Here is a 113,617-nt window from a genome sequence, read left to right as displayed (position 1 = left end):
CCAGCCTTGTGCGGTGCGTCGGGCGATCCCGCGGTCGTCGATGCGGTAGTCCTGCTGCAGCGGGCTGCGCAGTTGCCAGAGCAGGCCGTGCTCGCTGGACAGGACGAATTGGCCACGGCTGGTCAGCGGTTGCGGCAGGGCACGCAGGTGTTTTTCCTGGATGAACGGGCCGCGCACCACCGCCGGTTTGGCCAGTTGGGCGCTGAGTTGATCGAGGTCGAAGGCCTGTGCCAGGCTGGCGCCGAACAGCGCGATGGCGGCGGCGCTGACCCAGATGGCCCGCCTTGCGGATTGTGACCAGCGCCTCATGCGAGGGCTTGCTCCACGGCGGCGACCAAGACCCTGGGCGAGGCCAGCTGCATCTCGCGGCTGGCGATGTCCACCGCGACCTGGACGCTGCTGCCGCGGGTCATGCGTTCGCCGGTCTCGGCATCCGCGATCAGGTAGTGGAGCTTCAGACGGTTCTCCCACTCGATCAGGTCGGCGCGCACGATGATCTTCTGGCCGAAGCGGGCGCCGCGGATATAGCGCACCTGCAAGTCGATGATCGGCCAGGCATAGCCCGCCGCGAGCATTTGCGTGTAGTTGTGGCCGAGTTTGTCGAGCAGCGCGCAGCGCGCCACTTCGAAATACTTGACGTAGTGGCCGTGCCAGACCACCTCCATCGAATCGACGTCGAAGAAGGGCACGAGCATCTCGATCTCGGCCTGCAAAATCCCGGTCTTACGCATGGCCATGCTCCAGATGCGTAGAAAACCCGTAGGAGTGGGCCATGCCCGCGAAGCATTCGCGGAGCCCGTTTCGCGGGCATGGCCCGCTCCTACGAGATATTCGATGCTTACCCATACAACCTCCAGTGCTGGCTGCGGATGCGTTGCAGGCACAGGCGCAGTTCGCCTTCCAGGGCGCGGTCTTCGATCACCGGCGGGAAGTCGGCGGCCAGTTGCTCGCGCATGGCTGCCACGGGGGCGGGGATGTCGCTCTTGCCGTCGCGCAGGCGCAGCCACACGCCCTGGTTGGCCGCCAGCAGGGTGGCGGCGGCGACCTGTTCGGTCAGCTCCAGGCTGCGCAGGGCGTCGCGCGCGGCGATGGTGCCCATGCTTACCTTGTCCTGGTTGTGGCATTCGGTGGAGCGCGAGAACACGCTGGCCGGCATGGTGTTCTTCAGCGCTTCGGCGGTCCAGGCGCTGGCGCCGATCTGCACGGCCTTGAAGCCGTGGTTGATCATCGCGGTGACCGCCGGCGCGCCGGACAGGTTGCTCGGCAGGCCGTGGTTGTAGCGCGAGTCGACCAGCAGGGCGAGCTGGCGGTCGAGCAGGTCGGCGACGTTGCCGACCAGGTTCTTCAGGCTGTCCATGGCAAAGGCGATATGGCCGCCATAGAAGTGTCCGCCGTGGAGCACGCGTTCGGCTTCGGCGTCGATCAGCGGGTTGTCGTTGGCACTGTTCAGTTCGGTTTCGATGAACTGCCGCAGCAGGCCCAGGCTATCGGCCATGACGCCGAGTACATGCGGTGCGCAGCGCAACGAGTAGCGGTCCTGCAGGCGGTGCAGCGGCGCGGTCGGCGCGTCGATGGCGAGGTCGTGACGCAGCCAGGCCGCGACTTGCATCTGACCTGGGTGTGGTTTGGCGGCGAACAGGCGCTCGTCGAAGTGCTCCGGGTTGCCTTCCAGCGCCACCACGTTGAGCGCGGTGATGCGCGTGGCCAGCTTGAGCAGGTACTCGGCGCGGGAAAATGCCAGGCACGCCAGGGCGGTCATCACCGCCGTGCCATTCATCAGTGCCAGCGCTTCTTTCGGGCGCAGGGTCAGCGGCGTCCAGCCCAGTTCGGCATGCACCTCGGCGGCGCTGCGGCGCTGGCCGCGATACAGCACCTCGCGCTCGCCGCTGAGGGTGGCGGCCACGTAGGACAGCGGGGTCAGGTCGCCGCTGGCGCCGACCGAGCCCTCCTCGGGGATCAGCGGCAGCACGTCATGCTCGAGAAAGGCGCGCAGGCGTTCCAGCAGCTCCACGCGTACCCCGGATACGCCCTGGCACAGCGACTGCAAGCGTGCGGCCAGGACCGCGCGGGTACTCGCTTCGTCGAGCAATTGGCCGAGGCCGCAGCCGTGGAAGGTGTAGAGGTGGCGCGGCAGCGCCTCGACCTGGTGTAGCGGCACGGCCACCACGCAGGAATCGCCGTAGCCGGTGGTGACGCCGTAGATCACGCCTTCCTTGTCCAGCAGGGTGTCGAGGAAGCGCGGGCCCTTGGCGATCATCTCGCGGTAGGCGGCATCGTCTTGCAACAACGCCTGGGCATGGCGCTGGGACAGGACGTTGATGTTCTCGATACTCAGCGGTTGTTCGCCGAACACCACGGGTTCAGCCAGGTATGTCGTCATCTTGCTTCCAGAACGGGTAGAAGTTGAACCATTGTTGCGGGGCATCCAGGCAGAGTTGGCCGAGGCGCTGCGCGTAGCGTTGTACCCAGGTGCGGATCACTGCGTCGCGTTCGCCGCGCTTCCATTGCACGCGGTCGGCGAGGGGTTCGAGCAGCACCTGGTAGCGGCCGTCGATCTTCAGGCAACTCATCAGGTTGAGTGGGCAGCGCAGCAAGCCGGCCAGCAACCAGGGGCCCTGGGGGAAGGCGGCGCTCTGGCCGAGAAAATCCACCGTGACGCTGCGGGCGCCATGCAGCGGCACGCGGTCGCCGGCAATGGCCAGCCACTCGCCGCGCTCCAGGCGCTCGGACAGTTGCAGCATGATCGCCGGGTCCAGTTCGCTGACCTGAATCAGCCGTAGGTTGCTGGCCCCGGCTTCACCGAGCAGACGATTGAACTGCTCTGCATGCTTGGTGTGCACCAGCACGTTCATGCGCACTTTATTGTTCAATTCGGCCAGCGCGCGGCAGACTTCCAGGTTGCCCAGGTGGGCGCCGACCAGCATCTGGCCGCGCGCGTCCTGCATGTGGCCGTGCAGGTTATGGCGGTCAACCAGGTCGATGTCCTGCAGGCTCAGCTTGTCGTTCCACACGTCCAGTTTGTCCAGCAGGGAGTCGGCGAAGGCCATGAATTGACGGAATACCGATAGGCGGCTGGGCTGCAGTTCGCTGCGCCCGCTCCAGTTGGCCAGGTTGTGCTGGTAGTGCCAGATGCTCCGCCGGGCCTTGCCGCCGAGCAGGAAGAAGTACAGGACGATCGCATAGAGCAGCGGGCTGAGCGCGCGGCGACCGAGCAGGCGTACGGCCAGGGCGATGAACTTCATCAGCAGGAAGCTCCCGCGCTCTTGCTGCGCGGCCCAGTGCTGGCTATTTGGCCGCGCACTCATGCACGCCACCGGCGCCAGAGCAACTGCGGGGCGCGTAGCAACATGCCGCAGAACAGTTTGGCGTGCATCATCGAGATCAGTGCGTTGTCGTGCCACAGGCGAAAGTGCGAGAGGCCATCGGTCGGGTAGTTTACGCGCACCGGCAGCCAGCGCATTGGCTGGTCGCGCCAGCACAGGCGCACCAGGATCTCGGTGTCGAAGTCCATGCGCCGGCCGATGGCCACTGCGTCGAGCAGCGCCAGGGTGGCGGGCAACGGGTAGATGCGAAAGCCGCACATCGAGTCGCGAATGCTCAGCGACAGGCAGTTGATCCACACCCAGACATGGGTCAGGTAGCGCGCGTAGAGGCGGCCTTTCGGCACGCTGGCGTCGTATTGCGGGTAGCCACAGATCAAGGTCTGCGGCTCGGCCTGCGAGGCGGCGAGGAAGATCGCCAGTCCGCTCAGGTCGTGCTGGCCGTCGGCGTCCACCTGCAGGGCGTGGCTGCAGCCCAGTCGCGCAGCTTCACGCAGGCCGGCCATCACTGCGCCGCCCTTGCCCTGGTTGACGGGCAGGCGTAGCACGTAGACGTCTGCCTGCGTGGCCAGGCGATCGATGGTCGCGGCGCAGGCCGGGCTGGAGGCGTCGTCGACCAGCACACAGGGCAGCCCGGCGTCACGCAATGCCTGCACAACCGCAGGCAGGGCGTGTTCGTGGTTGTATACCGGGATCACCGCGCAGGGCTTATGCATGGGATTTCCCTACGTAGGATGGGTTGAGCGTCGCGATACCCATGGTGGTTTGGCTGGGTATCGCTACGCTCAACGCCAACCTAGAGGAGCATCTCATTGCGCCGGCCCCAGCAAGATTCGCCCAGACGAGCAGGCCTTGTCGCCGTTGCGGAAGGTGAAGTAGAGCTTGCCGCGGGTGGCGTCGAAGCGCAGCGACAGTTGCAGGGGATCGCCGGGACGCACCAGTTGCTGGAATTTCAACACCTCCATGCCGACGAAGCGCGGTGGCAGTTGCTCGATCAGTTGCCGCGCCAGCTGTTGCGCCCAGTCGATCTGCACCACGCCCGGCAGCACCGGGGTCTGCGGAAAGTGGCCGCTAAAGTGGGCCAGATCCAGCGGCACCTCCAGTTCAAGCTGCCATTCGCCGTCGCGCTCCACGGCGCTCAGCGGCTCGATCTGGGTCGGGCGTGGCGCGGCGAGCACGGCCTCGACCGTGGCCTGGGCCAGCTTGCCCTGGCTGCTGTAGGGCAACTGGCTGAGTAGGCGCCAGCGTCGCGGCAGGGCGATGGCTTCGCAGTGCCCGGCCAGATGCTGGCGCAGGGTGTCGGTGACGCTGCGCCGGCCTTGGTTGCGCAGCGCATGCACGCCGGCCGGGCTCAAGGCCAGCAGGGCGCCGAGGAAGGCGCGGCCCTGCTGAATCACCCCGAGGCGGGCATCGCCGACCCAGGCATGCGCCATCAGGGCCTGTTCCAGCTTGGGCAGGGAGATACGTTTTTCTTCCAGTTTGACGATGCGGTCCAGGCGTCCGCGCAGGACGAAGCGGCCGTCGGCCTGGAGCTCGACGGCATCGGCGGTCTGCTCGCAGTGGCCGGCCGGCAGGTACGGCGAGGTCAGCCTCAACGCACCCTCGGCGTTGACGTCCAGCTCGATGCCGGCGAACGGCTGCCAGGGCGTATCGCCTTGGCGCCAGGCGATGCCGCCGGTTTCCGAGCTGCCGTAGATTTCCGTTGGCCACTGGCCGAGCTGGGTGTGCAACAGCTGCGCGGCCTCGACTGGCAGGGCGCCGCCGGAGGAGAACACCTGGCGCAACGGCTGCAGGGCGGTCCAGTCGAGGTTGTCGCCCATGCGCTTCAGCAAGGCCGGACTGGCGACCCAGGCGAACTTGGGTTGTTCCAGGCTGGTGCGTTGCATGTCCTCGGGAAACGGTTGCGCGCGGCGCAGGAAGGCGCGGCCGGCACACAGAGGCCAGAGCACGCGGAACAACAGGCCGTAGATGTGCTGGGCGGCCACGCTGGCGACGATCACCGCGTCGCCCAGGGCCGCGCCCCACAGCTGTTCCAGCGCTGCGACTTCGTTGCTCAGTTGGCGCAGGCTCTTGTCGATCAGCTTGGTCTCGCCGCTGGAGCCGGAGGTGCACAGGGTCAGTCGGCACTGGTCGAGGTCCAGGGCGCAAGCCTGCAAGGGCTCGGCGGCGCCTGCGGGATCGAGGGCATCGAGCCACAGGTCGATCCGGCTCGCCAGCTGCAGGCGCGTCTGCGGCTGGGCGTCGGCGGGCAGCAGTACATGGACGCCGGCCAGCCAGGCGCCAAGCAGGGCGATCGCCAGGTCGGCGGCGTCTTCCAGGTAGAGCGCGACGCGCTGCACGTTCTGCCCCCGCAGCTGACCACCCAGGCGCCGCGCACGCTGGCACAGCTCGGCGTGGTCGAGGTCGGGGGTAACCTGGCGGCTGGGGTCGGGGTTCAGCAGCAAGCAATCAAGACCGATCCAGTTCATGCCAGGCGCCTTACGCGCTGGCGCACCAGCCATTCGCCGGCGAACAGCAGGCCGATCAGGCCGTAGGAAATCAGTCCGGTGTAGAGGGTCCACCAGGACAACGGCGCCCACAGGGTCAGGGCGGCGGTGATCAGGCCGTTGCCGAGAAAGAACAGCGCCCAGACCTTGGTCACCTGGCGGGTGTAATGCACCGCCACCTCGGGCAGTTCCGGCTCGCGCAGGCGCGCCAGGCGTTCCACCAAGGGTGGGCCGACTTTCAGGCTGAGGGCAAACAGGCCGAGCAGCAGCAGGTTGATCAACACCGGGTACCAGCGCAGCAGCGCCGGCTCGCCGGCCAGGCCCAGCAGCAGGCAGAACGCCAACACCGCGGCGGCCATCCAGCGTCCGCCAGCGCCTTGCTTGCCAAGCAGCAGGCGTGCCAGCCAGAGCCCGCCCAGCAGGGCGGCGAAGACGCGGGGCGACAGGTATTCCATGCCGAAATACACGGCAAACGGATAGGCCAGGCCGGCCACGACCAACAGCAGGCCGAGCAGGCGACTCATGCGCGATTCTTCATTAACGGTCCGCCCATCAGCTGTCCGGGTTGACCAGGCGGTACACGGCTTCGACCACATCGCTCACGCTGCGCACCGACTTGAACTCCTCGGCGGCGATTTTCTTGCCGGTCTGGCGTTTGATGTGATCGATCAGGTCGACGGCATCGATGCTGTCGATTTCCAGGTCCTGGTAGAGGTTGGCTGTCAGGGTCACGCGCTCGGCATCCAGCTCGAACAGTTCGACCATGGCGGTGCGCAGGGTGGCGAAGATTTCATCACGGGTTTGCATGTGCTGCATCCTCAGGCCGTTTGCCGTGCTGCAACGAAGGCCGTCAGGCTGGCCACGTTGGCAAAGTGCTTACGGGTGTCCTTGGCTTCGGCGTCGATCTTGATGCCGAAGCGCTTCTGGATCGCCAGGCCCAGCTCCAGGGCGTCCACCGAGTCCAGTCCCAGCCCTTCGCCGAACAGCGGCAGATCGGCGGCGATGTCTGCGGCCACCATGTCTTCCAGGCCAAGGGCCTCAATGATCAGATGCTTGATTTCCAGCTGTAAATCGCTCATCTACGGCGAGCTCCTTAATGAAGTGGTGGTGCAAGAATTCGTTGAGTTTACGCGAGGCGATGGGCGCCGCGCCCTGCGCGCTGAACAGTTGCGGGTCGATATCTTCGCCCACGCGCAGGCGAATATGGAAACGCCGCGCCGGAATACGGTACCAGGGCTCGGCCTTGGTCAGCGTGGTGGGGGTCACGCTGATCGTCACCGGGGTGACGACGCGCGCACCGCGTAGCGCGATGGCGGCCGCGCCTCTATGGAATTCGGGCGGCTGCCCCGGTGTGGTGCGCGTGCCTTCGGGGAAGATCACCAGGGTCTGGCCGCTGCGCAGGGCGGCGGCCGCCTCGTCGAGCATGTCCATGCTGCCGCTGTTGCTGATGTACTGGGCGGCGCGAATCGGCCCGCGCATGCAGGGGTTGTCCCACAGGCTCTGCTTGACCACGCAGTTGGCATCGCGAATGAAGGCGATCAGCGCCACCACGTCGATCAGCGATGGGTGGTTGGCGAGTACCAACTGGCCCGGCCGGCCCAGGCGTTCGGCGCCTTGCACCTCGTAGGTCAGCACCCCGCTGCGGAACATGAACTGGATGAAAGCCCTGAACACCCAGCTGATCACGCGGCGGGCGCGGTAGCGGTGCGTCTGGGCGTCGCCCGGCAGCAGGGCCAATACGGGAAAGACCAATACGCGCAGGAGCACGCCGCCTATGCCGAACAGGGCAAAGCTCAGCGCCGTGGCGATCAGGCGCCACCAGAGGGGCGCGCTGTATGGGCTCAGGCCTTGTTGTGTGACCAGGTCCATTGACGGTTGTTCCAGTGATGCACGAGGGTCGGCTGTCCGCTGCAGAGCGCACGCAGCAGGCTGATGGGGTGTGGCCAAGCGGCCTTTTGGCCGGCACCGCTGCACAGTTGCAGGCGCCAGTCGTCGCCAGGGGTGAGCAGCAAGGCCACCGCGTAGGGGAAAGGCACGTCGTCGACATAGGGCGCATACAGCGCAGGCGGTGTTTCCTCGGCGATGACCAGCAGCACTGCCGGAGCGCCCTCGCCGAGTAGCATGCTGGCTTCCAGCATGGCGTGCTCGAGGCCATCGCCGGCAGCGGCCACGGCGGTCATCTCGCTGGTGTCGCCACGCAGGATCGACCATTGACCGATGATGGCGTTGTGCACCGAAAGGCTGAACTGGGTCGGCGACAGGGGCTCGTCGCGCGCCAGGTCGCTGAGGATGGCCAGGGTGCGCGGTGTTTCGCCGTGGCGCGAGGCGAAGATCAGGGGCAAGGCCGGGTAAGCGTCAGCCAGCGGCCAGGCAACCTGGAACAGCATCCGCGCCAGGCGGCTGAGGCGTCGGCGTTGCATGGCCGGGAGGAAGCTGACATCCGGTTGCTGCTGGCCGTCAGCCAGGCGCACAGGTGCCTTGCACCAGGTGCGCCAGTCATCAATGCTCTCCAGGCCGGGGGGCCAGGCACGCCATTGCTCGATCCTGAAATGCATCACATCAAGCGTTTTCCCGGCCCTTGTGGGCGTCCTTAGTCAACTGCGGCTGTCGCGCGCGACAGGTTGAGTTGTCGGCGCTGCCATGGCGAAGTAGCGCATTATCTAGGTCGCCGGCCCTCTGCGCAAACTTTGCCAGAATGCCTCTGATGGATGGGCGGGCGATTTCAGACGCCGACCTCGCCCTTGTCCTGCGCTTTGCATAGAATCCAAGGCCAACGAAATCAGGGAGGTTTGTCATGCGGCGTGTGGTGTTCAATCAGAAAGGCGGAGTGGGCAAGTCCAGCATTGCCTGCAACCTGGCGGCAGTAAGTGCCTCGCAGGGCTACCGCACGCTATTGGTCGATCTGGATTCCCAGGCCAACTCCACTCATTACCTCACCGGCCTGACAGGCGATGAGATCCCCATGGGCATCGCCGAGTTCTTCAAACTCAGCCTGACCAGTGGCCCTTTTGCCAAGAAAGGCCGGGTCGATATCTACGAGACGCCGTTTGCCAACCTGCACGTGGTCACGGCTACGGCCGAACTGGCCGACTTGCAGCCCAAGCTGGAGTCGAAACACAAGATCAACAAGCTGCGCAAATTGCTCGATGAGCTGGCCGGGGATTACGACCGGATTTACCTGGATACACCGCCTGCGTTGAATTTCTACACGGTTTCCGCGTTGATCGCCGCTGATCGGGTGTTGATCCCCTTCGACTGTGACAGTTTCTCGCGGCAGGCCCTGTACGGCCTGTTGCAGGAAATCGAGGAACTCAAGGAAGACCACAACGAAGGGCTGGAGGTCGAGGGCATCGTGGTCAACCAGTTCCAGCCCCGTGCAACCTTACCGCAGCAGTTGCTCGATGAACTGATCGCGGAGGGCTTGCCGGTGTTGCCGGTGAATCTGATGAGTTCGGTGCGCATGCGTGAATCGCACCAGGTCTGCACGCCGTTGATCTATCTGGATGCGCGGCACAAGTTGACCCAGCAGTTCGTCGAATTGCACGACTTGCTCAATGCGGCCGATTGAACGGGCTGAGTCACGACCAAGCGGGTAAACCCCCGCCAGGTATCGACGGGTAACGGGCGGCGGAGCCTTGGGCTTGCGACCCTCAGCAGGGATATAGCCAACAAAAAGGCGCCACTGGCGCCTTTTTGTTGTTTTGTTCGGCTGATGGCTATTTAGCGCACGACCAGAATGTCGCAGGGCGCCTTGTGCAGGAAATGCTGCGCCAGGCTGCCGAGCAATGCCTGGGAAAAGGCGCTGCGGCCATGGCTGCCGAGTACCAACAGCTCGCTGCGGCGGGTTTTCAGCTGTTCCTGCAGTTTGCGCAGAATGCCGCCTTGTTGCACCGAATGGGTCAGGCTCGGACCATCGGCGGGCAGGATCTGTGCTTCGTCCTGCAGCAGCTGGTCGATCAAGGCGCGCTGGATCTGCAACTGCGCCTCGACTTGCTTGGCCGTGCCCTTGTCCGGCTCGAACACGTGCAGTGCATGCAGTTCGGCCGTTGCTGGCAGCAGGCGATAGGCCTGCTCCAGTGCGCTGCAAGCGCAGAGGGAGAAGTCGATGGCGGCGAGGGCGCGCTGGTAGGGCTGGGGTTCATTGCGCGCCACCAGCAGCAGCGGCACGCTGCAGTTCCTGGCGATACGGTCCAGGCTGGTGCCGGAGAAGAAATCATGGCGCTGATGGTGGGCGCCGAGTACCAGCAGGTCGCAACCCAGTTCCTGCACTTGCTGCAGCACCATCTCGGAAGGTTTACCGCTGATCAGGCGCAGTTTGCTGCCCGGCGGGGCGTATCGGGTCAGGCTGCGGTCCAGAGACTGCTGGGCCTGCTCGTGCTCCTTGCTGCTCTGGGTGGGATCGAGAACGTGCAATATCGTCAGCTTGGCGTTGTGCTGCTGCGCCAGCTGGGTGGCGCGGCACAGGGCCATATCGGCCGTGTCGCGCAAATCATGGGCAATCAGGATATGGGTGAACATTGGGGCAAATCTCCGGCCGATGGATGTCGGCGATTTATTATCCATCAAGCAATAGTCGTTCTTTTGATTCAAGGCAAGGCCAGGCGTCAGTGAACACGTAATTGATAGAGGCCGCGACTCTCGGCCACTATTTCGCCACTGGCGTCGGTCAGCTGCAATTCCAGCAGGTAATCGGCCTTGCCCTTGGATTGCGCCTCGCTCTGCAGCCGGTCGATCTGCTCGGCATCGAGCCGGGCCTCGACGTGAATATCGGCCAAGGCCGGACGGCGAAAGCGCAGGTTCATTTCCTTGATCACCGGGTAGAAGCGCTGGCTGTCGAAGCTGGTGAGAAACAGTGCACCACCGGGGATCTCCGCCAGGGTGAAGAGTGCGCCGGCGTACATGCTGCCGATATGGTTCTGGTTACCGGTAAGCGGCATACACAGACGCACGTGGCCCGGTTCGAGCACTTCGGCCTTGAGACCGCTACGTTTAACGAAGGCGATCTGCTCTTCGGTGAGTTGGCGCACCAGTTCAATAGGCATCGGCATCGGCATTGTTCGGCTCCCTGGGTGATGGTCAGGTCAACTTAAAGGTTGAGCGGCCGTTGGGTAATGACCGCAATGCCAGCCGCGGATTGACCGATTCGTTCAGACACCTTGCTCACGCAACCAACCGAGTAATTGCGGCAGCGGCAGCGCCCCACTCTGGCGGGCCACTTCAAGACCGCCCTTGAACAGGATCAGGCTGGGGATCGAGCGAATGCCCAGTTGGCTGGACAGTTGCGGGTTGGCCTCGCTGTCCAGCTTGCCCAGGCGACAGCGGCCCTGCAGTTGGCTGGCCGCCTGGTTGAAAGTCGGCGCGAAGGCCTTGCAGGGGCCACACCAGTCGGCCCAGACATCCACCAGCAACGGCAGGTCGCCCTTGAGCTGGCTGGCGAAGTTGGCCTGGGTCAGTTCGAACGGTGTACTCGCCACCACTGCATGCTTGCAGCGCCCGCAGCGCGGATTGTCGCCCAGGCGCTCGGCGGGGATGCGGTTGAGGCCATTGCAGCTTGGGCAGGGGATCAGCAGCGGGTTGGACATGAGCGACTCCAGAGACGGGATAGCCCTTATCTGGAGTCGACCGGTGCACTTATCAAGGCTGATCCCGCCGGGTGACCTTCAATCCCCGGCGGCCTGCAGTGCCTGTTGCAGGTCGGCAAGAATGTCGTCGCTGTGTTCGATGCCGACCGACAGGCGCACCATGTCGCGCGGCACCCCGGCCTTGGCCAGTTCCTCGTCGTTGAGCTGGCGGTGGGTGGTGGACGCCGGATGGCAGGCCAGCGACTTGGCGTCGCCGATGTTGACCAGGCGCACCACCAGTTTGAGCGCATCGATAAAGCGCGCGCCGGCCGCCTGGCCGCCGACGATGCCGAAGGATAGGATCGAGGCCGGTTTGCCTTGGCAGTATTTTTGCGCCAGCTCATGCTCGGGATGATCGCTCAGGCCGGCGTACTTCACCCAGGCCACCTGCGGGTGTGCCTTGAGGAATTCAGCCACCTTGAGCGCGTTCTCGCAGTGACGCTCCATGCGCAGGGCCAGGGTTTCCAGGCCTTGCAGGATCAGGAAGGAGTTGAAGGGTGAGATGGCCGCGCCCATGTTGCGCAGCGGCACCACCCGGCAGCGGCCGATGAAGGCGGCCGGGCCGAAGGCCTCGGTGTAGGTCACGCCGTGGTAGGAGGCGTCCGGGGTGTTGAGCAGGGCGAAGCGCTCCGGGTGCTGGGCCCAGGGGAACTTGCCGGAGTCGACCACGATGCCGCCGATGCTGGTGCCGTGGCCGCCCATGTACTTGGTCAGCGAGTGCACCACGATGTCGGCGCCGTGTTCGAACGGCCGGCAGAGCATCGGCGTGGCCACGGTGTTGTCGACAATCAGCGGCACGCCATGGCGGTGGGCCGCGTCGGCCAGCGCTTGCAGGTCGATGATGTTGCCGGCCGGGTTGCCGATGGACTCGCAGAACACCGCCTTGGTTTTATCGTCGATCAACGCTTCCAGGGCCGCGATGTCGTCATGGGCGGCGAAGCGCACTTCGATGCCCTGGCGCGGCAGGGTGTGGGCGAACAGGTTGTAGGTGCCGCCATACAGCTTGGCCACCGAGACGATGTTGTCGCCGACTTCGGCAATGGTCTGGATGGCATAGGTAATGGCCGCCATGCCGGAAGCCACGGCCAGCGCGCCGACCCCGTTTTCCAGGGCCGCCACGCGCTTTTCCAGGACGTCGGTGGTGGGGTTCATGATCCGCGTGTAGATGTTGCCGGCGACCTTGAGGTCGAACAGGTCGGCGCCGTGCTGGGTGTCGTCGAAGGCGTAGGAGGTGGTCTGGTAGATCGGCACCGCCACCGCCTTGGTCGTCGGGTCGGGGCTGTAGCCGGCGTGGATGACCAGGGTTTCCAGTTTCATGCGGGCGTTCCTTCAGGCGATTGAAAGAGGCGCAGCATGGCGAGGGAGGCCAATCCGGGTCAATGATCTGCGGCAATAAAATTGCAGCGACATCAGCTCAATTGATGCGGACCAGATGTCGCGCAATCGCTCACACCGGCGTCAGTGGCCAGAACCAGGGGATGACGAAGCTGGCGACCACCCAGAGCAGCAGATTGAGTGGAATGCCGATCTTCATGAAGTCGGTGAAGCGGTAGCCACCGGCGTTGTAGACGAAGGTGTTGGTCTGGTAGCCGATGGGCGTGGCGAAGCTGGCGCTGGCGGCGAACATCACCGCCACCACGAAGGGCCGTGGATCGACGCCCAGGTGCTGGGCCAGGCCGATGGCGATGGGGGTGACCAATACCGCCACGGCGTTATTCGACAGCATCTCGGTGAGGATCGAGGTGAACAGGTAGATGAACGACAGCATCAGCAGTGGCCCGGCCCAAGGCATCAGGCCCATGACGTTCTCCACCATCAGCTTGACCAGGCCGACCTTGTCCATGGCGATGCTGATCGCCAGCATGCCGAAGATCAGGCTGAGGATCTTCCAGTCCACTGCCTTGTAGGCGTCTTCCACGTCCAGGCAGCGGGTTGCCAGCACGGTCACCGCGCCGATGATCGCCAGGCCTTCGATGGGCATCACGCCGAAGGCGGCGAGCAGCATCACCGACAACGTGGCAATGATCGCAATCGGTGCCTTGTCGCGGCGGAAGGCGCGCTCCTGCACGGCGTTGAGGCTGATCAGTTCGCCATTGTCGGCGAAACGTTTGATTTGCGCTGGGGTGCCCTCGACCAGCATCACGTCGCCGAATTGCAGCTCGAAGTCGTCGAGGTTGCCCTGGATATTCTCATCCTGGCGGTGCACGGCGAGCACGGCGATGCCGTAGCGCGCGGTCAGGTCGAGGTCGCGCATGGGCCGGTGGCTGTAGCGTGAATTGCGCCCGACTATGGCCTCGGCGAGGATCACGTCGTGGCTGCTGATGGTCTCGAAGGCGTCGCCGCGGTTGAAGGTCAGATGGCCGCTTTCACGCAGCTCCACCACGTTTTTCACCTGGCCATGCAGCAGCAAGCGGTCGCCGCTGGCGAGCGGGGTGTCGTGGCCCGGCTCGGTCAGCTCCTGATCCTCGCGAAACAGCTTGAGCACCTGCAAGCCGTTGCCGCCGTTGAGGTTGGCCTCGCTCAAGGTCTTGCCGATCACCGGCGAGCCGTGTGGCACCAGCAGCTCGGTCATGAAGGTGCGATCGAGGTCGGGGCGCAATTGCTTGGACAGGGTTTCCCGATCCGGCAGCAGATGGCGGCCGATGGTCAGCAAGTAGAGCATGCCGACCGTGGCGAGGATCAGTCCGGCGCCAGTGATCTCGAAGATGCCGAAGGGCTCCAGGCCAGCCTTGCGTGCCACGCCGTCGACCAGGATGTTGGTCGAGGTGCCGATCATGGTCAGGGTGCCGCCGAGGATGGTGGCGTAGGACAGCGGGATCAGCAGCTTCGATGGCAGGGTGTTGGCGCGGCGGGCCAGGGCGATGGCCACCGGGGTCAGGATGGCCACCACCGGGGTGTTGTTCAGGCAGGCGGAAATCACCAGGGCGGTGAGCGTCAGGCCGGTGAGTACGCGAATCGGGCTGGTGCCAACCAGGTTGCCCAGCCAGTTGCCCAGGGCGTCGATGCAGCCGGTGCGCTCCAGGGCGGCCGACAGTACGAACATGCAGGCGATGGTCACCGGCGCCGAGTTGCTCAGCACGCTGAGGACTTCCTTGGGTTCGAGCAACTGGGTGACCAGCAGCGCCGCCACGGCAATCGCCGCGACTATGTCCGGGCTCCACTTCTCGCGCACGAAGGCATACAGCAGCCAGACCAGCAGGGCGCCGACAAACAGCAAGGGCAGGGGTAGCGAGTCCCAGAACATGAACGTCCTTAGCGTGCGAATCTTGTGTGAGGTAGCGGGCACGCTCAAGGGCGGCCACGCGAGGCGCTGAAGATAAGGGTTGCGGCTTAGAGAGTCTAAGAATGTTTGAGAAGGTTTATATGCCTTTTCGGTTTAATAGATAAGGCTGTACCGCTGCTCTGCTCGTGCACTGTCTCTGTGTCAGCCGGCCATTGGCCAGTTAGGCTCGGGTTTTCGTGAAGGAGATGACCGATGCGCCAGTTAGGCATTCTCGGTGGCATGAGCTGGGAGTCCACCGCGAGCTACTATCGCCTGCTCAATCAGGGCGTGCGCGAGCGCCTCGGCGGCCTGCACTCGGCGCCCTTGCTCCTGCATTCGGTGGACTTCGCCGGGATCGCCGAGCTGCAGCAACTGGGCGACTGGGATGCTGCGGGGCGGCAGTTGGCGACTGCGGCCCAAGGGCTGGAGCGTGCCGGTGCGACGGCGCTGCTGCTGGCGACCAACACCATGCACAAGGTGGCGCCGGCCATCGAGGCGGCGCTGGACATTCCCCTGCTGCATATCGGCGATGCGGTCGGTCAGGCGCTGCAGCGCCAGGGGGTCACGCGCGCGGCTTTGCTCGGTACCCGTTTCACCATGCAGGAGGCGTTCTACCGTGAGCGCCTGGCCGAGCGCTTCGGCATCCAGGTGGTTGTCCCCCTTCCCGCGCAAATGGACGAAATCGATCGGGTGATTTTCGCCGAACTGTGTCAGGGCCAGTTCCAGCACAGTGCTCGGGCGTTCTACCTGGATTGCCTGACGCGCTTGCATGAGCAGGGCGCCGAGGTGGCGATTCTCGGTTGCACCGAGATCGGCCTGCTGCTCGAAGGCGCGTGCGCGGCGCTGCCGTTGCTCGACAGCACCGAGCTGCACGTGGCGATGGGGCTGGAGTGGTTGCTGGGGCCTGCTACGACGAACAGCTGATCTCCAGGTGCTTGCCCCATTCCGGCGGGCGCTGGGCGTAGCGCTCGAAGCCGGGTTGCTCGTCGAACGGTCGGCTGAGCACCGCGTGCAGTTCGCGTACCGGGCCATAGTCACCTTGCTCGGCGGCGTCGATGACTTGCTGGGCCAGGTAGTTGCGCAGGATGTACTTGGGGTTGGCCGCGTGCATGCGCGCGCGGCGCTGTTGCTGATCGCCACCATCCTGTTGGCTGCGGGCACGGTAATCATCGGCCCAGGCATCGAAGCCGTTGAGGTCGGTGAAGTCTTCGCGCAGGCGGGCCAGAGACTGGTCGGGCGCGCTGTCGCCCAGTTCGCGGAAGAAGAGGGTGTAGTCCACCGCGCTGCTCTGCATCAGTTGCAGCAGGCGTTGGATCAAGGCGTCGTCGCCGGCATCGCTGCTGAGCAAGCCCAGGCGGCGGCGCATCAGGTCAAGGTAGTGGGCCTGGTACAGCGGCAGGAACAGGCCCAGGGCCTCGCGCAGGGCGTCGACCTCGACCAACGGAGTCAACGCCTGGCCCAGCGCCGCCAGGTTCCACTGGGCAATCGGCACCTGGTTGCTGAAGCTGTAGCGCCCGGTGTCGTCGGAGTGATTGCAGATGTGCTTGCTATCGAAGTCGTCGAGGAAGGCGTAGGGGCCATAGTCGAAGGTGATACCGAGGATCGACATGTTGTCGCTGTTCATCACCCCGTGGCAGAAACCATAGGCCTGCCAGTGGGCGATCAACTCGGCGTTGCGCTCGACCACCTCGCGGAACATGGCCAGGTAGGGTTCCGGCTGTTCTTTACACGCGGGGAAGTGGCAGCTCAGCACATGCTCGCCGAGTTGTTTCAGCAGGTCGTGCTGCTGGGTGTAATAGAAGTACTCGAAGTGGCCGAAGCGCACATGGCTCTGCGCCAGGCGCAGGATCATGGCCGCGCTTTCCTGTTTCTCGCGCCATACCGGGGTGCTCGACGCGGTGACGCACAACGCCCGTGAGCTGGGGATGCCGAGGGCATGCAGGTGTTCGCTGGCGAGAAATTCACGGATCGATGAGCGCAGCACCGCGCGGCCGTCGCCCATGCGCGAGTAGGGCGTCTGCCCGGCACCCTTGAGGTGCAGATCCCAGTACTCGCCGGCCTGGTTGACCACCTCGCCTAACAGCAGGCCGCGGCCATCGCCCAGGCGCGGGTTGTAGCTGCCGAACTGATGCCCGGAATAGACCATGGCCCGCGGCTCGGCCTCGCTCCACAGCGTGTGCCCGGCGAACAACTGGGCGAATACCTCGCTCTCGGCTTCGCCGGGGTCGAGGTCGAGCAGGGCCATGGCCTCCTGGCTGACCACCACCACGCGCGGCTCGGCAATCGGCTCGGGCAATATATGGGTGGAAAAGGCGTCGCCGAGACGGGCGAAGCGATTGTCGAAGGTCAGGTCGGTAAGCGACTTCAAAGTAAGACTCCAGCAGGACAGGGCACTGCGACGATCCGCACGTTGCTCGGACGGTAGACCCCGAGCAACGTCAGATGTTTACGTCGGATCGATACCAGGCGTCGTTGGGGTGATCGGATCCTGGTCGGCTTCAGGTTCGGATTCGAGTTTAAGTGTGGGTTTGTGCACGGCCTCGGGGTCGGGCTTGGCGGGTTCGCCGAGCGTGCTCTTGCCGGTGCCCAGGTTGAGTTCCTGGCCCTGCAGGTTCTTGACCATGACTTCGACCTGGTTGAAGGCCATCTCGACGTCGTTTTCGCGGAAGGTCAAGGCGATGCGGGTGAGGATTTCATCGGTGGAGGCATTGCGGTCGCCCAGTTCGCGCACATGGAAGCGCAACTCGTAGTCGAAGGTGCTGGGGCTGATGGTCAGGAAAAACAGCAGCGGCTCGGGATCGCGCAGCACCCGTGGATTTTCCTCGGCCGCTTGCAGCATCAGCTTGCGCGCCAGCTCCAGGTCGGTCTCGTAAGCCACGCCGATCTTGATGATCACCCGGGTGACGGTGTCGTTCAGCGACCAGTTGACCAGCTGGTCGGTGACGAAGGTCTTGTTCGGTACGATGATTTCCTTGCGGTCGAAGTCGGTGATGGTGGTGGCGCGGATGCGGATCTTGCTGACCGTGCCCGACAGATTGCCGATGGTCACCACGTCGCCGATGCGTACCGGGCGTTCGAACAGGATGATCAGGCCGGAAATAAAGTTGGCGAAAATCTCCTGCAGGCCGAAACCCAGCCCGACTGAGAGCGCCGCCACCAGCCATTGCAGCTTGTCCCAGCTGACCCCGAGGGTCGACAGGGTGACCACGAAGCCGATGGCGACAATCGCATAGGACAGCAGGGTGGTGGTGGCGTAGGCGCTGCCCTGTGCCAAATGCAGGCGCGACAGCACCAGGACTTCCAGCAGGCCGGGCAGGTTGCGCGCCAGAGCCACGGTGATACCGACGATGATCAGCGCGCTGAGCAAGTCGCTGAGGCTGATCGGTACCAGACTGGCGTTTTCGCCGCTGCCGCTGCTGTATTCATAGAGACTGATGTTGTCCATGTAGGCGAACACTGAAATCAGGTCGGCCCAGACCCAGTACAGTCCCGCAATGAAGATGCCCAGCAGGGCCAGGCGAATCAGCCGTAGCGACTGCTGGTTGACCTGTTCGATGTCCAGGGTTGGTTCTTCGATCACCACGTCGCCGCTTTCGCCTTCGCTGGCTTGTTGCGCCAGGCGCTTGGCGGTGGCGCGCTGGTAGGCCAGACGCCTGGCGGCGACGCCGAGGCCACGGACGAAGGCCGCTTCGACGAATAGCCAGATGATCAGCAGGTAAAGCGTGTCGATCAGCCGGTCGCTGAGTTTCAGCGCGGTGTAGTAGTAACCGAAGCCCACCGCGATGATCAGCGCCAGCGGCAGCAGGCTGAACAGCAGGCCGAGGAATATCCGGAATGCCGAGGCTTGCTCGCGGGCCGGGCCACTCAGCAGCAGTTTGTGCAGCATCCAGGCCATCAGGCAGTAACAGCCCAGCACCACGGCAATCCCGATGACATCATCGGCCAGGCTGGCGGGTTGGTGTTCGGCAACGGCGACGACGCCGGCCAGGGCCAGTACCACCAGACCCAGGTAACGAATCTGTCTGTGGAGGAAATTTACCTGCGCTCGTGGCCAGCGGAAATGCAGTTCGGCCACGCCACCCGGGGCGAGGATCCGGTAGACGGTGTAGAACACCAGCCAGGCCTGGGCCATTTCGAACATGGCCGCCCCGAGGTTGGCGTTCTGTCCGCGGGCGTCCATCTGCAAGGCGAAACCGCACAGCGCCAGGAACAGGGTGCCGGGTAGCGCCAGCAGCATGTTGAGGAAAACGGCCAAAGGTGTGTGCAGCTGGCTGTCGCGCTTGAAGTGGCTAATGTCCTGATGCAGTTCGCTGAGTTTGAGGTACAGGTAGCTGCGTTTCCACAGTAGGAGGCCGATCAGCAACAGCAGCGGCAGAAACAACAGCGGCCGCTCGACCAAACCGGCGCCCAGTTCGCGCAGGTTGGATCCCCAGGGCAGGTCGGCAATCTGCCGTTCCAGCAAGCGTGGCACGCTTTTGAACCAATCGAGATCCAGGGGCTTGTTGCTGGGGATCCAGAACATCTGCTCATCCAGGGTCGCGCGCAAGGCACCGGCGGTGCTTTGCAGCTGTTTCTGGTTGAGTTGCAGGGTGATCGATTCGTTGAGCAGCGCATTGAGCTCACGGTTGAGACGGTTGAGCAGCTCGCGGCGGGTGCTCATCAGTTCAAACAGGGTCGCGCGCAATTCCGCGGTGACGTTCTCGGCGGGCTGCTTGGCGAGCAGCTGCTCGACATAGTCGCCGGGGTTGCTGAGTTGCTCGCGCTGCTGGGTCAGTTCGAACTGGTAGAGGCGAATGTCGGCAATTTCGTCGGCCAGGCCTTTGTCCAGCGTCAGCTTGGGCAAGGCCTGCTTCTGCTGGTAGAGGATCTTCGACAGCAGCAGGCTGCCTTGCAGCACACCAATCTGTTCGTCCAGCGCTTGATCGCTCTGGTTGAGCGCGTCTAGTTGCTGGCGGGTTTGCAGGTTCTGCTGGGTCAGCTGGTTAAGGCGTTCGGTGGAGCGTAACAGGTAGTCGGACAGCTTGAGGTTGCGCGTGCTGACGCTGGTCAGGAGCTTGTCGGAGCCGGCTTTTTTCGCTTCGATCGATTGTTCGGCGACGGTTTTCTCGGACTGTGCCCGGCGTTTTTCGTTGACCAGCGATTGCAGCTCGAGCAGTTCCTGCTCCAGACGCTTGATGCGTTCATCGAGCAAGTCGCGCTGGCTGCTGCCAAGGTCCTGCAGCAGGCTGTTACCTGCCAGTTCCTCGCGCCGCAGCTGGGTCTGCGCATTGAGCGCGGCGAGTTCCGCGTTGAGCAGGTCGCGGCGCTCGGTAGTCAGTGCTTTGTTGGCGTCTTTACCGTTTTTCAGGGCAGTGTTGATCTCCTGAATCCGCGTCTGATTGCTGCTGATCTCCCCCTGTGCCCGTTCGGGACGGGTCTGCGCGGTGATGATCAGACTGTTGGCGTCGATGATCTGCTTCTGCCAGTCGTTCAACTGAACATTGCGCTCGCTGAGCAGTTGCTCCAATTGCGGCACAGCCGTATCGGCATAGCGCGGGGTAACCGGGGTGGCTTGGCTGGCTTTGAGGCGGGTCAGTTCGCGCTGCGCTTCATTGATCAGTTGCGGCGCCTGCTCGAGTTGCTGTTTGAGATCGACCAGGCGTTTTTCGCTGTAGGTTTGCTGATTGAGCAGCTCGAGGGTCTTCTCCAGGGTCTGCTTGAGCGCCAGCTGCTCGGTTTCCGGCATTTTGCGCTCGGCCAGGTTTTCCAGGTTGCGCTGCACATCGGCGCTTTTCGGCGACTCGGCCGCGAGACTCAAGGGCGTACTCAGGCAAAGCCCGAGCAGAAGTACGACTAGATAGGGACGTAAAGAGGGCATGGTCGCGATCGTGCTGCTGGAAAAGAGGTTGAGTCTAACAGGCTGCTGAAAAGTGCGGCGCAGCAGGTTGGCAGCAGCCGGTCAGAGAAACAGCCCTGGCCCTGGACGGCTACCTTCGGGGAATTTGACGCCGACTTTGCGGATCTTGTTCCCCTCCATCGCCGCCACTGTCCAGAGCAGGCCCTGCCATTCGACCTGATCGCCGATCACCGGTTCGCCGCCGATCTGCTGGGCGATAAAGCGGCCTAGCGCTTGCTGGCCGTTGATGTCGGCCAGTTTCAGGCCGTACAACGCGGCAACCGCGCCGAGTTCGGCGTCGCCTTCCAGGACAAAGTCGCCGAAGAAGCGCAGGTCCTGGCCACGCTTCGGTGCCTGGCTGAACAGTTTGCCCAAGCCTGGCAGGTCGTGTTCGTGGCCAACCACGCAGAGCAAGTCGCCGGCTTCGAGGCGGGTGCTGCCAGAGGGGTGGAGCAGTTCCTTGCCGCGAAACAACGCGGCAATGCGGGTGCCCTCGGGCATCTTCAGTTCGCGCAGGGCGGCACCGATGCACCACTTCTCCGCGCCCAGCCGGTAGATGAACAGTTCCCACTGGCTGGTCGGGTGCACGTCCAGACCGGCGCGCGATACCGGTGCCGGCTCTGGCGGCACGGTGACGCGCAACAGCTTGGCGGCCCAGGGCAGGCTGGTGCCCTGCAGCAGCAGGGAGACCAGGACGATGAAGAAGGCCACGTTGAAGAACAGCTGGGCATTCTCCAGGCCAGCCATCAGGGGGAACACCGCGAGAATGATCGGCACCGCGCCACGCAAGCCAACCCAGGCAATAAAGACGCGCTCGCGGTCATGGAAGCCTTTGAATGGCAGCAGGCCAATCAAAATCGACAGGGGGCGGGCGAACAGAATCATCCACAGGGCCAGGCCCAGCGCCGGCAGGGCAATCGGCAGCAGTTCATGGGGCGTGACCAGCAGGCCGAGTACCAGGAACATGCCGATCTGCGCCAACCAGGCCAGGCCGTCGAGCATGTGCAGGATGCCGTGACGCGAGCGGATTGGCCGATAGCCGAGCAGCAGGCCACACAGGTAGATGGCCAGAATGCCGCTGCCGCCCACCACATTGGTGATGGCGAAAATGATCAGCCCGCCGCTGACCACCAGCAAGGGGTAGAGGCCGTTGGCCAGCTCCATGCGGTTGACCAGATTCAGTAACAGCCAGCCGCCGCCCAGGCCGAACAGCGCGCCGATGCCGAATTGCTGCAGCAGTTGCAGGGGCAGCGCCCAGCTCAAGCCATCCTGGCCGCTGGCAAGCATGGCGATCAGGGTCACGGTGAGGAACACCGCCATCGGGTCGTTACTGCCCGATTCGATTTCCAGGGTAGCGCTGACCCGCTCGTTCAGGCCGCGCCCGCCGAGCAGGCTGAATACCGCGGCGGCGTCGGTGGAACCGACGATGGCGCCGATCAGCAAGCCTTCCATCCAGCTCAGGTTGAACAGCCAGGCGGCGGCCATGCCGGTCAGCCCGGCGGTGATCAGCACCCCCACCGTGGCCAGCGACAAGGAGGGCCACAGGGCTACGCGGAAACTGGAGACGCGGGTGCGCATGCCGCCATCGAGCAGGATGATCGCCAAGGCCAGGTTGCCCACCAGATAGGCCAGTGGGTAGTTTTCGAAGAGGATCCCGCCTGGGCCATCAACGCCAGCGAGCATGCCGACCGCGAGGAAAATCACCAGGATGGGAATGCCGAAGCGCGCGCCAAAGGCGCTGACCAGAATGCTCAAGGCCACCAGCAATGCACCGATCAAGAACAGATTATTGATGGTGCTGGCGTCCAAGGAGGTACTCCGGGTCGGAAGGCGACTGCATCGATATGCATGGTGCGTGCCAGCGATTCTAACCTGCGTCTTCGTCTCACTGTCAAGAAAACCCCCCGCTCATCAAATGGGGGCGTCCGCTGGTGGTTTGCTGTGTTTGAGTGCCTAGGGTGGGTTAGCGGCGCGGGTGGAAGGGGGGCGTTTTGCCTCGCAGGTCGAGCGCCGCGTAACCCACCAGGCGTTAGCCCGGTCGGCGGCAATGGTGGGTTACGCCGCCATTGCGAGTGGAATGCAATGGGCGACCGAGGCAGGCGCCTAACCCACCCTGCGCCGGTCGCGCTGTCAGCCTTAGAACCAGCTGTCCTGCATGCCCAGGCAGGTATCGTCGCGCGCTTCGAGGATGGCCAGGTTGTGCTGGCAGCTCGGCACTTCCCAGGTGAGGAAGTAACGCGCGGCCTGCAGCTTGCCTCGATAGAAGTCGCGGTCGACTGGGTTGCCGGCCGCCAGACCCTGTTCGGCCTTGATCGCCTGTTCCAGCCAGCGCCAGCCAATCACCATATGGCCGAAGACGTTCAGGTACAGCGCCGAGTTGGCCAGGCCTTCATTGACCTTGCCGCTGATCAAATCGCCGAGCAGGGCCAGGGTCACCGCCGACAGACGCGCCAGCAGTTGCTCCAGGGGCTGGCGCAGGGCGTTCAGTGACTCATATGCGCTGGCGCGTTGGCAGCAGGCCTGGATCAGCTTGACCAGTTGCTTGAGCGCCGCGCCGCCGTTCATCGACACCTTGCGCCCGAGCAGATCCAGCGACTGAATGCCGTGGGTGCCTTCGTGGATCGGGTTGAGGCGGTTGTCGCGGTAGTACTGTTCCACCGGGTAATCGCGGGTGTAGCCGTGGCCGCCGAGGATCTGGATCGCCAGCTCGTTGGCCTTGAGGCAGAACTCCGAGGGCCAGGATTTGACGATGGGGGTGAGCAGGTCCAGTAACTCCAGGGCAATGCGCCGCTGTTCTGCGGTTTCCAGGGTCTGGGTGTCGTCGAACAGTCGCGCGGCATACAGGCCGAGGTCGAAGGCGCCTTCGACGTAAGCCTTCTGGGTCAGCAGCATGCGCCGCACGTCGGCATGCTCGATGATCGCCACTTGGCTCGAGGTCGGGTCCTTGCCATCCGGCAGGCGGCCTTGCGGACGCTGGCGGGCGTAGTCCAGCGAATACAGGTAACCGGCGTAGCCGAGCATCACCGCGCCCATGCCGACGCCGATGCGCGCCTCGTTCATCATCTGGAACATATAGCTCAGGCCCTGGTGCGGCTTGCCCACCAAATAGCCGACGCAGCCGCCGTTATCGCCCCCACCGTTATCACCAAAGTTCAGTGCGGTGGAGGTGGTGCCGCGCCAGCCCATCTTGTGGAACAGCCCGGCCAGCACCACGTCGTTGCGCGGCCCCAGCGAGCCGTCGTCGCCGACCAGGAACTTGGGCACGATAAACAGGCTGATGCCCTTCACCCCGGGCGGTGCGTCCGGCAGCTTGGCCAGCACCATATGCACGATGTTCTCGCTCAATGGGTGATCGCCGCCAGAGATAAAAATCTTGTTGCCCTTGAGCCGGTAAGTGCCGTCGCCGGCCGGTTCGGCGCGGGTACGCAGATCCGATAGCGAGGAGCCGGCATGCGGTTCGGTCAGGGCCATGGTGCCGAAGAAGCGGCCGTCGATCATCGGCTGCAGGAAGCGCTGTTTCTGCTCGGTGCTGCCGAAAGTCTCGATCAGGTTGGCCGCGCCCATGGTCAGGAACGGATAGGAGGTGGTCGCCGCGTTGGCCGACTGGAAGTGGGCGAAGCAGGCCTGCGACAGCAGGTTGGGCAACTGCATACCGCCAGTTTCGAAGTCTCTTGTGGCGTTGAGGAAGCCGGCCTCGAGGAAGGCGTCGACCGCCGGCTTGACCTCGGGGATCAGCACCGCGGCGCCGTCGACGTACTCGGGCTCGTGCTCGTCGCTCTTGCGGTTGTGCGGGGCGAACAGGTTTTCGGCGATGCTGCGCGCGGTGTCGATGGCCGCATCGAAGGTCTCGCGGCTGTGCTCGGCGAAGCGCTCGCGCTGGGTCAGGCCTTCGGCGTCCAGCACTTCGTACAGCTCGAAGGCCAGGTTACGGGAACTGAGCAGGGACTCGGACATGCTTATACCTCCGGTTGCAATCTGCCGAGTCTAAGCAGCCGCGAGCGCTGCTCCCAGCACTATCAATCAGCGTGATAGCGGGCTGTAGGGCCGGGTTGCAGCGCCTCCATAAAGCCACGGGCTACCGAGCCACAAAGCCTTTAGCCAGTTCTGCGGTCAGTTCGGCTGCGCCAATGTTCTTGCAGCCGCTGGCATTCTGCCCGGCCCAGAGTGGCGAGAAATCGCCGCTGCCCTGGCTTTCCGCCTTGGCGCGCAAGGGTGCGATGGCGGCAGTGGCCAAGGGAAAGCCCGGGGCCACGGGACTGATCGGCCCCTGCTCACGGATTAGCCGGTTGACGATGCCCCGCGCCGGGCGGCCGCTGAACAGGTTGGTCAGGGCGGTATGCCGCGCCTGCGGACTGCGCAGTGCGCTGCGGTGCACGGCGCTGGTGGTCGCTTCCGGGCAACAGAGGTAGGCCGTGCCGATCTGCACCCCGGCCGCGCCCAGGGCCATGGCCGCGCGCACGCCTTGGGCATCGGCAATGCCGCCCGCGGCAATCACCGGCAGTCGCACCGCCGCAACGATCTGCGGCAGCAGGGTGAAGGTGCCGCACTGGCGACTCAGGTCCATATCGAGGAAGTGGCCGCGATGGCCGCCGGCTTCCAGGCCCTGGGCGATGATCGCATCGACGCCATGTTCCTGTAGCCAGAGCGCTTCCTCGACCGTGGTCGCTGAACTGAGCACCTTCGCCCCGCAGGCTTTGACGCGGGCCAGCAATTCGGCGCAGGGCAGACCGAAATGGAAGCTCACCACCGCCGGGCGGCATTCTTCGACTACCTTGGCCATCTCATCACTGAACGGCTGTCGGCCGGCGCCAGCGCTGATGCTGGCCGGATCGACGCCTAACTCGTGGTAATAGGGTGCGAGGCTGTTGCGCCAGGCAGCTTCCTGCTGCGGCTCGGCGGCTGCCGGGGTATGGCAGAAGAAGTTCAGGTTGAACGGCTGGGCGGTCTTGGCCTTGAGGGCTGCCAGTTCAGCGCGCAAGCCGCTGGCGTCGAGCATGGCGCAGGGCAGCGATCCCAGACCGCCGGCATTGCACACCGCAGCGGCGAGCTTGTGGTTTTGCGCGCCGGCCATGGGCGCCTGGATGATTGGCCATTGACAGTCGAACAGCGATTGCAGGGTCATGGGTGCGGGATTCCTGATGCCGGGTGAGTACAGGCTGGGGTTTGCCAGGTCCAGACGAGCGCCCATAACAGCGCGGCGACGCCCAGTGCGAAGCTTTGTGTGAGGCTGCCGCCTGCGCCCAGCCATACCCCGGCCAGCCAGGGGCCGGCTAGTTGCGCACCGCCGTACAGGGCAATCAGCGCGGCCGACAGACGTGGCCCCTGATGCGGTTGTAGGGTGCGCGCCAGGCGCTGGGTCAGCAGTACGCTACCCATAAACGTGCCGCCCACCAGCAGCGCGCAGAGCAGTACGCCGGCGGCGCCTGGGTACAGCAGGGGAGCGGCGCAGCCCAGGGATTGCAGCAGATAGGTGGCAAGCAAGGCATGACGGTCGCCGACGCGAACGCCGAGGGCATTCCACAGAGGGATAGAGAGCAGGCAGGCCAGGGCGCTCCATTGCCAGGCACCGCTGATCAGGGCATGGCCGGCGGGTAATTGTTCCTGCGCCAGGGTTGGCAAGAACGTCATTGGCAGGATGTAGCCCAGGCCGGCGCCGGCGTAGGCCAGAAACAACGGCGTGCTGGCGCGATCGAACAAGCGGCTGCGGGTTACGACGCCCCCGCCTTGACGCTGCTGCAGATGCAGGCGACTGAGCAACCAGGCGCTGAGCAGAGCCAGTGGCAGGGCAAAGGCGGCTACCGGCCACCAGCGTTCGGGGCCGTGCAGCCAGCTGGCGGGCGCGTCGGCCAGCCAGCCGGCCAGCATCAGCCCGGCGGCGAAGCCGAGGTAGACCAGGCCGCTGAGGCTGGCGCGTTGGCGTTGGGCCAGCCACTCCAGCACGAGGGCCGGAGCCAGCACGAAGACCACACCGTTACTGATGCCATTGGCCAGGCGTAACCCCAGCAGCGGTAGATAGTCGTCGCAGAAACCTTGCGCCAGAGTCAGCAGGGCATTCAGCAGCAGGGCCAGCGGCAGCGCCAGACGCAGGCGTGATGGCGTGTACAGGGTCAGGGCCAATAGTGCGCCGAGCAGGTAGCCGAGGTAGTTCCAGCTAGCCAGGTGCGCGCCCTGTTCCAGGCTGAACAGCTGGTCGCCGAGCAAGTGTGGCAGGAGCGGGGTGAAGGCGAAGCGCCCCAGGGCATGCACCACCACCAGGGCAGCGCTGCCAGCGAACAGGGCGAGAAAGATTTGGCGGGGCGATGCCTGCTGCATAAAGATGCTCTTCGGATAATCCGGCTACCTTAACGGTTGCCGAATCAATACTGCCAGTGAAGAGTACTGCGTCTGTTGTTCGCTTTTAATCAAGCCGAGGCAGCGTCGACCCTGCTGATGCGTCGTCGTGATGCCGTCGAACATGCCGCCCTGGAGCGCCTGCTCGAGTTGTTGCGGGCGCCACTGGGGTAATCGATCCGCTAGCACGCCAAGTCAGGGCACCTGTTAAGCTGTGCGGCCTGAGGAGCCCCGCCACCATGAACTACCGCCACGCCTTCCATGCCGGCAACCATGCCGATGTGTTGAAACACGTTATCTTGAGTCGCCTGATCGCCTTGCTGTCACGCAAGGAGGCGCCCTTCGCCTACCTCGACAGCCACGCAGGCGTGGGGCTCTACGACCTCGCGGGGGACCAGGCCAGCCGCACCGGCGAATGGCTGCAGGGCATCGCCCGGCTGTGGCAGGCCGAGGATGTACCGGATCAACTGGTCGATTACCTGGAAGTGATTCGCGCCATGAACCCCGGCGGCGTGCTGCGACATTACCCCGGCTCGCCGGAGCTGGCGCGCATGCTGACGCGCGAACAGGATCGTCTGCACCTCAACGAGAAACACCCGGAAGACGGTCGCCTGCTCAAGGAAAATATGGCCGGTGACCGCCGTGTTGCCGTGCACCTGGGTGAAGGCTGGCATGTGCCGCGGGCCTTGCTGCCGACCCGCGAAAAGCGCGTGCTGCTGCTGATCGATCCGCCCTTCGAGCAGGCCGATGAGCCGGAGCGCTGCGTGCAGGCGTTGAACGAAGCCATTGGCCGGATGCGCCAGGCGGTGGTGGCGATCTGGTACCCGATCAAGGAGCTGGGCCAGCTCAGACGCTTCTACCGCGACCTGGGAAAGAGCAATGCGCCCACGCTGCTGCGCATCGAACTCTATGTGCACCCCGCCGATGACGCGCAACGCCTGAACGGTTCCGGCCTGGTGATCAGCAATCCGCCCTGGGGCCTGGAGGACGAACTCAAGCAGATCCTGCCCTGGCTGACCACTTTGCTCGGGCAAAGCCAGGCCGGCTGGCGGATGGATTGGCTGATCGAGGAAAAGGCCCCCTAGATGGGGTCGTGTTGGGCTCAACCCCTGCACATTTGATCGCTATGCCGGGGTGGGCTGTCGCGTTATGCGCGAGCCAGTTCCAGCTCGACTTCCGCGGCCCAGTCCAGCCAGGACTGTTCGCCGAGTATGCCGCGGCGCAGGGTCAGGTAGGGCAGGCGCAGAGCGGCGCGGCGGTCTTGCGGCTGGGCGAGATACTCACGCTCGATGTCCAGCAGGCTGTCCAATGTCTTGCGGTGCACTGCCACGTGCCGGTGCATTTCCTCGCGCAGGTTGTCCTCCGTGGTATGGGCGCCCGCGTACAGCTTTACCAGCAACGCATCGTTGATCTTGTTGGGCTGCACCGGCTCGGCGAGCCAGCGCAGTAATTCTGTGTGGCCGGCCGGTGTCAGGCGGTAGACCTTCTTGTCCGGGCGGGTTTCCTGCGTCTGCGCTTCAAATTCCAGCCAGCCGGCCTCGTTGAGCTTTTTCAGTTCCAGGTAGACCTGCTGGTGCTTGGCATTCCAAAAATAGCCGAGGCCATCCTTGAAGCGCTTGAGCAGGTCGTAGCCGCTGCCGGGTTCACTTTCCAGGAGGATGAGGATGGCGTGCTTGAGCGACATGGATAGCGTTCACCGGATCGATGGGGGCGAGCGCCGCAGTATACGGATTATGCAAAAAGTTGCATTGGGCGGAGAGCCTGCTTAGTATGCAAAAAATTGCATAACAAAAACGCAAGGGCTTCCCATGAAACGCACCGGTACCCGCTTCCGCCCGCGCCTGGTCAGTAACGACTACGACGCCATCATCATCGGCTCCGGTATTGGTGGCCTGACCACCGCCGCGTTGCTGGCCAAGCTCGGCAAGCGTGTCTGCGTGCTTGAGCAGCACTACACCGCCGGCGGCTACACCCACAGCTACGAACGTGCAGGCTACGAGTGGGACGTAGGCGTGCATTACATCGGTGAGGTGCACAAACCCTGGTCGGCGATCCGCCGGGTGTTCGATGTGATCAGCGATGGCAACCTCGAATGGGCGTCGATGGATGCGCATTACGATCGCATCGTGATCGGCGACAAGACCTATGACTACGTGGCCGGGCGCGAGGAATTCAAGGCGGAGATGCAGCGCCACTTCCCCGATGAAGCGGCGGTGCTCGACCGTTATGTCGACCTGCTCAGCGAGGTCAGTGCCAAGGTCCCGCGCTTCTTTGCCGGCCAGGCCCTGCCACGCTCGCTGGGCATGCTCTACGGCAAACTGCGCCGTCTGTGGCTGCCCGACTACATGTTCAAGACCACCCGCGAAGTGCTTGAAGGCCTGACCCAGAACCAGGAACTGATCGGCGTGCTCACCGCCCAGTGGGGCGACTACGGGCTGCCACCGGCGGAGGCGGCGTTCGTCATGCACGCCATGGTCGCCAAGCACTACATCACCGGCGGCAACTACCCGGTGGGCGGAGCCACGAAGATTTCCGCAACCATCATTCCGGTCATCGAAGCCGCCGGTGGCCACGTATTCACCTATGCCGGGGTCGACAAGATCCTGGTCGAGAATGGCCGCGCGGTCGGTGTGCGCATGCAGAAGGACGGCTTCGAATTGCGTGCCCCGCTGATTGTCAGCTGCGCCGGCCTGGTGCCCACCTATACTCGTCTGATCGAGCCGCAGGTGGCGAGCGAGCATGGCCTGCTGAACCACCTGCCGAAGGTCGAGCTGTCAGCGGCCACCCTCTGTCTGTACGCCGGATTCAAGGGCAGCGCCGCCGACCTGCACCTGCCGAAGACCAACTACTGGGTCTACCCGAGCCACGATCACGACTACAACGTCAGCAGCTTCAAGAGCGGGCAGAACCCGGCGATGCCGCTGATCTACATCAGCTTCCCCTCTGCCAAGGACCCGGCCTGGGATGCCCACTACCCGAACAAGGCCACGGTGGAAATCGTCGCGCCGACCCAGCCGCAGTGGTTCGCCCAATGGAAGGGCACCACCTGGGGCAAGCGCGGCCCCGAGTACGAGGCCTTCAAGGCCGAGCTCACCGAACACCTGCTGGAAACACTCTACCGTCATCAGCCGCAACTGCGCGGTGCGCTGGATTTCTGCGAGCTGGGCACACCGCTGTCCAACGAGTGGTATCAGTGGAACGAGCAGGGCGAAATTTACGGCATCGACCACACGGTGCAGCGTTTCGAGCAACACTGGATTCACTGCCAGACGCCGATCAAGGGCCTCTACCTGACCGGGGCGGACACCGTTACCGCCGGGGTTGGTGGTGCTCTCATGGCCGGGGTGCTGACCGCGACCCGCATGCTCGGCTGGCGCGGCTACCGGGTCGGTCAGTTGTTGAAGCGCTGGACGCCAGGGACGACAGCCGAGGCGGGGGAGCAGACGCCGGCGCTCTGAGCACGTGTCTCTGCGTCAGGCGGTTGGAGGTCAGCGGTTGCACGTCGTTGCGACTGGGACTCCACGCCATCCTTGGCCTGAACGTCGCTATCCCGGCAGGCACACTCCGGTGCCGCCCAGGCCGCAATAGCCGCCGGGGTTCTTCGCCAGGTATTGCTGGTGGTAGGCCTCGGCATAGTAGAAGGGCGGTGTCTCGGCGATTTCGGTGGTGATAGGGCCGAAGCCGGCCTTTTCCAGTTCGCCTTGGAACTGCGCCTGGCTGGCTTCGGCGGCGGCCAGTTGCTCGGCGCCGTAGCAGTAGATCGCCGAGCGGTATTGGCTGCCGGTGTCGTTGCCCTGGCGCATGCCCTGGGTCGGGTTATGCGCTTCCCAGAAGGCTTTCAGCAGCGCCGCGTAACTGGTCTGTTGCGGGTCGAAGACCACCAGCACCGCTTCGGTGTGGCCGGTCAAGCCGGAGCAGGCTTCCTCATAGGTCGGGTTTGGCGTATGGCCGCCGGCATAGCCGACGGCTGTGCTCCACACCCCCGGTTGCTGCCAGAAGTGTCGCTCGGCGCCCCAGAAACAGCCGAGGGCGAATACCGCTTGCTGCATGCCGGCCGGGAATGGCGCCTGCAGGGGATGGCCATTGACGTAATGGCTGTCTGGCACTGGCAGCGGCGTATCGCGGCCGGGCAGAGCCTGCTCGGCACTGGGCAGTTCGAGTTGCTGGGCAAGAATTTGCGAACGCAGAACCATGAGCGATTTCCTCAACATAAGCGGGTGTATCGGTAGACCGCGCGGGTGACGCGACGTTACCGGTCGTGGTCGGCGCGACATGATCGGCTAGCGGCAGGGATAGCGCTGCAGTCTTGCGATCAGTTCGCCCCCGGCGATCGGCCGGTCGAACAGGTAGCCCTGGCCGATGTCGCAGTGCTGGCGCCGCAGGAAGCTCAGTTGCGCGGCGGTTTCGATGCCTTCGGCGACTACCTTGAGTTTCAGTTTGTGCGCCATGGCGATCACCGCCGAGGTGATCTCCATGTCGTCCTGATTTTCCGGGATGTCCTTGATGAAGCTGCGGTCGATCTTGATCACGTCGATGGGGTATTTCTTCAGGTAGCTGAGCGACGAATAACCGGTGCCGAAGTCGTCCATCGCCAGGGTCAGGCCCAGGCTTTTCAGGCGGCTGAGTTGGTGGCGGGTGTCGTCGGTGGCCTCCAGCAGCAGGCTTTCGGTCAACTCCAGCTCCAGCAAGGTTGGCGCCAGCTGTTCCTCGTGCAGGATCGCGGCGATCGAGCCAACCAGATCGGGGTCGGAGAACTGCTTGGGCGACAGGTTGATCGCTACCTGCAGGTTGCCCAGGCCGGCCGCGGTCAACTGCTTGCTCATATGGCAGGCTTGGCGCACCACCCATTTGCCGATAGGGATGATCAGCCCGGTTTCCTCGGCCACGCCGATGAATTGGTCCGGCTGAATCATGCCTTTCTCCGGATGGTGCCAGCGCAGCAGCGCCTCCATGCCGGTCAACTGGCCAGTCTTCAGGCACAGTTTGGGTTGATAGAACACTTCCAGCTCGTTCTGGGTCAGCGCGCGGCGCAGATTGTTTTCGACGAACAGTTTGTAGTCGGCCTCGGCGTTCAGGACCTCGGTGAACACCTGCAGTTGGTGCTTGCCGTTGGCCTTGGCCTTGTGCAGCGCCAGGCCGGCATGCTTCATCAGGGTTTGTGGATCGGTCCCGTGCTCTGGCGTGCTGGCCACGCCCACCGAGCCGGTGACGCTGATCAACTGATTGTCGACGAACAGTGGCTTGTCCAGGGTATGCAGCACCTGGTGGGCCAGCTGTTGGGCGCCAGCCAGGTCGGCGGCATCCAGCAGGATGGCGAATTCGTTGCTGGCGAAGCGCGCGAGTATGCCGCTCGGCGTGAGGCTGTTGCGCAGGCGCCGGGCCAGGCTGATGAGCAGCTTGTCGCCAGTCTGGTGACCGAGGCTGTCGTTGATCCGCTTGAAATTGTCGATGTCCACCAGCAACAGGCTGAACGGCTTGTCGTCAGCGCTGGCAAAGCGGTGTTCCAGGGCGCGAATAAAGGCGTAACGATTACCCAGGCCGGTGAGGTTATCGCTATAGGCCAGGCGCTCGATGCGTTGCTGGGCCTGTTTGGTTTTGGTGATATCTTCATAGATGCCGATGTAGTGGGTCAGGGTGCCGTCATCGGCATGCACCTTGGATATCGACAGCTGCCCCCAGTAGGGCTCAAGGTTCTTGCGTCGGCTTTTAAACTCGCCTTGCCAGTTGTTGTGTTCGGAGAGGCTGGTGGGTGCATCGAAGAGCAGCTCGCCGAGGTTTTCCAGGGCCTGCAGTTCGGACAGGCGCCGGCCTTGTACCTCGTCGGAACTGTACAGGGTGATGGCGGTAAAACTCGGGTTGACGTATTCCACCAGCCCGTCGCGATCGACCAGGATAAAGGCGCTGGAGCTCTGCTCGACCGCGCGCTTGAACAGGTGCAGCTCGCTGGTAGCGCTGCGCCGTTGCTGATGGCTCAGCACTTGCGCGTACTGATCGGCCAGTTCGCCGGCAAAGGCGATTTCGTCGGCCTGCCAGACGCGCCGAGAGTCTGTGTGCTCCAGGCACAGCACGCCGACCACTTCACCGCCGATGCGGATACTGGCATCGAGCATGGCCGTGATGCCCATGGGTTGCAGGTAGCTGTCGCGCAGCTCACGGGTACGCGGGTCGAGCGAGGCATCGTGGGCATCGATCGCCCGGCCACTTTGCAGTGCTTGCAGGTAATCCGGGCAGTCGCCCATTGCGAACGGCATGGCGCGTTCATGGCGGTCGATATCGCGGCGAAACAGGGTCACGGGCGCAAGGCTGGCGCCATTCAGATTCCAGATGCTCGCCCGCGCTACGCCATAGAGGCTGCACGCTGAGCGGGTGATCAGTTCGGCGGCTTCACGCAGCGGATCGCTGGTCGTGTAGTGCTGGCGCGCCAGACGCACGATCAGGCTTTGCTGGGCCTGCGAGCGCTGCTGCCGCTGCTGATCCTCGCTGCTCGACGTGGGCTGGGTGGGGGCGCTAGTCTCAGCGGTGACTATCAGGTAGCCGCGCAGCAGATGCCGGCCGTGTTGCTTGAACGGCTCGCCCATTTCCATCAGGCAGACGGGGCCGTGCGCGGTATGCAGGGTGTAATGCACCAGATAATGCGCTTGCTGCGCCAGTTGCAGCTGAATGGTGTCATGCAACCGATGGCGAGCTTCGGGCTCCATCAGGCAGGCGTAGGGGGCATCGATCAGTGCGCAGAGTTCGCTGGCGGGGATGCCGAACTGGCGCTCGCAGGCCGGGTCGAGAAACAGCAGCGCCCAGCTGGCCTCGTTCAAACGCTCGAAGCGCAACATGCCGAGCCTCGACGGCACTGGTAACTGTGTCACAACCTCGGATGCTAACCGGCTCACGGCATCGGGATGGCTTTTCATCAAGCGGCTGGCTTCCAGTATGCTGGCTGAGGCAAGAGTTAGGCCCACTTCACTATAGCGTTGAGTAAGGGTGCATCATGCATTTGCGACTGACAAGAAAACTAATTCACACCGTGTGCTTGCTTGGCTGCCTGGTTGCGCCGCTGGCCTTGGCCAGCGAACCAGCAGCGGGACTGAGCAGCGCCGAACAGGCCAGTTATCTGGCCGACTTGAAGCGCCTGTACCTGAGTCAGGACGAGCGCCAGGTGCTGCTCTTGCACAGCAATGCGCTGCTGACCACCTACGCCCTGCGCGCCGGCTATCAGGTGGGTCAGGCGCAACCTCAGGATCTGCTCTACCAGTGGCGTCTTGGCGCGCCCGGTGAGCTGATCCTGCGCGAGGAGATTCGTGGGCAAGGCAGCGACATGGCCGTGCGCAACCAGCGCATTGCGCTGTTCGGGGTCGACCCGTTTATCCGTTACGACTGCCCGCCCAGCGGCATCAGTTGCGTGCTGTACAACCCGGTCGATGGCAGCCCGCTGCTGACCATCGTGCGCGATCACCAGGGTGCGGCCGAGCTGGCCAAGGCGCTGAGCTTTCTGATCCGCAAGGTGCAGAAGGGCTAAGAGGCTGAGGCGCTGTACCGCCTGGAGTCTTTTCACTCTAGGTCGAGCCTGGGCTGGAAAACTCCGTCGGTCAGGGCGATGCTTTCAACAGACCCTGGATGCCGAGTGGGCGTGCATGCAGATGCTGGACGTCAATCCCGATACTGTTTGCCGACTGATTGCCCTTGCCCAGGTGTTTCATGCCCAAGAGGCGGTGGTTATTCCTGAGCAGCCCCGGCGCCGATTGGGCGATGCAGGTGCTCGCCGACCATGCGGATGACGAGGTATTCCTCGAGTTCAAGTCGATCATCGATGATCTAGAGCCTGACCAATAACAGCAGGTCGTGGCCTTGCTCTGGTTGGGGCGTGGCGACGGCACGCTGGAGGGCTGGCCAGAATTGTTGGAACAGGCGCAGGACGACTGGAATCGAAGTACCGCCGAGTACCTGATCGCTCATCCCTTCCTCGCGGATCATCTACGCGAAGCCCTGGCCATGCAGGGTTACGACTGCGAGTGAGAGGTACGGCAATTGCGCCAGGAGCAGTTGCGCCGCACCCCGGCCATGGGGCAAACCGAACACCGCTCGCTGAGTTAGGTGGCGCCTAGCTGCTTTCGGCGACTCTCAAACCCGTTCCTGCCCCTCTAGCCCACTCAAAAAAAACCCCGCCAAACAGGGCGGGGTCGAGGTACGAGCGTGGCGTGCTCGAAAGTTGTCGCGAGTTGCCGCTAAGTCTTACAGCAGCATGGTGCGGATATCTGTCAGCACATCACCGAGGCGCTTGGTAAAGCGCGCGGCAGCAGCGCCGTTGATTACCCGGTGGTCGTAGGACAGCGACAGCGGCAGCATCAGCTTGGGCTGGAAGGCCTTGCCGTCCCAGACCGGCTGGATGGTGGCCTTGCTCACGCCGAGAATCGCCACTTCCGGCGCGTTGACGATCGGCGTGAAGCCGGTGCCGCCAATATGGCCGAGGCTGGAGATGGTGAAGCAGGCGCCCTGCATGTCATCGGCGGCAAGCTTCTTGGTGCGGGCTTTTTCCGCCAGTGCGGCCGCCTCAGCCGCAAGCTGCAGCAGGCTCTTCTGGTCGACGTTCTTGATTACCGGGACCAGCAGACCATCCGGGGTGTCCACGGCGAAGCCGATGTTCACGTATTTCTTGCGGATGATCGCCTTGCCGCTCGGCGCCAGCGAGCTGTTGAAGTCCGGCAGTTCCTTGAGCAGGAAGGCGCAGGCCTTGAGCAACAGTGGCAGCACGGTGAGCTTGACCCCAGCTTTCTCGGCCACGCCTTTCTGCGCGACGCGGAAGGCTTCCAACTCGGTGATGTCGGCCGAGTCGAACTGGGTCACGTGCGGCACATTGAGCCAGCTGCGATGCAGGTTGGCGGCGCCGACCTGCATCAGGCGGGTCATGGCCACTTCTTCGATTTCGCCGAAACGGCTGAAATCCACCACCGGGATCGGCGGAATGCCCGCACCTGCGGTGGCGCCAGCGGGCGCCTCCTTGGCCTTCTGCATTATCGCCTTGACGTGAACCTGTACGTCTTCCTTGAGAATCCGGCCTTTCGGGCCGCTGCCGGGTACGGCAGACAGTTCCACGCCAAAGTCGCGGGCCAGCTGGCGCACGGCCGGGCCGGCATGCACCTTGTTGCCGCTGGCGACTGCAGGCGCGGCCGCAGCACTGGCGGCGGCGGCCGACAGCTTGGCGATGGCGTTGACTTCGGCGACTACCGCCGGGTCGGCCCCAGCGGGGGTTTTATGCACCTCCGCCGATTGCGCTGCCGTTGGCGCTGGCGCAGCAGGAGCTGCGGCTCCAGCCACTTTCAGCTTGAGGATCAGGTCGCCGGTGCCGACGTCGGCGTCCAGCTTGACCTCGACACTTTCCACCACGCCGGCAACCGGCGAGGGGATTTCCATGCTGGCCTTGTCCGATTCCAGGGTGATCAGCGACTGGTCGGCTTCGACCGTGTCGCCGGCCTTGACCAGGATTTCGATGACCTTGGCCTTGCCGGCCGAGCCGATGTCCGGGACATGGATGTCCTGCACGGACGACTCTGCCGCCGCTGCTGGTGCCTCCGCTGCTGGTGCTGCCGCAGCAGGCGCCGCAGCAGGCGCCGGAGCGGCTGCGGCAGGTGCGGGTGCTGCAGCAGCAGGAGCCGCTGCAGCGTCGCTGGCGCCTTCGACTTCCAGCTCGAGCAACTCGTCGCCTTCTTTCAGGCGGTCGCCCAGTTTGACTTTCAGGCTCTTGATTACCCCTGCTTTCGGTGCCGGGATTTCCATGCTGGCCTTGTCCGACTCGAGGGTCAGCAGGCTCTGCTCGGCTTCGATGCGATCGCCGACCTTGACGAACAGCTCGATGACTTCGCCTTCACCACTGCCGATGTCGGGTACGCGGATTAGTTCGCTCACAGTGCGTCTCCTTAGAGAACCTATTCAATAACTACTGCGCTTGCTCATGCTGCGTTGAAAACAGGCTCGAACTGCTCATTTACAGTTCGTAAACTCCGCGTTCTCGCCTGTTTTCGCCTTGCCTGAGCTACGCTCGCGACGTTCTTGAACAGATTCTTAACAGTCCAGTGGGTTGAGTTTTTCCGGGTTGATGCCGAACTTGGCGATGGCCTCGGCCACCACTTTAGGTTCGATATCACCACGGTCGGCGAGGGCTTCGAGGGCGGCCAGGACCACCCAGTTGCGATCCACTTCGAAGAAGTGACGCAGCTTCTTGCGGCTGTCACTGCGCCCGAAGCCGTCGGTACCCAGTACCTTGTATTCCTTGCTGGGAACCCACTGGCGAATCTGGTCGGCGAACAGCTTCATGTAGTCGGTGCTGGCGATGACCGGGCCTTGGCGGCCGGTCAGGCACTGCTCGACATACGACAGCTTGGGCTTCTGCTCGGGATGCAGGCGGTTGTTGCGTTCCACGGCCAGGCCGTCGCGACGCAGTTCGTTGAAGCTGGTGACGCTCCACACATCGGCGCCGACGTTGAACTGCTCGCGGAGGATCTTCGCCGCCTCGCGCACTTCGCGCAGGATGGTACCGGAGCCGAGCAGCTGCACGTGATGGGCGGCTTCCTTCTTGTCCTCTTCGAGCAGGTACATGCCCTTGACGATGCCGGCCTCGACACCTTTAGGCATGGCCGGCTGCTGATACGCCTCGTTCATCACGGTGATGTAGTAGAAGACGTTCTGCTGCTCTTCGATCATCTGCCGCGTGCCTTCGCGGATGATCACCGCCAGCTCGTAGCCGTAGGTCGGGTCGAACGTGCGGCAGTTGGGAATGGTCGAGGCCATGATGTGGCTGTGACCGTCTTCGTGCTGCAGGCCTTCGCCGTTGAGCGTGGTGCGCCCGGCGGTGCCGCCGATCAGGAAGCCACGGGTGCGGCTATCGCCGGCAGCCCAGGCCAGATCGCCAATGCGCTGGAAGCCGAACATCGAATAGAAGATGTAGAACGGCAGCATTGGCTGGTTGTGGCAGCTGTAGCTGGTGCCCGCGGCGATGAAGGAGCTCATGGCGCCGGCTTCGTTGATGCCTTCCTCGAGGATCTGACCTTTCTTGTCCTCGCGGTAGAACATCACCTGATCCTTGTCCACCGGCTCATACAGCTGGCCGACCGAGGAGTAGATGCCGAGCTGGCGGAACATGCCTTCCATGCCGAAGGTACGCGCCTCGTCCGGAATGATCGGCACGATGCGCTGGCCGAGTTCCTTGTCCTTGAGCAACTGGGCGAGTACCCGCACAAAGGCCATGGTGGTGGAGATTTCACGGTCGCCGGAGCCGTCGAGGATGGCCTTGAGGGTATCCAGTGGCGGGGTCGGGATGCTGAAACTGTTGGTGCGGCGCTGCGGTACGAAACCACCGAGGGCGGCGCGCCGCTCGTGCAGGTACTTGTATTCGGCGCTGCCGGGTTTCGGCTTGAAGAACGGCAGGTTCTCCAGCTGGTCGTCCTGGACCGGGATGTCGAAGCGGTCGCGGAACTGCTTGAGGCTGGCGACGTCGACTTTCTTGGTGTTGTGCGCGGTGTTCTTCGCTTCGCCCGCGCCGGTGCCATAACCCTTGATGGTCTTGGCCAGGATCACGGTCGGCTGTGCTTTGTGGTGGACCGCGTCATGGTAGGCCGCATAGACCTTGTACGGGTCGTGGCCGCCACGGTTGAGCTTCCAGATCTCGTCGTCGGAGAGGTCTTTGACCATCTCTTTCAGCTCGGGGCTGTTGAAGAAGTGCTCACGAACGAAGGCGCCGTCTTTGGCCTTGTAGTTCTGGTACTCGCCGTCGATCACTTCGTCCATCCGGCGTTGCAGGATGCCGTCGGTGTCCTTGGCCAGCAGTGGATCCCAGAAGCGACCCCAGACCACCTTGTTGACGTTCCACTGGGCGCCACGGAACACGCCTTCGAGTTCCTGAATGATCTTGCCGTTGCCGCGCACCGGGCCGTCGAGGCGCTGCAGGTTGCAGTTGATGACGAAGATCAGGTTGTCGAGTTTCTCGCGGCCGGCCAGGGAAATGGCGCCGAGGGATTCCGGCTCGTCGCACTCGCCGTCGCCGAGGAAGCACCAGACTTTCTGCTTGCCGGCCGGGATATAGCCACGGTCTTCCAGGTACTTCATGAAGCGTGCCTGGTAGATCGCCTGGATCGGGCCCAGACCCATAGATACAGTCGGGAACTGCCAGAAATCCGGCATCAGCCAGGGGTGCGGATAGGATGACAGGCCCTTGCCATCGACTTCCTGGCGGAAATTGTCGAGCTGCTCTTCGCTGATCCGGCCTTCCATGAAGGCGCGAGCGTAGACGCCCGGCGAGGCATGGCCCTGGAAGAAGATCAGGTCGCCGCCGTGCTCGTCGGTCGGGGCCTGGAAGAAGTAGTTGAAACCGATGTCATACAGGGTCGCGGACGAGGCGAAACTGGAGATGTGGCCGCCCAGATCCGGATCTTTCAGGTTGGTGCGCATCACCATGGCCAGGGCGTTCCAGCGTACCAGCGAGCGAATGCGGCGTTCCATGAACAGGTCGCCAGGCATGCGTGCTTCGTGGGTTACCGGGATGGTGTTGCGGTACGGCGTAGTGATCGCATAGGGCAACTGGGAACCACTGCGGGTGGCCAGTTCGCCCAAGCGGGTCATCAGGTAATGCGCGCGGTCTTCGCCTTCCTTGTCAAGAACAGACTCAAGGGCGTCCAGCCATTCCTGGGTTTCGACGGGATCGAGGTCTTGCATGGGTTGCTCCAGGGCGGAAAGGCTTCCAGAATCGGAGGCCAGGATTCGTGACCGGCTTTGTGGGCGGGCACGTGAATTCTTGGATGCACCGGGGATAGGACCGGCTCTGTGTAGTTTTACTACATTTCGACGCCGATTTCAGCCCTTTGGATACAATCTTTCGTAGCAAAACTACAATTTATTTGTCTGTTTGTTGCGCGCGCCGCGTCAAGCAAGAGGGTTTCCGGCTTTGCGCGTGTCACTTGCAGTCCGCCAAAAAGGATAGACCATGAGCCTGCCCGCGTTGGCTTCTTTACCAGCCACTCTTGCTCCCCTTGCCCTGCGTGCCGAACAGTCCTTGCAGACGGCCTTCGCCGAGTGCTGCGCTGCTGCCGTGGCCGATTTTGCCGCCTGGCCGAGTGCGCGTCGCGAGGTGCTCCGGCGCGTGGCGGCGGCCAGCGACTTCGTCGTCGAGCAAGCCCAGCGCGACCCGCAGATGCTCCTGGGGTTGGCCGCCTCCGGCGAGTTGGAGCGCTCGCTGCAGGCCGGTGAATTGCGTGGGCAACTGGCGGCCGCGTTGCTCGATTGCGCCGATGAAGACGAGCTGGGCCGGTGCCTGCGGCGTTTTCGCAATCGCCAGCAGGTGCGCATCATCTGGCGCGATATCAGTCGCCAGGCCGACCTGATCGAAACCTGTCGCGACCTTTCGGAACTGGCCGACGCCTGCATCGATCTGGCCTATCACTGGCTCTATCCTCGGCATTGCACGCAGTTCGGCACGCCCATCGGTCGGCGTAGTGGTCAGGCGCAGCACATGGTGGTGCTCGGCATGGGCAAGCTGGGCGCCTTTGAACTGAACCTGTCTTCGGACATCGACCTGATCTTTGGCTACCCGGAGGGCGGCGAAACCGAAGGGGTCAAGCGCCCGCTGGACAACCAGGAATTCTTCATTCGCCTCGGTCAGCGCCTGATCAAGGCGCTGGACGTGATCACCGTCGACGGCTTCGTCTTCCGCACCGACATGCGCCTGCGCCCTTATGGCTCCTCGGGTTCGCTGGTGTTCAGCTTCAACGCGCTGGAACAGTACTACCAGGATCAGGGCCGCGACTGGGAGCGCTACGCCATGATCAAGGCGCGGGTGGTCGGCGGCGATCAGGTCGCCGGAGCGCAGTTGCTGGAGATGTTGCGGCCATTCGTCTATCGGCGTTACCTGGACTTTTCCGCGATCGAAGCGCTGCGCACCATGAAGCAGCTGATCCAGCAGGAAGTGCGGCGCAAGGGCATGGCCGAGAACATCAAACTCGGTGCCGGCGGCATCCGCGAGGTGGAGTTTATCGCCCAGGCCTTTCAGCTGATTCACGGCGGCCGCGACTTGAGCCTGCAGCTGCGGCCGCTGCTGCAGGTGCTCGGCACGCTTGAAGGGCAGGGCTATCTGCCGGCCGCGGCAGTCGACGAATTACGTCAGGGCTACGAGTTCCTGCGTTACACCGAACATGCCTTGCAGGCGATCGGCGATCGGCAGACGCAGATGCTTCCCGATAACGACCAGGATCGCGCGCGCGTGGCCTTTATGCTCGGCTTCGATGACTGGCAGGCGTTTCACCAGCAACTGATGCACTGGCGTGGTCGGGTCGACTGGCATTTCCGCCAGGTGATCGCCGACCCGGATGAAGATGCCGAAACCGCCGATGATGAGGTGGTCGGTGGTGAGTGGCTGCCGCTGTGGAACGATGTTCAGGACGAGGCGGCGGCCTGCCGGCAACTGGCCGAAGCGGGGTTCGCCGAGGCGCAGTCCGCATGGCGGCGCCTTGCTGACTTGCGCAGCGGTAATCAGGTGCGGGCCATGCAGCGTCTCGGTCGTGAGCGCCTGGATGCCTTCATGCCGCGGCTGCTGGCGCAGGCGGTGGAGCACGACAGCCCCGATCTGGTTCTGGAACGGGTGCTGCCGCTGATCGAGGCGGTGGCGCGGCGCTCGGCCTATCTGGTGCTGCTGACGGAAAACCCCGGTGCCTTGCAGCGCCTGCTGACCCTGTGCGCCGCCAGCCCCTGGATCGCTGAACAGATCACCCGCTTTCCTTTATTGCTCGACGAGTTACTCAACGAGGGGCGCTTGTTCAAGCCGCCGCTGGCGCCAGAGCTGGCCGCCGAGTTGCGTGAGCGGCTGATGCGCATCCCCGAGGATGATCTCGAGCAGCAGATGGAGGCGCTGCGCCACTTCAAACTGGCGCACCGCTTGCGCGTGGCCGCGTCGGAAATCTCCGGCAGCCTGCCGTTGATGAAGGTCAGCGACTACCTGACCTGGCTGGCCGAGGCGATCCTTGAGCAAGTGCTGGCCCTGGCCTGGCGGCAGACCACCAGTAAATATGGGGTGCCGCCGCGTGCCGATGGCAGCCCGTGCGACCCGGACTTCATCATTGTCGGTTACGGCAAGGTCGGCGGGATCGAGCTGGGCCATGGCTCGGACCTGGATCTGGTGTTTATCCACGATGGCGATTCCCAGGGCGAGACCAATGGCGTCAAGCCGATCGACGGCGCGCAGTTTTTCAATCGCCTGGGGCAGCGCATCATCCATCTGCTGACCACCCAGACCAACTCCGGCCAGCTCTATGAAGTCGACATGCGCCTGCGCCCCTCGGGGGCGGCGGGTCTGTTGGTCAGCTCGCTGGGCGCCTTCCAGCGTTATCAGGAAAACGAAGCCTGGACCTGGGAGCACCAGGCCCTGGTGCGCGCCCGCGTGCTGGTCGGTTGCCCGCGGGTCGGCAAGGCATTCGAGGCGGTGCGCGCGGCGGTGCTCGGTCGTGAGCGTGACCTCGACCTGTTGCGCACCGAGGTCAGCGAGATGCGCGCGAAGATGCGCGACAACCTCGGCACCCGGGCTACGGCTGCCGGGACCGCGGCGAATGCCTTCGAGGCCTCGATCTGGTTCGACCTCAAGCAGGATGCCGGTGGTATCGTCGATATTGAATTTATGGTGCAATACGCGGCCTTGGCTTGGTCGCGACAATATCCCGAGCTGTTGGCGTTCACCGATAACATCCGCATTCTGGAAGGTCTGGAGCGCATTGGCTTACTGACCGCTGAAAATGCCCGTCTGCTGCAAGAGGCCTACAAGGTCTACCGCGCGGCGGCCCATCGCCAGGCATTGCAAAAGCAGCCAGGGGTGGTGCGTGGCGACCAGTTTCAGGAGCAAAGACGCAGCGTGCTGCGCATCTGGCGGGAGCTGGGGTTGAGCTGAAATTTTCCGAGGCTGGGCGCGTGTGGCGGCCAGATCCGTGTGTGGCAAACGAATTTTAGGAGCAGGCTACTATGTCGATGGCCGATCGTGATGGCGTGATTTGGTATGACGGCAAACTGGTGCCGTGGCGTGACGCGACTACTCATGTGCTGACCCACACCCTGCATTACGGCATGGGCGTATTCGAGGGCGTGCGCGCCTACGACACCCCGGACGGCGCGGCAATCTTCCGCCTGCAGGCGCACACCGATCGCCTGTTCGATTCGGCGCACATCATGAATATGCAGATCCCGTTCAGCAAAGACGAGATCAGCGAGGCGACGCGCGCCGCCGTGCGCGAGAACAACCTGGAAAGCGCCTATATCCGCCCGATGGTGTTCTACGGGTCGGAAGGCATGGGCCTGCGTGCCAGCGGCCTGAAGGTGCATGTGATAGTCGCCGCCTGGAGTTGGGGCGCCTACATGGGCGACGAAGCCCTGCAGGTCGGGATCAAGGTGCGCACCAGCTCCTTTACCCGCCACCACGTCAACATCTCGATGACTCGGGCCAAGGCCAACGGCAACTACATCAACTCGATGCTGGCCCTGCAGGAAGCCATCTCCGGCGGCGCCGACGAGGCCATGCTGCTGGATACCGAAGGCTATGTGGCCGAAGGCTCGGGCGAGAACATCTTCCTGGTCAGAAATGGCGTGGTCTACACCCCGGAAGTAACTTCCTGCCTCAACGGCATCACCCGCAACACCATTCTGACCCTGGCCGACGAGCTGGGCATCCAGGTGATCGAGAAGCGCATCACCCGCGACGAGGTGTACATCGCCGACGAGGCCTTCTTCACCGGCACCGCCGCCGAAGTCACGCCGATCCGTGAAGTCGATGACCGGCAGATCGGCGCCGGCCGCCGTGGCCCGGTGACCGAGAAACTGCAAAAAGCCTATTTCGACCTGGTGGCCGGCAAGACCAGCAACCATGCCGAATGGCGCACGCTGGTTAAATAAGCAGCAAGCCGCAAGTAGCAAGCTGCAAGCGCTCCGGCTGCTTTAGCTTGCGCCTTGTAGCTTGCGGCTCGAGGCTGCCCTATGAATATTCTGATTGTCGGCCCCAGCTGGGTCGGTGACATGGTGATGGCGCAGACGCTGTTCCAGTGCCTGCAACAGCGTCATCCTGGTTGCGCGATCGACGTGCTGGCGCCCGAGTGGAGCCGGCCGATTCTCGAGCGCATGCCCGAAGTGCGTCAGGCCCTGAGCTTCCCGCTCGGCCATGGCGTGTTGCAACTGGCGACCCGACGCAAGATCGGCAAATCCCTGGCGGGTCAGTACGATCAGGCGATTCTGCTGCCCAATTCGCTGAAGTCAGCGCTGGTGCCGTTCTTTGCCGGTATCGGCAAGCGCACCGGCTGGAAAGGCGAGATGCGCTATGGCCTGCTCAACGATGTGCGCGTCCTGGATAAACAACGCTACCCGCTGATGATCGAGCGCTTTATGGCGCTCGCCTTTGAACCTGGCGATGAACTGCCCAAGCCTTATCCGCGGCCGTCCCTGCACATCGACGAAGGCAGTCGTGCGGCGGCGCTGGCCAAGTTCGGCCTGAGCCTGGACCGGCCGGTGCTAGCGCTCTGCCCCGGGGCCGAGTTCGGCGAAGCCAAGCGCTGGCCGAGCGAGCATTACGCCCAGGTCGCCGAGGCGAAGATCCGTACCGGCTGGCAGGTCTGGCTGTTCGGCTCGAAGAACGATCACCCGGTGGGTGAAGAAATCCGCCTGCGGCTGATTCCCGGGCTGCGCGAAGAAGCGGTGAATCTGGCCGGCGAGACCAGCCTGGCCGAAGCCATCGACCTGCTGTCCTGTGCTGGTGCCGTGGTCTCCAACGACTCGGGCTTGATGCATGTGGCCGCCGCGCTCAATCGTCCACTGGTGGCGGTCTACGGCTCCACTTCGCCGCAGTTCACCCCGCCGCTGGCCGAGCAGGTGGAGATCGTCCGGCTGGGCATCGAATGCAGTCCCTGCTTCGACCGCACCTGCCGCTTCGGTCACTACAACTGTCTGCGCGAGTTGCCAGCGCGGCCGGTGCTGCAGGCGCTGGATCGCCTGGTGGCCGATCCGATCGAGCCGGTTGAGGTGTAGGTCGTGCTCACTGTAAATGACGCGCCGCGCCGCTGTCCCGGAAAGCGCAAGACTAGGAATGAGGAGAGAAGTTTGGTTGCTCCAAATGAACGACGAATGACGCCGGATTGCGCTTTCCGGGGCGCGGCCCTATGGGTTGGTGCTGTGAGTGTGCCATGCGTTGTTGCGGGACTTGCCGAGGGAATGACCATCGCCTGTGTCCCGCGCCTAGCCTGGCGCACTCACAGCGCCAACGCGGCATGTCATTTACAGTGAGCACGACCTCTGTGCGGGTTCTGTTGATCAAGACGTCCTCGCTCGGCGATGTCATCCATACCTTGCCGGCACTCACCGACGCGGCGCGAGCGATACCCGGTATCCAGTTCGACTGGGTGGTGGAAGAGGGCTTCGCCGAGATTCCCGTTTGGCACCCCGCGGTGGCCCAGGTGATCCCCGTGGCGATCCGTCGCTGGCGCAAGCACCTCTGGCAGACCCTGAAAAGCGGCGAGTGGCGCCGCTTCAAGGCGCGTCTGGGCGAAACCCGTTACGACCTGGTGATCGATGCTCAGGGCTTGCTGAAAAGTGCCTGGCTGAGCCGTTACGTCAAGGCGCCGGTGGCGGGCTTGGCGCCGGACTCCGCACGCGAGCCGCTGGCCAGCCGCTTCTATGACCGCCGTTACAGCGTGCCGCGCGAGCAGCACGCGCTGGAGCGGGTGCGTCAGTTGTTCGCCCAGGCGCTGGGCTATCCGCTGCCAGCGGGTATTGGCGACTATGGGCTGAATCGCGCAAGCATGGCCGGTGCGGTGGAGCAGCCGTATCTGCTGTTCCTGCACGGCACCACCTGGCCGAGCAAGCATTGGCCAGAAGCCTGCTGGCGCGAACTGGCCGAACGCATGAGCGCGCTCGGCTGGGTGGTGCGTCTGCCGTGGGGCAATGAGGTCGAGAAGGCGCGCGCCGAGCGCATCGTCGCCGGCCTGGAGAATGCCGCGTTGCTGCCAAAATTGAATCTGGCCGGCGTGGCCAAGGTCATCGCCGGTGCCAGCGCTTGCGTGGCGGTCGACACCGGGCTCGGTCACCTGGCCGCGGCCCTGGATGTGCCGACCCTCTCGCTCTACGGGCCGACCTTGCCGGGGCGGGTGGGTGCCTATGGCCGTTCCCAGATACACCTGTGCGCCACGGGCCCGGGTGCCGGTTCGGGCGACCGCAACACGCCCTGTTTCGAGACGCTGTTGCCGGAGCGGGTGGTCAGCGAGTTGCAGGCGTTGTTGCTGGCTGAGGAAGCCGTCTGATGCAGGTGCCAAACATTTTTCCCGGGTTGCATCCGGGCTACGCGATTGAAGGGCACGCCTGATGCAATTGGCTTTTATCCTCTACAAATATTTTCCCTTTGGCGGCTTGCAGCGCGACTTCCTGCGCATTGCCCTGGAGTGCCAGCAGCGCGGCCATGCGATTCGCGTGTATACGCCGATCTGGGAAGGCGAAGTGCCTGATGGTTTCGAGGTGGTGGTGGTGCCGGTCAAGGCGCTGTTCAACCATAAACGCAACGAGAAGCTCACGGCCTGGGTCGAGACTGACCTGGCCAGGCGCCCGGTAGACCGGGTGATCGGCTTCAACAAGATGCCGGGGTTGGATGTGTATTACGCTGCCGACGGTTGTTTCGAGGACAAGGCGCAAACCCTGCGCAACCCGATTTACCGCATGTGGGGCCGTTACAAGCATTTCGCCGACTACGAGCGGGCGGTGTTCGCGCCGGAATCTGCGACCTCGATCCTGATGATCTCCGAGGTGCAGCAGCCATTGTTCATCAAGCATTACCACACCCCGCTGCAGCGTTTTCACCTGCTGCCGCCGGGCATCGCCCAAGACCGCCGCGCGCCGGCCAATGCCGCCGAGATTCGCGCCGAGTTCCGCCGCGAATTCGGCTTGGCGGATGACGAGCTGTTGCTGGTGCAGATCGGTTCCGGGTTCAAGACCAAGGGTCTGGATCGTAGCCTGAAAGCCGTCGCCGCCCTGCCGCGCGAGCTGCGCCAGCGCACCCGGTTGATCGTCATCGGCCAGGACGACCCCACGGCGTTCCTCCTGCAGATCAAGACCCTGGGGATTTCCGAGCAGGTGCAGATCCTCAAGGGCCGCAGCGATATCCCGCGTTTCCTACTCGGCGCCGACCTGCTGATCCATCCGGCCTACAACGAAAACACCGGCACCGTGCTGCTCGAAGCGCTGGTCGCCGGTCTGCCGGTACTGGTGACCGATGTCTGCGGTTACGCCCATTACATTTGCGACGCGGATGCCGGGCGGGTGCTGCCGAGCCCCTTCGCGCAGGAGCGGCTCAATCACACCCTAGCCGACATGCTGGCCGACGATCAGCGCCGTGCATTCTGGGGGCGTAACGGTCTGGCCTATGCAGACTGTGCCGACCTCTATTCCATGCCGCAGAAGGCTGCCGATGTGATCCTGGCGGAGCGCCCATGAAGTTGCTGCTCAGCGAACCGTTCAAGACGTTGTGGGCCGGTAAGGACGCCTTTGCCGAAGTGGAGGCCTTGCAGGGCCAGGTTTACCGCGAGCTAGAGGGCCGCCGCACCCTGCGCACTGAAGTGGCCGGGCGTGGCTATTTCGTCAAGATCCATCGCGGCATCGGCTGGCGCGAGATCGCCAAGAACCTGCTCACCGCCAAGCTGCCGGTACTCGGCGCGGGGCAGGAGTTGCGGGCGATTCAGCGCTTGCATGAAGCCGGCGTGGCGACCATGACCGCGGTGGCCTATGGTGAGCGCGGCAGCAACCCGGCACGGCAGCATTCCTTTATCGTCACCGAGGAGCTGGCGCCGACCGTCAGCCTGGAAGACTTCAGCCTCGACTGGCCGCAGAGCCCACCCGCGCCCGCGCTCAAGCGCGCGCTGATCGCCGAAGTGGCGAAGATGGCCGGCAGCATGCACCGCGCCGGAGTCAATCATCGGGACTGCTATATCTGCCACTTCCTGCTGCACACCGACCAGCCGGTTACCGCGAGCGATTTCCGCCTGTCACTGATCGACCTGCACCGCGCGCAGATCCACGCCAGTTTGCCGCTACGCTGGCGTAACAAGGACCTGGCCGGGCTGTACTTCTCGGCCCTGAATATCGGCCTGACCCGGCGCGACAAACTGCGCTTTCTCAAGGGCTATTTTGCTGCCGTGCAGGGCCAGCAACTCCAGAATCCGCTGTCGCTGCGGCAGATTCTGCGCGATGAGGCGCGGCTGTTGGCCTGGCTGCAGCGCAAGGCGGACCAGTTACTGGCCCGCTATGCGCGCAAATACGCACCAGGTGCCGGTCATGAGTAAGTGGCGGCTGAGCGAAGAGGCGTCGCCGCGAGTGGCGGCTGCCTTTGCCGATCTGGAGACGGTATTCGCCCTGCAAGGCGAGCGCATCACGCGCGACCCGCTGTCCGAGGTGCTTCGCGTCGAGTGCGAGGGCGTGCGCTACTACGTCAAACGCTATCACGGTGCCGGCAAGGGTTTGCGCCGCTTTATCGGGCGGCCGCGGGTCAAGGCCGAATGGCAGAACCTCAAGTATTTTGCCAAGTGGGGCATCGCCACGGCCCCCATCGTCGCCTACGGGCTGGAGCGCAAGGCGGGCGCTTTCGTGCGTGGCGCGCTGATTACCCGCGAGCTGGTCGACACCGAGGACATGGCGCAGTTGGCGCAACGCGATGCGGCCTGTCTGCGCGATCGTACCTGGGTAGCGCAGGTCAGCCAGCAGTTGGCCGCCGCGACCCGTGCCCTGCATGACCATCACTTCACCCATAACGACCTGAAATGGCGCAACGTGCTGGTCAACAATCAGTCCGAGCTGTTTCTCATCGATTGCCCGACGGGTGCCTTCTGGTGGGGGCCGTTGTTGCGTTATCGCATCGTCAAGGACCTGGCCTGCCTGGACAAGGTGGCCAAATACACGTTATCGCGCACCCAGCGCCTGCGTTTTTATCTGCAATACCGCGGTCGACAGCGCCTGAATGCGGCAGACAAGCGCCGTGTGCGGCAGATCGTGGGCTATTTCGAGGGCCGCGAATGAAGGATTTTATCGCTGAGCAGGATCGTGAACTGCTCGAGCGCCACGGCCTGGCCAATTATGACGCGCTCTGGGCGCTCAAGCTGGAGGCGGTGGACGAACCGAATACCGAGCGCGGCGGCTGGAGCAGTGTCTATCGCCTGGACCTGAGCGAGGCTGCGTTCTATCTCAAGCGCCAGAGCAATCACCTGACCCGCCGACTGACCTGTCCGCAGGGGGAGCCGACTTTTACCCGTGAGTTTCGCAATATCCAGCGCTACCAGCAGCTGGGTATTCCGGCATTGCAGGCGGCGTTTTTCGCCGAACGCCGGGTCGCGGGTGAGCGCCGGGCGATTCTGCTGACCCGCGCCCTGGATGGCTGGCAGGATCTGGAGGCGCTACTGGACAGCTGGCAGGAGCGCGCCGAGGGCGAGCGCACGAGCATTCTGCGCAGTTGCGGCGTACTGGCGCGGCGTCTGCATGACGCCGGGCAGATGCATGGCTGCTTCTACCCCAAGCATATTTTCCTCAAGCAAAACGCCGACGCATTCAGTGCGCAATTGATCGACCTGGAAAAGACCCGACCGCTGCTGTTCGGCGAGCGTGACCGGATCAAGGATCTGGAGCCGCTGCTGCGCCGCGCCAGTCTCTGGAGCGAGAGCGAAGTGCGCCAGTTGCTGGCCGCCTATCTGGGGGCGGACGCTGATGTCGAACACTGGTGGCAACGCCTCGGTAGCCGCCGGCGTAACAAGGAGGCACGCCGTTGACCCTTGCTGAATTGAGTCGGAGTGGACGCAGCCCGCAGTTGCCGCTGAATATCGAGCTGGCGGATGCTGCCGGCCCGGCCACCCTGGGGTTGCAACAACTGCTACGCGTGCTGCCTGGGCAGCGTTATGTCGGCGTGGCCGAATGGCGTGGGCGCAAGGTACTGGCCAAGCTGCTGGTGGGCGACAAGGCGGCGCGCGCCTTCCGCCGTGAGCTGGATGGCGCCCGCCTGTTCGCCGGGCAGGGCTTGCCTACGCCGCTGCTGTTGGCCGATGGTCTACGTGAAGGCGAGGGCGGCTGGCTGTTGTTCGAGTACCTCGATAATGCGCAAAGCCTGGGGGATGCCTGGCGCGCGGTCGAAGGGCAGCCACTGCTGTCCGCTGGCCAGCAAGCCGTACTTGGCGAGGCCCTGGAACTGATTGCCCGGTTGCACGGCCAGGGGCTCTGGCAGGCTGACCTGCACCTGGATAACCTGCTGCGGCATGCCGGCCGCCTGTTCGTGATCGATGGCGGCGGCGTGCGTGGCGAATCACCCGGCCAGCCGTTGTCGCGCAACAAGGTGCTGGAAAATCTCGGGATATTCTTCGGCCAGTTACCGGCCAGCCTGGATGCCTATATCGAAGAGCTGCTGGTGCATTACCTGCTGGTCAATGGCGAACATGCCCTGCCGGTGGAGGCATTGCTCAAGGAGGTTGGCAAGGTTCGCCGCTGGCGCCTGCGCGACTACCTGCGCAAGACCGGCCGCGATTGCAGCCTGTTCAGCGCGCGCCGCGGTGCATCGGTCCTGCGGGTGGTGCGGCGTCAGGATGAAAGCAGATTGGCGCCATTGCTGGCCGATCCGGATGCGGCCATCGCTGGCGGGCAGTCGCTCAAGCTGGGTGGCACGTCGACGGTGGCGCTGGTCGAGCAGGCTGGCCGCCAGCTGGTGGTCAAGCGCTACAACATCAAGGGCTTCGCTCACTGGCTCAAGCGTTTCTGGCGGCCCAGCCGCGCCTGGCACAGTTGGTGCGAAGGCAATCGCCTGGATTTTCTCGGCATCGCCACGCCCAAGCCTCTGGCTCTGCTGGAGTTGCGTACCCTGTGGCTGCGGCGGCGAGCCTATCTGATTACCGAATACGCGGCCGGTGAGGATATAATCGCGCGCTTCAAACCCTGCCTGGACGCGTCGGGCGCCGCCACTTCGCCGCCCGAGGCCGAACTCCAGGCACTGGATCTGCTGTTCGCGGCCCTGCTGCGCGAGCGCATTAGCCATGGCGATTTCAAGGGCAGCAATCTGCTCTGGCAGAACGGTCGCTGGACTCTGATCGATCTGGATGCCATGCAGCAACACCAGAGCACGCAGCGTTTCGCCCGGGCCTATGCTCGTGACCGCGCTCGCTTTCTGCGCAACTGGCCGGCCGACTCAAGGCTGTTCCAGCTGCTTGACGAACGTTTACCGCAGGTGCCCGGCACCTGCCCTGAATAGAGGTTTCACCTGTGGCACTGACGATTCTTGGCCTGTCCGGCGCTCTCAGTCACGATCCTTCCGCCGCCCTGTATATCGACGGCAAGTTGATCGCGGCCGCCGAAGAAGAGCGCTTCGTGCGCGACAAACACGCGAAGAACCGCATGCCCTATGAGTCGGCCAAGTTCTGCCTGGAGCAGGCCGGCATCAAACCGAGCGACGTCGATGTGGTGGCGATTCCCTTCGCCCCGATCAGTCTGTTCGGCGAAGCCCGCTGGAAGTACGCCAAGCGCTACTGGTACGCCCCGGACCGGGCGCTCGACGCCATCCTGATGGGTAATCGCCGCTACAAGCGCTACCGCAACAAGATCGTCTGGTGCCTGGAGCAACTCGGCTTCGACCCGAAGAAGATCAAGATCGAGCCGGTCGAGCATCACCTGGCCCACGCCTCCAGTGCCTATCACTGCTCCGGGTTCAAGGAAAAGACCGCGATCCTCGGCATCGACGGCAAGGGCGAGTACGCCACCACCTTCTTCGGCTACGGCGAGAACGGCAAGATCCACAAGATCAAGGAGTTCTTCGATCCGGATTCGCTCGGTGGCCTGTACGGCGCGATCACCGAGTTCCTCGGTTTCGAGATGCTCGATGGCGAGTTCAAGGTCATGGGCATGGCGCCCTACGGCGACGCCAGCAAGTACGACTTCTCCCGGTTGGCCAAGTTCGAGAACGGTGAGCTGATCATTAACACCGAGTACGCCAACGTCATCGGCCTGCGCCGTTATAAAGAGAAGGGCAAGGGCTTCTACTTCTCGCCCAAGCTGATCGAGTGGCTGGGGCCCAAGCGCGAAGGCGACATTGCCGACGATCCCTACATCCACTATGCCGCCAGCATGCAGGCGCTGTTCGAGAAGCTGGCGCTGCAGATGATGGATTACTACCTGGGTGACATCCTCAAGGAAACCGGCAAGCTCGCCTTCGCCGGCGGCTGCGCGCTGAACGTCAAGCTCAACCAGAAGATCATCGCCCGCGACGAGGTCAAGGAGCTGTTCGTTCAGCCCGCTTCCGGCGATGCCGGCACTGCGGTCGGCGCCGCCGCCTACATCTCGCACAAGCGCGGCGTCCCGGTGGAGAAGATGGAGCACGTCTACCTCGGCCCGTCCTTCTCCAACGAAGATGTCATCGCCGCTTGCGCCAGGCACCCGAGCAAGCCTGTGTTCAAGCGGATCGACAACATGCCGCAGCGCATCGCCGAGATCATGGTCGCCGGCAACCCGGTGGCCTGGTTCCAGGGGCGCATGGAGTTCGGCCCGCGCGCCCTTGGCGGCCGTTCGATCGTCGGCTGTCCGAGCATCCCAGGGGTGGCCAATCGGATCAACGAGCAGATCAAGTTCCGCGAGCGCTGGCGGCCCTTCTGCCCGTCGATGCTCGATACGGTCGGTGCGCAGATGCTCAAGGTTGATCACCCGTCGCCGTTCATGACCTTCACCTTCGAGGTCAACGACGAGTGGAAGACCCGTGTCAGCGAAGTGGTGCACGAAGACGGCACCTCGCGCGCCCAGGTGCTCAAGCGCGAATACAACCCGCGTTATTACGACATGATGCTCGAACTGGAAAAACTCACCGGCAATGGCGTGTCGCTGAACACCTCGCTCAATCGCCGCGGCGAGCCGATGATCTGCTCGCCGACCGATGCGCTGAACATGTTCTATGGCTCGGACCTGCCGTACCTGATCATGGAAGATATTCTGGTGGTGAAGGACGGCATGGATTGGCATGAAAATGTTGGCTAAGCCGCTGCTTAGCGTCGTCATTCCTACGTACAACTACGCCGCGGTTCTGCCGCGTGCGGTCGAGTCCGTGCTGACGCAGCTGGCTGAGGCATCTGCCGAGCTGCTTGTTGTCGACGATGGCTCGACGGACGACACCCGGCAGGCGCTCGATGGGCTGCTGGCGGCTCATCCCGGACGCTTCCGCATCGTTCACAAGAGCAACGGCGGCGCCGCCTCGGCGCGCAATGTCGGTCTCCGTGAGACGACAGGCGACTACCTGTTGTTTCTCGATGCCGATGATGAGTTGGTCGCCGGTGCTCTGGCTGCACTGAGCGAGCATCTGCTTGCGCAACCGCAGGCGCGCCTGGTGATCGGCGGCCATTTCAGTATCTCGCCTGATGGGCAGCGCCGGCAACATGTGCCTGCCGCCTTGCCCGAGCAGCCGTTGCAACGATTGAGGGCGTACCTGCTGGGCAAGCGCCTAGCCCTTTCCAATGGTGCCTGTGCGATGCACCGCGAAGTGTTCACGCGCGGTGACTATCCAGAGGCTTTCCGCAGTGCCGAGGATATCCCGGTGTTTGCCCAGGCCTTGGCCAATTACCCCTGTACCCTGCTGGCGCAGCCGCTGGCGCTGATCCACAAGCACGACGACAGCCTGCGCCACCAGTTCAGCCACGCCAAGGCCGGCGGCCTGGCGTTGGTCGATGAAGTGTTCGCCTCGCAGCGGCTGGACGTGCGCTTCCAAGTGCTCAAACCCGAGTTCTATGTACAGCGCAGTTTGTCATTGTTCCGCAGCGCCTACCTGGCCGGCGATGTAGCCGCTGCCAAGGAATATTTCCGCGCCGCACTCAAGCAAGATCCGTGCGTGTTGTTGAAGGGGACCTATGTGCGCAAGGCCTTGCGCCTGTGGTTGGGGCTGAGAGCATGAGCGGCAAGATCAAGGTTTTGCAGTTGCAGAACCGCTACAACGTCAATGCCTCCGATTTGGCCGAGCAGGTCATCCAAGGGTTGCCCGCCGAACGTTTTGAGGTAACCACGGCCTTCCTGCGCGGCCAGCCCGGGCCGGGGGAGCCGGAGAGTGGGGCGGCACGCTCGATCTATTTCGGCTTCAGCCAGTCGGACTTGAAGGGCCTGCGCCTGCTGGCGTTGTGGCGCCTGTTCCGACTGTGCCGCGAGCAGCGCTACGACGTGGTGATCGCCCATCGCTTCAAACCGATGAATATGCTGATGCTGCTCAATCGCTGGCTGCGCATTCCGGCCTGTATCGGTGTGCAGCACGGCATCGGTGATTTCGATCGTGGCTACCGGCGCTGGGAAGCACGTCGGCTGTTGACCGCGAATTGGCGGGTGGTCGGCGTGTCGCGGGCGGTGCGCGATTACCTGGTAGGTTGCGGTGCTGGTTTTAATGCCAGCAATACCGTGCAGATCAACAATGCCATCGATATCGACCGCGCTGAGCGCTTGCAACATCCACGCGAACAGGCGCGCAGCCTACTGGGTCTGGCGCAGGAACCCTTCATCTTTGGCGCCATTGGCCGGCTGGTGCCGGTGAAGGGGCATATCCATCTGATTGAGGCCTTCGCCCAGGTGCAGTCCGTTTACCCGCAGGCTCAGTTGGCAATTATCGGCGAAGGGCGCACGCGCGCCGAACTCGAAACCGCGATCACCCGCTTTGGCCTGGAAGGTAAAGCGCACCTGCTGGGTGCCCGTGAGGACGCCCTGCAGTACGTACGCGCCTTCGATGCCTTCGTCATGCCGTCTCTGAGCGAAGGGCTGCCGCTGGCCTTGCTCGAGGGCATGAGCGGCCATTTACCGGTGATTGGGTCGGATATCGATAGTTTGCGGCCGATACTCGAGGATTGCGGCGGACGTATTTTCCCGGTCGGCGATGCCGCGGCCTTGACCGCGCAGTTGGGCGCGGTGCTGGACCTGGATGCCGAGCAACGAGGGGCAGAGGGTGAGCGGGCCTACTGCTACCTGCGTGGCGCGCATGCCATCGAGGATTTCCGCCTGCAGTACCTGCAGATGGTCGAACAGTCACTAGCCGTGGAACGAGCAGCCTTATGAGTGATATTCAGGACGCCGAGCTGCCGCTGGTGACGGTGATCATTCCGTCCTACAACCACGGCAAATACGTTGAGCAAAGTATTGCCAGCGTGTTGCAGCAGTCCTACCCGCGGGTGGAGTTGCTGGTAGTCGATGACGGTTCGCAGGATGACAGTGTCGAGCGCATTCAGCGTCTGCAGGCGATACACGGCTTCGATTTTCGGGTGCAGGCCAATCAGGGCCTGTCGCGCACGTTGAATGGCGCCATCGCCCGAGCTTCCGGCAGCCTGATCGCCCCCTTCGGTTCCGATGACGTAATGTGCCGCGAGCGTCTGGCTGTACAGGTCGCGCATCTGCGTGACAAGCCGGAAGTGGGTATCTGTGGCGGCAATATCGAGAAAATCGACGAGACCGGTCGGCCATTATCCAAGCAGCGTATGAAGCCGGCCCGGCGCCTGAGCTTCGACGATATCTTCCTCGGGCGCCAGCCCGGTGCTCCAGCGCCCACCATGCTGTTTCGCCGAGACGCGCTGGAGGCCGTGGGTGGCTTCGATCCGGAGATCAGGCTGGAAGACTTGCTGATCAAGCTGAAGATCACGCGGGCGGGCTATGTCATCGATGTGCTGGATACGGTATTGGCCCAATACCGTATGCATGGGCATAACACCTATAAGAACTATCGATTCATGATCGATAACGTGTTGAAGACCTACGCGCAATTCAGCGACGAACCTGCCTATCCCGAGGTTTGCGCGCGATTCATCAATTCGATGCTGCTCAAATGCGCCCGCAAGGATAAAGCGCTGGCCCGTGAATTATTCGAGCAGTTGCCGTGGCGTTTCTGGAACCGCAAGACGTTGCGTGCCCTGGGGCGATTTCTCTTGCCGGCTGCCAAGCGGGCGAGCTGAGTCCGATTTCAGGTCGTTGTGCCCGGCGCCTCCAGCGTGCGCATGACCCTGGCCGGTATGCCGCCAGCGATGACGTTTGCGGGGATGTCGCTGTTTACTATCGAGCCATTGGCGATCACGCTGTTGTCGCCGATGGATACGCCTTTAAGCACGGTGACGTCCGCGCCGACAAACACATTCGAGCCGATGCTGACGGCCTGGCTCTCGTGCTGCCCCGAGCTGCGCAAGCTGGGTTCGAGGCAGTGGAAGTCGGAGTCGTAGGCCGAGAAATTGTGACCGATCAGGGTGTTGTCACCAATGCTGATGCTGCTGCGCTCGGCAATCAGTACAGCGTTGTTGTTGATATGGCTGTGCGCGCCGATCACGATCTTCGCTGTGGCTTCCCGTGCCTCGATGTGGGCGTACCCGTTGAGGAAGAAGGGCGAGGGCCATACACCGATAGTGGATCTGCCGATGCGAATTTCGCCTCGCCCGGAGAACAATGCCGGTTGTTTCAGGCGGCCTTGCATGAGGCGTGGCGGGTTTTCCGAAAGCAGCCGATAAACCAGCTTACGACTGCCTTGCAGCATCTGTAACAGATAACGCTTGAGTCCTGTGCGCCAACCGTACTTGCGTAGAGTCTTCATATCGACGAGTGGGCTGCTAACGGCTTAGAGGGTTGCATGGTTGATCGCCTGAGCAACTTCGTGTGCTTGTTCGAGTGTCATGCTGGGGTCCATCGGCAGGCTCAGGACCTCATTGTGCAGGCGCTCGGTGATCGGCAATTGCAGGTGGCCGAGTTCCCGGTAGGCGTCTTGCCGGTGCGGGGCGATGGGGTAATGAATCAGAGTCTGGATGCCGGCCAGGGCCAGTTGTTGTTGCAGTTGTTCACGGTGTTTGCTGAGCACCACAAACAGGTGCCACACATGTTGTTGCTCTTCCTCCCAGGCAGGAAGCGTCACGGCGGGATGCTTGATTAGATCCAGGTAGCAGCGAGCGATCCGGCGGCGTTGCTCGGTCTGCCGATCCAGGTGCAGTAACTTCACCCGCAACATGGCTGCCTGTATTTCGTCCAGGCGGCTGTTTACCCCTTGAAACAGGTTTCGGTATTTCTCATGGGAGCCATAGTTGCGCAGTGCGCGCAAGGTCTCGGCAAGCGCATCATCGGATGTGGTGATGGCCCCGGCATCGCCCAGGGCTCCCAAATTCTTGCCGGGATAGAAGCTGAAACCGGCCGCATCCCCCCAGCTTCCAGCCTTGCGCCCAGCCAAACTGGCGCCATGCCCCTGTGCCGCATCTTCAAGCACCAGGAGTTGATGTTCACCGGCAAGGGTCAGGAGTTCCGGCATCGGTGCAAGACGTCCATACAGGTGAACCGGCATGATGACTTTGGTACGAGGAGTGATCGCCGCAGCGACGGCGTTGTGGGACAAGTTGAAGCTGCCTTCGTCGGGTTCCACGAGCACTGGTTTCAAGTGGTTTTCGGTGATGGCCAGTAGCGTAGCGATATAGGTGTTCGCCGGAACTATGACCTCATCGCCTTCTTTGAGTCGACCTAGCTCCTGCCAGGCCCGAAGAGTCAGGGTGAGCGCGTCGAGACCATTGGCTACGCCAATACAGTGGGTTGTCGAGCAGTAGGCGGCGAACTCTTGTTCGAATGCGGCGAGTTCATTACCGGCGATATACCAGCCCGAGTCGATGACTCGGGCGCAGGCATCCAGTAGCTCTGCACGTAGTTCGGCATTGACGCTTTTAAGGTTTAGGAAGGGAATCATCTTGGTCCAGGAAGCGCACGATGCGCGCAGGGTTGCCGATTACAACTGCGAATGCAGGGACATCTGTCGTGACTACGGCGCCAGCACCCACCATGGCGTATTCGCCGATGACCACCCCGGGCAACAAGGTGGCATTGGCCCCGACAGAGGCACCGCGCTTTATCCGGGGGCCACTGAAATGTGCTGGATACGCTTTGGAACGGGGGGTTTTGTCATTGGTAAAGGTCGCATTGGGGCCAATGAAAGCACCGTCCTCGATTACCGTTCCATCCCAGAGATAAACGCCGGATTTGATCGTGACATTATCGCCGATCACCACTTCGTTTTCGATGAAGGTGTGCGCACAGATGTTGCAATTTTGACCTATCCGGGCGTTGGCCAATATGACCGAGTACTGCCAAATTCGTGTCCCCGCACCGATGCTTGAGCTTTGCACGTCAGATAGTTCATGAATCTTGGGCATTTGCCGCCTCTTTTCTGAACTGCTCGTAGTCACGGATATAGTCTGACTCGTCGTAGTGCTCACTGGCGATGACCATCAGCACGCAATCGCTGGAAAAATCGAACATTTCGTGCCAGACCATAGGCTCAATGAGTAGCCCTTGCGCGGGTGAGGCCAGGTTCAACGTTTGCCGGTTTAGCCCGTCATCCAGGAGGAAGCTGCAGCTGCCACTTATGCACACCGCAACCTGTTCAAGGTTGCGGTGTGCATGGAAACCCCGGTGAAAGTTATTACTCAGGTGGTAGAGGTAATAGACCCGGCGAATTTCAAATGGAATTTCTTTCCCGCCCTCCAGTGCCACCAATGCCCCGCGGGTGTCTGCAAACTCATGAAAATCGATCAGTTTGATTAGGCTCATGCTGTTACCTGGATGTTTCAAGGGTGGCGGAGTGGGAAGCGTTTATTTCGTGCATCAATCCTTGGGCGGCGAGCTCTCCGGCACTACTGGCATATCCGCGAATCAAGGCAGCCAGGTGAGCGCTGGCAAGCCATTGGGTGTCTTCAGGGTAGCGAAGCATATGGCGGACATTGCGTTTGCGTTTCCAGCGGGGGAGTGGCTGGCCGCTGATCTGCATGTCGGATAAATCAATCAGGCCGAAGCGCGTATCGGGCAGATACAGCACATTACCTAGGTGCAGTGAGCGGAAGTACACGCCCAACTGGTGCAAGTGTCCGAGAAATGCACCAAAGCATTGAACCTCGGTCTCCCGGGCCTCGTCTGTCAGGGTTCTCCAGCGGTCGCGCAGGGTTTCTCCCGGCAGAGGGCGGTAGCGGACGCCATTCAATTTCCGCTCGGGAATCAGCAGCAGCTCTTCAATGTCCGGGGACGCTATGCCGAGTTGCTGCAAACGCTTGGCATTATTGGCGAAGCGGCGCGCGGGGAGCGACCAAAGTGCCGACGACAGCAGGCGCTTGCGACGATACAGCTTGAGGAAGTCGCCGCCCTTCAGGCAGGCTACCTTGAGGCCGAGGCCATCTTCCTCGATCGTCTTGGCGCCGCACAGCAGGGTATCGAGTTCCGTTTCGCTGAGGATTCTCATGGTTTGCTCTGCAGGCGCTGGCTAATGGACAACCCAGCGACCAGTGAAAGGGGAATCCAGATCAGGAACCAGTTCTCGTTGGGTCTGGAGAAGAAATTACTGCCTTCGGTCAGGCCTGCCGACAGGCCGTAGACGACCAGGGCGGACGCCAGTTGAAACTTGCCTTGGTGCCGCTGCTGCAGGCAACGCAGCAAGACCAGGCCATACATCAACAGCCAAAGGCTCAGGCCTACCAGGCCGAGCTCAAGCAGGACGGCCAGTTCGACATTGTGCGGATCGCTCAATGTCCTGCCGAGCCCCTCGATGTTGAATGTGAACTGGCTGTCGAATCCGCGGCCAATCCATAGGTGTTCGCTGGCCTGACGTATGGCTTCGCTCCAGAGTTGCGGACGGAAGGACAGGCCGCGTTGCAGCAGTAGCTCGGGCATCAGGGCAATGCTGGTGCCGGCGGCCAATACCAGTGCCGCGGCTAGGTAGAGTGCCCGGCGGCCAGTCATCAGGAGCATCCACAGGCTGGTCAGGACAAGAGCCAGTAGCGGTGTACGCGAGCCGGTGGCCAGCAGCGCCGCGAGCAGGGGCAGTGCGAGCAGGATCGGTAACCAGTCATGCCGTTCACTGCGGGTCAGCCAGGCGGCGATCCAGTATGTGCAGAAAAAGCCCAGCACATGGGAGGTGAGCAGCGGGTTACGCAGCGCCCCTGTCCCTACCAGGCGTGCCCCGGCGGACGGGCCGGTAAAGTAGATGTACAGATTGATCAGGGCCGCCAGGGCGGCGAGCAGGGCGCCGATGCGCAGGGTCTTGAGCAGCAGTTGCTCGTCCTTGCAGGCGATCAGTGCGCAGGCCGCGAGCATCATGAACACATACACAGGGCGTTTGGCTAGCCCGGCCAGGCCGTCATCGGCCTGCGTCCAGGAGAGGCTGAATAGCAACCAGGCGGAAAAGGCCAGGAAGACCAGCAGCATGGGCTCACGGAGGATTGGCCGGAGGTTATGGGGTGCAACGATCAGGGCGAACAAGGTGGGTGCGGCAATCAAACCGTAGTAAAGCTTGGTGAACAGACTGCCATTGGCCGCCCAGAACAGGCCGGTCAGGAGCACCAGATAGCCCAGCACCAGCCAGTGGCGAACGATGAAGTTTTCCATGAACAATAACGTGGGGTTTGTCAGCGTTTGCGATGTCTGCACTGGACCTGGCCGATGGCTGTTAAGGGTTGAGCATCTTAAAGCATCCGCCGAGAAGAGGCAGCCGCTGCTGTGCTAAGCTCGTCGGCCTTTCGGCCAAGTCGAAGCGTGAACGCATGACCGACCAGCACTCAAACGCTGCCCAAGCCTCTAGTCTGAAGATCTACCTGCGCCTGCTCGGTTACGTAAAGCCCTACATCGGCTACTTCGCGATCAGCATTATCGGCTACGTCATCTTCGCCTCGACTCAGCCGATGCTCGCCGGGATTCTCAAATACTTTGTCGACGGGCTGTCCAACCCCGAAGTCGTGCTCTTCCCTACGGTGCCCTACCTGCGCGATCTGCAACTGCTGCAGGCGGTGCCGCTGCTGATTGTGCTGATCGCTGCCTGGCAGGGGGTGGGGGCCTATCTGGGTAACTACTTCCTGGCCAAGGTTTCGTTGGGGCTGGTGCATGATTTGCGCGTTTCCTTGTTCAACAGCCTGCTGGCGCTGCCCAACCGCTATTTCGATAGTCATAACTCCGGGCATCTGATCTCGCGCATCACCTTCAATGTGACCATGGTCACTAGCGCGGCGACCGATGCGATCAAGGTGGTGATTCGCGAAGGCTTGACGGTGGTTTTCCTGTTTGCCTACCTGTTGTGGATGAATTGGCAGCTGACCCTGGTGATGCTGGCCATCCTGCCGGTGATTGCGCTGATGGTCGGCAGCGCGAGCAAGAAATTTCGCAAGCAAAGCAAGAAGATCCAGGTGGCCATGGGCGATGTCACCCATGTTGCCTCTGAAACCATCCAGGGCTATCGGGTGGTGCGCAGTTTTGGCGGCGAGGGTTACGAGTCCAAGCGGTTTGCTGCCGCCAGTCAGGACAACACCAGCAAGCAATTGCGCATGACCAAGACCGGTGCGGTCTACACCCCTATGTTGCAGCTGGTGATTTACAGTGCCATGGCGGTATTGATGTTCCTGGTGCTGTTGTTGCGCGGCGATGCCACGGCGGGCGATCTAGTGGCTTACATCACCGCCGCCGGCTTGCTGCCCAAGCCGATTCGCCAGCTCTCCGAGGTCAGCGCCAATATCCAGAAAGGCCTGGCTGCTGCCGAAAGCATCTTCGAACAACTCGATGAAGCTCCGGAAGTCGATCATGGCACTGTCGAGCTTGAACGGGTCAGTGGCCGTCTGGAAGTACGCAATCTGAGCTTCCAGTACCCTGGCGCCGAGAAGCCGGTGCTCAGCGATATTTCCTTCAGCGCCGAACCTGGGCAGATGATTGCCCTGGTCGGGCGCTCCGGCAGCGGCAAGTCGACCCTGGCCAGCCTGATTCCGCGCTTCTATCACCATGAGACCGGGCAGATTCTGCTCGACGGAGTGGATGTCGAGGATTACAAGTTGCGCAACCTGCGCCGGCATATCGCGCTGGTGACTCAACAGGTGACCCTGTTCAACGACAGCGTGGCCAATAACATCGCCTACGGCGACTTGGTCGACGCGCCGCGTGAGGCTATCGAGCAGGCGGTCGAGGCGGCCTACGCCAAGGAATTCATCGACAAGCTGGCGCAGGGGCTGGACACCGAGGTCGGCGAGAATGGCGTACTGCTCTCCGGCGGCCAGCGTCAGCGCCTGGCGATTGCCCGGGCCTTGCTCAAGGATGCGCCGATTCTGGTGCTGGATGAGGCGACTTCGGCCCTCGATACCGAATCCGAGCGGCATATCCAGGCTGCCCTGGATCGGGTGATGACGGGGCGTACCACGCTGGTCATCGCGCACCGCCTGTCGACCATCGAGAAAGCTGATCTGATTCTGGTAATGGATCAGGGGCGGATCGTCGAGCGTGGCACCCATGCCAGTCTGCTCGAGCAGAATGGTTTCTATGCGCGCTTGCATGCGCTGGGACTGGATGAAAACGCGCCATTGGATATCGCCTGATAAACTACGCGCTCGCCACTTGAGGCCATCGGAGTTCACATGAAATTGTCCATGCCCCGTTTCGACCAGGCTGCCGTATTGGTGGTCGGTGATGTCATGCTCGACCGCTACTGGCATGGCGGTACCTCGCGGATTTCGCCGGAGGCGCCGGTGCCGGTGGTCAAGGTCGAGCAGATCGAGGACCGTCCGGGCGGTGCCGCCAACGTGGCGTTGAACATCGCTGCCCTCGGTGCCCCGGCAGTTTTGGTTGGCGTGACCGGTGCAGACGAAGCGGCCGAGAGCCTGTGCAATAGCCTGGCGGCCGTGGGAGTGAAAACCCGGTTTCAGCGCATCGCTGCACAGCCGACCATCGTCAAGCTGCGGGTCATGAGCCGGCATCAGCAACTGCTACGCATGGACTTCGAAGAACTGTTCAACACCGATGCCGCCGCATTGGCGGTCGAGGTCGAAGCGCTGCTCGCCGGGGTCAAGGTGCTGGTGTTGTCCGACTACGGCAAAGGCGCGCTGAAGAATCATCAGGTGCTGATCCAGGCGGCGCGGGCCAAGGGCATTGCGGTACTGGCTGACCCCAAGGGCAAGGATTTCTCGATTTATCGTGGTGCTAGCCTGATTACGCCAAACCTCAACGAGTTCGAGACCATCGTCGGCCATTGCGTCGACGAGGCCGAGCTGGTGGCCAAGGGCGCCCGAATGATGCATGACCTGGAGCTGGGCGCGCTGCTGATCACCCGTGGCGAGCACGGCATGACCCTGCTGCGCCCCGGGCATCCCGCGCTGCACCTGCCGGCCCGTGCCCGAGAGGTCTTCGATGTCACCGGTGCCGGCGATACGGTGATCTCGACCCTGGCGGCGTCCCTGGCTGCCGGCGAGGAATTGCCCCAGGCCGTGGCGTTGGCCAACCTGGCCGCCGGTATCGTGGTCGGCAAGCTGGGCACCGCCGCCATCAGTGCGCCGGAACTGCGCCGGGCGATCCAGCGCGAGGCCGGTTCCGAGCGCGGCGTGCTGAGTCCGGATCAGCTGTTGCTGGCGATCGAGGACGCCCGCGCCCATGGCGAGAAGATCGTCTTCACCAACGGTTGTTTCGACATTCTGCACGCCGGCCACGTGGCCTACCTGGAGCAGGCCCGTGCCCAGGGTGACCGCCTGGTGCTGGCGGTCAACGACGACGCCTCGGTCAGTCGCCTGAAAGGCCCCGGCCGACCGATCAATTCGGTGGATCGGCGCATGGCCGTGCTCGCCGGCCTCGGTGCGGTGGATTGGGTGGTGAGCTTCAGCGAAGACACCCCGGAAAATCTGCTGCGCGAGGTCAAGCCGGATGTGCTGGTCAAGGGCGGCGACTATGGCATCGATCAGGTGGTTGGCGCCGACATCGTCAGCGCCTACGGTGGCGATGTGCGCGTACTGGGCCTGGTGGCAAACAGCTCGACCACCGCCATTGTCGAGAAAATTCGTAGCAGCTGATCCGCGAGCATGCCGTTCAGCCCAGTTGGGCGGCATTCAGCTTGAGTGGCGCTGAGGCAGTCGGCGATCGCGGTTTCGCCGAGGGTTTGGCCGGTGCTGCGCAGAGGCTTTGCTGGCTCAACCAGTCCTTCCAACGGATGCGCTCGTCGCGCACCAGCCAGCCATCCTGCGGCGCGAAGCTCTCGGCCAGCCACAGGCCACGGGTGCTGGCGGCTTTCAATACACCTTTTTTGAGCGTCAGCAGTTCGGCGGTCGGCCGGCCTTGTTGCAGCGGTATCAGGTACAGGTCCGGTCGAGTACGGTCGAGGCGGGCAACCAGCTTGCCGTCTTCCAGGCGTTCGTCGACGTGGAACAGGCTGAGCTGCCTGGCCTCTTTGGGCAGCGCCAGGCGTAGGTCATAGACCAGTTGCAACGAAGCTGTGGGCAGATGCACGTAGGCGCGTGGCCGCTCCAACAAGGTCAGGTTGCCGCACTGCACCGGACGTGCCGCGCCGGACAGTGGGCTGAGTTGAAAGTGCAGGGTCTCTCGGTAGCGCAAGGCACCTTGATAGGGCGAGGGCAGCCAGGTTTCGCCGAAGCGGCCACTCAACCAGCCTTCTGGGGTTTCCAGCAGGCACTCTTCGGCGACCTCTTGAATGGCGGTGAGCAGCGGCAGATTGAGTTCGTGGGCGGGCACGTAGCCGGAGATCAGCTTGAGCACCACGTCGCCGCGGTCCAGGCGTCGTTGACGGACCAGTATCCAATACTCCCGGCCTTGCCAGCTCAGGGTCAGGCGGACCGACACGCCCAGGTTGGCCAGCTCAACGGCGAAGCGTTGGCTGTCGCTCACCTCGATCACGCGGCGGCGTTCAAGCATCTCGCTGAAGTTCAGGGGGCGGCCCTGGCTCTGGTAGCGCAGGCCGTCCGCGCTGGCCTCGACGAACAAGGGTAGGGTCTTGAAGGCGCCGGGGTCCTGGCGGCTAAGCGTGCGCGACATATCGGCTCCTGCAGTGCGTTGGGGGCGGCCCGGCAAGGCCGGGTGAGGTATTGCCCTGCCAGGCATAGTCGCAAGGGCTGATGTTTGCTGGCGGGCAGTGCTCGAGCACTTACGCGCAGTGCGTCATGGCGAGTCAGGCAATATCCTGAATGACCGCCGCGGCAGTCGCGACATTATGGGCCAGGTGTTGCGCATTGATGGTGCCGACAATCGCACAGCTCACCGCCGGGTGGGCGAAAATCAGTTCGAAGCTGGCGCGCACCGGATCTTGCCCCGGACCCAGGCAGGCATGCCCGCTGGCCAGGGCTTTCTTGATCAGGATGCCTTTGCCGTGCTGCTCAGCGTAGTCCAGTACCGGCAGTTCGCCCTGTTCCTTGAGGTTGTAGGTGACCATCCCACAGTCGCCTTGCGCGAGTGCCTGCAGGCCGCCTTCGACGGTTTTGCCGGACAGGCCGAAGCCGCGAATCTTGCCTTCGCGCTTGAGCTCGGCGAGGGTCTCGTAGACCCCGCTGTCATGCAGGATAGAGAGATCGTTGCCGTCCGAATGCACCAGCACTAAGTCGATGAAGTCGGTCTCCAGGCGCTTGAGGCTGCGCTCCACCGAGAAGCGCGTGTGGGCTGGAGAGAAGTCGAAACTGGAGTGGCCGTTGACGAATTCTTCGCCGACCTTGCTGACGATCACCCACTGCTGGCGCTGGCCGCGCAACAGCGGACCGAGGCGGCTTTCACTGCTGCCGTAGGCGGGCGCGGTGTCGATCAGATTGATCCCCAGGTCATGGGCCTGGGCGAGCAGCTCAAGTACCGCCGCGTCGCCCGGAATGCTGAAGCCGTTGGGATACTTCACGCCCTGGTCGCGGCCGATCTTCACCGTGCCGAGGCCTAATGGCGAGACCAGCAGCTCGGTCGCACCGAGCGGGCGGTGCAAGTTGTGCAGGGTATGCAAGGCGTGCATTAGAACAATTCCTTCCAGGCTGGGCGCGCTACGGCCGGACGTGGCAGGGCCGGGAGTGGCGCATGGGTGGCGGGTTGGATGCCGTCACGGTCGAGAGCCGCCAGCACGCGGTCAGCGAAATCCGGGGCTAATGCCAGTTTAGTCGGCCAGCCGACCAGCAGTTGACCTTGGTCGGCGAGAAAGGCGTTGTCCGGGCGTACCAGGCCAGACTGCGCCGGCTCGGCTCGGTCGACGCGCAGTGTCGCCCAGCGGGCGCTGGAAAGGTCAAGCCAGGGCAGCAGGGTGCTGATTTCCTGCTGCGCGGCCTGGATCTGCGCGGCTGCGTCGCGGCTTACGCCTGCCGCTTCGGCGAGGTCGCCGCCGAGGTACCAGACCCACTCGCCATCGGCTGCCGGATGAGTGGTGACGGTGACCCGCGGCTTCGGTCCGCCGCCGAGGCAGTGGGCATACAGCGGTTTCAGGGTCGGGCCCTTGACCAGCACCATATGCAGCGGCCGCAGTTGCTGCGCGGGCTGAGTGAGGCCCAGCGCGGCGAGCAGTTCGGCGTTGCCGCGGCCGGCGCTAAGGACGATGCGCTGGGCGCGAATCTCGCGGCCGTCGACGATCAGGCCGACCAGTTGACCCTGCTCGTGCAGCGGCGCGATGGACTCGGCGGCCAGCAGGCCGTCAGCGGCCAGCTCGGCTAGGCGCGCGATCAGGCTGGGTACGTCGAGCACCAGTTCGGCCAGGCGGTAGACCTTGCCCCTGAATTTCGGATGTTGCAGGGCGGGCGGCAGTTGCTCGCCCTTGACCTGGTCGACGCGGCCGCGCACCGCCTTGCTGGCGAAGAAGCTGGTGATATTGCCGGCCAGGCTACCGGGCGACCACAGGTAATGCGCATCGGACAGCAGGCGCACGCCGCTAAGGTCCAGCTCACCGCTGCCAGCCAGCGCTTCGCGCCAGCGTCGCGGCATGTCGGCGATGGCTTCCGAGGCGCCGGTCAGGGCGCCATGCAGGGCGTACTTGGCGCCGCCGTGGATAATGCCTTGCGATTTGACGCTCTGCCCGCCGCCCAGGGTGGCGTTTTCTACCAGCAGGGTGGCAAAGCCCTGGCGGCGCAAGCGCGCATTCAGCCAGAGGCCGGCGATACCTCCGCCGACGATCAGAATGTCAGTGCTCAGAGCCTGGGACATGCGAGGTCCTCATTGGGAATCAGGTCCGCAGTATACCGGCAACTGCTTGTGTCGGGCCTCCAGCCCCAAGCGCCAGCTCAATGGCCGACGCTGTGCGAGAACAATTGAATCACCACGACGCCGCAGACGATCAGGGCCATGCCGAGCATGGCCGGCAGGTCGAGGCGCTGCTGGTAGAGAAACGCGGCGGCAATGCTCACCAGCACGATCCCCAGGCCCGCCCAGACGGCGTAGGCAACGCCGACTGGAATAGTTTTGACCACCAGGCTGAGCATCCAGAAGGAAATGACGTAGCCGACCACTACCAACAGCAGGGGGAGTGGTTTATTGAAGCCGTCCAGGGCCTTCATCGACGTAGTCGCGATGACTTCGGCGGTGATGGCGACAGCGAGATAGAGATAGCCGCTCATGGTGGACCTCCTGTTTGATCTGTCGGCCATTCTAGTCGTTCAGCTGATGGGATAAAGTGATTACCTATCTGGTTTGGAGATTGGTTATGCAGTGGAACCTGGAACAAATCCGCCTGTTCGTCAGCGTGGCCGAGGGCCAGTCGTTTTCTGCCGTGGCCCGGCAGATGAATCGCGCGCAGTCGGCGGTCAGCAATGCGATTGCCCTGTTGGAAGCCGATCTCGGGGTGCTGCTGTTCGAGCGCAGCAGTGGCCGCCAGCCACGCCTGACGGCCGCCGGTGCGTCGCTGCTGGAAGAAGCGCGCGAGGTGCTGCGCCAGTGCGAGCGTCTGGAAGGCCGGGCGCTGGGGCTGGTGCGCGGCGAAGAAGTGCGCCTGCGCCTGGCCCAGGACGAGGCCATGCCCTATCAGCCGGTGCTCGACAGTCTCGAGGCCCTGGCCCAGGCCTTTCCGCTGTTGGAAGTACAACTGGCCAGCGGCGCTCAGGGCGATGTTGCGCGCAAGCTGCTGGAGCGTCGCGCCGACCTCGGTCTGCTGTTTCACCACGAGCAGATGCCTGAAGCCCTGGAGCGCCAGCGGCTGGGCACTATCGAGATGGTCACGGTGTGCGGTGCCGGGCATGCGCTGGCGGGGGCGGGGCATGTCGACCGGCGCGAGTTGGCGCGTCACCGGCAATTGCTGATGGCGCCGCAGGACAGTCACTATCCGGGCGGCGAGCAGCTCAGTCCATGGATTTGGCGTGCTGACAGCTTCTACGTCATGGCCGAGCTGTTGATGCGTAATTTAGGCTGGGCCTGGCTACCACGCCATGTGATGCAGTATCCGACCTATCAGAACCAGCTGGTTGAACTGAGCAGCGACTGGACGCCGCCGCCGCTGGTGGTGGAGTTGGTCTGCCGGCGTGATGAAGCCCTGGGGCCGGCGGCACTCTGGCTGGCCGAGTGTTTCGCCGAGCGGCTGCAAGCCATCGGCTGATTGCTGGCAGCCGCTCTGCTAAGCTGCGCGCCCATGAATAGACACCTCTACACCCTGCTGCTGCATCTCGCTCTGCCCCTGGTCGCCGGGCGTCTGGCCTGGCGCGCGTGGCGCGCACCGGCCTATGTCAAACGCATTGGTGAACGCTTCTCCCTCGGCTTGCCGCCTCTGCAAACCGGCGGCATCTGGCTGCATGCCGTGTCGGTGGGCGAGAGCATTGCCGCCGCGCCGCTGATCCGCCAGCTGCTGGCGCGCTACCCGCAGTTACCGATCACCATTACCTGCATGACGCCGACCGGCTCCGAACGGATTCAGGCCATGTTCGCCGGGCCTGACTTTGCCGGACGCGTGCAGCACTGCTATCTGCCCTATGACTTGCCGTGGGCCGCGGCGCGCTTTCTCGATCGCGCGCAGCCTCGGCTGGCGGTGGTCATGGAGACCGAATTGTGGCCCAACCACATCCACCAATGTGCCCGCCGTGGCATTCCCGTGGCCCTGGCCAATGCGCGGCTATCCGAGCGCTCGGCGCGTGGTTATGCGCGCTTCGCCAAGCTGACCGCGCCCATGCTGGCCGAGTTGAGTCTGATTGCGGTGCAGACCACCGCCGAGGCCGAGCGCTTTCGCAGTTTGGGTGCGCGGCCCGAGTGCGTCGAGGTGACCGGCTCGATCAAGTTCGACCTGACCATCGACCCCGCGTTGCTTGCACGCGCCGCCGAGTTGCGCGAGCAGTGGGACGCGGTGCGGCGGCCGGTGTGGATTGCCGCCAGCACCCATGCTGGTGAGGATGAAATCGTCCTGGCGGCGCACCGCGTACTACTCGAACAATGGCCCGAGGCGTTGTTGATTCTGGTGCCGCGACACCCGGAACGCTTTGCCGCGGTGTACGAGCTGTGCCAGCGCCAAGGCTTCGCCACGCGCCAGCGCTCCAGTGGCAAGGCGGTGGTGGCGGGCGACCAGGTGTTGCTCGGCGATACCATGGGCGAGCTGTTGTTTCTCTATGCCCTGGCCGATCTGGCTTTCGTCGGTGGCAGCCTGGTGGGCAATGGTGGGCATAACCTGCTGGAACCGGCGGCGCTGGGCAAGCCAGTACTCAGCGGTCCGCACCTGTTCAATTTTCTCGAGATCGCCGCGCAGTTGCGTGAGGCCGGCGCGTTGCTCGAGGTAGCGGATGCCGAGGGTCTGGCGCACCGGGTCGATCAGCTTTGGCGCGAGCCTGCCATGGCGCAGACAATGCGCGAGGCGGGCCAGACAGTAATGCAGGCCAACCAGGGCGCGCTGGCGCGTTTGCTGGATGGGCTGGGGTGCTTGTTAAAGGATAAGCCGTAGGCGGTGTAGGAGCGGGCCATGCCCGCGAAACCTCAAGCGCGGGCATGGCCCGCTCCTACATCCAATGGGTGCATAGGCGCGTAGCCCAGATGTAGTCCGGGTCGCTACCATCCCGGATTGCGTCAAGGCTTACTCGGGCTACGGGCGAGGTGTCGCCCGAACATCGATCACGCATAAAAAAACCGGCCTTGGCCGGTTTTTTTATGCAGGCAACTCAGTAGTCCAGGTTACCGCGCAACTGCGCTTCGGCGGCCTTGGCCAGGTCCGGTGGCAGGAAGTCCTGGTCTGGGTCGTAGTCTGACTTGAGGTATTGCTCGAGGGCTTCCAGGTCGGCCGGGCTCAGGGTGCCGGCGGCCTGCTTGAGACGCAGATTGTTGAGAATGTAGTCGTAGCGCGCGTCGTTATAGGTGCGCACCGAGCTGTACAGCTGGCGCTGCGAGTCGAGCACGTCGACGATGTTGCGGGTGCCGACCTGATAGCCGATTTCCGTGGCTTCCAGGGCGCTCTGGTTGGAGATGATCGACTGTTTGCGCGCCTGCACGGTTTCCACGTCGGTGTTCACCGCGCGGTGCAGGTTGCGGGTGCTTTGCACCACCTGCCGGCGCAGGCTTTCGCGCAGCTGCTCGCTCTGGGTCAGGCGCTGGTAGGCCTCGCGCACCTGGGAGCTGGTCAGGCCGCCGCTATAGAGGGGGATATTCAGTTGCAGGCCGATCGAGCGCTGTTCGGCGTCGCTGCTGAAGCGCGGCTGACCGAGTGCTCCCGAGTTAGTGAAGCCGAGGCTGTCGTTATCGCCTCTCTGGTAGCTGGCTACCGCGTCCAGGGTCGGCGCATGCCCGGACTTGCGCTGGCGCAGGGTTTCTTCGGCGGCGTTGACCGCGTAATTGCTGGCTTGCAGGTTGAGATTCTGCGCGGCGGCGGTATCGACCCAGGCCTTGGCGTCGTTCGGCGTCGGCGCCAGGATCGGCAGGCTATGTTCGATCCCTTCAAGAGCTACATATTCGCGGTTGGTCAGGGTGATCAGCGCCTGGAAGGCATCTTCGACCTGGCGCTGGGCGATGATCCGGTTGGCCCGTGCCGTATCGAAGCCGGCCTGGGCCTCGAGCACGTCGGTCTTGTCCGACAGACCGACGTCGAAGCGTTCGTTGGCCTGGTCGAGTTGGCGTTTGAAGGCGGCCTCTTCGGCCTTGGTCGAGGCCAGGGTGTCCTGGGCGCGCAGTACCGCGAAGTAGGTTTCCGCACTCTGCAGGATCAGGTTCTGTTCGATCGCGGACAGTTCCAGCGCGGCCTGCTCGCTGCTGGCTTCGGCGGCCTGCAGTTGGAACCAGCGGTCGGCGCGGAACAGCGGCTGGCTGAGGTTGGCTTGGTAGACCGTGCCGCTGCGTGAAAGTGATTGCGAGCCGCTCGACGTGTCGACATCTGTCTGGGTGTCGCTCAGGTTGGCACCGACCGAGAGGTTCGGCAGCAAGCCGGAACGCGCCTGTGGCACCACTTCGCGACGGGCCTGATAGTCGGCGCGGGCGGCCGCCAGGTCGGCGTTGTTGTTGGCGGCTTCCTGATAGACCGTGACGAGGTTCGTTTTGGTCGATAGCGGGGCCTGTTCGGCCCAGGCCATGCCAACGGAAGCAGCAGCCACAGCAAGAGTCAGGGAGAGTCTGCGCAACATGGGGGGAGATCCTGAATTTGGCGGTAATCGGCAAGGCTAAGGGGCGCTGCCAAGGGGGTCAAGGCATGCTTAATGTGCCTGAGTGTAGTTTGCAACAAGCTATGTTGCCTGTGCGCAACAATCGGCTTGGCTGGGATGGCGTCGTCACTATCCGACGCGTGGGTCAGGCTTTTTTGACTCCCCGGTTGGTTTTATTGCGGAGTCTTGATTAGACTGGCCAGGTTCTTGTCGGGGTGCCCCATATGTGGGCTGAGATTGGCAGCTGCCGGATCCCGTTGAACCTGATCAGGTTAAGACCTGCGTAGGGAACAAGATGGCCTCGTCACCCCCTCGGCGAGTGCTCTCGGCACCACTAGCGGTGCACTCCGTACGCTCATCTGCCCCAGGTTCGCTCCGACATTTCGTCCCAGGAGAGCACCAGCCGATGAGCACACAAGAAAAAAACCTCAACACCACGAATCTGAGCGATTCCGCCCAGGTCGACCAGCAGTCGATCCAGCCGTTTCCGCGTTCGCAGAAAATTTACGTGCAAGGCTCGCGTGCGGACATCCGCGTACCGATGCGCGAGATCAGTCTCGACATCACCCCGACCGAGTACGGTGGCGAGATCAATGCGCCGGTGCTGGTCTATGACACCTCCGGCCCTTACACCGACCCGAGCGTGACCATCGATGTGCGCCAGGGCCTGGGCGACGTCCGTTCGGCCTGGATTGACGACCGCGGCGATACCGAAATGCTCGACGGCCTGTCCTCGCACTTCGGCCAGGAACGCCTGGTCAATCCCGAGCTGACCAAGATGCGCTTCGCCCATGTGCGCAACCCGCGCCGGGCCAAAGCCGGCAACAACGTCAGCCAGATGCACTACGCGCGCCAGGGCATCATCACCCCGGAGATGGAATACGTCGCTATCCGCGAGAACCTCAAACTGGAGGAAGCCCGCGCCGCCGGTCTGCTCGATCAGCAGCACGCCGGCCACAGCTTCGGCGCTTCTGTGCCGAAGGAGATCAGCGCCGAATTCGTCCGCGAGGAAATCGCCCGCGGCCGGGCGATCATCCCCGCCAACATCAATCACACCGAGTTGGAGCCGATGATCATCGGCCGCAACTTCCTGGTGAAGATCAACGGCAACATCGGCAACTCGGCGCTGGGTTCCTCCATCGAAGAAGAAGTGGCCAAGCTGACCTGGGGTATCCGCTGGGGTTCCGATACCGTGATGGACCTGTCCACCGGCAAGCACATCCACGAAACCCGCGAGTGGATCATCCGTAACTCGCCGGTGCCGATCGGCACCGTGCCGATCTACCAGGCGCTGGAGAAGGTCAACGGCGTGGCCGAAGACCTGACCTGGGAGCTGTTCCGCGACACCCTGATCGAGCAGGCCGAGCAGGGCGTCGACTACTTCACCATCCACGCCGGCGTGCTGTTGCGCTATGTGCCGCTGACCGCCAAGCGCGTGACCGGTATCGTCAGCCGCGGCGGCTCGATCATGGCCAAGTGGTGCCTGGCGCATCACCAGGAAAACTTCCTCTACACCCATTTCGAAGACATCTGCCAGATCATGAAGGCCTACGACGTCAGCTTCTCGCTGGGCGACGGCCTGCGTCCGGGTTCGATTGCCGATGCCAACGACGCGGCGCAGTTCGGCGAGCTGGAAACCCTCGGCGAGCTGACCAAGATCGCCTGGAAGCACGACGTGCAGTGCATGATCGAAGGTCCCGGCCACGTGCCGATGCAACTGATCAAGGAGAACATGGACAAGCAGCTGGAGTGCTGCGACGAGGCGCCGTTCTACACCCTCGGCCCGCTGACCACCGACATCGCGCCGGGCTACGACCACATCACCAGCGGCATCGGTGCGGCGATGATCGGCTGGTTCGGCTGCGCCATGCTCTGCTACGTCACGCCCAAGGAACACCTGGGCCTGCCGAACAAGGATGACGTCAAGACCGGCATCATCACCTATAAGATCGCCGCCCACGCCGCCGACCTGGCCAAGGGTCATCCGGGTGCACAGATCCGCGACAACGCCTTGAGCAAGGCGCGTTTCGAGTTTCGCTGGGAAGACCAGTTCAACCTCGGCCTGGACCCGGACACCGCGCGCAGCTACCACGACGAAACCCTGCCGAAAGATTCGGGCAAGGTCGCGCATTTCTGCTCCATGTGCGGGCCGAAGTTCTGCTCGATGAAGATCACCCAGGAAGTGCGCGACTACGCCAAGCTCAATGGTCTGACCGACGAGCAGAAGGCCATTGAGGCGGGCTTCAAGGAGCAGTCCGGGCGCTTCAAGGACGAAGGCTCGGTGATCTACAAACAGGTCTGACGGCATGACCCTACGCCAGGAGCAAGCAGGCTCCTGGCGTTCCCTCTTCAGTTCTTTGAGACCTTCCCCATAGTGAGCACCCCAAGTAGTTACTCACCGCATGTGCCGGTGTCGATTGGCCAGCGTGTGTTTGGCGCGCGCGACATGTTTTCCCTGTGGTTTTCCTTAGGGATCGGCCTGATGGTGCTGCAGCTTGGCGCCTTGCTGGCGCCGGGCCTGGGCCTGAGCGGCGCCTTGCTGGCGATTGCCTGTGGCACCGCCGTCGGCGTGTTGCTGTTGGGTTCGGTCGCGGTGATCGGCAGTGATACCGGGCTGTCGTCCATGGCGGCGCTGAAACTCAGCCTGGGCAGCAAGGGGGCCGTGGTGCCGGCCTTGCTCAACCTGTTGCAACTGGTCGGTTGGGGCGCATTCGAGATCATCGTCATGCGCGATGCCGCCAGCGTGTTGGCGGTGCGGGCCTTCGGCGAGGGCAGCCTATGGAACAGTCCGGGCCTGTGGACCCTGTTGTTTGGCGCCCTGGCGACCCTGCTGGCGGTGGCCGGCCCGCTGACCTTCGTGCGCCGGATCCTGCGCAAATGGGGGATCTGGTTGCTGCTCGGCGCCTGCCTCTGGTTGACCTGGAACCTGTTCGACAAGGCCGACCTCGCGGCGTTGTGGGCGCGCAGTGGTGATGGCTCAATGCCGTTCGCCCTGGGCTTCGATATTGCGATTGCCATGCCGCTGTCCTGGCTGCCGCTGATTGCCGACTACTCGCGCTTTGGCAAGGCGGCCGGCCGGGTGTTCGGTGGCACCGCGCTGGGCTTCTTCGTCGGCAACTTCTGGTTGATGAGCCTGGGCGTGGCCTACACCCTGGCCTTTGCCGACAGCGGCGAAGTCAACGCCTTGCTGCTGGCCCTGGCGGGCGCCGGGTTGGGCATTCCGCTGCTGCTGATCTTGCTCGACGAGTCGGAGAACGCTTTTGCCGACATCCATTCGGCGGCGGTTTCCGTCGGTATTCTGCTGCCATTCAAGGTCGAGCTACTGGCGTTGCTGATTGGCGCGTTGTGCACCCTGATCGCCTGGTTCGCGCCGCTGGCCGAGTACCAGAACTTCCTGTTGCTGATCGGCTCGGTGTTCGCCCCGCTGTTCGGCGTGGTGCTGGTCGACCACTTCATCCTGCGTCGCCGTCGTGCCGAGCTGGCGCCGCGCGTGGCGCTGCGTTGGGACACCCTGCTGGCCTGGGCTTGCGGTGCGACCATCTATCATGTGCTGGCGAATTTCTGGCCCGATATCGGTGCGACCCTGCCGGCCTTGTTGCTGGCCGGTGTTCTGCAGTTCGCCTTCGCTTCCTTCAGTCGTGATCGGGAAAGTATTGCGCTTTGAGGATTCCCTTGAGTTGGCTATAGGGGATCGTCAGCTGCGGATGCCCGCTGGAGTAGGGCGCAATGCTGTAGACGTTGTATTTCAGCAGCAGTGCGGCTTGACCGAGGGCGACGTTTTCGCTGCGCTCGAACGGCCAGTTGCTGATGTACTCGGGGTCCTGATCCAGCTGGTTGGCGGTCAGCCAGCGCTGGTGGGCTTGGCCGGCGAGGTCCCAGAATGCGGCCGTCTGCCCGGGCAGTAGCATGTCCTGCAGGCCCAGGGCCTTTTTCAGCGTGCGGTCGTAGTTGATGAAGCCGCGTCCCGGCATGCCGTGCGCCCCGCCCGTGGACAGGTAGCTGGAAAATTCGATGATCACCAGTTGGTCATGTTGTTCGCGCACCTTGGCCTGCAGGTAGGTGTTCCAGCCGCGCTTGGCACTGTGCAGGAAGTCCTTTTCGTAGGACTGCAGCGAGGCGGGCAGAGGCGCGTCCGGCGAATCATTGGTCATCTGCAGCAGGCGCTGTTCAATCAGTTCGCTGAGCGGCGTTTCGTCGGGAAATATCAGCGTGTCGATATTCACCAGTGGGCAGGCGTTGCCCTGGCAGCCAGGCTGAATACTCTCCCAGGCGACACGTTGCACCGCTAGCGCGCCATCGCCTGAAGGCAGGCTTTGGCAGGCGCTTAGCAAGAGGCCAAGACTGATTGTGACGAGCTTTTTACGTGCAAACATTGAGTTCAGCGCCAGACGGGGAGAGGTAGGGGTCGCGGGGTTGGACTACCGGCTATCCCAGTGGTTCGCCAGGGTAGTCAGTCGCAGCAGCACTGCACAATCCCCGTCAGCGCCTAATATGCAAAGAGGCTGCGCAAGGCTGGATGCCGGGGTAGGATGCGCGAAAGCCAAGATTATCGGATTGAGAGAGACGTGGATGACCGACACCTTCAAACCTGGCCCGGATGCCGTGCAGATCATTGAGCGAGAAGCCTGTTTTCGCGGGTTTTATAGCCTCGATCGCCTGCGTCTGCGCCATCTGCAGTTTTCTGGCGAAATGGGGCCGACGCTCAGCCGCGAGCTGTTTATCCGGCACGATGCCGTATGCGTGCTGCCCTATGACCCGCAGCGCGATGAAGTGGTACTAATCGAGCAGTTCCGCGTTGGCGCCATGGGCAAGTCCGCCAGCCCCTGGCTGCTGGAACTGGTCGCCGGGCTGATCGATACCGACGAGCAGCCGGAAGAAGTGGCGCTACGTGAGGCGGTGGAGGAGGCCAACCTGGCGCTGACCGCACTGTGGCCGATTACCGAATATTTTCCTTCGCCCGGTGGTTCTGACGAGCGGGTGTACCTGTATCTCGGCCGCTGCAATAGTCTGGGTGCCGGGGGCGTGCATGGTCTGGCCGAAGAAGGAGAGGACATTCGGGTGCATGTCCTGTCGCTGGAAGATGCCCTGGATGCGGTCAAGGACGGGCGGATCAACAATGCGGCGAGCATCATCGCCTTGCAATGGCTGGCGCTGAACCGCGCCGAGGTTAGGGGGTTATGGTCGTGAATCTGTTGCGTGACCGCTATCGGGTTGACTTGATCGAGTTGCAGGCGGCCTGTGAAGTCAACTACGCACGCCTGATGCGCCTGCTGCCGGACATGCGCGAGGCATCATGCGCGCGGCGGGTTGCCCTGACTCAGGGCGAGCAGCTGCTCGGTGTGCTGGCTCTGGAAGTACTGGAAACCTGTCCCTACACCTCGACCGTGCGGGTGTGCCAAGAACACAGCCTGCCCTGGTTGCCGGTGCCGCAACTGGACGTGCGGGTGTACCACGATGCACGCATGGCCGAGGTGATCGGTGCACAAAGCGCCCGGCGTTTTCGCAGCATCTACCCTTATCCAAATGCCGCCATGCATCAGCCGGATGAAAAGTCCCAGCTCAACCTGTTTCTCGGTGAATGGCTGAGTCATTGCCTGGCCTGTGGCCATGAACTGGAACCTGTGGTTTAAAACGGCGACAAGCACTAAGCCGCAGGCTTCAACAATAAGCCTGATTGCGACACCCTCCTGCCTGGCTTCGCCTTGTCGCTGCTTTATGTGACCCATGCCCGCTTCTTGGGTTTACCGCTGCCGGGACTAACCACCATAATCCACGTATTCCGCTCAAGGAGACGGCCTTGCCGAGCGCGCTCAATTCCGCTGCTGATTCCTCGGTCCTGCTGGTGCAGTTGTCCGACAGCCATCTATTTGCCGAAGCGGCCGGCAAGCTATTGGGTCTGGATACCCAGGACAGCCTGCAGCGAGTGATCGAACGGGTGCTGCAAGAGCAGCCGCAGATCGACCTGATGCTCGCCAGCGGCGATCTGTCGCAAGACGGTAGCCTGGCATCCTATCAGCGCTTCCGGCAGATGACCGCGGCGCTTGCGGCGCCAGCCCGCTGGTTTCCCGGCAACCATGACGATGTCCCGACCATGCAGGCCGCCTGCGCCGATAGCGATCTGCTGGAGCCGGTGATCGATCTGGGTAACTGGCGCATCATTCTGCTCGACTCGTCGATTCCCGGCGCGGTGCCGGGCTATCTCGACCAGCATCAGCTGGCCCTGCTGGAGCGTGCGCTCAGCGAAGCGCCGGAGCGCCATCACCTGATTTGCCTGCACCATCATCCGGTGTCCATCGGTTGCCGCTGGATGGAGCCCATCGGCTTGCGCAACCCTGAGGCGCTATTCGCCGTGCTGGAACGTTTCAGTCAGGTGCGCGCGGTGCTCTGGGGGCATATCCATCAGGAGTTCGATCGTCAGCGCAATGCTGTGCGCCTGCTGGCTTCGCCTTCCACCTGTGTGCAGTTCGCCCCGGGCAGTGAAGAATTCCAGGTCGACAGCACTGCGCCCGGCTACCGCTGGCTGCGTCTGCACGCCGACGGTCGGCTGGATACCGGCGTGTCGCGGGTGACCGGGATTGAGTTCGAGGTGGATTACACGGTGAAAGGTTACTAAGGCCGCAGGCGTTTAGCGCGGCAACGCTACTCGCTAGCCGCCCAATGCAACCACTGAGTGACGTCTAGAAAACTCGCGCAGATCCAAGTGAATCGCCCCGCTTTTTACGCCTGGCTACCTGTTGTTTAATTTCTTTCGGCTCGCTTTCTGCCTGATAAAAAGCCAGGTCCGGCGATGCTGTTCACGTCATGGATTAGCCCGCTGTACCGCCGACCGAGCGCTTAGCGGCAACTGACCGTTCTCTCCCGCTCAGTATCGTCGCCTGACTCCCGCCACCCTCGAACAATTCCACGGATAAAAACTGCCTCGCCACGGTCGTAGGCTTAGCCTTGGTTCGCGCCGGCGCTTGCCAGCCCCCGGCAAAAAACACTTATCATTCAGTTATATACCTCATGCTCCAGGTGGGAATCGTCGAATGCTGTCTGCTGTCGAGCGCTACAGGTTGCTCCTCTCCGGTGCCTTGGCCCGTTATTTCCCGCGGACCACGGCCTATCTGCGCGCCGAACGCGAGGCGGGCTTGCCGCAGAATAAACCGCGGGGCCGGGCAAAGAAGGCCGGCCCCGCGGCTGGCAAGACCCAGGCGGGCACTGGGAAACAGCCTGCCAGGTCGCGTGGCAAACCCGGAAAGCCGGCGAGCACGGCCATCTACGGGCCGGCGTTGCTCGCGGTCGATGCGGCGCAGGTCGAGGCCATGCGCGAGCGGGTCGCCCAGGCGGTAGTGGCGGGGGTGATCAATGCGCCTTCGGACGAGCAGTGGGCGATGATCCTCGGTCGTCATCCGCTCACGCGGATCTTTGCCGGGGCGGGTTCGGGCAAATCCACCACCCTGGTGCTACGGGTGGTGTTCATGCTCTGTCATCTGGGCATCGAACCGGGACGCTTGACGGTGATTTCCTTCACCAACGCCTCCTGCGCCGAGCTACGCACGCAGCTGCTCAGGGTGCTGGGTTTCTGGCAATACCCTTTCGACGCCGCCCAGGCCCGCCAGTGCGTGCGCACTTTCCATTCGGCCATGGGCGTGCTGGCCAAGCAGGCGCTGAACAGCCCGCGCTGGTTCGAGCAGCTGGATGATGCGCCCGGCGCACCCCGTGAGCTGGATAATCCGCTGACGTCCGCGCGTCTGCGTCCGGCCCAGCAGCGCTTGCTCAAGCAGGCGTATCAGAATTGCTACGCCCAGGAGCCGGTCTTCCGCGAGCGCGTGCACAGCCTGCTGGGATTACCGGCACCGCAGGCTGAGGCCCCCAAGGGTAAGCCGCCACGGGTGGCCAAGGCGCCGCTGGATGGCTTCAAACTGGCGGGGGAGTTCACTGCATTGCCGCTGTTCGAGGCCTTCTATGTGCAGGCCGGCTTTATCCAGAGCATCGGCATCCGCCCCGACCGGATAGATGTCCAGGCGCTGTCCTGCTCCGCTCGCGAGCGCAGTTTTATCGAGGCCCTGGTGCTGTTCTGCAAGGCCTTCGAGGCCTGCCTGCAGGAGCAGGGCGTGATGACCTTCGATGGCGCCTTCCAGGCGCTCGGCGAACGCTTGGCCGCCAATGCACCGGGGATCTCGGCCGAGGCGCTGGCGCCGTTCAATCACCTGCTGATCGATGAGTTCCAGGACATCTCGCCGCAGATCGTCCAGTGGCTGCAAGCGGTCCACCGCGCGCTGGCGCGTCAGGGCACGGCGGTCAGCCTGATGGCGATCGGCGACGACTGGCAGTCGATCTATGGTTGGCGCGGCAGTTCTCCGGAGTTGTTCATGGACTTCGACAAGCACTTCCCGGGCAAGGGCAAGGCGAAGAGCAGCGCGCTGCTGATGCTGGCCACCAACTACCGCTCCATCGAGCCGGTGATCCGCGACGGCGAGGCGGTGCTCGCTGGCGTCGCCTGCAAGCAAGCCAAGGCCAGCAAGGCGTTCAAGGCCATGCAGCCGGGGGATCACGGGGTCAAGCTGGTGCAGGGCTTCGATATCAAGGCGCGCCTGCCGGAGCTGCTGAAGGTGATCAACGCCGAGTGCGCGCACGTGGCCAGCCGTACGATGGCCGACCGCACCGCGGTGCTGCTGCTGAGTCGGCGCAACGCAGACTTGCAGACGATTCAGGCCCAGTTGGACAAGAAGTTGCCGGTCAAGGCCTACACCATCCACCGCGCCAAGGGCCTGCAGGCCGAAGTGGCGATCATCGTCGATGATTGCGCGCCAGCGGAGCCGCACCCGCTGCGCAATGCGCTGTATGCCTACTCGGGATTCTTCCGCAACAGCTACGACCAGGCGATGACCGATGAAAGCCTGCGCCTGGCCTATGTGGCGATCACCCGGGGCGTGAGCCGGGTGCTCTGGTTTACCCGCAAGGCCCAGGGCGCGACCCTGGTGCTGGCGGGGCGCGGCAGTCGGCGCGGCGGAGGGGGCTGAAACCTGCGCGGCCCGACCCACCCTACGGTGCCGGCTCTGGTTAGCCCAGTTGACGGTCGGCCCAGACCTTGGCCGCGCTGTGATGGAGGATGCCGTGACGGCGGGCCAGGGCGTGGCGGTCTTTGTCGTAGCCGCCGCCGATCAGGCCGACTACCGGAATGTCGCGGCCCAGGCAGTGGTTGATCACCGCCTGGTCGCGGGCGGCGACTCCGGCATCGGTCAGCTGCAGGTAGCCGAGGGCATCGTCCTGGTGCACGTCGACGCCGGCGTCGTACAGCACGATGTCTGGTTGGTACAGCGGCAGCAGGTAGTTCAACGCATCGTCCACCACCTTCAGGTAAGCGGCATCGCCCATGCCCATCGGCAGGGGGATATCCCAGTCGCTGGCGGCTTTGCGCGCGGGGAAGTTTTTTTCGCAGTGCAGGGAGACGGTGATCGCCTCCGGGATATCGGCGAGCAGGCGGGCGCTGCCGTCGCCCTGGTGCACGTCGCAGTCGAAGATCAGCACCCGTTGCGCCTTGCCGGCTTCGAGCAGGTAACGGGCGATCACCGCCAGGTCATTGAAGATGCAGAAGCCGGCCGGGTGATCGTAATGAGCGTGATGGGTGCCGCCGGCCAGATGGCAGGCCAGGCCATGCTGCAAGGCCTGTTCGGCGGCCAATAGCGAGCCGCCCACCGCGCGCACGGTACGCTGCGCCAGGGCCGCGCTCCAGGGAAGGCCGAGGCGGCGCTGGTCTTCGTGCGCCAGTTCGCCGCTCATGTAGCGCTCGATATAGGCGGGGCAATGAGCCAGGGCCAGTACTTGCGGCGGGCACAGTTGCGGACGCAGCAATTCGGCATCGCGGGTTAGGCCGCTGGCCACCAGGTGATCGCGCAGCAGGCGGAATTTTTCCATGGGGAAACGATGGCCGGCCGGGAAGGGCGGGCTGTAGTCGTCGTGATAGACCAGCGGCAGGCGCATACAATGGCACTCTTTAATGCAGCGCCTGAGTATGGTGGCGTTGCCTGGGCCGACTCAAGTGGAGCCGTAATGACCGAGCAGGACGCCGTGCGCGCCTATCACCAACTGAGCAAGCATCAGCCGCAGCGCTTCGCCCCCGGGCCCGGGCAGCTGGACTGGGCGACCCAGCCCGCCGCCTTTCGGCGTTACCGCGGCGCCCGCCTGATCGAGCTGTGGCACCGGCCGTTGCAGGAGTCGCCCGACTACGACGCGGTGTTCGCCGCGCCGGTGGGCGCACCGACGCCGCTGACTCAGGCCAGCCTGTCGCAGCTGCTGTATGACAGCCTGGCGCTGTCGGCCTGGAAGGAGGCTGGCGGCAGCCGCTGGGCGCTGCGGGTCAATCCGTCATCGGGCAATCTGCACCCGACTGAGGCGTATCTGCTGCTGCCGGCCGACAGCCTGCACGACCAGGCCTTGCTGGCCCATTACACCGCCGATGCGCATGCCCTGGAAGTGCGTGCCGAGCTGCCGGCGCCGCTGGCCGCGCAACTGTCCCAGGCATTGCCGGCGGGCGGCTGCCTGCTGGCGCTGGCCAGCATCCCCTGGCGCGAGGCGTGGAAGTATGGCGAGCGGGCCTACCGTTATTGCCAGCATGACCTCGGCCATGCCCTGGCTGGTCTGGCGCTTGCCGCCAGCCAGCTGGGCTGGCAGGTACGTCTGTTGTGCGGGGTGGCCGAGGCGCGGCTGGACGCGGTGTTCGGCCTGGATCGCCAAGGTTTTGCCGAGGCCGAGCACGTCGACTGCCTGCTCTGGATAGGCCCGGCCCAGGCCGCCGAGTTCGCCCTGCCAGAGGATCTGTTAAACGGGCTGGCCGCGCTGGAGCTGCAGGGCACGCCTAATCGCCTGTCGCGCCAGTACCGCGACTGGCCGGAGCTGGCGCGGGTGCAGGCGCTGTGTCGGGCCCCGGCCATGCCCGCTCAGCCCTGGTTGGTCGAAGCCGGCCGCGCACAGGCGGATAATCCCGGCTTGGCGCTGCGGCCGATTCTGCATCGACGCCGAAGCGCACAAAGCATGGACGGCAAGAGCGGGATTCACGCCGAGCTGTTGTTTGCCTGGTTGCAGCGGCTGATGCCGGCCAATTCGCCGGTGCCATTCGCCCTAAGCGGGGAGGCGGCCCAGGTCGATCTGCTGTTGTTCGTCCATCGCGTGCAGGGCCTGGAACCCGGCCTGTACTGGTTGGCGCGGGTCGATGGGCAGACGCAGCCTGGGCTGCGCGAGGATTTTCTCTGGCAGCGCGCGCATGACCAATTGCCGCTGTACCGCCTGCTTGCAGGCGATGCCCGCGGCCTGGCGGAGTTTCTCTCCTGTGGTCAGGACATCGCCAGCGATGGTTGCGTTGCCCTGGCCATGCTCAGTCGCTTCGACACGGCGCTGCAGGCCGGCACCTGGCGCTATCCACGGTTGTACTGGGAATGCGGGCAAATCGGCCAATTGCTCTATCTGGAAGCCGAGGCGGCGGGGCTATCGGCCACTGGCATCGGTTGTTATTTCGACGATTCGGTACATGAATTGCTAGGACTTGCCGACAGCCGCTGGCAAAGTCTTTACCATTTCACCCTTGGTCGGGCGGTGTGGGATGAGCGCTTGAGCTCACTGCCGGCCTACCCCGAATTACGTTTGCCGCGCTCTTAGCGGTTACTGGAGAACTAGCATGAGTCAGGTACTGGACGAATTGGTCGCCCTGTTGAGCCTGGAGGCCATCGAAGAGAACCTCTTTCGCGGTGTCAGTCAGGATCTTGGATTCCGTCAGCTGTTCGGCGGTCAGGTGCTCGGCCAGTGCGTGTCGGCGGCCAGCCAGACAGTCGAGGCGGATCGCCATGTGCACTCATTGCACGGTTACTTCCTGCGTCCTGGTGATTCCGCCCTGCCGGTGGTCTATCAAGTCGATCGGGTACGCGATGGCGGTAGCTTCAGCACCCGGCGGGTGACGGCGGTGCAGAAGGGCAAGCCGATCTTCACCTGCAGCGCCTCCTTCCAGTACGACGAAGACGGCTTTCACCATCAGAACCCGATGCCGGATGTGCCGGGGCCTGAAGGGTTGAAATCGGAAACCGAGCTGGCCCGACTGGTCGCCGACTCGTTGCCCGAAGGCATGCGTGAGCGCGCACTCAGCGACAAGCCGATCGAAATCCGCCCGGTGACGGTCGGCAATCCCTTCGCCCCCGAGCCGAGTGAACCGGTCAAGTATGTGTGGTTCCGCGCCGCCGGCGAGCTGCCGGACGACCCGCAGTTGCACAAGTACCTGCTCGGCTACGCCAGCGACTTCAACCTGCTGACCACCTCGATGCTGCCGCATGGCGTCTCGGTGTTCCAGAAATTCATGCAGGTGGCCAGCCTCGACCACTCGCTGTGGTTTCACAGCAACCTGCGCATGGACGACTGGCTGCTCTATGCCATGGACAGCCCCTGGGCCGGCAATGCCCGTGGCTTCTCGCGCGGGAGCATCTTCAATCGTCAGGGCCAGCTGGTCGCCTCGGTCGCCCAGGAAGGCCTGACCCGAATCCGTGAGGATTGGAAGTGAGCCGCGAGGACTGGAAATGAGGCTGCACGCGGCGCGTCACTGGGTGTTCGACATGGACGGCACCCTGACCCTGGCGGTGCATGACTTCGACGCGATCAAGCGGTCGCTGGACATCCCCCTGGCGGACGACATCCTCCATCACCTGGCGGCCTTGCCCGAGGACGTCGCGGCCGCCAAGTACATCTGGCTGCTGGAGCACGAGCGCGAGCTGGCGCTGAGCGCCGAGCCGGCGCCGGGGGCCATCGAGCTGGTTCGCGCCCTGAAAGATCGCGACTGCCGGCTCGGTATCCTCACGCGCAACGCCCATGAGCTGGCGCTGGTGACGCTGCAGGCGATCGGTCTGGGCGATTGCTTCGCCAGCGGCGACATTCTCGGCCGCGACGAGGCGCCGCCCAAGCCCCATCCCGGCGGTTTGCTGCACCTGGCTGAGCGCTGGCAGGTGACGCCGAATGAGCTGGTGATGGTCGGCGACTACCGCTTCGACCTGGAATGCGCCCGCGCCGCCGGTGCCTGCAGCGTACTGGTCAATCTGGCGCAGAATCCCTGGCCGGAATTGACCGATCACTTCGCCCTGGATTGCGCCGTGCTGCAGCGGTCGCTCGTACCCTAGGGGCGCTCGGTGCGCAGATTGCCGGGTCGATGACGCTTCATCAAATTCAGGCCTGGTTAGCGATGGCTGCCGCCGGACTCCAGGTCCTTGAGGATCGGGCAGTCGGGGCGGTCATTGCCCTGGCAGTGCTGCATCAGGTCCTGCAAGGTGTCGCGCAGGCTGCTGAGTTCGGCGATCTTGTGGTTGAGTTCGGCGATATGCCCGGCGGCCAGTGTCTTGACGTCGGCGCTGGCGCGCTGGCGGTCCTGCCACAGGGTCAGCAGTTGGGCGACCTCGGCCAGGGAAAACCCCAGATCCCGCGCACGTTTGATAAAGGCTAGGCGATGCAGGTCCTGCGCGCCGTACTGGCGATAGCCGCTGTCGCTACGCCCGGCGGCCGGTAACAGTTCGATGCTCTCGTAGTAGCGGATCATCTTGGCGCTGAGGCCGGTCTTCTGTGCGGCTTGGCCGATATTCATCGGTCGCTCTCCAGTTGGGGCATGGGCACAAAATGTAGGAGCGGGCCATGCCCGCGAAAGCCGTTCGAGCAAAAGCTTCGCGGGCATGGCCCGCTCCTACGAATTTCATGCAGGCTAGGTGTGGTCCTTGGGTTTCCAGGTCTTCAGCAGCAGTGCATTGCTCACCACGCTGAGGCTGGACAGGGCCATGGCGGCCCCGGCGAGCATCGGGTTGAGCAGGCCGGCGGCGGCCAGGGGAATACCGATCAGGTTGTAGACGAAGGCCCAAAACAGGTTCTGCCTGATCTTGTTGTAGGTGCGCCGGCTGATGTCCAGCGCCGCCGGCACCAGGCGCGGGTCGCCGCGCATCAGGGTGATGCCGGCGGCATGCATGGCCACATCGGTGCCGCTGCCCATGGCGATGCCGACATCCGCGGCAGCCAGCGCCGGGGCATCGTTGATGCCGTCGCCGACCATCGCCACCACCCCGTTGTTTTTCAGCTCGCCGATAATCGCCGCCTTGTCTGCCGGCAACACCTCGGCATGCACGGCGTCGATGCCCAGAGCGCCGGCTACTGCATTGACGCTGCCGCGGTTGTCGCCGCTGATCAGGTGGCTGCTGATGCCTTGCGCCTTGAGCTGGGCGATGGCCTCGGCGGCGCCGGCTTTGAGGGTGTCGCCGAAGGCAAACAACCCCAGCACCTGGGGCGTCGGTGCCTGTTCGATCAGCCAGGACAGGGTACGGCCTTCGGCTTCCCAGGCCAGGGCCTCGGCGACCAGGGTCTGGTTTTGCAGCCAGCCCTCCTCGAGCAGGCGTTTGTTGCCCAGGGCCAGCTGGCGTTCGCCGATCTGCCCGGCAATCCCGCGTCCGGCCAGGGCCTGGCTGTTGACCACCTCGGCCAGCGGCAACTGCTGGGCCGTGCATTCATCCAGCACGGCCCTGGCCAGCGGGTGTTCGCTGCCACGTTGCAGGGCGCCGGCCAGTTGCAGCAGGGAGGTGGTGTCGCCATCGAGTGCGCTCATGTGGGCGATTCGTGGCGTGCCAGAGGTCAGGGTGCCGGTCTTGTCGAACGCCACTGCCGTGACGCCATGGGCCACTTCCAGCGCCTCGGCGTCCTTGATCAGGATGCCGTGGCGCGCGGCCACTCCGGTGCCGGCCATGATCGCCGTTGGCGTGGCCAGGCCGAGGGCGCAGGGGCAGGCGATCACCAGCACGGCGACGGCATTGAGCAGCGCGGTTTGCAGGGTTGCGCCGAACAGCAGCCAGCCCAACAGGGTGGCCAGGGCGAGCAGCAGCACCGTCGGCACGAATACCCGACTGACCTTATCCACCAGTTTCTGGATCGGTGCCTTGGCCGCCTGGGCATCCTCGACCAGGCGGATGATCGTGGCCAGCACGGTTTCCGCTCCCAGGGCGGTGGTCTCGATCAATAGGCGGCCCTCGCCGTTAATCGCCCCGGCGGTGACCTTGTCACCCGGCTGCTTGGGCTGCGGCAGGCTCTCGCCGCTGATCAAGGCTTCGTCAGCATGGCTCTGGCCTTGCAACACCTGGCCGTCGACCGGGAAGCGCTCGCCGGGCTTGACCACCACCTGATCGCCCAGGGTCAGGGCGCTCAGTGCCACCCACTGCTCGACGCCATCGCGCAGACGCAGCGCCTGATCCGGGCGCAATGCCTGCAGGGCACGAATGGCGCTGGTAGTTTGCCGTTTGGCGCGGCTTTCCAGGTATTTTCCGAGCAGGATCAGGCTGATGATCACCGCCGAGGCTTCGAAGTACAGGTGCGGCATCGTGCCGCTCGGGGTGATCGCCCATTGATAGAGGCTCAGACCATAGGCGGCGCTGGTGCCCAGGGCGACCAGTTGATCCATGTTGCCAGCACCGGCGCGCAGGGCCAGCCAGGCGGCGCGGTAAAAACGCGCGCCGAGGATGAACTGGACCGGCGTGGCCAGGGCGAACTGGAGCCAGGCCGGCAGCATCCAGTGGGCGCCAAACGGCTCCGCCAGCATCGGGATCAGCAGTGGCGCGGTGAGCAGCAAGGCCAGTGCCAGCGCCCAGCGTTCGCGCTGCAAATGACGTTCGGCCTGGGGCTTGGCGGGCGTGTCGCCATCCAGCAGGGTGGCCGTGTAGCCGGCTTTGGCGACTGCCTGCAACAGGCTTTGTGGGTCGAGCCCCGCCGTGACCTGCAGCAGCGCGTGTTCGGTGGCCAGGTTGACGCTGGCCGTGAGCACGCCAGGCAGTTGCGCCAGGGCGTGCTCGACGCGGCCGACGCAACTGGCGCAGGTCATGCCGCTGATGGCCAGCTCCCGGCGTTCGCTGGGCACTTCATAGCCGGCGCCGGCGACGGCGGCGAGCAACTGCTCCAGGCTGTCCACTGGCGCCTCGATACGCGCCTGTTCGTTGGCCAGGTTGACCGTGGCGCTGGTGACGTTGGGTACTTTGCGCAAGGCGCGCTCGACGCGGCCGGCGCAACTGGCACAGGTCATGCCGCTGATAGGCAGGTCGAAAGTGGTCAGGCTGGACATGTAGGAGCCTCGGTTAAGTTCCGCTACAGGATCAACCTTGACCCATGGGGAAGGTCAAGTGTTGTTTTATGCCTTGACCTTACCTTTGGGGGAAGACGGACACTGAACACATCCCGCAAAATGCGGACGTACATTTAATCAGGAGGTTGCACATGCAAGCATCAAAGGTTCACACATTCAGGATCGACGGCATGACATGCGAGCATTGCGTGAAGACGATTACCGAGGCCTTGCAGGCGCGTGATCCGGCTGCCGATGTAAAGGTGAAGTTACAAGGCGGTGAGGCGCGCGTGGTAAGCAGCCTGTCGAGCGATGAGCTGATCATTGCAATTGCCGAGGCGGGTTATGGGGCAGGCCTGGCGTAACCATTGATGCCGTCATGCGCCCGCGGCGGTTGCCCCGGGAGAGTAGCCCGGCGGCAACCTGGGGCCGGTTGTGCGGGCCATGCGCTTCCCCGGATGGCATCCGGGCTACGAGAGCCGGGCAAGGTGGATGAGGCTTCACCCATCCACCAATAGCGGGGAATGACAAAAGCGTCATCCCCCTTAGCACCTATCCTTGTTGCCAATCGCGCACCAGGCCGCGAAAGCAGGCGTCGATCATCGGTGCGCTGTCGCTCAACGGGTCGAACAGTGTCGGGTCGCGCAGCCAGTCGCTGAACAGGCCGATGATCATCGCGTGCAGTGTGCGGGCCGCCAGGCGTGGGCTCATGCCAGGCTGCAGGCGCGGTTTGACGCCGGGCTGGTCGAACTGCTGTTCGCACAGGGCGATGAACTGATTGATAAAGGCGGCGTGGCGCTGCTCGGCCTCACGCAGCTCGTCGGTGAATTCGCAGCGGCGCAGGAGGATGGTGAAGATGCGCTGCTTCTGCGGGTCGCGGGCGAGGTTTTCGATGGCCTCGATACACAGTTCGCGCAACGCCAGCAGGGGATCGCGCCCGGCGCAGGCGCTCAGGCGCATGGCCATTTGCTCGGGTGGCAGGCGCACCTGGCTGAGCAGCTCGTGAAACAGGTGAGCCTTGTTCTCGAAATGCCAATACACCGCCCCACGGGTGACTCCGGCGTGGCGGGCGATATGCTCCAGGCTGGAGTGGGCCACACCTTTTTCCAGAAACAGTGTCTCGGCGGCGGCCAGGATGGCGCCGCGGGTCTGTTCGGCTTGTTCTTTGGTTCTGCGCATGACGGTCGGGAGGATTCTGTCTAGGCTCTGCTTTGAGGAACAGAGTGTACTGAATTTGAACTCGATGTTTTGTTTACAAACAGCAGTGTATGTAATTAGCATCGTCACCTTTGTGCGGTACGCATTGTGTTGCTCCGGAGAGCCTTATGTTTTTTGTCCCTCACCTCGCGCTTGCTCTTGGGGCGTTAGCCTATGGCGCGCTGGCGCCCATGACCCAGGCCGCTGAGGCTCCCCCCGCACCTGAAGTGCTGGTGGAGACCGTCAAGGTTGGCCCGCTGCCGCTGGAGCTGGAGTACTCGGCGCGCACCGCGGGCTTTCGTGAGGTACAGGTGCGTGCCCAGGTCAGTGGCATCCTGCAGGAGCGCACCTACCTGGAGGGCAGTGCGGTCAAGCAGGGCCAGTTGATGTTCCGCATCGACCCACGCACCTACCAGGCCGCCCTGGCTCGGGCCAAGGGCGCACTGGCCCAGGAACAGGCGCGTTTTCGGCAGACCGAACGCGACCTCAAGCGTACCCGCGAGCTGCAGAAGAAGGGCTACGCCAGCGAGAGCGAATTGGACAACGCCATCTCCAACTTCGAGCAGAGCAAGGCCAACATCCAGGCCGCCGAGGCCGAGGTGCAATCCAAGCAGATCGATCTCGATTACACCACGGTGAAAGCGCCAATCTCGGGGATCACCAGCCGCGAAACCGTTTCCGAGGGTAGCCTGATGGTCGCGGGCGATCCGAACGCCAGCTTGCTGACCAACATCACCCAGCTCGATCCTATTTTCGTCAATTTCGCCGCCCCGGACACCGATATTGCGGTTGTGCGCAGCGGTTTGAAAAGTGGCGCGCTGACCCTGCCTGAAGACCAACACATGAGCGTCGAAATCAAGTTCGGCGATGGCTCGGTCTATCCATTGGCAGGCAAGGTGGACTTCACCGGTAGCCTGATCGACCGCAGCACCAGTACCGTCAGTGCTCGCGCCGTGGTGCCCAACCCGGAACAGAAGCTGCTCCCCGGCCAGTTCGTGCGAGTCGTGGTCAAGGGCATCACCTTGCCCGGCGCCATCACCGTGCCGGAGCGCGCGGTTGCGCAAGGCCCGCGCGGTACCTTCGTGTACGTGGTCGACGCTCAGAGCATCGCCCGCACCCGCCAGGTCAGCACCGGGCGCACCGCCAATGGTCGCTGGGTGATCGAGTCCGGCATCAGCGCCGGTGACCGGGTGATCGTCGAGGGGTTGCCCAAGGTGCGCCCGGATACGCCGGTCAAGGTCGCCGATCCCAGCGACTCATCCGCCAAGCAGTCCTAAGGAGCGTACCCCGTGTTCTCACGCTTCTTTATCGATCGCCCGGTTTTCGCCGCAGTCATCTCCATCATTATCGTACTCGCCGGCCTGATGGCCATGCGCGCGCTGCCGATTGCCCAGTACCCGCAGATTCTGCCGCCGCAGGTGTCGGTCAGCGCCGGCTATTCTGGCGCCAGCGCGCAGGTGATCGCAGAAACCGTGGCCGCACCACTGGAACAGTCGATCAACGGCGTCGAGGGGATGATCTACCAGCAGTCCAACTCCGGCGGCAACGCCATGAGCCTGTCGGTGTATTTCCAGGTCGGCACCGATCCCGATCAGGCCACCATCGACGTCAACAACCGGGTCCAGGCCGCCCTGGCCAAGCTGCCGGAAGAGGTGCGTCGCCAAGGCGTCAAGGTGGAGAAGAAGTCCTCGGACATCCTCCAGGTGGTTGCCCTGTTCTCCCCGGATGGCTCGCGCGACCCGGTGTATATCAGCAACTACGCGCTGATCAACGTGATCGACGAGCTCAAGCGCTTGCCGGGGATCGGTGACGCCCGCCAGTTCGGCTCGAAAGACTACTCGATGCGCATCTGGCTGCGCCCGGACAAACTGGCCCAGTACAACCTGACGCCGGCCGATGTGGTTAGCGCCATTCGCGAGCAGAACTCGCAGTTCGCCGCCGGCAGCTTCGGCCAGCAGCCGCTGCAACAGGAGCAGGACTTCACCTATACGGTGACCACCCAGGGGCGGTTCACCGATCCGCAAGAGTTCGAGAACGTGATTTTGCGCAGCGACGAGACAGGCGCCAGCCTGCTGTTGAAGGATGTGGCGCGGATCGAGTTGGGCGCCCAGGACTACTCGCTGATGACCTCGCTCAACGGCCAGCAGAACGCCGCCTTCGGCATCTACCTGCAACCGGGTGCCAATGCCCTGGACACCGCCGAGGCGGTGCGGACCACGCTGCAGCGCCTTTCGAAGAACTTCCCCGAGGGCATCACCTACAAGATCCCCTACGACACCACCAAGTTCGTCAAGGTCTCCATCGACGAGGTGATCTACACCTTCTTCGAGGCTTTGGTGCTGGTGGTGCTGGTGGTGTTCATCTTCCTGCAGAACTGGCGCGCCACGTTGATTCCGTTGCTGGCCATTCCGGTGTCGCTGATCGGCACTTTCGCCGGCATGTACCTGCTCGGCTTCTCGATCAACTTGCTGACCCTGTTCGGCATGGTGCTGGCGATTGGCATCGTGGTCGACGACGCCATTGTGGTGATCGAGAACGTCGAGCGGGTCATGAACGAGGACAAGATCGGCCCGCGCGAGGCGACCATCAAGGCCATGCAGGAGGTCACCGGGCCGATCGTCGCCATCGTCCTGGTGCTCTGCGCGGTGTTTGTGCCGGTGGGCTTTCTCGGCGGCTTGGCGGGTGAGATGTACAAGCAGTTCGCGATCACCATCGCCGTGTCGGTGGTGATCTCCGGCATCGTCGCGCTGACCCTGAGTCCGGCGCTGTGCGCGGTATTGCTCAAACCGGGCCATCAGCAGCCGGCCGCACCGTTTCGCGCCTTCAACCGCATGTTCGACCGCCTCACCAACGGTTACACCGCTGGCGTACGCTTCTTCCTCAAGCGTTCGGCGATCGGCCTGCTGCTGTTTGGCGTGATGATCGCACTGATGCTGGCGCTGTTCAGCCGAGTGCCCAGCTCACTGGTGCCGGATGAGGATCAGGGTTATGTGATCAATGCCTACTTCCTGCCACCGGCGGCCTCGCTGACCCGCACCGAGAAGCTGACCAGCGCGGTCACCCAGCAGTTGATGGACCACCCGGCAGTCGCGGATGTGGTGACCTTCGCCGGTTTCGACATCCTCACCTTCGGCACACGCAGCAACGCCGGGGTGTCCTTCGTGCCGCTGAAGGACTGGAGTGAACGCACCACGCCGGAGCTGGACGCGCGCAACCTGACGAAAACCTTCATGGCCATGGGCGCGGCGCAAAAGGATGGTCTGGTGATGACCTTCAACCCGCCGCCGATTACCGGCATGAGCACCACCGGCGGTTTCGAGGGGTTTATTCAGGATCGCAGTGGTGGCAGCACCGCGCAGCTGGCCAGCAAGGTCACGGCTTTCCTCGAGGCCACGGCCAAACGGCCGGAGCTGGCCGGGGTGCGCACCACCTTCAGCGCCAACGTGCCGCAGTACTACATCAACCTCGATCGGACCAAGGCGAGTGCCCTGGGCGTGTCGATCAGTGATGTGTTCACCGCCATGCAGGCGACGTTCGGCAGTTACTACGTCAACGATTTCAGTCTGTATGGGCGTACCTTTCAGGTCAGCCTGCAATCGGAGTCGGAGTTCCGCAGCAAGCCGGAAGACCTGGCCCAGGTCTATGTGCGCTCGTCCAGCCGCGAGCTGGTGCCGTTGTCCAGTCTGGTCAAGGTCGAGCGGATTCTCGGCCCGGACAGCTACGCGCGGTTCAACGTCTACCCGGCGGCGAAGATTCTCGGGGGGCCGGCGCCGGGTTACAGTTCCGGGCAGGCCCTGGCGGCAATCCAGCAAGTGGCCGATGAGATGCTGGGCAGCGACTACAGCATCGGCTGGACCGGTTCGGCCTTTCAGGAGCAGGCCACCCAGGGTTCCGGCAGCACTGCGTTTATTTTCGGCCTGATCATGGTGTTCCTGATTCTCGCGGCGCAGTACGAGCGCTGGACCCTGCCGCTGGCGGTGGTGAGCGCCGTACCGTTCGCGGTGTTCGGGGCAATTCTCGCGGTCTGGCTGCGCGGCATCGAGAAGGACGTGTACTTCCAGGTCGGCCTGTTGACTCTGATCGGGCTGGCCTCGAAGAACGCCATCCTGATCGTCGAGTTCGCGGTGATCTGCCGCAAACAGGGCATGGGCATCTTCGAGTCGGCCTTGGAGGCTTCGCGCCTGCGCTTTCGGCCGATCATCATGACCTCGCTGGCCTTCATCCTCGGCGTGGTCCCGCTGGTCATCAGCAGTGGCGCCGGCTCAGCCAGCCGCCACTCGATCGGCACCGGGGTGATTGGCGGCATGCTGGCGGCGACCTTCTTGGCGATCTTCCTGATCCCGATGTTCTACCTGCTGGTGGAGTCCTGGGCAGCCAAGCTGAGCAAAGGGCGCAACAAGCGCGAAGAGGTGGTGGTCGAGTCGTAGGGTGGGTTAGGCGCGTACGCTGGCGCCCGTTTATGTCGAGGGCCGCGGCGCGCCGTAACCCACCATCGGTGGCGCCTGGATGCGGTGGGTTACGCGGCGCGAAGGCCGGTGCCGGCTTCAAGGCAGGTGCAGTGCCGCTAACCCACCCATCTGCCATTACCTATCTGGAAACCCATGCCATTACGCCTTTTGCTGATCCTCGGCGCCTTGAGCGCGTTTGGCCCCCTGGCCATCGACTTCTACCTGCCGAGTTTTCCCACCCTGGCGCGGGTCTTCGCCACTGACGTCGAGCATGTGCAGTTGTCGTTGGCCGCCTATTTCATTGGCCTGGCGCTGGGGCAACTGATCTATGGGCCGTTGGCCGACCGTTTCGGCCGGCGCAAGCCGCTGCTCGCCGGGGTGCTGCTGTTCAGCCTGGCCTCGCTGGCCTGTGCGCTGGCACCGAGCCTGGAATGGCTGATCGCCGCGCGTTTCGTCCAGGCCCTCGGCGGCTGCGCCGGCATGGTGGTGAACCGCGCCGTGGTGCGCGACCTGTGCGACCCGATAACCTCGGCCAAGGTCTTTTCCCAGCTGATGCTGGTCATGGGCTTGGCGCCGATCCTCGCGCCGCTGGCCGGTGGCGTGCTCTTGAGTTGGCTCGGCTGGCAGTCGATCTTCGTCTGCCTGTTCGCGTTTGGCGTGCTCAGTTGGCTCGGCGTGGCGCTGTGGCTGCCGGAAACCCTGGCTGTCGACGCGCCGAGAGCGCCATTGCGCGGCGCGCTGGGTGAGTACCGGCGGCTGCTCGGCGACTTGCCGTTTCTCGGCCATGCGCTGACCGGCGGCTTGGCCGTCGCCGGAATGTTCGCTTATATCGCCGGTTCGCCCTTCGTCTTCATCGAATTGTACGGCGTACCGGCCGAGCATTACGGCTGGCTGTTCGGCAGCAATGCCCTGGGCTTTATCCTGGTGGCGCAACTCAATGCCTGGCTGGTGGCGCGGCATGGGCCGGGCTATTGGCTGCGGCGCACGGTGTGGTTCTATCTGGCTTGCGGTTTGCTACTGCTAGCGATTGCGACCTCGCGCCCGGCGGCGCTGTGGCCCCTGTTGATTCCCTTGTTCGGCTGTATTGCCTGCCTCGGCATTCTCCTGCCGAACGCCTCGGCCTGCGCCATGGCCGGCCAGGGCACGCATGCCGGCAGCGCCTCGGCATTGCTCGGTTGCCTGCAGTTCGGCATAGCCGCCAGCGCTGCTGCATTGGTCGGTGTGCTGCATGACGGCAGCGCCTGGCCGATGGCGCTGGTGATCTGCGGCTGCGCCGCGCTGGCCGTACTCTGCTCGCGCTTCACGCGCTGGGCGGAGCGGCGTAGTGGCTACCCTGGTTGGTAAGCGGGGTCGTCGCGTCTTCGACGCCGCGCTGTCGCGCAGCAAACTTGGGCACTCAGGATCAAGACCGGATGGGTTAGGCGCCCGCAAACTGACCTGCTGCCAGCAGAACAAACGCGCCGTTACCCATCATCGATATTCGCCCGGCCAGCGGCTACAGGCATAAACCGCCCGATGGGTATCGCTGCGCTCAATGCCATTCTACGGTCTCGGGCTGCATGCCCACGCGGACGGTTCGACGCCTCGACGTGGGGACGATCAAGCGATCTCGAGCAATCCGCCCGATCTGGGGCAGTCCACGATCAGGGTGTCACTCGCCGAAGGCAGTGCACCACTGGCGCGCTTGGCGCGCCACAAAGGCTGGCGGTTTGTCGCTGCGCTCCGATCGGAACGCCGCCCGGACCGCCCTACCGCCGAACCGATCGCCGCCCGGATCTGCCTGCGTTTTGCTGCTCAGCGGGCAGCGCGTTGCATCTGACTCGGCCATTGATGCGGGGCTTGCAGGCGCGTTTCAAGGGTGGCGACGAACTGGCGGGCTTCGGCTTCGCTGCGGAAGGTCACACTTTGGCGGGCGAAACGTACTTGCCAGCAGGCACCTTCGGCTTGCTGCAGTGGTTGAATGCTGATGTTCATGAACGACACCTCCGCGAGTTAGGCGGATCAGTCTAGCCCTGGCAAATGTACGTTTCCTGACATGGATCAAGTAGCCGACTGGTGGTGGTCGGCCTGCGCTGTTCATCGCTGCCGCTGCAACTGTTGCACGGCCAGGCTGGCCAGGCGGGTGAACTCGGTGACCAGGGCGATATCGCTCTGGCTCGGCCGTTTGGGGTGGTCGTAGTAGATGCCGAAGGTGCCGAGTACCCGCGCGTTGTCGTCCTTGAACGGCAGCGACCAGCAGGCATGTAAACCGGCGGCCAGGGCCTGGGTGCGAAACGCCTGCCAGTAGGGATGAGTATCGAGGTTTTCCGCGATCACCAGTTCGCCGCTGCACGCGGCGTGGCCACATGAGCCGAGTTCGAGCTGCGCCGGCAGGCCGTCGATGGCCTGCCGATACAGCTCGGGCAGGCTGGGCGCGGCGACCAGACGCAGGCGCTGCTGCTCGTCCAGCAGCATGATCGACACCCGCATGTGCGGGTTGAGATCCTGTAAACGCTGGCTGATGCCGTCGAGGATGTGCGCCAGGGGGCGGCGGGCGAGCAGTTCATCGAGTACCGCGTTGCGCGCGTGCTGCAGTTGCTGCAGTTGATGGCGGTCATGAATGTCATGCAGGCTGCCGTTGAGCATGCTGTTCGATGGGCTGTGGCTTAACTGAATGTCTATCCAGCGCAGTTGGCCCTGGCGGGTGAGCAGGCGGAATTCGCCACGCAGGCCGCTCTGCTGGCCGTTGTCGATGGCACTGAGCTGCTGGTTGAAGCGCGCCGCGTCTGCGCCGTCGAGAAACTGGGTCAACGGTCGACCGAGGCATTCGTAGCCGGCATAGCCGCTAAGCTTTTCCCAGGCCGGGTTGAGAAAATTCAGGTGGCCGCTGGCGTCCGTCAGCACTATCACTTCGTTCAGCTGTTCGACCAGTTCGCGGTAACGCCCCTCGCTGGCTTGCAGTTCGAGATTGATCTGTTTCTGTTCGCTGAGATCGATGTCGATGCAGTACAACTCCAGTTGGTCGCGGCTGTTGGGCAGCATCGAATGGGTGGAGTACACCCACACCTTGCTGCCGTCCTTGCGCTGCAATTGCAACTCCGCTGCGGCAATCGGCGGGCCACCGAGCAGCCAGCGGTTGATTGCGCTGATGGCCTTGCTGCGCGCGGCGGGCGGGATGATCAGCTCTTCCAGGCGCCGGCCCATGGCTTCCTGCAGGCTATAGCCATAGAGCTGGGTGCTGGCCTGGTTCCAATAGATCACCCGGCGCTCGCGGTCGTAACCCTGCACGGCAATTCGCGGGGTTTGCTCGAACAGTTGGCGGAAACGCTGCTCGCTTTCGCGCAGGGCGGTTTCGTCGCGCTTCTGGGTGCTGATGTCCTGAACGGTGCCGAGGATCTGCCCATTGGCGTCCGCCTCGCCCCGCAACATCAGCCAGGTGACCTGTTGTTGCGGCGGTTGATGCAGACGCACACTGGTTGCCATCGGCGTGTGCTGTTCGCGCAGACCCTGCAAGGCGCGCTGCAGGGTCGGGCGCTCGGCCGGGTAGAGCCAGCTGAGCAATTGCTCGGTGCTGCTGTATTCACAGCCCGGGTCGCGGCCTAGCAGTTGCAGGGCCTCAGGGCTCCAGTGCATGTGCCCATCATATTCCCAGCTGCCGAGGGCGGCGTTGCGCTGGGTGTGCTGCAGCAGTCGGCTGTTGTGCGCCAGGGCGTTGAGCAACTCATGCTGGGCGCGGCGGTTCCGGTAGCTGAGGTAGAAGATCAGCAGGCTGCTGAGCAGTACGAAGAACACGCCCTTGGCGGTTTGCAGCTGGCTGTTCAAGGCTCTGTCGTTGACCATGGCCATCAGTAGGGAGTCGCTGGCGAAAATCCAGACGCTGCTGAACAGGATGTAGGCGCCGGCCAGGCGCACTGGGGCTGTTAGCTCGGAACGCATCCTTACCTCCGATGAGTCGCGGGTTCGCGAGAGGCCGCTGGGCATGCCGTAATCTGCCTGGCATGCCTTGAGCGTACTTGCAGTCTAGTCGGCTGTTGGCCGCTTGTTGGGGGAAAGGGCTGCCTGCGCCGCGCTGGCAACCCGCATGCCGGCGAATAGCCAGATAGCAGGCGCCAGCGGGGTGAGTGGCGGGGGTCAGTCGCTGCCGTCGTAGCGACCCAGCTCCAGGTAGTTGACCTTGTGCAGCTTGCCGTTGCTATCGAGGAAGGTGATGGTCGCGGGCACCACGCCGACCTTGTCCGAGTTGTCGCTGATATGGATGACTTTCTGGATGTCCAGGGACATGCCGTAGTGATAGTCCACCGCTTGCACGTCTTCAGGGTTTTGGCTGAGAGGGGTTTGTGCCCACGTTGCGCCAACGATGGCGACGGTCGCGGCGAGGGTGAGGGGGGTGAGACGTTGCATGATGCTGACCTCGTAAGGATGCTCACGTCTCAATAGATCGATCAACCGGCATGCCGTTACAGGCTCGACATGCCGCTGATCGGCGTTGCCGGGGGCCAGCAACGCCAAGGCTTCAGAACCCCTCGAGCACCACCTTGCCGCGGGCTTGGCCGCTTTCCAGCAAGGCATGGGCGCGGCGCAGATTGGTCGCATTGATGGTGCCGAAGTGTTCGCCGAGGGTGGTTTTCAGTACGCCGGCATCAATCAGTTCGGCGACCCGCTCGAGCAGGCGATGCTGCTCGATCATGTCGGCGGTTTCGAACAGCGAGCGGGTGAACATCAGCTCCCAATGCAGCGACAGACTCTTGCCCTTGAGCTTCATCACGTCCAGCGGCTGCGCGGGGTCGTCGATCAGCGCCAGGCGCCCTTGCGGTGCCAAGGCTTCGACCAGTTGAGCGAAGTGCTGATCGGTCTGAGTCAGGCTGGCGACGTGGGTCACCTGAACGATGCCGATGCGCTTGAGTTCTTCGCTCAGGGGTTTGCTGTGGTCGATCACGTGGTGCGCACCCAGTTCGCGCACCCAGGCCTGCGTCTCCGGTCGTGAGGCGGTGCCAATCACGGTCAGCCCGGTGAGTTGACGGGCCAGTTGGGTGAGCATCGAACCGACCCCGCCAGCGGCGCCGACGATCAGCAGGCTCTGGCCCTGATCGGTGTTGCCTTCGGCAATCTGCAAGCGCTCGAACAGCAATTCCCAGGCGGTGATTGCGGTCAACGGCAGCGCCGCGGCCTGGGCGAACGACAAACTGCCCGGCATGTGGCCGACGATGCGTTCGTCCACCACATGCAGCTCGCTGTTGGCGCCGGCGCGGTTGATCGCGCCGGCATAGAACACCTGATCACCCGGTTGAAACAGGCTGACCTCGCTACCTACGGCTTTGACCACCCCGGCGGCGTCCCAGCCGAGCACCTTGGGTTGCCGATCCTCTGGCGCCACGTTGCTGCGGATTTTAGTGTCCACCGGATTCACCGAGATGGCTTTGACTTCGACCAACAGGTCGCGCGGGCCAGGGCTGGGCGCTGGCAGTTGCAGGTCCTGCAGCGACTCGGGGTGTTCGGCGGGTAGCGATTGCAGGTAGGCGATGGCTTTCATAAGGGTTCCTCGATCTGGGGGGCGCAGTCAGATGATGCGTCGCAGGTGGTTGAGTTCGACACTGACGAGTTGCGCGTTGAAGGCCGCGCCGAATGCTCGGTAGTGCGCAGTAGCCTGATGTGCGGCGAGGGCCTCGGCGTCGAGCCATTGCTCGATCATCACCAGGACATTGTCAGCGCTGTGCTGTTGGTGCAGGTCGTACTGCAGGCAACCCGCCTCGGCGCGGCTGGCGTTGACCAGTTTTTCCAGGCCTTCGAGCTGCAGGGCATCGGGAGCCTGGTGCAGGGTCAGGGTGGCGATCAGGGTAATGGGTGTGGGCATGGGTGGCACTCCAGGTTAGAGAGCCATGCTCGTCTATTTATTAACCCGAAAAAAGCGTATGGGAGTAGAGTCTCTTTCAATATTTTTTTGAAAATGGCTCGCCATGTTGCGTTTCGATGACTTGCAGCTGTTCGTGCGCACTGCGGAGGCCGGCAGCCTGTCGGCCGCTGCCCGGCTCCTGGATATATCGCCGGCGGTGGCCAGCGCCGCGCTGAAGCGACTGGAGGCGCAGCTGGATGCGCGGCTGTTCGTCCGCTCGACCCGCAGCCTGCGCCTGACCTCGCAGGGCGAGCTGTTTCTCGAGCACGCCCGGCTGGCCTTGCAGAGCCTGGAGGATGGGCGCCAGCTGTTGGCGGGCAGCAAGGTGGGAATCAGCGGCCTGCTGCAGTTGTCGGCTCCCTCGGACTTCGGCCGCAATACCCTGTTGCCCTGGCTCGATGAGTTCCAGCAGACGCATCCGCAGTTGCACTTGCGCCTGCTGCTGGGTGACCGGGTCAGTGACCTGTTTCGTGAACCGGTGGATATCGCCCTGCGTTACGGCGCGCCCGAGGACTCCAGCTTGGTCGCGCTGCCGGTCGCCGCCAGTAACAGACGGGTGCTCTGTGCGGCGCCCGAGTATCTGGCGCGACATGGGCAGCCGCAAGCGCTGAGCGATCTGGCGCGACACAACTGCCTGCTCTACATGCTCGGCGGCCGGGTGTATGAGCGCTGGAGGTTTTTCGACGGCAAGCGCGAGCACAGCCAGAGCGTCAGCGGTGACCGCCTCAGCGACGACGCCGATGTGGTGCGCCGTTGGGCCGTGGCCGGAGTCGGGCTGGTGTATAAATCCTGGCTGGATGTAGCCGGTGACGTGCGGGCGGGGCGGCTCAAGGTGTTGCTGCCAGAGTGGCAGGGCGAGCCGACGCCACTCAACCTGATCTGTGCCCACCGCGCGCAGTTGAGCACGCCGGTGAACCTGCTGCGCGAGTTCGTCCAGACCCGTTGCGCCGAACTGTTGGCGCACGGCCCTTGGCATGACTAAGCTTGTGCCGCAATTGGGCTGCGGCAATCGACCACAGCCTGGCGGTGCGAATCGCGCCCGAATCCAATGCTAGAGTCGCGCCCCATGAACCTGCCCCGTAACGACCGCTCGCTGATCGCCTGGATGCTGTATTTCAGCGTCCTGTTCAGTGCGTTCGCCTGCAGCATCGGCCATGGCCAGATGGCCGGTTTGCAGCTCAGCGGCCTGGATGGCCAGTACTGCTCCTTCGAGGGCAATTTTGCCGCCGGGGTGGACTTGACCGGCTCCGGCATCTTGCCGCTGAACCCGGCCACGGGTTCCGGTTGCTCGCTCAGTTCGACCTTCAGCGCCATCATCCTCGCCGCCTTTTTCGGCCTGCTCGGGCTGCTCGCGGCCAGTCGCCCGCCGCTGGCTGCGCCAGCCTTGATCCCGCGTCCCGTCCGCTATCTCTGGCCCTCGGCCAACCCCCGCGCCTCCCCGCTGCTCGCCTGATTTTGGCAAACCTTCAAGGTTGAATGCTGCCCAGAGCAGCCGGTTGAGTCTGTTGGCGCCGCGCCGACGGCCAACCGACGAATGCGTTACCGCGCGCCGCAGCAGATGGCTCGGCGCCGCCACCCCGATGATTTGGAGAGTCCGCATGTTGAAGAAAACCCTGCTCCTGGCTGCACTGCTCGGCACCAGTCTGCTGGCCAACGCCCACGACTACCGGGTTGGCGAGCTGCAGATCGAACACCCCTGGTCGCGCGCGATGCCGCCGGTGGCGCCGACCGCCGCGGCCTATTTCGTGGTGCACAACCAGGGCCTGGAGGCCGACCGCCTGCTCAGCGTACAGACCCCGGTGGCCGCCAAGGCCGAGATGCATGAGCACATGCATGCCGATGGCCTGATGAAGATGCAGCAGGTGCAGAACGTGGCGATTCCGGCCGGTGGTGCAGTGAAGTTCGAGCCCATGGGTTACCACGTGATGCTGTTCGGCCTGCAACAGCAGGCCAAGGAGGGTGAGCGTTTCCCGCTGACGCTGACCTTCGAAAAGGCCGGCAAGGTTGAGGTCCAGGTTGTCGTGCTCACGGAAGCGCCCGCAGCCACGACTGAGCCCGCGACCCAGGACGCCGCCCATCAGCACTGATGATGGCTGTCTTGACCGGGGACAATGAGCGTCCTGCCGCACTGGACAATAATCGCGGCAGGACTCACGGGCACTGATCGATGCAGGCACCAGCACAGCTAGTTAACCGTCGCAGGGGGCTGAAGCCAGCATTGCTGGCCATGCTGTTGCTCTGTATCGGCCCGCTGCTGTCGCAGTGGCTGGTGCCCGCGCAACCGGCCGGGCGCGCCGAGCTGGGTTGCAGCGAACACCCGGCCAGCCACTCTGCGGGTGCCCGCGACAGCCATGCGCATGATCCGCTGTGGGCCAAATGCGGCTATTGCACCCTGTTGTTCAGCAGCCCGGCGCTGGCCAGTCCGGCACTGGTGCTGCTCGGGTCGGCGCTCTTCGCTACGGCCTCTATCCCTGCCGGCGGCTCCCAGCATGTTCCCGCTTCGCCGGTATTCCCCGGTTCGCGCAGTCGCGCGCCGCCGTTGCTTTCCTGATCGGTTTTGTTGCTAACACGCGCCAGCACCCTCTGTAGGACGGCTGTTGCCGGCGCGCTGGATTGTCTCGATCTTGGAAAAATCATGTCTGCCCTTACCTGTGCTCGTATTCCAGGCGCCTTGCGTCTGCCTGCCCCTTTTCGCCTGGCGCCGCTGTGCGCTGCCGTGTTCTGTAGTTCTCTGGCGCTGGCCGATGACGCGGCCATCGCATTGCCCCCGCTGGTCATCACCGGCGCCAGCCATCACTCACCGCTGACCGTGGTGACCGACCCCAAACAACCGCGCCAGCCGATGCCGGCCAGCGATGGCGCCGACTACCTGAAGACCATTCCGGGCTTCAATGCCATTCGCAACGGTGGCGCCAATGGCGATCCACTGTTTCGCGGCATGTTCGGCTCGCGTCTGAACATCCTCATGGACGGCGGCCAGATGCTCGGCGCCTGCCCCAATCGCATGGATGCACCGACCTCCTACCTGTCGCCGGAGAATTTCGACCAGCTGACCGTGATCAAGGGGCCGCAAAGTGTCCTCTGGGGGCCGGGTGGTTCGGCCGCGACCATTCTCTTCGAGCGCGACACCGAGCCCTTCAACGAACTGGGCGGGCGTGTCGATGGCAGCATCTTGGCCGGCTCCAACGGCCGTTTCGACCGCCGCATCGATGCCACTGCCGGTGGCCGCCAGGGTTATCTGCGGGTACTGGCGAACAAGGCCCAGGCCGACGACTACCAGGATGGCAACGGCGATACCGTGCCGTCGCGCTGGGACAAGTGGAACAGCGATGTGCTGCTCGGCTGGACCCCGGACGACGACAGCCTGATCGAACTCAGTGGCGGCCGTGGCGATGGTGAGGCGCGCTACGCTGGGCGTGGCATGGACGGCAGTCAGTTCCTCCGCGAGAGCCTGGGGCTGCGCTTCAAGAAGGACAACATCGGCGAGCTGTTCAGCGCGCTGGAAGGGCAGGTGTATTACAACTATGCCGACCACGTGATGGACAACTTCAGCCTGCGCACCCCCTCGGGCAGCGGCATGATGGCCAATCCGCTGGCCAGCAATGTCGATCGCCGCACTCTGGGTGGCCGTCTGGTCGGCACCTGGAACTGGCAGGATGTCGAGCTCAAGAGCGGTATGGATGGCCAGCGCAACGAGCACCGCAAGCGCGCCTCCCGCTTCAATATGATGAACAGCGCTTATACCGACTACGACCAGTTCGCCTGGGACAAGGACGCGGTGTTCCACAATTATGGCCTGTTCGGCGAGCTCACCTGGAATGTCACCCGCGGTCAGCGCTGGATTGCCGGTGCGCGGCTGGATCGCGCCTCGGTCAAGGATTACCGCCAGACCCTGGGCAGCGGCATGACCCTGCGTGCCAACCCGACGGCCGACGAAACCCGCAGCGATACCCTGCCCAGCGGCTTTCTGCGCTATGAGCAGGATCTCGCCGGCGTGCCCGCGACTGTCTATGTCGGTCTTGGTCACACCCAGCGATTCCCCGATTACTGGGAATTGTTCTCCGCCAACCCCGGCCCAGTCGGTTTTGTCCAACCGATGGAAAGCCTCGCCCCGGAGAAAACCACCCAGCTTGATTTCGGCGCGCACTACCGGCGCGACAAGCTGGATGCGTGGGCGTCTGCCTATGTCGGCCAGGTGCGTGACTACATCCTGTTCAGCTACGGTCCTGGGATGATGCCGGGGCATACCCGCTCGCAGGCCAGCAATATCGACGCACGCATCATGGGCGGCGAGTTGGGTGCCAGTTACCGCCTGGACAGCAACTGGAAAACCGATGCCAGCCTGGCCTATGCCTGGGGCAAGAACAGCTCGGACGACCGCCCGCTGGCGCAGACGCCGCCGCTGGAGGCCCGCTTCGGCCTGGGCTATGAGCGCAGCGACTGGAGTGCCGGGGCGCTGTGGCGGGTGGTTGCCGCGCAGAATCGGGTGGATCAGGGCAAGGGTAATGTGGTCGGCAAGGATTTCGGCAAGAGTGGCGGTTTTGCCGTGTTCTCGCTCAATGGCGCTTACCGCATCAGTTCCTCGGTCAAGCTCAGCGCCGGGGTCGACAACCTGTTCGACCGGGACTACGGCGAGCACCTGAATCTGGCGGGCAACGCCGGCTTTGGCTTCTCGGCGGATGATCCGCAAGCGGTCAACGAGCCGGGCCGTATCCTCTGGAGCAAGCTCGACTTCAGCTTCTGAGTGCGCCGGTCCGCCGCGCTGGTCGCTGCCCATACCGGCGGCCAGCGTGGCGGCGCCAACTTCGTAGGATGTGGCGGGCCGCGTAGGCTTGAGCGCAGCGCTACTCATCGGCGATTGAAAACGCCCTAGGCAGATGCTGGCTAGCAGCAGGTTCTCAGGGCGCAGGCTGGGCGTTCAGCAGCTGCATCAACAGCCCCTCGGCCTTGAGGCTGGCGAATGCGCCGCGGCTACGCGTCACTATCTCGTCGGCCGTCGAAGTGCTGTAGGCCATATAGAGGTCGCTGGTGAGTGCGTCCAGGGTGTAAACCTGCTCCAGGCTGGCGTAGTCGACCCCAGTCTCTGCGCACAGCAGGATGACGTCGCGCTCCGGCATGGGCACCAACTGGACCTGCCGATTGAGCAGTCGCTTGAAGTTGTCGCGGTTGTGCGCCGCGACCACCAACTTGGTGAAACCCTCGGCCTGCAGGTACTCATGGCGCACGTCGTCGCGCAATACGCCGATGCTGTATTTTTTTGCGTCCGCCAGTGAGTGCACTCGAATGTCCGGCTGCTCGCGCAGCTTGTAGAAGTGATATTCGATGCGCGTGACCTCGCCCACCCACTTGAACAGCGGCTCGCGCTCCGGGGTGCGGGCGATCAGGTAGATCAGCACGTCGGGTTGCTGCAACGCCATGTCGTAGGCGCGCGCCCAGGGGTACAGGGCCAGGCTGTAGTCATTGAGTCCGGCGCGCTGCAGCATGGCTTCGACCACCCGACTCGCCGGCCCGGCCACTTGGCCGTCTTGCAGGTAGCTGTAGGAGGTGTCTTCGGTGACGGCCTTGATGCTTTCGGCGTGACTGCTGGCGCAGAGCAGTGCCAGCAGCAGGGCGAACCAGATGGTTGGGCGCAATCTCATGAGGGGCCTCGGTGTGGTTATTAAACGGCGATTCGATTGCGCCCCAGATGCTTGGCCCGGTACAGGGCCTGGTCGGCGCGCAGCATGAGCAAATCGAAATGATCCATCGTCTCCGGCTCGAACTGGGCGACGCCGATGCTCAGCGTCACATAGGCGGCCACCGGCGAACTGCTGTGTTCGATCGCCAGCTGCGCCAGCTCCAGACGCAGACGCTCTGCGGCCGTGCGTGCGGCCAGCGCATCGGCGCCCGGCAGCAACACGGCAAATTCTTCGCCGCCGATCCGCGCCACCAGCTCGCCGGCGCGGGCGAAGACCCTGTTCAGGGTGGCGGCCACCGCTTGCAGGCATTGATCGCCGAGGGCGTGACCGTAGGTGTCGTTGTACAGCTTGAAGCAATCCAGGTCGCACATCAGCACCGACAACGGCTGGCCCAGGCGCAAGGCACGACGAAATTCGACGTCCTTGAGTTCGTCGAAATGCCGGCGGTTGGCCAGTCCGGTCAACGGGTCGCTGCGCGTGAGTTCTTCCAGGCGGCTATTGGCCGCGCGCAACTCGACCGTACGCGCTTCGACCAGCTCGGCCAGGTGGTCGCGGTGCGCCGCCAGGTCGTGTTCGTCCTGGCGTTGCCGCTCGAGGTAGGTCGACAGTTTGTCTTGCAGGCCGTTGACGCCCACCTCCAGCAGGCTCAGTTCATCGTGGCGCGCCTCCGGGCGCCCGAGGCGCAGGATCTGCTTGAGGTTGGCGGGGGATAACTGGTTCAAGTGGCGGGCGATATGCTGTACGTGCACGGTGACCGAGCGGTTGAACATCCACATGATCAGCCCCGCCAGCAGCAGCGACTGGATGATTTGGGTGAGGACGATGCCGGCCACCTCCTTTTGCAGGCGCTGCCAGAGCAGCTGCTCATCGCCTTCGAGGGTCAGCTCGCCGACCGTCTCGCTGGCGCCGGGATAGGGCGCGTAGATCAGCATGTGCTGTAGCACGGGCGCCAGTGCTGAGGGTGGGCGCGATCCGCTCTGCTTCTCGAGTATTTCGGCCGGACGCCCGGCGCGCAGAATGCGCAGCTCCACTCGGCCTACGGGGGCGACCTGGGCGACGCTGTCGAGTTGGGTCTGCAAGGATTCACGATCCACTTCCCAGAGCGCCTTGGCCAGCGTGCGCTGGAACACCTGGTCGATCAGGGTCAGTTCGCTGGTCATCGCGGCCAGGTTGCTGTGCCATGCCGACCAGGTGCGCACTGCAACCGTGATCAGGGTGAACACCAGGCAAAACACCAGGGTCGCCAGCACCAGCCGGCGGCCAAGCGAGCCTACTGGCCGGGGGCGCGTCACCTCGCTGGCAGGCAGGCCAAACACGCTACAACCACTTCCTGGCGATGGCGTCGTAGGTGCCGTTGCTGCGGATGGCTTGCAGACCCTGGCGGAAGCGCTCGACGGTGGCGTCCGCGGTCTGCAGGCTGAAGGCCATGTTCAGTCCGTCGCCACCGCCGAGGTCGGGCAGGCTCAGCACGGGCACCACCATGCTGGCTGGATCCTCGCCTGCCTGGCGGATCAGGTACAGGGCGTTTAGCTCGATGGAGATCCACAGATCGACCCGGCCGAGCTTAAATTTTTCGTAGTTGTATTGGTACTTGTTGTTCGACTGCAGGTTCTTGCCGACGGTGAACCCCTTGGCTTTCAGGTACTGCTCACCGGCGTCGTCCTTGACCGTGGCGATCTGGTACTGGCGCGCCTCGTCGAGGTTGTTGAGGCTGATATTGCGCTCGGGCCGCGCGTACAGGTACCAATGCATCGGCGCGACCACGCCGACCCACTTGAACAGGTGCTCGCGTTGGGCGGTGCGGGTGATCGAGTAGATCAGCACGTTCTCGGCATTCAGCGCGATGTCGTAGGCGCGTGCCCAGGGCAAGGACTGGATGCTCGCCTGCTCGCCGATTTCCTGCAGTACCGCCTGTACGACTTCGGTACTCATGCCGGTGAGCTTGCCGCCCTGGGTCATGTTGTAGGGCGGCAGCTCCTCGGTGACGATCTGGATCTGGTCGAGCGCAACGGCCAGCTGCGCGAAGCCGGCCAGCATCACGAAGAGCAGGGCGCGGGCGCTTGGGCAGGTGAACATGGGCAGTTTCATCGGCTCGGCGATCTCGGCGGCGGCAATAGGCAGGTGCGACTGATAGTGAAAGTGGCCATTATGTGGCCATCATTTTTCGGTCATCTGATCAAGTTACACCTTCTGTGTCGGCGCCGGGCGCGCAAACTTCAGGGTGCTCAGCTTAATCGTGCCTCCAGGCTGTTCTGCGCCAGGCGTTGGGCTTGCTCTTGGGTCATGCCCAGGCTGTCGTGCAGGGCGGCGAAGTTCTCGTTGACGTAGCCACCGAAGTAGGCCGGATCGTCCGAGTTGACCGTGACCTTGACCCCACGCTCGAGCATCTCGAGGATGTTGTGCTGGCGCATGTCGTCGAACACTCGCAGCTTGGTATTCGACAGCGGGCAGACGGTCAGCGGAATCTGCTCGTCGATGATCCGCTGCATCAGCCGCTCGTCCTCGATGGCGCGCACGCCGTGGTCGATGCGCTCGATCTTCAGCAGATCCAGCGCCTGCCAGATGTACTCGGGCGGGCCTTCCTCGCCGGCGTGGGCGACGGTCAGATAGCCTTCGCTGCGGGCCTTGGCGAACACCCGCTGGAACTTGCTCGGCGGGTGGCCCAGCTCCGAACTGTCGAGGCCGACGGCGATAAAGGTATCGCGAAACGGCATGGCCTGCTGCAGGGTGTTGAACGCTTCTTCCTCGGACAGGTGACGCAGGAAGCTGAGGATCAAACCGTGAGTAATTCCAAGCTGTTGCTCGCCATCGACCAGTGCCTGCTTGATCCCGCGCAGCACCACTTCGAAGGGGATGCCGCGGTCGGTGTGGGTCTGCGGATCGAAGCACGGCTCGGTGTGAATGACGTTCTGCGCCTTGCACTTGAGCAGGTAGGCCCAGGTCAGGTCGTAGAAATCCTGCTCCGTGCGCAACACGTCGGCGCCCTGGTAATACAGGTCGAGGAACTCCTGCAGATTGTTGAAGGCATAGGCGCCACGCAGCGCCTCGACGTCGTTCCAGGGCAGTTTGATCTTGTTGCGCGCGGCCAGGGCGAACAGCAGTTCGGGCTCCAGTGAACCCTCCAGGTGCAGGTGCAGTTCGGCCTTGGGCAGGGCGTTGAGCCAGTCGTACATGATGAGGTCTCGCTATTGGGCGGGGTCGGTAGTGAGTTTAACCCCGTAGGGCGGGTGCAACCCGCCAACTTGTCATGCTGGCGGGTTGCACCCGCCCTACAGCGCTGAGTAGATCTTATGTGTATGCGCAAGGCGCGCGACGGCAGTCGCTACCCGGCAATCAACTCCCTGGCTGCCTGACGGTGATCGGCGATCAATTGCGCCACGTCCAGGCCTTCGATCTGTCCGTCGATCACCCGCCACTGACCGCCGATCATCATCCGGTCGGCGCTGTCGGCGCCGCACAGCAGCAGGGCCGAGAGCGGGTCGTGGCTGCCGGAGAAACGCAGCTCATCGAGCTTGAACAGCGCCAGGTCGGCCTGCTTGCCGACCGCCAGTTCGCCGATATCCGTGCGCCCGAGCAGGCGTGCCGAGCCTTGCGTGGCCCAGCCCAGCACCAGCTGCGGGGTGATCTTTTCGGCGCCGTAGCGCAGGCGTTGCAGGTATAGGGCCTGACGCGTCTCGAGGATCATGTTGGAGGCGTCGTTGGAGGCCGAGCCGTCCACGCCCAGGCCGATCGGTGCGCCGGCCGCCTGCAGGTCGAGGGTCGGGCAGATGCCCGAGGCCAGGCGCATATTCGAGCTCGGGCAGTGGCTGATGCCGGTGCCGGCCGCGCCGAGGCGGGCGATCTCGTCCGGGTTGAAGTGGATGCCGTGGGCCAGCCAGGTGCGCGGGCCGAGCCAGCCGACGCTGTGCAGATAATCTACGGTGCGCAGGCCGAAGCGCTGCAGGCAGAAGTCCTCCTCGTCCAGGGTTTCCGCCAGGTGGGTGTGCAGGCGCACGTCCAGTTCCTCGGCCAGTTCGGCGCTCTGGCGCATGATCTCTGGCGTCACCGAGAACGGCGAGCAGGGCGCCAGGGCGATCTGGATCTGCGCACCCGCCGCGCGCTCATGGTATTGGCGAATCAGGCGCTGGCTGTCGGCCAGGATCACCTCGCCCTGCTGCACCGTCTGCTGCGGCGGCAGGCCGCCGTCGGCCTCGCCCAGGCTCATCGAACCCCGAGTGAGCATGGCGCGCATGCCCAGCTCGCGTACCGCCTCGACCTGCACGTCGATGGCGTGCTCCAGACCGTCCGGAAACAGGTAATGATGGTCCGCCGCGGTGCTGCAACCGGACAACAGCAGTTCGGCCAGGGCCACTTTGCTGGCCAGCGCGAGCTTTTCCGGGGTCAGCCGCGCCCATACCGGATAGAGGGTCTGCAGCCAGGGGAACAGCGGCTGGTTGACCACCGGCGCCCAGGCGCGGGTGAGGGTCTGGTAGAAGTGATGATGGGTGTTGATCAGCCCCGGCAGCAGCACATGCTCGCGGGCGTCGAACACCTGATCGCAGGGACGTGAAGGTTGCTGGCCGGCGCCGAGCAATTCGCTGATCAGGCCATTGTCGATTACCAGGCCGCCAGTGGCGTCGAGCTGGTTGGCGGTGAAGACGGCCAGGGGGTTCTTGATCCAGATACGGGTAGCTGCCATGAGCAGGCTCCTCTGAGGGTGAGTTCAGGTTAGCCAGCTCAGTGTTGACCCTGTCTGCTGATCCAGGTGCGCCGAACGGCGTGCCTGTGAAGATACCTGTCCTGGTGGTCAGGATCAACCGGTGGTGCGTTTCACCAGGGGATGGTCTGTCCCAGGTAGTCGACGAAGTGATGGCCGCCGCGTCCGGCATGCCGCTCGATTTGCGTCACCAGGCCGCGGCAGCTGGTGGCTATCTCCAGGCTGGCGCCGGCCCCGCCCATCTCGGTCTTGACCCAGCCCGGGTGCAGCGATAATACCGTCGGGCGCGGTTCGGCCAGGCTGCAGACCAGGCTGTTGGTCAGCGAGTTGAGGGCGGCCTTGCTCGCCTTGTACAGCGCCAACTCGGCGCCCTCTGGATTGGCCACGCTGCCGAGTACCGAACTCATGAATGCCAGCACACCGCTAGCCGGGTGGATCTGCTCGATCAGGCGTTCGGCCAGGCGAATCGGCGCGACGGCGTTGGTCATGAACAGCTGGCCGAGTTCGGCGGCCGTGGCCGCGCCGGCCGACTGGTGCGCCGGGCCGAGGATGCCGGCATTAATCAGCAGGAGGTCGAAAACCACGCCCTGCAGGCGCCCGGCCAAGGTCTCCAGCGCGGCGCCGTCGTCAATGTCCAGCGTCTCGATGCGCACGCCCGACAAGGCCTGCAATGCTTCGGCGCGTTGCCGGTCGCGCACCGTGGCGATGACCTTCCAACCATCGGCTTGCAGCTGCTTGACCAGGCCGAGGCCGAGGCCACGGGAGGCGCCGATGATCAGAGCGGTGCGAGTCGAGGTCATGAGCTTTGCTCCAGGGAGTTACAGGTTGGGCCGGGCTGCTGAGGCCCGTCGATTTGGTTTGGCAGATTCGCTTACAGCCGGTGCAGCGTGCTCCGTCCGCGGCTGATATCGGCCAGCAGTCGCTGCAGTTCGGCGAAACGCGCTTCGGGCACCGCCAGGTGCAGTACGGCGCCACTGGCATCGAAGGTCTCGCTGTCCAGTACCGCGTCCAGTTCGCTCAGGCGCGCCTTGAGCAACGCCAGTTCGGCGAAGCCGCAGTGGCAGGCGCAGCGCGTGCGGGTTACCAGTTCGCGGCGTTGGCCGCCCTGCAAACACTTGTTGGCGCTGCCGCCGTAGGCGCGGGCCAGACCGCCGGTGCCGAGCTGGATGCCGCCGTACCAGCGGATCACCAGCACCGCGACCTGGTCGCAATCCTGGCTGTCGATGGCGGCGAGGATCGGCCGCCCAGCGGTGCCGCCGGGTTCGCCGTCGTCGCTGAAACGGTACTGCTGGCCGACCTTCCAGGCCCAGCAGTTGTGCGAGGCGCCGGGGTCGCTGACGCGGGCGATAAACGCCTGCGCCTCGGCCGCGCTGGCCACCGGCGCGGCGAGGGCGAGGAAACGGCTCTTGCGGATCTCCTCGCGGTAGTCGCAAGGGCCGAGCAGGGTGTAGGGCATCAGGTTGTGGCGGGCGGGGTCAGGCCGCAGCCCTTGAGGATGATGCGCACCAGGTTGTCGCTGGCCACTTCGAAATCCTGTTTGCTCAGGCGCGCGCGGCCGGTGACCCGGCAGATCTGCGAGGCGAAGTCGGCGTAGTGCTGGGTGCTGCCCCACAGCAGGAAGATCAGGTGCACCGGGTCGACCGGGTCCATCTTGCCGGCGGCGATCCAGGCCTCGAACACGGCGGCGCGGCCGCGGAACCAGCTCTGATAGTCCTGGTTGAAGTACTCCGACAGGCACTCGCCGCCGCTGATCACCTCGATGGCGAAGATGCGCGAGGCTTTGGGGTAGCGCCGCGAAAATTCCAGCTTGGCGCGGATGTAACGGGCCAGGGCCTCGGCCGGATCGTCGTCGACGCTCAGGCTGTTGAAGGTGCTGTCCCAGAGTTCGAGGATGTTGCTCAGCACTGCCAGGTACAGGCCCAGCTTGTTGCTGAAGTAGTAGTGCAGGTTGGCTTTCGGCAGGCCGACGGTCTGCGCGATGGTGTTCATGCTGGTGCCCTTGAAACCGTGACGGGCGAATTCTTCCTCGGCGGCGGCAAGGATCGCTTCTTCGTTCTTCTGGCGGATGCGCCCGGCCGGTCTGCCGGCGGCATGGGCGCTGTGCGCGGGGACTTCAACGGTCATGGGCGGTTCCACGGTGGTCAGGTGTTCAACGACTGCACTGATAACCCACTGTCGCCGAGGTGACAAGCGCAAGGCGCAGAAAAACCGCTGGGGGTGCTCTCCAGTCCAGGCGATGCACCAGGGTTGTGCGTATAGGTGACGTGGCGAGGTGTTCTCGGGTCTGGCAGTGTGTCTTGGTAGCCCGGATGCAATCCGGGGAAATCTGACTGCTACCAATCGTTCCCGGATTGCATCCGGGCTACAGGGGTGGCCGGCCGCGGGAGCGAAGCCCTGTCTGGGCTTGCTGCGCGCTCTGCTTTCCGCCCAGGTACCAGCCCAGCGCGCCCCAGACGGCGGCGCAGGCAGCGCCGACCAGGGCGGCGAGTAACGCGCCTTGGCTGAGCAGGTCGAGCAGTGCCTTGGCCCAGGCGCTGACGGCGTCGCCACCCCGGTAGACCACGGTGTCGATGAAGTTCTTGGCCTTGTACTTGGCCTGCGCATCGAGCGGGGCGAAGAGCATTTCCCGGCCGGGGCGGACGAAGGCGTACTCGCCGACCCGGCGCACGATCATCAGCGCCGCGAGCATGGCGAAGGTCGGTGCCAGGGCCAGGCCGAGAAAGCCCAGGAAGACCAGCAGCGGCACCCCGGCCAGCAGCACGCGCAGGCCGAATTTCTCCGCCACTCGCCCGGTGATGAACAGCTGGGCCAACAGCGACAGCGCCTGCACGCTGAAGTCGATCAGGCCGAACACGCGGATCTGCTGGTTGCGCTCCGGGAAGGTCAGCGCCACCAGGCGCGCCTGTTCGAAGTAGAGGAAGGTGCTCGCTGTCGCCAGGAGGATGACGAAGGCACTGATGCCCAGCAGGTAGGGCGAGGCCAGCACTCGGGTCATGCCGCTGAACGGGTTGCCCGTCACCGGCTCGCGCGGGTTCTCGCTGGGCGCTGCGCCGGGGCGGCCGGCACCGCCCTGGGCGCGCCAGGCCATCAGGTAGTGCTTGGCCAGCACGGCGCCGCCGAGCAGCAGGGCGGCGCAGAGGATCAGGCCGCTCTGGCCGATGGCACCGACCAGCAGGGCGCCGAGAGCCGGCCCGGCCAGACCGCCGCAGCTGGCGCCGGCGGCGATAAAGGCGAACAAGCGCTTGGCCTGGGCCACATCGAAGACATCGGCCATCAGGCTCCAGGCCACCGAGACCACGAACAGGTTGTAGACCGAGATCCACACGTAGAACAGCCGCGCCGCCCAGATATCGTCGCCGACCTGTTGGAACAGCGCGGCGAAGGCCAGCAGGTTGACGATGAAGAAGCCGTACACCCAGTCGATATAGCGCGCCCGCGGCACCCGTGAATTGAGCCAGGCGAACAGCGGTACGGCGGCCAACATGACCAGGAAAGTCGCGCTGAACAGCCACTGCAGGTTCTCCACCCCGCCGCGAATGCCCATCGCTTCGCGGATCGGCCGTAGCATGAAATAGCCACTGAACAGGCAGAAGAACAGGCCGAAGCCACCCAGCGCGGCGAGCAGTTCGGCCGGTTTGGCGTTGATCGCCTTGCTCAGGCGCTGGGTTGGGCTCATTGATCGTTCCTTCGGCGCGGAGTGAACGGCTTGGGCCACGCCTGCACGGGAGGACATCTATCTCGTGGGAGGGGCTTTAGCCGCGATTTTTTCAACGCACAGCCCAAGCATCGCGGCGAAAATCCCTACAAAGGCACGCGCAAACGTAGGGCGGAGATGCCACCAGGCTTGCCCGCCGATGAGCCCGCCGCAGGCTTCGCCATGCACGCCTCAGCTGAACGCGCGAACGATCCGCTCGCGCAGCGCCGCATCCGGCAGGCGACCCTGGCCGGCCAGCAGGTTGTCGGTCATATAACGCACCTTGGAGGTGGCCGGGATCACCACGGTCACCGCCGGGTTGGCGAGGATGAACTTGAGCAGTAGCTGCGCCCAGGAGGTGGCGTCGACCTCGATCGCCCAATCCGGCAGCGGCTTGCCCTCGACCCGGCGGAACAACTGGCCGCGCTGGAACGGCCGGTTGATCAGGGTGGCGATACCGCGGTCGGCGCAGTAAGGCAGCAGACGCTTCTCGGCGTTGCGCTCGGCCACCGAATAATTGAACTGGACGAAATCTACCGGCTCCTTCGCCAGCACCTCGAGCAGGTCGGCGTGGGCCGCTTCGCGGTAATGGGTGATGCCGATGTAGCGCACCTTGCCCTGCTCCTTCAGCTCGCGCAGCAGGGCCAGTTGGGTGCGGGTGTCCTGCAGGTTGTGCACCTGGAGCAAATCGAGCGTGTCGGTTTGCAGGGCGCGCAGGCTGGCCGCGACCTGG

At 63.8% G+C, this 113,617-nt stretch carries 100 protein-coding genes and 1 riboswitch (2 of these 101 running past the window's edge); of the genes, 42 read left to right on the top strand and 58 right to left on the bottom strand.

Annotation, left to right across the window (positions count from 1 at the left end; all coding sequences use genetic code 11):
- The 11 genes from VCJ09_RS21245 to VCJ09_RS21195 all read right to left on the bottom strand — a co-directional run.
- Window positions 1–309, bottom strand: the 5' portion of a protein-coding gene (locus VCJ09_RS21245) for an outer membrane lipoprotein carrier protein LolA (protein WP_324732020.1). The gene continues 315 nt to the left of window position 1, outside the view; 309 of the gene's 624 nt are visible here — the first part of the coding sequence; the start codon lies at window positions 307–309; its stop codon lies beyond the left edge, outside the window.
- Complete coding sequence (locus VCJ09_RS21240; RefSeq protein WP_324732019.1) at window positions 306–731, bottom strand: acyl-CoA thioesterase; 426 nt, start codon at window positions 729–731, stop codon at window positions 306–308. Before VCJ09_RS21240 ends, VCJ09_RS21245 begins: the two co-directional genes overlap by 4 nt.
- Window positions 732–838: 107 nt before the next feature.
- A complete protein-coding gene (locus tag VCJ09_RS21235) occupies window positions 839–2,380 on the bottom strand; it encodes an HAL/PAL/TAL family ammonia-lyase (RefSeq protein ID WP_324732018.1) in 1,542 nt (513 codons plus the stop codon).
- On the bottom strand, window positions 2,361–3,305 hold the full coding sequence (locus tag VCJ09_RS21230) for an LpxL/LpxP family acyltransferase (RefSeq protein ID WP_324732017.1): 945 nt from the start codon (window positions 3,303–3,305) through the stop codon (window positions 2,361–2,363). Before VCJ09_RS21230 ends, VCJ09_RS21235 begins: the two co-directional genes overlap by 20 nt.
- Window positions 3,302–4,036: a glycosyltransferase family 2 protein gene (locus tag VCJ09_RS21225; RefSeq protein WP_324732016.1), complete on the bottom strand. Its 735-nt coding sequence runs from the start codon at window positions 4,034–4,036 to the stop codon at window positions 3,302–3,304. Before VCJ09_RS21225 ends, VCJ09_RS21230 begins: the two co-directional genes overlap by 4 nt.
- Window positions 4,037–4,129: 93 nt before the next feature.
- A complete protein-coding gene (locus VCJ09_RS21220; RefSeq protein ID WP_324732015.1) occupies window positions 4,130–5,788 on the bottom strand; it encodes an AMP-binding protein in 1,659 nt (552 codons plus the stop codon).
- The gene (locus tag VCJ09_RS21215; RefSeq protein WP_324732014.1) at window positions 5,785–6,330 is read right to left on the bottom strand and encodes a COG4648 family protein; all 546 of its coding nucleotides are present in this window, start codon (window positions 6,328–6,330) and stop codon (window positions 5,785–5,787) included. The genes VCJ09_RS21220 and VCJ09_RS21215 overlap by 4 nt, the downstream gene beginning before the upstream one ends.
- A gap of 28 nt (window positions 6,331–6,358) precedes the next feature.
- The gene (locus tag VCJ09_RS21210) at window positions 6,359–6,613 is read right to left on the bottom strand and encodes an acyl carrier protein (protein ID WP_324732013.1); all 255 of its coding nucleotides are present in this window, start codon (window positions 6,611–6,613) and stop codon (window positions 6,359–6,361) included.
- Between the two features lie 11 nt (window positions 6,614–6,624).
- Window positions 6,625–6,885, bottom strand: coding sequence for a phosphopantetheine-binding protein (locus tag VCJ09_RS21205; protein ID WP_324732012.1), 261 nt, complete (start codon window positions 6,883–6,885; stop codon window positions 6,625–6,627).
- On the bottom strand, window positions 6,845–7,675 hold the full coding sequence (locus tag VCJ09_RS21200; protein WP_324732011.1) for a lysophospholipid acyltransferase family protein: 831 nt from the start codon (window positions 7,673–7,675) through the stop codon (window positions 6,845–6,847). Before VCJ09_RS21200 ends, VCJ09_RS21205 begins: the two co-directional genes overlap by 41 nt.
- The gene (locus VCJ09_RS21195) at window positions 7,648–8,361 is read right to left on the bottom strand and encodes a beta-ketoacyl synthase chain length factor (RefSeq protein ID WP_324732010.1); all 714 of its coding nucleotides are present in this window, start codon (window positions 8,359–8,361) and stop codon (window positions 7,648–7,650) included. Before VCJ09_RS21195 ends, VCJ09_RS21200 begins: the two co-directional genes overlap by 28 nt.
- A 239-nt stretch (window positions 8,362–8,600) precedes the next feature.
- On the opposite strand from VCJ09_RS21195, the gene VCJ09_RS21190 reads away from it, so the two are divergent.
- A complete protein-coding gene (locus VCJ09_RS21190) occupies window positions 8,601–9,374 on the top strand; it encodes a ParA family protein (protein WP_324732009.1) in 774 nt (257 codons plus the stop codon).
- Between the two features lie 152 nt (window positions 9,375–9,526).
- Here VCJ09_RS21190 and VCJ09_RS21185 read toward each other — a convergent pair whose 3' ends face one another.
- The 5 genes from VCJ09_RS21185 to VCJ09_RS21165 form a co-directional block, all read right to left on the bottom strand.
- On the bottom strand, window positions 9,527–10,324 hold the full coding sequence (locus tag VCJ09_RS21185; RefSeq protein WP_324732008.1) for a universal stress protein: 798 nt from the start codon (window positions 10,322–10,324) through the stop codon (window positions 9,527–9,529).
- An 86-nt stretch (window positions 10,325–10,410) separates the two neighbouring features.
- Window positions 10,411–10,854 (bottom strand): PaaI family thioesterase, encoded by a 444-nt coding sequence (locus VCJ09_RS21180; protein WP_324734708.1) that lies wholly within the window; start codon window positions 10,852–10,854, stop codon window positions 10,411–10,413.
- Window positions 10,855–10,953: 99 nt separating this feature from the next.
- The gene (gene trxC, locus VCJ09_RS21175; protein WP_324732007.1) at window positions 10,954–11,388 is read right to left on the bottom strand and encodes a thioredoxin TrxC; all 435 of its coding nucleotides are present in this window, start codon (window positions 11,386–11,388) and stop codon (window positions 10,954–10,956) included.
- 78 nt (window positions 11,389–11,466) lie between these two features.
- Window positions 11,467–12,744, bottom strand: coding sequence for a bifunctional O-acetylhomoserine aminocarboxypropyltransferase/cysteine synthase (locus VCJ09_RS21170; RefSeq protein ID WP_324732006.1), 1,278 nt, complete (start codon window positions 12,742–12,744; stop codon window positions 11,467–11,469).
- A gap of 130 nt (window positions 12,745–12,874) precedes the next feature.
- Window positions 12,875–14,671: an SLC13 family permease gene (locus tag VCJ09_RS21165; RefSeq protein WP_324734707.1), complete on the bottom strand. Its 1,797-nt coding sequence runs from the start codon at window positions 14,669–14,671 to the stop codon at window positions 12,875–12,877.
- A gap of 231 nt (window positions 14,672–14,902) precedes the next feature.
- On the opposite strand from VCJ09_RS21165, the gene VCJ09_RS21160 reads away from it, so the two are divergent.
- Window positions 14,903–15,613, top strand: coding sequence for an aspartate/glutamate racemase family protein (locus VCJ09_RS21160; RefSeq protein WP_324732005.1), 711 nt, complete (start codon window positions 14,903–14,905; stop codon window positions 15,611–15,613).
- On the opposite strand, the gene selO is transcribed toward VCJ09_RS21160, so the two are convergent.
- The 6 genes from selO to VCJ09_RS21130 form a co-directional block, all read right to left on the bottom strand.
- Window positions 15,597–17,057, bottom strand: coding sequence for a protein adenylyltransferase SelO (gene selO / locus VCJ09_RS21155; protein WP_324732004.1), 1,461 nt, complete (start codon window positions 17,055–17,057; stop codon window positions 15,597–15,599). The genes VCJ09_RS21160 and selO overlap by 17 nt on opposite strands.
- 78 nt (window positions 17,058–17,135) lie before the next feature.
- Window positions 17,136–20,546 (bottom strand): mechanosensitive channel MscK, encoded by a 3,411-nt coding sequence (gene mscK / locus VCJ09_RS21150; protein WP_324732003.1) that lies wholly within the window; start codon window positions 20,544–20,546, stop codon window positions 17,136–17,138.
- 81 nt (window positions 20,547–20,627) lie between these two features.
- The gene (locus VCJ09_RS21145; RefSeq protein WP_324732002.1) at window positions 20,628–22,373 is read right to left on the bottom strand and encodes a potassium/proton antiporter; all 1,746 of its coding nucleotides are present in this window, start codon (window positions 22,371–22,373) and stop codon (window positions 20,628–20,630) included.
- Between the two features lie 327 nt (window positions 22,374–22,700).
- The gene (locus VCJ09_RS21140) at window positions 22,701–24,518 is read right to left on the bottom strand and encodes an acyl-CoA dehydrogenase (protein WP_324732001.1); all 1,818 of its coding nucleotides are present in this window, start codon (window positions 24,516–24,518) and stop codon (window positions 22,701–22,703) included.
- Between the two features lie 121 nt (window positions 24,519–24,639).
- Window positions 24,640–25,686, bottom strand: a complete 1,047-nt coding sequence (locus VCJ09_RS21135; protein ID WP_324732000.1) for an NAD(P)H-dependent flavin oxidoreductase — start codon at window positions 25,684–25,686, stop codon at window positions 24,640–24,642.
- Window positions 25,683–26,876 carry a YbfB/YjiJ family MFS transporter gene (locus VCJ09_RS21130; RefSeq protein ID WP_324731999.1) on the bottom strand — a complete coding sequence of 398 codons (1,194 nt, stop codon included), beginning with the start codon at window positions 26,874–26,876 and terminating at the stop codon, window positions 25,683–25,685. Before VCJ09_RS21130 ends, VCJ09_RS21135 begins: the two co-directional genes overlap by 4 nt.
- A 257-nt stretch (window positions 26,877–27,133) precedes the next feature.
- Between VCJ09_RS21130 and VCJ09_RS21125 the strand changes: the two genes are divergently transcribed.
- On the top strand, window positions 27,134–27,979 hold the full coding sequence (locus VCJ09_RS21125) for a 23S rRNA (adenine(2030)-N(6))-methyltransferase RlmJ (protein WP_324731998.1): 846 nt from the start codon (window positions 27,134–27,136) through the stop codon (window positions 27,977–27,979).
- A gap of 62 nt (window positions 27,980–28,041) precedes the next feature.
- Here the strand turns inward: VCJ09_RS21125 and VCJ09_RS21120 are convergent, their stop codons facing one another.
- Entirely contained in the window at window positions 28,042–28,578 is a 537-nt protein-coding gene (locus tag VCJ09_RS21120) for a PadR family transcriptional regulator (protein ID WP_324731997.1), read from the bottom strand.
- Between the two features lie 124 nt (window positions 28,579–28,702).
- Here VCJ09_RS21120 and VCJ09_RS21115 point away from each other — a divergent pair, with 124 nt between their 5' ends.
- Entirely contained in the window at window positions 28,703–30,352 is a 1,650-nt protein-coding gene (locus VCJ09_RS21115; RefSeq protein ID WP_324731996.1) for a phytoene desaturase family protein, read from the top strand.
- Between the two features lie 87 nt (window positions 30,353–30,439).
- On the opposite strand, the gene msrA is transcribed toward VCJ09_RS21115, so the two are convergent.
- Both msrA and VCJ09_RS21105 read right to left on the bottom strand, forming a co-directional pair.
- Window positions 30,440–31,087, bottom strand: a complete 648-nt coding sequence (gene msrA / locus VCJ09_RS21110) for a peptide-methionine (S)-S-oxide reductase MsrA (RefSeq protein WP_324731995.1) — start codon at window positions 31,085–31,087, stop codon at window positions 30,440–30,442.
- An 87-nt stretch (window positions 31,088–31,174) separates the two neighbouring features.
- Entirely contained in the window at window positions 31,175–33,799 is a 2,625-nt protein-coding gene (locus tag VCJ09_RS21105; RefSeq protein ID WP_324731994.1) for a putative bifunctional diguanylate cyclase/phosphodiesterase, read from the bottom strand.
- A 77-nt stretch (window positions 33,800–33,876) separates the two neighbouring features.
- Between VCJ09_RS21105 and VCJ09_RS21100 the strand changes: the two genes are divergently transcribed.
- The 3 genes from VCJ09_RS21100 to VCJ09_RS21090 all read left to right on the top strand — a co-directional run bounded on the left by VCJ09_RS21100 (window position 33,877) and on the right by VCJ09_RS21090 (window position 34,901).
- On the top strand, window positions 33,877–34,404 hold the full coding sequence (locus VCJ09_RS21100) for a hypothetical protein (RefSeq protein WP_324731993.1): 528 nt from the start codon (window positions 33,877–33,879) through the stop codon (window positions 34,402–34,404).
- Between the two features lie 179 nt (window positions 34,405–34,583).
- On the top strand, window positions 34,584–34,718 hold the full coding sequence (locus VCJ09_RS21095; RefSeq protein ID WP_324731992.1) for a hypothetical protein: 135 nt from the start codon (window positions 34,584–34,586) through the stop codon (window positions 34,716–34,718).
- 9 nt (window positions 34,719–34,727) lie between these two features.
- Window positions 34,728–34,901, top strand: coding sequence for a DUF3775 domain-containing protein (locus tag VCJ09_RS21090; RefSeq protein WP_324731991.1), 174 nt, complete (start codon window positions 34,728–34,730; stop codon window positions 34,899–34,901).
- A gap of 216 nt (window positions 34,902–35,117) precedes the next feature.
- Here the strand turns inward: VCJ09_RS21090 and aceF are convergent, their stop codons facing one another.
- Window positions 35,118–36,788 carry a dihydrolipoyllysine-residue acetyltransferase gene (gene aceF, locus VCJ09_RS21085; protein ID WP_324731990.1) on the bottom strand — a complete coding sequence of 557 codons (1,671 nt, stop codon included), beginning with the start codon at window positions 36,786–36,788 and terminating at the stop codon, window positions 35,118–35,120.
- 156 nt (window positions 36,789–36,944) lie between these two features.
- Window positions 36,945–39,590, bottom strand: coding sequence for a pyruvate dehydrogenase (acetyl-transferring), homodimeric type (gene aceE, locus VCJ09_RS21080; RefSeq protein WP_324731989.1), 2,646 nt, complete (start codon window positions 39,588–39,590; stop codon window positions 36,945–36,947).
- Between the two features lie 268 nt (window positions 39,591–39,858).
- On the opposite strand from aceE, the gene glnE reads away from it, so the two are divergent.
- The 13 genes from glnE to VCJ09_RS21015 all read left to right on the top strand — a co-directional run bounded on the left by glnE (window position 39,859) and on the right by VCJ09_RS21015 (window position 55,855).
- Window positions 39,859–42,804, top strand: coding sequence for a bifunctional [glutamate--ammonia ligase]-adenylyl-L-tyrosine phosphorylase/[glutamate--ammonia-ligase] adenylyltransferase (gene glnE / locus VCJ09_RS21075; RefSeq protein ID WP_324731988.1), 2,946 nt, complete (start codon window positions 39,859–39,861; stop codon window positions 42,802–42,804).
- Between the two features lie 71 nt (window positions 42,805–42,875).
- Window positions 42,876–43,799 (top strand): branched-chain amino acid transaminase, encoded by a 924-nt coding sequence (locus VCJ09_RS21070; RefSeq protein WP_324731987.1) that lies wholly within the window; start codon window positions 42,876–42,878, stop codon window positions 43,797–43,799.
- An 81-nt stretch (window positions 43,800–43,880) separates the two neighbouring features.
- Window positions 43,881–44,921: a lipopolysaccharide heptosyltransferase II gene (gene waaF / locus VCJ09_RS21065; RefSeq protein WP_324731986.1), complete on the top strand. Its 1,041-nt coding sequence runs from the start codon at window positions 43,881–43,883 to the stop codon at window positions 44,919–44,921.
- A 266-nt stretch (window positions 44,922–45,187) separates the two neighbouring features.
- The gene (gene waaC, locus VCJ09_RS21060) at window positions 45,188–46,189 is read left to right on the top strand and encodes a lipopolysaccharide heptosyltransferase I (protein WP_324734706.1); all 1,002 of its coding nucleotides are present in this window, start codon (window positions 45,188–45,190) and stop codon (window positions 46,187–46,189) included.
- A gap of 61 nt (window positions 46,190–46,250) precedes the next feature.
- The gene (locus VCJ09_RS21055) at window positions 46,251–47,372 is read left to right on the top strand and encodes a glycosyltransferase family 4 protein (protein ID WP_324731985.1); all 1,122 of its coding nucleotides are present in this window, start codon (window positions 46,251–46,253) and stop codon (window positions 47,370–47,372) included.
- Complete coding sequence (gene rfaP / locus VCJ09_RS21050) at window positions 47,369–48,217, top strand: lipopolysaccharide core heptose(I) kinase RfaP (RefSeq protein WP_324731984.1); 849 nt, start codon at window positions 47,369–47,371, stop codon at window positions 48,215–48,217. The genes VCJ09_RS21055 and rfaP overlap by 4 nt, the downstream gene beginning before the upstream one ends.
- Entirely contained in the window at window positions 48,210–48,947 is a 738-nt protein-coding gene (locus tag VCJ09_RS21045; protein ID WP_324731983.1) for a lipopolysaccharide kinase InaA family protein, read from the top strand. The genes rfaP and VCJ09_RS21045 overlap by 8 nt, the downstream gene beginning before the upstream one ends.
- Window positions 48,944–49,690 (top strand): lipopolysaccharide kinase InaA family protein, encoded by a 747-nt coding sequence (locus VCJ09_RS21040; RefSeq protein ID WP_324731982.1) that lies wholly within the window; start codon window positions 48,944–48,946, stop codon window positions 49,688–49,690. Before VCJ09_RS21045 ends, VCJ09_RS21040 begins: the two co-directional genes overlap by 4 nt.
- Entirely contained in the window at window positions 49,687–51,153 is a 1,467-nt protein-coding gene (locus VCJ09_RS21035) for a lipopolysaccharide kinase InaA family protein (protein WP_324731981.1), read from the top strand. Before VCJ09_RS21040 ends, VCJ09_RS21035 begins: the two co-directional genes overlap by 4 nt.
- An 11-nt stretch (window positions 51,154–51,164) precedes the next feature.
- Complete coding sequence (locus VCJ09_RS21030; RefSeq protein WP_324731980.1) at window positions 51,165–52,922, top strand: carbamoyltransferase family protein; 1,758 nt, start codon at window positions 51,165–51,167, stop codon at window positions 52,920–52,922.
- A complete protein-coding gene (locus VCJ09_RS21025) occupies window positions 52,906–53,829 on the top strand; it encodes a glycosyltransferase family 2 protein (protein ID WP_324731979.1) in 924 nt (307 codons plus the stop codon). Before VCJ09_RS21030 ends, VCJ09_RS21025 begins: the two co-directional genes overlap by 17 nt.
- Window positions 53,826–54,968, top strand: a complete 1,143-nt coding sequence (locus VCJ09_RS21020) for a glycosyltransferase (RefSeq protein ID WP_324731978.1) — start codon at window positions 53,826–53,828, stop codon at window positions 54,966–54,968. The genes VCJ09_RS21025 and VCJ09_RS21020 overlap by 4 nt, the downstream gene beginning before the upstream one ends.
- The gene (locus VCJ09_RS21015) at window positions 54,965–55,855 is read left to right on the top strand and encodes a glycosyltransferase (RefSeq protein WP_324731977.1); all 891 of its coding nucleotides are present in this window, start codon (window positions 54,965–54,967) and stop codon (window positions 55,853–55,855) included. The genes VCJ09_RS21020 and VCJ09_RS21015 overlap by 4 nt, the downstream gene beginning before the upstream one ends.
- An 8-nt stretch (window positions 55,856–55,863) precedes the next feature.
- On the opposite strand, the gene VCJ09_RS21010 is transcribed toward VCJ09_RS21015, so the two are convergent.
- From VCJ09_RS21010 to VCJ09_RS20985, 6 genes are read right to left on the bottom strand one after another with little or no spacing between them, the layout of a single operon-like run.
- Complete coding sequence (locus VCJ09_RS21010) at window positions 55,864–56,481, bottom strand: acyltransferase (protein WP_324731976.1); 618 nt, start codon at window positions 56,479–56,481, stop codon at window positions 55,864–55,866.
- Between the two features lie 24 nt (window positions 56,482–56,505).
- Window positions 56,506–57,609 (bottom strand): DegT/DnrJ/EryC1/StrS family aminotransferase, encoded by a 1,104-nt coding sequence (locus tag VCJ09_RS21005; RefSeq protein ID WP_324731975.1) that lies wholly within the window; start codon window positions 57,607–57,609, stop codon window positions 56,506–56,508.
- Entirely contained in the window at window positions 57,587–58,072 is a 486-nt protein-coding gene (locus VCJ09_RS21000; RefSeq protein WP_324731974.1) for an acyltransferase, read from the bottom strand. The genes VCJ09_RS21005 and VCJ09_RS21000 overlap by 23 nt, the downstream gene beginning before the upstream one ends.
- Entirely contained in the window at window positions 58,056–58,469 is a 414-nt protein-coding gene (locus VCJ09_RS20995) for a sugar 3,4-ketoisomerase (RefSeq protein ID WP_324731973.1), read from the bottom strand. Before VCJ09_RS20995 ends, VCJ09_RS21000 begins: the two co-directional genes overlap by 17 nt.
- 4 nt (window positions 58,470–58,473) lie before the next feature.
- The gene (locus VCJ09_RS20990) at window positions 58,474–59,151 is read right to left on the bottom strand and encodes a lipopolysaccharide kinase InaA family protein (RefSeq protein ID WP_324731972.1); all 678 of its coding nucleotides are present in this window, start codon (window positions 59,149–59,151) and stop codon (window positions 58,474–58,476) included.
- The gene (locus VCJ09_RS20985; protein WP_324731971.1) at window positions 59,148–60,293 is read right to left on the bottom strand and encodes an O-antigen ligase family protein; all 1,146 of its coding nucleotides are present in this window, start codon (window positions 60,291–60,293) and stop codon (window positions 59,148–59,150) included. Before VCJ09_RS20985 ends, VCJ09_RS20990 begins: the two co-directional genes overlap by 4 nt.
- A 155-nt stretch (window positions 60,294–60,448) precedes the next feature.
- Between VCJ09_RS20985 and msbA the strand changes: the two genes are divergently transcribed.
- Both msbA and hldE read left to right on the top strand, forming a co-directional pair.
- The gene (gene msbA / locus VCJ09_RS20980; protein WP_324731970.1) at window positions 60,449–62,257 is read left to right on the top strand and encodes a lipid A export permease/ATP-binding protein MsbA; all 1,809 of its coding nucleotides are present in this window, start codon (window positions 60,449–60,451) and stop codon (window positions 62,255–62,257) included.
- A gap of 39 nt (window positions 62,258–62,296) precedes the next feature.
- Window positions 62,297–63,718: a bifunctional D-glycero-beta-D-manno-heptose-7-phosphate kinase/D-glycero-beta-D-manno-heptose 1-phosphate adenylyltransferase HldE gene (gene hldE, locus VCJ09_RS20975; RefSeq protein ID WP_324731969.1), complete on the top strand. Its 1,422-nt coding sequence runs from the start codon at window positions 62,297–62,299 to the stop codon at window positions 63,716–63,718.
- A 16-nt stretch (window positions 63,719–63,734) separates the two neighbouring features.
- Here hldE and VCJ09_RS20970 read toward each other — a convergent pair whose 3' ends face one another.
- The 4 genes from VCJ09_RS20970 to VCJ09_RS20955 form a co-directional block, all read right to left on the bottom strand.
- Window positions 63,735–64,694, bottom strand: coding sequence for a metal ABC transporter ATPase (locus tag VCJ09_RS20970; RefSeq protein WP_324731968.1), 960 nt, complete (start codon window positions 64,692–64,694; stop codon window positions 63,735–63,737).
- A gap of 133 nt (window positions 64,695–64,827) precedes the next feature.
- A complete protein-coding gene (locus tag VCJ09_RS20965) occupies window positions 64,828–65,646 on the bottom strand; it encodes an aldo/keto reductase (RefSeq protein WP_324731967.1) in 819 nt (272 codons plus the stop codon).
- Window positions 65,646–66,818, bottom strand: a complete 1,173-nt coding sequence (locus VCJ09_RS20960; RefSeq protein WP_324731966.1) for an FAD-dependent oxidoreductase — start codon at window positions 66,816–66,818, stop codon at window positions 65,646–65,648. The genes VCJ09_RS20965 and VCJ09_RS20960 overlap by 1 nt, the downstream gene beginning before the upstream one ends.
- Window positions 66,819–66,895: 77 nt before the next feature.
- Window positions 66,896–67,228, bottom strand: a complete 333-nt coding sequence (locus VCJ09_RS20955; protein WP_079203358.1) for a DMT family transporter — start codon at window positions 67,226–67,228, stop codon at window positions 66,896–66,898.
- Between the two features lie 86 nt (window positions 67,229–67,314).
- On the opposite strand from VCJ09_RS20955, the gene VCJ09_RS20950 reads away from it, so the two are divergent.
- Window positions 67,315–68,199 carry a LysR family transcriptional regulator gene (locus VCJ09_RS20950; protein WP_324731965.1) on the top strand — a complete coding sequence of 295 codons (885 nt, stop codon included), beginning with the start codon at window positions 67,315–67,317 and terminating at the stop codon, window positions 68,197–68,199.
- Window positions 68,200–68,232: 33 nt separating this feature from the next.
- Entirely contained in the window at window positions 68,233–69,525 is a 1,293-nt protein-coding gene (gene waaA / locus VCJ09_RS20945) for a lipid IV(A) 3-deoxy-D-manno-octulosonic acid transferase (RefSeq protein WP_324731964.1), read from the top strand.
- Between the two features lie 214 nt (window positions 69,526–69,739).
- On the opposite strand, the gene VCJ09_RS20940 is transcribed toward waaA, so the two are convergent.
- Window positions 69,740–71,188 carry a TolC family outer membrane protein gene (locus VCJ09_RS20940; RefSeq protein WP_324731963.1) on the bottom strand — a complete coding sequence of 483 codons (1,449 nt, stop codon included), beginning with the start codon at window positions 71,186–71,188 and terminating at the stop codon, window positions 69,740–69,742.
- Between the two features lie 219 nt (window positions 71,189–71,407).
- Window positions 71,408–71,513: riboswitch (TPP riboswitch) on the top strand.
- Window positions 71,514–71,612: 99 nt separating this feature from the next.
- On the opposite strand from VCJ09_RS20940, the gene thiC reads away from it, so the two are divergent.
- Window positions 71,613–73,508, top strand: coding sequence for a phosphomethylpyrimidine synthase ThiC (gene thiC, locus VCJ09_RS20935; protein WP_324731962.1), 1,896 nt, complete (start codon window positions 71,613–71,615; stop codon window positions 73,506–73,508).
- Between the two features lie 72 nt (window positions 73,509–73,580).
- Window positions 73,581–74,870 (top strand): putative hydroxymethylpyrimidine transporter CytX, encoded by a 1,290-nt coding sequence (gene cytX / locus VCJ09_RS20930; RefSeq protein WP_407692990.1) that lies wholly within the window; start codon window positions 73,581–73,583, stop codon window positions 74,868–74,870.
- Here cytX and VCJ09_RS20925 read toward each other — a convergent pair.
- Window positions 74,839–75,579, bottom strand: coding sequence for an RsiV family protein (locus VCJ09_RS20925; RefSeq protein ID WP_324731961.1), 741 nt, complete (start codon window positions 75,577–75,579; stop codon window positions 74,839–74,841). The two genes, cytX and VCJ09_RS20925, sit on opposite strands and share 32 nt — an antisense overlap.
- Window positions 75,580–75,775: 196 nt before the next feature.
- On the opposite strand from VCJ09_RS20925, the gene VCJ09_RS20920 reads away from it, so the two are divergent.
- From VCJ09_RS20920 to VCJ09_RS20905, 4 genes are all read left to right on the top strand, one after another.
- A complete protein-coding gene (locus tag VCJ09_RS20920; RefSeq protein WP_324731960.1) occupies window positions 75,776–76,393 on the top strand; it encodes an NUDIX domain-containing protein in 618 nt (205 codons plus the stop codon).
- Window positions 76,384–76,836, top strand: a complete 453-nt coding sequence (locus tag VCJ09_RS20915) for a DUF1249 domain-containing protein (RefSeq protein ID WP_079203350.1) — start codon at window positions 76,384–76,386, stop codon at window positions 76,834–76,836. The genes VCJ09_RS20920 and VCJ09_RS20915 overlap by 10 nt, the downstream gene beginning before the upstream one ends.
- Before the next feature lie 167 nt (window positions 76,837–77,003).
- Entirely contained in the window at window positions 77,004–77,819 is an 816-nt protein-coding gene (gene cpdA, locus VCJ09_RS20910; RefSeq protein ID WP_324731959.1) for a 3',5'-cyclic-AMP phosphodiesterase, read from the top strand.
- 415 nt (window positions 77,820–78,234) lie between these two features.
- Entirely contained in the window at window positions 78,235–80,211 is a 1,977-nt protein-coding gene (locus VCJ09_RS20905; protein ID WP_324731958.1) for a DEAD/DEAH box helicase, read from the top strand.
- 40 nt (window positions 80,212–80,251) lie between these two features.
- Here the strand turns inward: VCJ09_RS20905 and VCJ09_RS20900 are convergent, their stop codons facing one another.
- Window positions 80,252–81,172 carry a histone deacetylase family protein gene (locus tag VCJ09_RS20900; protein WP_324731957.1) on the bottom strand — a complete coding sequence of 307 codons (921 nt, stop codon included), beginning with the start codon at window positions 81,170–81,172 and terminating at the stop codon, window positions 80,252–80,254.
- A gap of 69 nt (window positions 81,173–81,241) precedes the next feature.
- Here VCJ09_RS20900 and VCJ09_RS20895 point away from each other — a divergent pair, with 69 nt between their 5' ends.
- From VCJ09_RS20895 to VCJ09_RS20885, 3 genes are read left to right on the top strand one after another with little or no spacing between them, the layout of a single operon-like run.
- Window positions 81,242–82,843, top strand: a complete 1,602-nt coding sequence (locus tag VCJ09_RS20895) for a SagB/ThcOx family dehydrogenase (RefSeq protein ID WP_324731956.1) — start codon at window positions 81,242–81,244, stop codon at window positions 82,841–82,843.
- 19 nt (window positions 82,844–82,862) lie between these two features.
- Window positions 82,863–83,732 (top strand): acyl-CoA thioesterase II, encoded by an 870-nt coding sequence (tesB, locus tag VCJ09_RS20890; protein WP_324731955.1) that lies wholly within the window; start codon window positions 82,863–82,865, stop codon window positions 83,730–83,732.
- A gap of 16 nt (window positions 83,733–83,748) precedes the next feature.
- Window positions 83,749–84,342 (top strand): HAD family hydrolase, encoded by a 594-nt coding sequence (locus tag VCJ09_RS20885; RefSeq protein ID WP_324731954.1) that lies wholly within the window; start codon window positions 83,749–83,751, stop codon window positions 84,340–84,342.
- Between the two features lie 56 nt (window positions 84,343–84,398).
- Here the strand turns inward: VCJ09_RS20885 and cueR are convergent, their stop codons facing one another.
- Window positions 84,399–84,800, bottom strand: coding sequence for a Cu(I)-responsive transcriptional regulator (cueR, locus tag VCJ09_RS20880; RefSeq protein ID WP_324731953.1), 402 nt, complete (start codon window positions 84,798–84,800; stop codon window positions 84,399–84,401).
- Window positions 84,801–84,914: 114 nt separating this feature from the next.
- Window positions 84,915–87,302: a heavy metal translocating P-type ATPase gene (locus tag VCJ09_RS20875; RefSeq protein ID WP_324731952.1), complete on the bottom strand. Its 2,388-nt coding sequence runs from the start codon at window positions 87,300–87,302 to the stop codon at window positions 84,915–84,917.
- 152 nt (window positions 87,303–87,454) lie between these two features.
- On the opposite strand from VCJ09_RS20875, the gene VCJ09_RS20870 reads away from it, so the two are divergent.
- Entirely contained in the window at window positions 87,455–87,667 is a 213-nt protein-coding gene (locus tag VCJ09_RS20870) for a heavy-metal-associated domain-containing protein (protein ID WP_079203341.1), read from the top strand.
- 187 nt (window positions 87,668–87,854) lie between these two features.
- Here the strand turns inward: VCJ09_RS20870 and VCJ09_RS20865 are convergent, their stop codons facing one another.
- On the bottom strand, window positions 87,855–88,481 hold the full coding sequence (locus VCJ09_RS20865; protein WP_324731951.1) for a TetR family transcriptional regulator: 627 nt from the start codon (window positions 88,479–88,481) through the stop codon (window positions 87,855–87,857).
- A 146-nt stretch (window positions 88,482–88,627) separates the two neighbouring features.
- On the opposite strand from VCJ09_RS20865, the gene VCJ09_RS20860 reads away from it, so the two are divergent.
- The 3 genes from VCJ09_RS20860 (at window position 88,628) to VCJ09_RS20850 (ending at window position 94,291) form a co-directional block, all read left to right on the top strand.
- Window positions 88,628–89,776 (top strand): efflux RND transporter periplasmic adaptor subunit, encoded by a 1,149-nt coding sequence (locus VCJ09_RS20860; protein ID WP_407692989.1) that lies wholly within the window; start codon window positions 88,628–88,630, stop codon window positions 89,774–89,776.
- 12 nt (window positions 89,777–89,788) lie between these two features.
- The gene (locus VCJ09_RS20855; protein ID WP_324731950.1) at window positions 89,789–92,926 is read left to right on the top strand and encodes an efflux RND transporter permease subunit; all 3,138 of its coding nucleotides are present in this window, start codon (window positions 89,789–89,791) and stop codon (window positions 92,924–92,926) included.
- A 174-nt stretch (window positions 92,927–93,100) separates the two neighbouring features.
- Window positions 93,101–94,291, top strand: coding sequence for a Bcr/CflA family multidrug efflux MFS transporter (locus tag VCJ09_RS20850; RefSeq protein WP_324731949.1), 1,191 nt, complete (start codon window positions 93,101–93,103; stop codon window positions 94,289–94,291).
- 450 nt (window positions 94,292–94,741) lie between these two features.
- On the opposite strand, the gene VCJ09_RS20845 is transcribed toward VCJ09_RS20850, so the two are convergent.
- The 5 genes from VCJ09_RS20845 to VCJ09_RS20825 all read right to left on the bottom strand — a co-directional run bounded on the left by VCJ09_RS20845 (window position 94,742) and on the right by VCJ09_RS20825 (window position 98,777).
- Window positions 94,742–94,921, bottom strand: coding sequence for a hypothetical protein (locus VCJ09_RS20845; protein ID WP_324731948.1), 180 nt, complete (start codon window positions 94,919–94,921; stop codon window positions 94,742–94,744).
- A 102-nt stretch (window positions 94,922–95,023) separates the two neighbouring features.
- Window positions 95,024–96,862, bottom strand: coding sequence for a bifunctional diguanylate cyclase/phosphodiesterase (locus VCJ09_RS20840; protein ID WP_324731947.1), 1,839 nt, complete (start codon window positions 96,860–96,862; stop codon window positions 95,024–95,026).
- Window positions 96,863–97,057: 195 nt separating this feature from the next.
- Window positions 97,058–97,327, bottom strand: coding sequence for a DUF2790 domain-containing protein (locus VCJ09_RS20835; protein WP_324731946.1), 270 nt, complete (start codon window positions 97,325–97,327; stop codon window positions 97,058–97,060).
- A 112-nt stretch (window positions 97,328–97,439) separates the two neighbouring features.
- Window positions 97,440–98,456 carry a zinc-binding alcohol dehydrogenase family protein gene (locus VCJ09_RS20830; RefSeq protein ID WP_324731945.1) on the bottom strand — a complete coding sequence of 339 codons (1,017 nt, stop codon included), beginning with the start codon at window positions 98,454–98,456 and terminating at the stop codon, window positions 97,440–97,442.
- A gap of 27 nt (window positions 98,457–98,483) precedes the next feature.
- Window positions 98,484–98,777 (bottom strand): putative quinol monooxygenase, encoded by a 294-nt coding sequence (locus VCJ09_RS20825; RefSeq protein ID WP_324731944.1) that lies wholly within the window; start codon window positions 98,775–98,777, stop codon window positions 98,484–98,486.
- Window positions 98,778–98,880: 103 nt separating this feature from the next.
- Between VCJ09_RS20825 and VCJ09_RS20820 the strand changes: the two genes are divergently transcribed.
- The 5 genes from VCJ09_RS20820 to VCJ09_RS20800 all read left to right on the top strand — a co-directional run bounded on the left by VCJ09_RS20820 (window position 98,881) and on the right by VCJ09_RS20800 (window position 103,560).
- Window positions 98,881–99,798, top strand: coding sequence for a LysR family transcriptional regulator (locus VCJ09_RS20820; protein WP_324731943.1), 918 nt, complete (start codon window positions 98,881–98,883; stop codon window positions 99,796–99,798).
- An 84-nt stretch (window positions 99,799–99,882) separates the two neighbouring features.
- A complete protein-coding gene (locus VCJ09_RS20815; RefSeq protein ID WP_324731942.1) occupies window positions 99,883–100,269 on the top strand; it encodes a DUF2946 domain-containing protein in 387 nt (128 codons plus the stop codon).
- Between the two features lie 145 nt (window positions 100,270–100,414).
- Window positions 100,415–100,903, top strand: a complete 489-nt coding sequence (locus tag VCJ09_RS20810; protein WP_324731941.1) for a copper chaperone PCu(A)C — start codon at window positions 100,415–100,417, stop codon at window positions 100,901–100,903.
- A 140-nt stretch (window positions 100,904–101,043) separates the two neighbouring features.
- The gene (locus tag VCJ09_RS20805) at window positions 101,044–101,367 is read left to right on the top strand and encodes a DUF2946 domain-containing protein (protein ID WP_324731940.1); all 324 of its coding nucleotides are present in this window, start codon (window positions 101,044–101,046) and stop codon (window positions 101,365–101,367) included.
- An 84-nt stretch (window positions 101,368–101,451) separates the two neighbouring features.
- Window positions 101,452–103,560, top strand: coding sequence for a TonB-dependent copper receptor (locus VCJ09_RS20800; protein ID WP_324731939.1), 2,109 nt, complete (start codon window positions 101,452–101,454; stop codon window positions 103,558–103,560).
- A 154-nt stretch (window positions 103,561–103,714) separates the two neighbouring features.
- Here the strand turns inward: VCJ09_RS20800 and VCJ09_RS20795 are convergent, their stop codons facing one another.
- The 10 genes from VCJ09_RS20795 to VCJ09_RS20750 form a co-directional block, all read right to left on the bottom strand.
- Entirely contained in the window at window positions 103,715–104,455 is a 741-nt protein-coding gene (locus VCJ09_RS20795; protein ID WP_324731938.1) for a substrate-binding periplasmic protein, read from the bottom strand.
- 20 nt (window positions 104,456–104,475) lie between these two features.
- The gene (locus VCJ09_RS20790) at window positions 104,476–105,810 is read right to left on the bottom strand and encodes a GGDEF domain-containing protein (RefSeq protein ID WP_324731937.1); all 1,335 of its coding nucleotides are present in this window, start codon (window positions 105,808–105,810) and stop codon (window positions 104,476–104,478) included.
- A gap of 1 nt (window position 105,811) precedes the next feature.
- Window positions 105,812–106,570 (bottom strand): substrate-binding periplasmic protein, encoded by a 759-nt coding sequence (locus VCJ09_RS20785; protein ID WP_407692988.1) that lies wholly within the window; start codon window positions 106,568–106,570, stop codon window positions 105,812–105,814.
- A gap of 149 nt (window positions 106,571–106,719) precedes the next feature.
- Complete coding sequence (locus VCJ09_RS20780; RefSeq protein WP_324731936.1) at window positions 106,720–107,667, bottom strand: adenosine deaminase; 948 nt, start codon at window positions 107,665–107,667, stop codon at window positions 106,720–106,722.
- A gap of 149 nt (window positions 107,668–107,816) precedes the next feature.
- Window positions 107,817–109,172, bottom strand: coding sequence for an 8-oxoguanine deaminase (locus VCJ09_RS20775; RefSeq protein WP_324731935.1), 1,356 nt, complete (start codon window positions 109,170–109,172; stop codon window positions 107,817–107,819).
- A gap of 131 nt (window positions 109,173–109,303) precedes the next feature.
- Complete coding sequence (locus tag VCJ09_RS20770) at window positions 109,304–109,990, bottom strand: SDR family oxidoreductase (protein WP_324731934.1); 687 nt, start codon at window positions 109,988–109,990, stop codon at window positions 109,304–109,306.
- A 71-nt stretch (window positions 109,991–110,061) separates the two neighbouring features.
- The gene (locus VCJ09_RS20765) at window positions 110,062–110,646 is read right to left on the bottom strand and encodes an IMPACT family protein (protein ID WP_324731933.1); all 585 of its coding nucleotides are present in this window, start codon (window positions 110,644–110,646) and stop codon (window positions 110,062–110,064) included.
- Complete coding sequence (locus tag VCJ09_RS20760) at window positions 110,646–111,314, bottom strand: TetR/AcrR family transcriptional regulator (RefSeq protein WP_324731932.1); 669 nt, start codon at window positions 111,312–111,314, stop codon at window positions 110,646–110,648. Before VCJ09_RS20760 ends, VCJ09_RS20765 begins: the two co-directional genes overlap by 1 nt.
- A gap of 238 nt (window positions 111,315–111,552) precedes the next feature.
- Complete coding sequence (locus VCJ09_RS20755; RefSeq protein ID WP_324731931.1) at window positions 111,553–112,866, bottom strand: NTP/NDP exchange transporter; 1,314 nt, start codon at window positions 112,864–112,866, stop codon at window positions 111,553–111,555.
- A 210-nt stretch (window positions 112,867–113,076) separates the two neighbouring features.
- On the bottom strand, window positions 113,077–113,617 hold the 3' portion of the coding sequence (locus VCJ09_RS20750) for an aldo/keto reductase (protein ID WP_324731930.1). It continues 383 nt past the right edge of the window; only the last 541 of its 924 coding nucleotides appear in the window; its start codon lies beyond the right edge, outside the window; the stop codon is at window positions 113,077–113,079.

The organism is Pseudomonas paeninsulae, from assembly GCF_035621475.1.
In the GTDB taxonomy this organism is placed as follows: Bacteria; Pseudomonadota; Gammaproteobacteria; order Pseudomonadales; family Pseudomonadaceae; genus Aquipseudomonas; species Aquipseudomonas paeninsulae.
This window is presented reverse-complemented; position numbering and strand designations above follow the sequence as displayed.

Coding starts and splice junctions, on each gene's coding strand:
- VCJ09_RS20940 (WP_324731963.1), bottom strand. CDS start 71,188: ATGTTGCGCAGACTCTCCCTGACTCTTGCTGTGGCTGCTGCTTCCGTT.
- VCJ09_RS21095 (WP_324731992.1), top strand. CDS start 34,584: ATGCCCAAGAGGCGGTGGTTATTCCTGAGCAGCCCCGGCGCCGATTGG.
- VCJ09_RS20960 (WP_324731966.1), bottom strand. CDS start 66,818: ATGTCCCAGGCTCTGAGCACTGACATTCTGATCGTCGGCGGAGGTATC.
- VCJ09_RS20970 (WP_324731968.1), bottom strand. CDS start 64,694: ATGTCGCGCACGCTTAGCCGCCAGGACCCCGGCGCCTTCAAGACCCTA.
- VCJ09_RS21055 (WP_324731985.1), top strand. CDS start 46,251: ATGCAATTGGCTTTTATCCTCTACAAATATTTTCCCTTTGGCGGCTTG.
- VCJ09_RS21210 (WP_324732013.1), bottom strand. CDS start 6,613: ATGCAAACCCGTGATGAAATCTTCGCCACCCTGCGCACCGCCATGGTC.
- VCJ09_RS20755 (WP_324731931.1), bottom strand. CDS start 112,866: ATGAGCCCAACCCAGCGCCTGAGCAAGGCGATCAACGCCAAACCGGCC.
- VCJ09_RS21190 (WP_324732009.1), top strand. CDS start 8,601: ATGCGGCGTGTGGTGTTCAATCAGAAAGGCGGAGTGGGCAAGTCCAGC.
- VCJ09_RS21105 (WP_324731994.1), bottom strand. CDS start 33,799: ATGAAAAGCCATCCCGATGCCGTGAGCCGGTTAGCATCCGAGGTTGTG.
- VCJ09_RS21135 (WP_324732000.1), bottom strand. CDS start 25,686: ATGACCCTGCAATCGCTGTTCGACTGTCAATGGCCAATCATCCAGGCG.
- VCJ09_RS20765 (WP_324731933.1), bottom strand. CDS start 110,646: ATGCCCTACACCCTGCTCGGCCCTTGCGACTACCGCGAGGAGATCCGC.
- VCJ09_RS20770 (WP_324731934.1), bottom strand. CDS start 109,990: ATGACCTCGACTCGCACCGCTCTGATCATCGGCGCCTCCCGTGGCCTC.
- VCJ09_RS21200 (WP_324732011.1), bottom strand. CDS start 7,675: ATGGACCTGGTCACACAACAAGGCCTGAGCCCATACAGCGCGCCCCTC.
- tesB (WP_324731955.1), top strand. CDS start 82,863: ATGAGTCAGGTACTGGACGAATTGGTCGCCCTGTTGAGCCTGGAGGCC.
- hldE (WP_324731969.1), top strand. CDS start 62,297: ATGAAATTGTCCATGCCCCGTTTCGACCAGGCTGCCGTATTGGTGGTC.
- VCJ09_RS20805 (WP_324731940.1), top strand. CDS start 101,044: ATGCTGTTGCTCTGTATCGGCCCGCTGCTGTCGCAGTGGCTGGTGCCC.
- VCJ09_RS21040 (WP_324731982.1), top strand. CDS start 48,944: ATGAAGGATTTTATCGCTGAGCAGGATCGTGAACTGCTCGAGCGCCAC.
- VCJ09_RS20990 (WP_324731972.1), bottom strand. CDS start 59,151: ATGAGAATCCTCAGCGAAACGGAACTCGATACCCTGCTGTGCGGCGCC.
- glnE (WP_324731988.1), top strand. CDS start 39,859: ATGAGCCTGCCCGCGTTGGCTTCTTTACCAGCCACTCTTGCTCCCCTT.
- VCJ09_RS20955 (WP_079203358.1), bottom strand. CDS start 67,228: ATGAGCGGCTATCTCTATCTCGCTGTCGCCATCACCGCCGAAGTCATC.
- VCJ09_RS21025 (WP_324731979.1), top strand. CDS start 52,906: ATGAAAATGTTGGCTAAGCCGCTGCTTAGCGTCGTCATTCCTACGTAC.
- VCJ09_RS20950 (WP_324731965.1), top strand. CDS start 67,315: ATGCAGTGGAACCTGGAACAAATCCGCCTGTTCGTCAGCGTGGCCGAG.
- VCJ09_RS20885 (WP_324731954.1), top strand. CDS start 83,749: ATGAGGCTGCACGCGGCGCGTCACTGGGTGTTCGACATGGACGGCACC.
- VCJ09_RS21000 (WP_324731974.1), bottom strand. CDS start 58,072: ATGCCCAAGATTCATGAACTATCTGACGTGCAAAGCTCAAGCATCGGT.
- VCJ09_RS21010 (WP_324731976.1), bottom strand. CDS start 56,481: ATGAAGACTCTACGCAAGTACGGTTGGCGCACAGGACTCAAGCGTTAT.
- VCJ09_RS20830 (WP_324731945.1), bottom strand. CDS start 98,456: ATGAAAGCCATCGCCTACCTGCAATCGCTACCCGCCGAACACCCCGAG.
- VCJ09_RS21170 (WP_324732006.1), bottom strand. CDS start 12,744: ATGAAACTGGAAACCCTGGTCATCCACGCCGGCTACAGCCCCGACCCG.
- VCJ09_RS20810 (WP_324731941.1), top strand. CDS start 100,415: ATGTTGAAGAAAACCCTGCTCCTGGCTGCACTGCTCGGCACCAGTCTG.
- VCJ09_RS21240 (WP_324732019.1), bottom strand. CDS start 731: ATGCGTAAGACCGGGATTTTGCAGGCCGAGATCGAGATGCTCGTGCCC.
- VCJ09_RS20860 (WP_407692989.1), top strand. CDS start 88,628: ATGTTTTTTGTCCCTCACCTCGCGCTTGCTCTTGGGGCGTTAGCCTAT.
- VCJ09_RS21005 (WP_324731975.1), bottom strand. CDS start 57,609: ATGATTCCCTTCCTAAACCTTAAAAGCGTCAATGCCGAACTACGTGCA.
- VCJ09_RS21235 (WP_324732018.1), bottom strand. CDS start 2,380: ATGACGACATACCTGGCTGAACCCGTGGTGTTCGGCGAACAACCGCTG.
- aceE (WP_324731989.1), bottom strand. CDS start 39,590: ATGCAAGACCTCGATCCCGTCGAAACCCAGGAATGGCTGGACGCCCTT.
- VCJ09_RS21195 (WP_324732010.1), bottom strand. CDS start 8,361: ATGCATTTCAGGATCGAGCAATGGCGTGCCTGGCCCCCCGGCCTGGAG.
- VCJ09_RS20900 (WP_324731957.1), bottom strand. CDS start 81,172: ATGCGCCTGCCGCTGGTCTATCACGACGACTACAGCCCGCCCTTCCCG.
- VCJ09_RS21070 (WP_324731987.1), top strand. CDS start 42,876: ATGTCGATGGCCGATCGTGATGGCGTGATTTGGTATGACGGCAAACTG.
- VCJ09_RS20875 (WP_324731952.1), bottom strand. CDS start 87,302: ATGTCCAGCCTGACCACTTTCGACCTGCCTATCAGCGGCATGACCTGT.
- VCJ09_RS20840 (WP_324731947.1), bottom strand. CDS start 96,862: ATGCGTTCCGAGCTAACAGCCCCAGTGCGCCTGGCCGGCGCCTACATC.
- VCJ09_RS20835 (WP_324731946.1), bottom strand. CDS start 97,327: ATGCAACGTCTCACCCCCCTCACCCTCGCCGCGACCGTCGCCATCGTT.
- cueR (WP_324731953.1), bottom strand. CDS start 84,800: ATGAATATCGGCCAAGCCGCACAGAAGACCGGCCTCAGCGCCAAGATG.
- msbA (WP_324731970.1), top strand. CDS start 60,449: ATGACCGACCAGCACTCAAACGCTGCCCAAGCCTCTAGTCTGAAGATC.
- VCJ09_RS20905 (WP_324731958.1), top strand. CDS start 78,235: ATGCTGTCTGCTGTCGAGCGCTACAGGTTGCTCCTCTCCGGTGCCTTG.
- VCJ09_RS21165 (WP_324734707.1), bottom strand. CDS start 14,671: ATGTTCTGGGACTCGCTACCCCTGCCCTTGCTGTTTGTCGGCGCCCTG.
- VCJ09_RS20780 (WP_324731936.1), bottom strand. CDS start 107,667: ATGTACGACTGGCTCAACGCCCTGCCCAAGGCCGAACTGCACCTGCAC.
- VCJ09_RS20785 (WP_407692988.1), bottom strand. CDS start 106,570: ATGTTCACCTGCCCAAGCGCCCGCGCCCTGCTCTTCGTGATGCTGGCC.
- VCJ09_RS20820 (WP_324731943.1), top strand. CDS start 98,881: ATGTTGCGTTTCGATGACTTGCAGCTGTTCGTGCGCACTGCGGAGGCC.
- VCJ09_RS21125 (WP_324731998.1), top strand. CDS start 27,134: ATGAACTACCGCCACGCCTTCCATGCCGGCAACCATGCCGATGTGTTG.
- VCJ09_RS21230 (WP_324732017.1), bottom strand. CDS start 3,305: ATGAGTGCGCGGCCAAATAGCCAGCACTGGGCCGCGCAGCAAGAGCGC.
- VCJ09_RS20845 (WP_324731948.1), bottom strand. CDS start 94,921: ATGAACATCAGCATTCAACCACTGCAGCAAGCCGAAGGTGCCTGCTGG.
- VCJ09_RS21215 (WP_324732014.1), bottom strand. CDS start 6,330: ATGAGTCGCCTGCTCGGCCTGCTGTTGGTCGTGGCCGGCCTGGCCTAT.
- VCJ09_RS21185 (WP_324732008.1), bottom strand. CDS start 10,324: ATGTTCACCCATATCCTGATTGCCCATGATTTGCGCGACACGGCCGAT.
- VCJ09_RS20825 (WP_324731944.1), bottom strand. CDS start 98,777: ATGCCCACACCCATTACCCTGATCGCCACCCTGACCCTGCACCAGGCT.
- VCJ09_RS20870 (WP_079203341.1), top strand. CDS start 87,455: ATGCAAGCATCAAAGGTTCACACATTCAGGATCGACGGCATGACATGC.
- trxC (WP_324732007.1), bottom strand. CDS start 11,388: ATGTCCAACCCGCTGCTGATCCCCTGCCCAAGCTGCAATGGCCTCAAC.
- VCJ09_RS20920 (WP_324731960.1), top strand. CDS start 75,776: ATGACCGACACCTTCAAACCTGGCCCGGATGCCGTGCAGATCATTGAG.
- thiC (WP_324731962.1), top strand. CDS start 71,613: ATGAGCACACAAGAAAAAAACCTCAACACCACGAATCTGAGCGATTCC.
- waaA (WP_324731964.1), top strand. CDS start 68,233: ATGAATAGACACCTCTACACCCTGCTGCTGCATCTCGCTCTGCCCCTG.
- VCJ09_RS20915 (WP_079203350.1), top strand. CDS start 76,384: ATGGTCGTGAATCTGTTGCGTGACCGCTATCGGGTTGACTTGATCGAG.
- mscK (WP_324732003.1), bottom strand. CDS start 20,546: ATGCCCTCTTTACGTCCCTATCTAGTCGTACTTCTGCTCGGGCTTTGC.
- msrA (WP_324731995.1), bottom strand. CDS start 31,087: ATGGTTCTGCGTTCGCAAATTCTTGCCCAGCAACTCGAACTGCCCAGT.
- VCJ09_RS21140 (WP_324732001.1), bottom strand. CDS start 24,518: ATGTCCGAGTCCCTGCTCAGTTCCCGTAACCTGGCCTTCGAGCTGTAC.
- VCJ09_RS21130 (WP_324731999.1), bottom strand. CDS start 26,876: ATGCAGCAGGCATCGCCCCGCCAAATCTTTCTCGCCCTGTTCGCTGGC.
- VCJ09_RS21220 (WP_324732015.1), bottom strand. CDS start 5,788: ATGAACTGGATCGGTCTTGATTGCTTGCTGCTGAACCCCGACCCCAGC.
- VCJ09_RS21015 (WP_324731977.1), top strand. CDS start 54,965: ATGAGTGATATTCAGGACGCCGAGCTGCCGCTGGTGACGGTGATCATT.
- VCJ09_RS20865 (WP_324731951.1), bottom strand. CDS start 88,481: ATGCGCAGAACCAAAGAACAAGCCGAACAGACCCGCGGCGCCATCCTG.
- VCJ09_RS21120 (WP_324731997.1), bottom strand. CDS start 28,578: ATGTCGCTCAAGCACGCCATCCTCATCCTCCTGGAAAGTGAACCCGGC.
- VCJ09_RS20795 (WP_324731938.1), bottom strand. CDS start 104,455: ATGAGATTGCGCCCAACCATCTGGTTCGCCCTGCTGCTGGCACTGCTC.
- VCJ09_RS21115 (WP_324731996.1), top strand. CDS start 28,703: ATGAAACGCACCGGTACCCGCTTCCGCCCGCGCCTGGTCAGTAACGAC.
- VCJ09_RS21100 (WP_324731993.1), top strand. CDS start 33,877: ATGCATTTGCGACTGACAAGAAAACTAATTCACACCGTGTGCTTGCTT.
- VCJ09_RS20985 (WP_324731971.1), bottom strand. CDS start 60,293: ATGGAAAACTTCATCGTTCGCCACTGGCTGGTGCTGGGCTATCTGGTG.
- VCJ09_RS21020 (WP_324731978.1), top strand. CDS start 53,826: ATGAGCGGCAAGATCAAGGTTTTGCAGTTGCAGAACCGCTACAACGTC.
- VCJ09_RS21205 (WP_324732012.1), bottom strand. CDS start 6,885: ATGAGCGATTTACAGCTGGAAATCAAGCATCTGATCATTGAGGCCCTT.
- VCJ09_RS20895 (WP_324731956.1), top strand. CDS start 81,242: ATGACCGAGCAGGACGCCGTGCGCGCCTATCACCAACTGAGCAAGCAT.
- VCJ09_RS21045 (WP_324731983.1), top strand. CDS start 48,210: ATGAGTAAGTGGCGGCTGAGCGAAGAGGCGTCGCCGCGAGTGGCGGCT.
- VCJ09_RS20760 (WP_324731932.1), bottom strand. CDS start 111,314: ATGACCGTTGAAGTCCCCGCGCACAGCGCCCATGCCGCCGGCAGACCG.
- VCJ09_RS20800 (WP_324731939.1), top strand. CDS start 101,452: ATGTCTGCCCTTACCTGTGCTCGTATTCCAGGCGCCTTGCGTCTGCCT.
- VCJ09_RS20965 (WP_324731967.1), bottom strand. CDS start 65,646: ATGCACGCCTTGCATACCCTGCACAACTTGCACCGCCCGCTCGGTGCG.
- VCJ09_RS20775 (WP_324731935.1), bottom strand. CDS start 109,172: ATGGCAGCTACCCGTATCTGGATCAAGAACCCCCTGGCCGTCTTCACC.
- rfaP (WP_324731984.1), top strand. CDS start 47,369: ATGAAGTTGCTGCTCAGCGAACCGTTCAAGACGTTGTGGGCCGGTAAG.
- VCJ09_RS21160 (WP_324732005.1), top strand. CDS start 14,903: ATGCGCCAGTTAGGCATTCTCGGTGGCATGAGCTGGGAGTCCACCGCG.
- VCJ09_RS20815 (WP_324731942.1), top strand. CDS start 99,883: ATGAACCTGCCCCGTAACGACCGCTCGCTGATCGCCTGGATGCTGTAT.
- VCJ09_RS20995 (WP_324731973.1), bottom strand. CDS start 58,469: ATGAGCCTAATCAAACTGATCGATTTTCATGAGTTTGCAGACACCCGC.
- VCJ09_RS20850 (WP_324731949.1), top strand. CDS start 93,101: ATGCCATTACGCCTTTTGCTGATCCTCGGCGCCTTGAGCGCGTTTGGC.
- VCJ09_RS21180 (WP_324734708.1), bottom strand. CDS start 10,854: ATGCCGATGCCTATTGAACTGGTGCGCCAACTCACCGAAGAGCAGATC.
- VCJ09_RS21225 (WP_324732016.1), bottom strand. CDS start 4,036: ATGCATAAGCCCTGCGCGGTGATCCCGGTATACAACCACGAACACGCC.
- waaF (WP_324731986.1), top strand. CDS start 43,881: ATGAATATTCTGATTGTCGGCCCCAGCTGGGTCGGTGACATGGTGATG.
- VCJ09_RS20925 (WP_324731961.1), bottom strand. CDS start 75,579: ATGTTTGCACGTAAAAAGCTCGTCACAATCAGTCTTGGCCTCTTGCTA.